The following is a 112,431-nucleotide window of genomic DNA, read 5'->3' on the forward strand; positions in this document are numbered from 1 at the left end:
GACGCCCGGCAGGCCCACGGCGTATGGGGCTGACGAAGACGCCCTCCTGCTCGTAGAAACGGAGCGTGTGCACGCTCAGGCCGGCGCTCGCGCCGGCGGCGCTGCGCCACTCCTACGTGCGGAAAGCTTCAGTAGTCGATGTTGATGGCGGCGATCTGGCGGGTGCCGTTGGAGACGATGGCGGGGCCGGCAAAGCGGGAGCTGGAGTAGGTCAGCGCCACCTTGTGCGGAGGACTGTTGAACCAGGTCTCGATCATCTGCTCGGGTGAGGAGTTGCCCGAGGATGCGAACAGGACCTCGTGGCCGCAGTGCGTCATGGTGCCCGCGTCCAGGTTCTGCTTCACGCAGACTTCCGCGGCGCGTTGCTCCGTCGTGCGCATCTTGACCTCGGGCAGCCCGAGCGCGCGGCGCCGCTCGTTGAGCAGCACCAGCAGACGTTGTTCCGCGGCGGACACGCCGGTCGACGCGCTGGCAGGCTTGGTCGGCGACTTGGTCGGTGATCTGGTCGGCGTCGGCGATCTGGTCGGCGTCGCTGACCTGGTGGGGGTGGAGGTCGCGCGCGAGGTGGTCGGGGACGCGTCTAGTGCCGTCGGGGACGGCGACGCGACCGCGGGTGCGGTGGTCTCGGCGGCGGATTCGGTGATCGCGGTTGAGGGCTGGGCGCCTGTCGCGCTCGCCGGCTGCTGCCTCGGCCCGTCCGTGTAACCGGCGAGGACCATCCCTCCCCCTCCGACCAGGGCGACGGCCGCGAAGGCGCCGACCAGGGTCTTGGGCAGGGACAGGGCCACGACGCGTGCCTGCTGCAACACCCCGGCGGTCTTCGCGCGCGCGCCTGCCGACGCAACGCCCTGCGACGCGCTGGAGACGGTGTACGCCTTCTGCGTGACGTCCGAGGCGAGGCCGGCCGGGAGCGGCGTGAGCGCCAGGCCGACCAGCAGCCGCTCGGCCGGAACCAGATCCCCCGTGGCGTCTGGGCAGTGCGCGCAGGCCCGAATGTGCCGCGCCAACCGCTTGCGCCACACCGGCGCCGGTTGAGCGTCCCAGTCGGAGGCCGTTTCGATCAGGCCGGCGCAGCCGGGCCGGGCGGCGAGGGCTCGCACCACCAGCCGGGCGGTGTCCAACTGCGCCTTCATCCGGGCCACGCGGACGGTCACGTGGTGTGGGTCCAGCTGCAGGGCATCGACCAGGTCGGCGCGGGAGAGGTGACCCGCCTCGACCAACCACCACAGGGACAGCAGGTGGCGGTGGTCGTCGTCCAGCCAACGCGTGGCCAGGACGACCTCCCGGCGCTGATCGGACAGGCGAAGCTGGGTCAGGGTCAGATCCTCGAAGTCGGACCCCGGGACGACCAGGTTGTCGATGTCCTCTGGCGGCGCCGGCGTGGTGTGTCGGTGCTGTTTGTGGGCCCGGACCTCGTTCATGGTGACGGCCACCAGCCACGACCGGAAAAGCTGCGGATCGCGTACGCCCGCCACCCCTCGCACGACGCTCAACATCGTGTCCTGCACCACGTCGTCGACATCCGCCGATCGGTTCAGTGCCCGGCCCACGACGTTGTACACCAGTGGCAGATAGTGCGAGACCAACTCGTCCATCGCCGCCTGGTCGCCGCGGCGTGCCGCGTCCACCACCGTCGACATGTCGGTCCTGTTCGGGTACGCGTGATACGTCACGCTCACAACCTCGCCTTCACGGGACATCCTCGTACAACGTGGAGAGTGGTTGACACCCGTTCAGGTCACACAAACTGACACCGAGAGGTCCTGGCACCGATCGGTGTGTTGCCAACCGGTGGGGTGGGCGCGAAGATCACCATGTGGCAGTAAGCAGGATCGTCCCGGACCTCAAGAGCATGTCACTAGAGGCTGCCAAAGCCTTTTACACGCAGGTCCTGGGGCTGCGGGTGCGGAGATCGTGCACGAGCTGACCGAAGAACCATGGGGTGTGCGGCGATTCTTCGTCAGGGATCCCGACGGACACGTGATCAATGTCCTCGCGCACGAATGAGGATGACCCACGGGCTCACCTGTTGCTGTTGAGGCGGACGATGGCGCCGTTGAGCGCGGTGGCGAAGAGCGTCCACGCGGCGTACGGGGCCAGCGCGACGCCCGCGACACGATCGGCACGCGACGCGCGGCGGAGCAGCACGAAGTTGGAGGCGTTGAGCGCGGCGATTTCGACCAGCGCCGCGGTGGGCCTGCGGGCCTTGAAGAACAGCGCGCTCCAACCGAAGTTGAGGGCCAGGTTGAGCGCGTAGGCGCGGGTGAACGCGGCGCGGTCGGCGTCGCTGGCGCGGTCGAGCACGCGGGCGCCGGCCACCGCGATCAGCGCGTACAGCGGCGTCCACGCCAGCGGGAACGCCACGGGCGGGGGCTGCCAGGTCGGCTTGCGCAGCCGCTGGTACCAGCGATTGGAGGTGTCGTTCACCGCCGTCCCGGCGGCGGCCGTCACGGTGACCGCCGCCGCGGTCTTGACCAGGGTTGGTAGTCGCATGGGTATTCAGCTACCCGGCCTGCGACGGATCAACCGCGCCCGGTCACCGGGCGGCAGACCGAGAGGGACAGGCTGTCGGAGTATTCGGTTAGCCTCTGCGCCATGCCGTTGATCACAGTCGTCGATGAAGCGACCGGAGCGCCGAGCGGGCCCGAGTGGACCATGGAGGTCTTCGAGGAGACAGTACGCCTCGACGAGCTGATCCGGCGGCGGACATTCCTGGAGGTCGCCGAGTCCGGCGCGCAGGTCGATCCGGAGGAGCGGACCCGGGCGGCCGACAAGAAGATCAAGGACCCGGTGATCCTGCGCCAGCTGTGAGGCACTCGGCCTCGCCCTGCGACGAAGCGGTTGCTTCGTCGTTCACCTGTCCGTCCAGGCGGCACCGGTAGCGATGGCCTGCCGCCACGGGCGAATGGCCTTGGGCGGCATGCCGACGGCGAGGGCGCCGACCAGACGGTCGCCGCTGCGGTACGCGGCCACGAAACGTCGCTGTGCGAGGTCGCCGTCGACGACGGCGACCTCGTCGTTACCACGCAGGTGGCCGTAGGCGTGGATCTTCATGTCGTACTGATCGGACCAGAAGTACGGCACCGGCGCGAACGGCTTACGCGCATGGGGAAACAGCAGGTTCCGGGCGGCTGCCATGCCCTGTTCGGCGGCGTTGGTGCGGTGCTCGACGCGCATCGACTTGTCGAACAGCGGGTTGTGCCAGCGGGCGACGTCGCCGGCGCCGTAGACGTCCGGCGCGGCCGCGCTGTACTGGTCGCAGACCAGTCCGTCGGCGATCTCCAGGCCGCTGCCGTCGAGCCACTCGGTGTTGGGCTGCGACCCGATCGCGACCAGGACCTCGTCGGCTTCGACCAGCTCTCCCGTCGTCAGCAGCACACCGGTGTCGGCGACAGCCGAGACCGCGACGCCGGTGCGCAGGTCGACGCCGTGGTCGCGGTGCGCTTGCGAGAGGACCCGCCCGATCTGCTCGCCGACGGCATGGGCGAGCGGCACCGGCGCCGGTTCGAGCAGGACGACGTCGCAGCCGAGGCCGCGGGCCACGGCTGCGCATTCCGCGCCGAGGAACCCGGCGCCGACGACGGCCAGGCGGGTGCCGGGCCGCAAGCTCCTTCGCAGCGTGAGCGCGTCAGCGAGGGTACGCAGGACGTGCGCGCCCCTGCCCGGAAGCCGCCGCGGTCGTACCCCCGTGGCGATGATCAGCCCCTCGTAGGGAATTACGGTGCCGTCGGCCATCCGCACGATGCGGTCCGCTCGGTCCAGGCCGGTCGCCCGGGCACCGAGCCGCAGGTCCAGGCGCAGTGCGCTCAGTTGCTCCAGGGTTCGCAGGGCCAACCGGTCGGCGTCCCAGTCGGAGGTAAGGATCTGCTTGGACAGCGGCGGACGGTCGTACGGTGGATCGATCTCCTCTCCGATCAGGGTGAGGATGCCGTCGTAGCCCTCGCGGCGCAGGGTTTCGGCGGCGGCGAGGCCGGCCGCCGAGGCACCCACCACGACAAGGTGCTTCACCGCTCCACCAGGCGGATCGCGGCTGCCGGGCAGACTGCGGCGGCCTCGCGCGCCTCGTCGTGATGTTCCGGGCCGGGCTCGGCGTCGAGCACGATCGCGACCCCGTCGTCGTCACGCTGGTCGAAGACGCCGGGGGCGACCATCGCGCACTGCCCGGCCGCGACGCACTTCGGTTCGTCGAACTCCACGCGCAACGTCATCTCGGTTCCTCTCACCAGGTGACAGGCAGGGACGTGAGGCCGTAGGCGACGCCTTCCATGGCGAACTCGACCTCCTCGAACGGCACCGCCAGGGCCAGGGTCGGAACCCGCTTGTAGAGGGTGCCGTAGACGACCTGCAACTCCACCCGGGCGAGCGACTGACCCAGGCACTGGTGGGCGCCGTAGCCGAACGCGTGGTGCTGGCGGGCGGGCCGCCGCAGGTCCAGCCGCTCCGGGTCGGGAAACTCCTCGGCGTCCCAGTTCGCGCCGGACAGGTCGAAGATGACGCCGTCACCGGCCTGGATGACGCTGCCGTGCAGCTCGATGTCCTCGCTGGCGATCCGCCGGATCCCGGTGTGCACGATCGTCAGGTAGCGCAGCAGCTCCTCGACCGCGTTGGCCACGAACTTCGGGTCGTCGTTCTCCCGCAGGAGGGCCAACTGGTCCGGGTTCCGCAACAGCGCGAGGGTGCCCAGGGAGATCATGCTCGCGCTGGTCTCGTGGCCGGCGATGAGGATGGCCATGGCCATGGTGATGGCTTCCGGAGGGGTCATCTCGCCGGCCTTGACCCGACCCGCCATCTCGGACAGCACGTCGTCGCCGGGCTCGGACAGCCTCTGCCGGAACAGGTCGCCGATGTATCCGCCCAGCGCCTGGGCGGCTTCCTGAGCCTCCGTCGGCGTCGACTCATGGCTGACCAGCTTGTGGCTGGTGGTCTGGAAGAGCTCATGATCCTTGTACGGTGCGCCGAGGATCTCCGTGATGACCAACGTGGGTACCGGCAGAGCGATCGCCTGAACCAGGTCGGTCGGGTTCGGACCGGCGAGCATCTCGTCGATGAGGGAGTCGAGGACCTCCTGGATCCGCGGTCGCAGTGCCTCCACCCGCTTGACCATGAAGGGAGCGTTGACGGTGCGGCGCAGACGGGTGTGCTCGGGCGGGTCCGTGTTCGTGATCAGCGCGGGGTGGTGCGGGGCGCCCGCCGCACGGCTGCGGGTCATGTGCGGGTAACCCTGGCGCTTCTCGTCGATGCTGAGCCGCGGGTCGTTCAGCAGAGCGCGCTGGTCGGCGTGCCGGGTGATGAACCACGGTGTGCTGCCGTCCCAGATCCGTACCTTCCCGACCGGGTTCTCCCGGGTCATCGTGCGAACGGTGGCGGCGGGGGCGAAGGGGCACGCCGAGTCACGCGCCATCGGGTACTCGGGCAGGGTGGTTTCCGACATGGGTCTCCTCGGATCATGGCGCGAAGACTGATGACCCATGCAAACAAAGGGTGCTGACCGGACCCGGACACGAACCTGACAGATCCCTGACGTGACTCAGGTCACTGCGCTGAGCCGAGCCAGTACCCGAACCCCCGGTGGGTGTGGATCAGACGGGGCCGCGTCTCGTCCACCTTCTGCCGCAGTCGGGACACCAGCCGCTCGATGGCGTTGTCTCCACGGGCCTCGCTCCACACCTGCCAGGCCATCTGCTCCTTCGACAGCACCCGGCCGGCATTGAGCAACAGGTGTCGCAGGAGCCGGTACTCCGCCGGGGTCACGTCGAGCACACGATCACCCCGCCACGCTCGGCAGGCGACCTCGTCGAGCAGCAGATCCCCGTGCCGCAACACGGTCCCCGATCCCGTGTTGGTCCTGTCGCGCAGCAGTACCTGAACGCGGGCCAACAACTCCGGGCTCCGGCACGGCTTGGTGATGTAGTCCTGGATCTCGGTGCCGAGCGCGGGCACCAGAGCCCCCAGAGACTCGCATGCGGCCAGGCACAGGACCGGGGGACGGTCGATGAGGATCGGACGATCACGGGCGAGGGCTTGAAGATCGGGGATCTCCACGTCGACCACGATCAGATCGACGTGATGCTCCCCGAGCAGTCGCAGCGCGGCGGCGCCTGTCGCGGCGGAGGTGACCAGGTAGCCCGCGAAGCTCAGCTGAGCCGTGAGCGAACCACGCAGATCCGGGTCCGGGGCCACCACGAGCAGGCGGAAGTCGTACGGAGACCTCGCTGTCGGGACGACGCGCATGCTGCGGACCCCACCCTTCAGGGACGCCGTCCCTCGCCGGGCCGGCTCGCGGACACATCGGAGCGACCCGACTCCCACAGCATCCCCGTCAGCGCTCACGGCCGTCTATGTGCGCCGGTCGCCCGACGCGTCCGTGGCGTCGCTCGGCGCCTCAAGGAATGCTCAAATTCGGATCACGCCACCCAGTGCGGCCGCAGAACGCACATACGCTCACCGCACTCAGCTCGCTGACGACCCCCGATCCCTTCCGCAACGGCAACCATCGTCGTACCCCCCAGGCAGAGCGCACACGAGTTTAGTACGGCTGTCCTCAATGGAGGCACGACCGTGCGGGGTCCGGTCAGCACCTCAATTGAACGTCGCAAGTAGAAGGAGGGGAATATGCGACGCAGACAACGGCGCATCGCACTTCTCGCGCTGCCCGCCCTGGTGGCGGGCGTCCTCGTGACGACCGGGCCCGCTGGCGCGGATCCCACGGGGTCGACAGCCGCGGCCGGTTCCGGGCGGTCCCAGCTCGAAAATCAGGAGCAGGCACGCCTCGTACCCATCAAGCTGGCCGGCGCAGACATGCTGGACAAGGTGGTCGCCGCCGGCTTCGACATCGAGCACGGCCTGAAGCGCGTGCCGACCGGCATCGAAGGCGAGGCGGTCGTCACCGCTGAGCAGGTCGCCGAACTGAAGGCGATGGGCGTCGAGGTCCTCGGCGACGACGTGGCCTTCGAGTGGAGCGACGAGGCCGACGGCGGCATCCAGGGCGCTGCCGCGCGGACGGTCCAGCCGGCGAGCCACGAGGCGACGGTACGCATCGCCCGCGCCGACTGGTTCACCACCAAGGGCCAGGGCTTCCTCTACGTCGAGGCCCGCACCACCGAGGGGCAGCAGGCAGACCCGATCGTCGAGATGCAGCTCGAGAACGACTCGGGCAAGCGCACGTCGTTCGGCTTCGCGCGGACGATGAGCCGGTTCGTGGACTCCGGGCAGTACATGTTCCACCGGAACCTGTTCAAGCTCGACGCTCGTCCGAACCAGATCCGGGTCACGAGCTCGACCGGTGGTGTCACCACCGGCGTCGTCTCCGACTGGCTTGAGGACGCTCCGCCGCCGTTGACGGAGAATCGGGGCTACAAGTCGGACTTCGTGGACGGCTACCGGCACCCGCAGCAGCTCTACAGCCGCGCCAAGGAGATCGCCCGCCAGTACCCCGACATCGCCGAGATCGTCTACCTGCCCAACCAGACGAACGGCTACCAGCGCAAGGCGCAGGCCACGATCGGCGGTACGGGGCAGGCGGCGGTCGTCGTCAGCTCGGCGGCGTGGGGTCACGAGGGTGGCAACGACGTCACGGTCGAGTTCGTGGACCGGCCGGGTGCGGACCTCCCGCTCGCGGCCGAGGTCGCGGGCAAGGCGGTCCGCGTCCTCCTCGCGAAGGATGCCTCCGGTGCGTTGGCGAGTACGGCCACCGAGGTGGCGGACGCACTGCGGACCCAGTCCCAGGGCCTCATCGACCGGTCACATCCGTACCGCACCAACGCGGGCACCGGCATTGTCGCGCCGACGGCCGGCCCGGTCGCGCTGACCGACTCCCTCGACCAGAAACGCGTCGGCGCACCCGAGGGTGAGGTGCCGCGAGGCCCCGTCACGATCCCCGTCCTGCGGATCGGCAAGCACCGTGACGGCAAGAAGCCCGGTGTGCTGATCCAGGCACAGGACCACGCCCGCGAGTGGGTGCCGGCGACGACCAGCCTGGAGTCGGCCGAGCGGCTGGTGCACAACTACCGGTCCGACCGGGAGACGAAGAACATCGTCGACAACACCGACGTCTTCTTCATCCTCTCCAACAACCCCGACGGGGCGAACTACAGCTTCTACAACTTCGCCTCGCAGCGTAAGAACATGACGAACCACTGCCCGGACGCGACCGCCGATCCGGCGCAGCGGAACTCCTGGGGCGTCGACCTGAACCGGAACTACCGGGTCGGGTCGGGCCACGACGGCTACGCGGGCGGGTCGACCAACTGCGTCAGCGGCACCTATCAGGGGCCAGAGGAGCTGTCCGAGCCCGAGTCGAAGAACATCATCTGGCTGGTCGAGAAGTATTCGAACATCAAGTTCATGATGTCGGTGCACTCCAACGGCGGTCAGCTGTTCTGGCAGCCCGGCGCTTACATCGCGGACGGGCGGATCACCACGCCGCGCCCGCCGCTGGGTGACGAGGCGTTCTACTGGCAGTCGGCTTCCAGGATCCTGGGGCAGGTCAAGGCGCACCGGGAAACCGTCGTCACTCCGGAGAACGTGGGCGGCTCGTCGGACGTCCTCTACTCGTCCGCGGGCAACGTGCGGGAGGACCTGTACTACACCTACGGGATCTACGCCTTTGGCTGGGAGGTCGGCGGCTCCGTCTACAACCCGGCCACCGGCAACTGGCAGGGCGGCTCGTTCCAGCCTGTGTGGGAGGGCGACCCCAACCTCGTCAGCGGCCACGCCGAGACGATGGAGTACGCCAACGGGATCACGGAGATGTTCCGGGTCGCGGCGGACTGGGGCAAGGACAAGAAGGACCCGACGTCCAAGCTCGTCCCCGGTAACGGGAAATACCGTGGGCCCGTCGATGTGCGCTTCGAGACGAACGAACCGGCCACCATCTACTACACGACGGACGGCAGCCGGCCCACGCTCCAGTCGCCCCGCTACGCGGCCACCGAGTTCCGTGAGCCGGGGCAGGTGTTCCACGTGACCGAGACGACGACGTTCAACTGGTTCTCGGTGGACAGCGCCGGCAACATCGAGAAGAACTACGACCCGACGAAGAACGACAAGCGCAACAACTACCGCACCGCGACGATCAAGATCGACAAGAGGTAGCGCTCATCCCACGATCATTGCCTCGTCAGTGGGTCCACCCCACTGGCGAGGCAATGATCATGCGGACTCCCCGCCCTACGGTGAGGTCACAATCCCCGCCGCGACAGGTCAACTGGTTGCCCGCTTCGGGAGCAGCAGTTCCTCGTGATCGAGTTCGCGCTCCAGGACGCGGAGTTCCTCGTCGGGCAGCCGGCCGGAGTCCCGCCAGCGCACGAGTTCCTCGCGCTGCGCGTCGATGGCGGTCCGCCGGACACGAAGCGCCGTCTCGTACTGCGGCGAGGTGGGTATCTCGGACGACCCGCTCTGCTCCAGCAGGTCGAGCCGACCGCGGTAGCGCGCCAATCGGGCCAGCAACTGCGTACGGGTGGTGTTGACGGCCACCGCGCTGTCCGGTTCGTCGGCGGCGACTTCGTCGAGGCGGGCCAGAGCGGCCTCGACCGCCGCCGAGCGGGCCTCGTTGCGTACGCGGGCCTGGTCGGTCTCGTTGGCGCGCAGGCCCAGCATCCGTACGAGCGGCGCGAACGTCAGACCCTGCCCGACGAGCGTCACCAGGACGACCACGAAGGTGCAGAACAGCAGGAGGTCGCGGTCGGGGAAAGGTGCGCCGCTGTTGGTGGTCAACGGCAAGGTGAAGATCGCGGCCAGGCTGATGACACCACGCGTGCCGGACCAGCTCAACGCCACCACTTCGCGAGGGCTGAGTCGACGGGCGTTGCGATCGGAGCGTGCGACCTGCCGGGCGGTACCTGCCTCGTCGGGGTCGTCCTGCTCGGAGATGCCACCCAGCCGGGTGTGCAGCGACCGGGGGAGGGACTGGGTCAACACCAGCCACGCGGGGCGCAGGAGCAGCACCACGCCGACGGATATCGCGACGGCGATGACGATGGTCGACGTGTCGTAATGGCGCAGGCCCTTGACGACCTCGGGAAGCTGCTGGCCGATCAGCAGGAAGACGAAACCTTCGAGGAGGAAGTCGACCAGCCGCCACACCGCGCTGGTCTGCAGGCGGGCCGCCCCGGAGCCGAGCTGGGGCGTCTGGTGGCCGACGATCAGCCCGGCGATCACCACGGCGAGCACCCCGGAGACGTGCAGCTCCTCGCCCAGCAGGTAGGCCACGAACGGTGTCGCGAGCGAGATGGCGTTGGACAGCAGCGGGTCCGTGGTGAGCGGTCGGGCCAGACGAACCACCCAGGCGACGGCCGCTCCCACGGCGATCCCGCCGACCGCCGCCAGCAGGAACTTCCCAACGGCCCCCGGGAAGGAGAACTCACCGCCCACGGCTGCGGCCACCGCGACGCTGAGCATCGTCAGCGCGGTCGCGTCGTTCAGCAGCCCCTCGCCCTGAATGATCGTGACCATCTTTGGCGGGAGGTTGACCCGGCGCCCCACCGCCAGGGCGGCCACCGGGTCGGGCGGTGCGATGGCGGCGCCGACCGCGATCCCGGCGGCCAGTGTCGCCCCGGCGACGAACAGGTGGAACCCGATTCCGACGAGCACCCCGGTGAGGAGCACCAGCAGCACGGACAGGCTGACCACGATGCGCAGGTTCCGGCGGATGTCCAGCAGTGAGGAGTCCAGTGCGGCGCTGTAGAGCAACGGCGGCAGCACGATCATGAGCACGAGGTCGGGATCAAGGCCGATGTTGGGGCCGGGGAGCAGCGCGTACGCGATGCCGATGAGCGGCAGAAGCGCCGCCGCCGGCAGGCCGGTGCGGGCCGCCACCCACCGCACGGCGACGATGACCGCGACGGCGGCGAGCACGAACAACAGCATTGAGTGTGTGCTCACCTGGTGGCTTCCCCCTGGAGCGGCGCGAGGCGCGAGATTCTTCGGTCGACTGCCGGCTCGCGGCCGAGGCACCGGTCGCATCCCATCGGTGGCACCCGTCGACGCCGTTGACGCCTGGCAGCGCAGTCCGCAGCAGTACGAGCGTACCCGTTTGATCAACGTGGCCGCTCGTCGGCGGCCAGCGGCGGCCTGGGCGGTGCCGCCACCGTCCCGGACCGGGAGGGCCCGGCGCGACCGCAGTGACACGCGCCGCCTCTGAACCCCGCGGTCCCGTCCTGCCGGACGACCACTATTGCCCTCCATAGGCGCGCGTCTATAGTTGCGCGCATCACAACATTCATGGTCGTGGTATCACGGCCGGGTCGTCGAAGCGCTTCGACGATCCGTCGTTCAGGCCCGTCAGCCGGGTGTCGAGCCTGGCCGCGCCGGTCTCGGCGCCCGCTGGGCGTCGGGTCGTACGACATGAGGAGAACCGCATGCGGAACTGGCGCCTACGGCGCGGAATCACCGCGCTCGCGCTCGCCCTGCTGGCCCTACCGGCCGTCCCCGGCACGGCGCTCGCCGAACCCACCTACCCGTTCCGAGATCCGCACCTGCCCGTGAATGCCCGGGTCGACGATCTGCTCGGGCGGCTCACGCAGGACGAGAAGATCTCGTGGCTGCACCAGTACCAGCCGGCCATCCCCCGGCTGGACATCGGCCTGTTCAAGACCGGCACCGAGGCGCTGCACGGGGTGGCCTGGTCGACCGACATCGACAACAACGGCGCGGTGGTGAAGGCCAGCGGTACGTCCTTCCCACAGCCGGTGGGCATGGCGAGCACCTGGAACACCGACCTGATCCGGCAGGTCGGTTCAGCCGTCGGCGACGAGGCACGCGGCTACCACGCGCAGAACCCCCGGGTCTGGGGTCTCAACCTCTGGGCACCGGTCGTCAACCTGCTGCGCGACCCTCGGTGGGGCCGCAACGAGGAGGGCTACTCCGAGGACCCGCTGCTGACCGCCGCGATATCCACCGCGTACGGCTCGGGGATGACCGGCGGGGACCCCGATCACCTGAAGAGCGCCCCGACCCTCAAGCACTACCTGGCCTACAACAACGAGGTCCGTCGCGACGTGACCTCGTCGAACGTGCCCCCTCGGGTGCTCAACGAGTACGACCGGGCCGCGTTCAGGCCGGCCATCGCCGCTGACGCGGCGACCGGGGTGATGGCCTCGTACAACCTGGTCAACGGCCGCCCCGCCACGGTCGACCCGGACCTGGCGACGGTGGTGCGCGGCTGGACCGACCAGCCGCTGATGAACGTCACGGACGCCTGGGCCCCGAACAACCTCATCGGCTCCCAGGGGTACTACGCCACCCTTCCGGAGGGGAACGCCGCGATCGTCAAGGCCGGCCTGAACAGCTTCATCACCGACGACACCAACGCGCAGCCGACCGTCACCGCCATCAAGCAGGCGCTGACCGCCGGTCTGCTCACCGAGCGGGACATCGACGCCCGGATCCGAGAGATCCTGAACGTCCGGTTCCGACTGGGTGAGTTCGACCCGGGCGGCGGCCGGCACGGTGGCATCACGCCGGACGTCATCAACAGCCCCGAACACCAGCGGCTGGCCCGGCAGGCCGCCGGCGAGGCGATGGTGCTGCTGAAGAACAACCGCCAGGCACTGCCGCTGGACCCGGCCCGGACCCGCAAGGTGGCCGTGCTCGGCCCGCTGGCCGACACCCTCTACTCCGACTGGTACGGCGGCGACCTGCCGTATCAGGTGACCGCGCTCGACGGCATCCGCGAGCGGCTGGGCGGTTCCGCCAGCGTCAGTGGGCTCGACGGTGCGGACCGGATCGCCCTGAAGGACCCGGTGACCGGCCGGTACGTCACGGCCACCGGCACCACCGACGCCGACCCGGTCGCCACCACCGGCACCACCGCCTCGCTCGCCGCCCAGTTCGACGTCGTGGACTGGGGCCAGGAGGTGGTGACGTTGCGCAACGCCGCCAACGGCCGCTACCTCGGCTACAACTGGGGACCGTTCGTCACCCGCGACGAGCAGCCGAACGGTTGGTACGTGCAGCAGCAGTTCAAGGTGGAGCCGCAGGCTGACGGAACCGTGGTGCTGCGCTACGTCGGCTACGAGACCAAGGAGAGCTGGTTCGGCGCCGACACGTACGTCACGGTCGGCGACGATGGTGCCCTCAAGCTCGGCGCCTCCACCCCGGCTGCCGCGACCCACTTCGAGCGCGAGGTCGTCAGCAGCGGGATCGACCGGGCCGTCGCGGCGGCCAAGGTGGCTGACACCGCCGTGCTGGTCGTCGGCAGCAACCCGTTCATCAACGGACGCGAGGCGCATGACCGGACCTCCACGGTGCTGAGCGCCGGCCAGGAGGCGCTGGTCAAGGCCGTGGTCAAGGCCAACCCGCGCACGGTGCTGGTGCTCCAGAGCAGCTACCCGGTCACCATCGGATGGGAACAGGAGCACGTCCCGGCCATCGTCTGGACCACCCACGCGGGCGCCGAGACCGGGCACGCCGTCGCCGACGTCCTGTTCGGCGACCGCAACCCATCCGGCCGGCTCACCCAGACCTGGTACCGCTCGGACGGGCAACTGCCGCCGGACCTGCTGGAGTACGACATCATCTCGTCCGGGCAGACCTACCTGTACAGCACCGCGAAGCCGCTCTACCCGTTCGGCTACGGGCTGTCGTACACCCGGTTCCGGTATGGCCAGCCCCGCACCGCCGCCCAGTCGGTCGCGGCCGACGGCACCATAACGGTCAGCGTCGACGTGACCAACGTCGGCAGCCGGGCCGGGTCCGAGGTGGCCCAGCTCTACACCCACCAGCGCACCTCCCGGGACAAGACGCCGATCCGCCAGCTCAAGGCGTTCCAGCGGGTGGAACTGGCACCCGGGCAGACCCGGACCATGACGCTGCGACTGCCCGCCGCCGACCTGGCGCACTGGGACGTCACCCGCAGCCGGTGGGTGGTCGAGTCGTCCGTCTACGACCTGATGATCGGCGCGTCCGCCGAGGACGTCCGGGCCCGGGCCGCGGTTCGGGTGCGCGGTGAGAAGATCCCGGCCCGTGACCTGTCCCGGCCCACCCGGGCGGAGAACTTCGACCGGTACGCGGGGGTCCGACTGGTCGACGAGACGAAGGCCCACGGTACGGCCGTCGGTGCCACCGCGACGGGCCAGTGGATCTCCTTCGCCGGCTCCGCGCTGCGCCCTGGCGCCCACAGCTTCACCGCGAAGGTCGCCAAGGCCGGCGCGAGCGCCGGCACGATCCAGATCCGGTTGGGCTCGCCCACCGGCCGGCTGCTGGGCACGGCCACCGTGCCCGGCACCGGCGACGAGTACCGGTACGTCAGCATCAGCTCTGAGTTGGCCCGGACCGCTGGCACCCACGACGTGTACCTGGTGTTCGATTCCGCGCTGCGGCTGGCCGACTTCTCCATCAGTTGACCGGAGCCCGGGCCGGGTCGATCGTCGACCCGGCCCGGTGGGAACGCGGGCCGGACGGAGGGTTTCTGGCGTCGCCGGCCTCCTACCGCGGTGGCGAGACGTACAGCCCGGTCCTGCACCCCATCTCACCCGGCTCCAGCCAGATGGCGTCGTACCCGGGTGACTCGATGGCTCCGCCGGGGGTCCGGACCAGGAGGAGGCAGTCCCGCTCGGCGGGGACGCCCACCGCGGCGACGAGGGCACCCTCGTGGGTGACCGTGTCGACCTTGATGTGCTTCTCGGGAAACGCTGCGCGCACCGCGCCCGCGAGGGTGTCGGGTGTGGCGGTTCGCAGCGCCGTGCTGAGCCGGTCGCGCGCGTCGTCGGGCAGGGCGGGAATCGGCGCGGCGCTGGGCGCCGGAGGACTGGCCACCGATGGGCAGTCGATCTCCTCATAGGACGTGTAGCGATAGAGTTCCAGCAGGTAGCGGTAGCATCGCGTGGCCTGGCCGGCAGAGTTGCCGAGGTCGCCGAAGGACGTCCCGGAGTCCTCTGCCACCGTCACCGCGAACCGGACGTCGATGGTGGCCCGCTCGCTTCCGGCGGTTCGACCCGACCAGGCCAGCGGCTCACGTCGGACGGTTGAGCTGCTGCCCTCCGCCTCGGAGATCTCGGTCGCGGCGATCTGCTCGGCGTCCCGGACCCGGTTGCGATGACCGAGGTCGTCATCAAGGCGCTCCGCCTCGCTCGCCGCGATGTCCCTCGCCATCGAGTCGCCGTCGCGGTACTCGGCGCACCCGCTCAGCATCAGGCAGGCCACGACCACCGTCAGCGCGCTGATCCGGCGAAGAAGGTCCATGACGTCGAGCATGCCGGCCGGCGTGAGCAGGAGGATGAGTGCTCGTACTCATCTGCTGCCGCCTGTGGCAGCATCGACGGTGCTGGGCAGGCCCGGCCGGGTGCTGGGGCAGATCGTTCTACAGGAGTACGCATGGCACTGGGACCCGTGCTGGTGGTTGGTCTCGATCCCATGCGGATCCCAGGCTGGGATCCCGAGCCAGTCGTGGCGGCGATAGCACGGGGTCAGGCCCGCTTCGAGGATCACGGTATTGAGGCCGACCTGTGCCTGGTGGCGCCCGACGACAACGCCGAGGGGACGATCGTCGAGGCGCTGACCCAGAAGAGTTACGCCTGCGTGGTGGTCGGCGGCGGTATCCGCAAGCACGAGCCGTTGCTCCAGCTCTTCGAGCGGGTGGTCAACCTTGTCCGGCAGCATGCTCCGGGCGCGGCGATCGCCTTCAACAGCAGTCCGGAGGACACTGCCGACGCCGCACTGCGGTGGCTGCCGCGCAGCAGGTTAGATCACCCAGGCTTCGGGTAGCCGACGCCCCGACCACAGGGCTGAATACCGGGCCGGGCGCAGGCGGTGGGCGGCCACCGACAACGATGGCCGCCGCGCGACGCGTCATCGCGGTGGGGTCACGCCTCCGACGGCGCCTCGGCCTGCTCGTCCCCGCTCGTGGGCTTCTCCACCTCGTCCGCCGCCTTCGGGGGCGCCGCCACCGTCCAGGAGAACTCGATCTCGACGGACAGCTCGGTCTCGCTCTCGCGCTCGATCTCCAGCTCACACCGGACGGTGTCGGCGACGGTCACCGCGCCCCCGGCGCCGTAGAAGATCCGCCCATCAGACTCCAGCTGGTGCGCGAGTTGGCGCAGCCAGGCTGCCAGGTCGGCGCGCGACACGGTACGGGCGTCCTCGTAGATATCCATGCCGGCCATGCTGTCACTCCATAGAGGATGGTGGGGAAGGCGGGTAGAACGGCGTTGAGCCGAGCACGTGATATGGATCTTGCGAGCCGCGGCCTGTCGCCACAATCCGGCGCTGCCCGCCGGATAGGTTCGTCTCCGGTGGGTAAGCGGCGCGGGTGCCCGCGAAGCAGGAGCCGGCAGCCGAAGAGGACCCGGCACCGTACGGGGAGTCTCGGGCTGGCCGAACGTCGATCGACCTGCACCCTCGGGTGCAGCACGCGATACGCGCCCGCGTCTGGCGGTTACGTCTTTACGGGCTGCTCGCCGTGCAGGCCGGCATCGCGGCGGCGCTCGCCTGGTTCGTGGTCTACCACTTCCTGGGCAATTCGTCCCCAGTTGTCGCACCTACCACCGCGGTCGGCATCGTGGCTGCCGCGATGGGTTCACGACTGCGGCGCACCGTGGAGTTGCTGGCCGGGGTGATCCTCGGGCTTGCCGCGGGTGACACGCTCATGCCGTTCTTCGGCATCGGGGCCTGGCAGACCGGCGTGGTCGTCGTGCTGGCGATCATCGTCGCCGTCCTGCTCAAGGGCGGTGGTTCCCTGCTCACCCAGGCCGGCGGTACCGCGGTGCTCATCGCCACCCTGGAGCCGCCTGTGCGTGACCTGTCCATCCCCCGCTTCGTCGACGCCGCGGTCGGCGGGTTGATCGGTCTGGCGGTCGGTCTGCTGTTGGTGCCCATCCACCCGCAGCGGACAGTGCGGCGGCTGGCCGAACCCGTCCTCGATCCGGCTGTCGCGGCCCTGCACGGCCTGGCCGCGGCTCTGCGCCGTCGAGATCTTGGCGGGGCCGAGCGGAGTCTGGGCCGGTTGCGAGCCCTCGGCTCCCGGGTGGCCGCGCTGAACGAAGGGCTCGACGCTTCCCAGGAGGTGGTGCGACTGGCGCCGCTGCGCTGGCGTGAACGCACGTCCCTGGCCTTCTACACCAGGGCCGTCCGACATATGGAGCGCAGCCTGTACAGCTGGCGTGCCCTCGCGAGGCGACTCACAAGAGCCCTCAAGGACGACGAGCCGATACCGGAGGAGTTTCCCGCGGCCGTCGACCTGCTGGCCGCCAGCATGCGGACGCTGAGATGCGCGATCCGCGCCCATGCTGAGCCGCGCGAGGCGCGCCAGCAGATCCTGACGGCCGTCGAGCTGGTCGGAAGGGCGCAGGGGGAGGCCGTGTCGGATCCCACCCGCCCGCACACCCATCGGTTGGGCTACTCGGGCATGATCGCCGCAGGTGAGCTCCGCACGGCCGCCCACGACCTGCTCATCGCCACCGGGTTGGACGCGGACAGAGCGGCAGCACTGGTGCGGCAGTCGGTGGATCCGGACCGTCAGGACTGAGCGGCGAGGTCTTCCCTGAACAGGCCGGTCGGCGGTGCGTGGTGGCCTTCCTTGACGGCCGAGTAGTCCCGGGCCTCGGCCACGCGGCCAGCCTCGTCGAAGCGCAGCAGGGTGCAGCCGGAGATGGTCAGGGGCTGCTCCTTCACGTGGATCACCGCCCAGTACTCCGCTGCTGCCGCATCGCCGTCGACCTGCGGCTCGGCGAACCACACCTGAGCGGGGCGGGTTTCCTCGGCGAAGGACTCCTCCAGATAGACCCGGAGACCGGAACGCCCCCGGTACGGCCGAAACATCGAGGCCCAGTGGTCGCCGCTCTCGCTCTGTAGGCCGATGATCGCCTCGATGTCCTTGACCGGCCAGGCGTCGGTCCAGGTCCTGGCCCACCGTCGGGCCGCCTCTCCGGTGTCCACGCACGCCTCCTCTGCCAACCGGCACCTCCGGTCATCGCCAGTGGTACCACTGACCCCTGACATCCCAAGGCAGGGCGCTGTCTACTCCTGAACCGCCTCCCCGACGGCGAGGTCGAGCATCACGAGGTGCACCGGGTCAGCCACCACCTCGATGCCGATGATCCGATCGGTGACGATGAAGCTGAGCGCGAGGCGACCGCCGTTGCCCAGTTCCACGACCGCGCCCGGCAACCCGTCGACGTACGCCGGCACGGCGCCCTCCGCGCGGCCGTTGAAGAAGCCGGCGATGGCGGCCGAGCCGCGCGTCTCGGCGGCGGAGCCCAGGCCGGCGGCCACCGGGTCGGCGCGCATGATGACGTGCGGGTCGAGCAGGCTGACCAGATCGTCGAACCTGCCCTCGCGGGAGGCAGCGAGGAACGCCTCGACCACCCGTCGCTGACGCGCTGGGTCAACCTCCCGGGGGGTCCCGTCCTGGTGCACCCTGCGTCGGGCACGGCTGGCGATCTGGCGGACGGCGGCAGGGGTACGGTCCACCACGGCGGCGATCTCCTCGAACGAGACCGCGAACATGTCGTGTAGCACGTACACGAACCGCTCGGTCGGCGCGAGGGTGTCGAGGACGACCAGGAGCGCTCGGTCGAGCGACTCAGCCAGCAGGGCCTCCCGTTCCGGGTCCACCGGGGCGCGGTCCGTCGGGTCGGGTTCCGGGCCGGCGCCGTCCCACGGCTGCTCGGGTCGGGCGGTCCGGGTGCGGAGCCGGTCCAGGCAGACCCGGCAGCCTAACAGGACGGAACGACGAACATGATCATCGAACCGCGCATCCAGAACCCCGCCAACCTGCTGCCGGACGCCGTGAAGGCGATCAACCTGCTCTACAAGGCCGCGAATTCGGCCGGGGTGCCGGGCAGCACGCTGGAGTTGGTGCACCTGCGGGCCAGCCAGATCAACGGATGCAGCGCCTGCGTCGACTCGGGCGCCCGGAGTGCCCGCCAGGCCGGCGAGACGGAGGAGCGGTTGTTCGCGGTGGCCGTCTGGCGGGAGACCCCGTACTTCACCGAGGCGGAGCGGGCCGCGCTCGCGCTCGCGGAGGCCGCCACCAGGCTCGCCGATCGGGCGGACGCCGTGCCCGACGACGTCTGGGCGGAGGCGGCTCGGCACTTCGGCGAGAAGGAACTCGCCGCGATCGTGCTCTGGGTGGCCACCACAAACTTTTTCAATCGGATCAACGCCACCACCCGCCAGCCGGCGCCCCAGACGTGGGGCTGATCCAGTGACCCCCTCTGCCGTCGACTCTGAATTGACGGCAGAGGGTGTCAGCGGGCGTGCTCACGCGACGCGAGGACGTCGAGGTAGTGCGGGTTGGTCATGATGCCCAGCACGTTGCCGAACGGGTCGACCACGGCGGCGGTTACGAACCCCTCGTCCCCGTGTGGGGTGATCGGCTGGTACTCGGTGGCGCCCATCTCCAGCAGCCGTGCCACGGTGGCGTCGAGGTCGTCGACGTGCCAGTGCATGACGGCGCCACCGGGGCCGGTCGCCGCGCCGGGTGGCGCGTACCTGCGGTCGATGATGCCCAGTTCTGCCTGGTAGTCGCCGACGCGGAACTCGGTGTACGCCGGGCGTCCGTCGGGGCCGGACCGCAGGAAGTACGCCTCCTGGCCCAGGAACCGTGCGTACCACTCGGTGGCCGCTGCCACGTCGCTCGCCCAGATGTTGAGCGTGGCGAATCCTCGCAGGCTCATCGGTGTCCTCTCGTCGATGTCGTCAGGGGCCACGCTATCGACGATTGCGGAAGGTTTCGTTCCTCAATGACTCTACCGCTACGACCCGAACGCCTCGCCGGACGGCCTCGCCGGCACCGAGGGCACCTTCAACATGTGCACGTTCTGGTACGTCCAGGCGCTGGCCCAGGCCGGTCGGCTCGACGACGCGCGGCTGACCTTCGAGAAGATGCTCACCTACAGCAGCCCTCTTGGCCTCTACTCCGAGGAGATCGCTCCGACCGGTCAGCAGATCGGCAACTTCCCGCAGGCGTTCAGCCATCTCTCGCTGATCAGCACGGCGGCCCACCTCGACGACCTGGTCGACGAGCAGCACTGACCGCTCGCGTCAGAACAGCGTCAGAGGCTCGACCGGTATCGGCTCCGGCAGCGCGTCCAGCTCGGGTACGCGTGCCCGTACCTCGTCGTGGAAGCGGCGGGCGAGCACGGGCGCCTCGCCGTTGTCCGGCGTGTGGATGAACATCGTCGGCGAGCGCCCCTCGCGCAGCCAGGTGACGGTGATGTCGATCCAGCGCTGCCACCCCTCGACAGTGCGCGCCGAGTCGTCGCGGCCGAGGTAGCGAACGATCGGCCGGTCGGTCAGCGCGAGCGACCGGAGCGGCACACGCGGTTTCTTGGTCCACGCGTCCCGCTCCGCGTCGCTGGTCGGTGGGCTCGCGAAGAACGCGGTCGTGTCGAAGGGGATCCACTCGGCTGACGCGGCGGAGAGGGTCGCCCCGAGCAGCCGGGTCGCGCGGGCGTCGGTGAAGAACGCGGGATGGCGGACCTCCACCGCGTACCGGTGAGCCTGCGGAAGTTGATTCAGGAAGCGGTTCAGAGCCGGGACGTCGGCGGGTGCGAACGAGCCGGGCAGCTGAATCCAGAGGGCGTGGGCGCGCGGGCCGAGCGGTTCGATCGCGTCCAGGAAGGCACGCAGCGGTTCGCCGACGTCGGTGAGTCGGCGTTCGTGCGTGATGACCTTGGGAAGCTTGAGGACGAACCGGAAATCGGGATCGGTCTGCGCGGCCCACGACGCCACGGTGTCCCGGGCCGGGGTGGCGTAGAACGTCGTGTTTCCCTCCACGGCGTCGCACCAGCTGGCGTAGTGCCGCAGGCGCTCCGCAGGCGGCAGCGGATGCGCCAACAGGCGCCCCTGCCACAGCCTGTGGGTCCACATCGCGCATCCCACGTGAAGACGCATGACCGCCCTTCCCGCGCTTGACCGGAGCCCACCGTATACGCGCGACCGGATCGACGGCACGGCCGACGATCGTCAACTTAGGGTTGACGGAAAAGGGTGCGTCAACTTATGGTTGACGCATGACAGAGCCTATCCAGATGAGCAACACCGTGAAGCTCGACGACCTGATCCAGGCGATCAAGAAGGTGCACACCGACGCGCTCGACCAGCTCACCGACGCGGTCATCGCCGCCGATCACCTCGGCGAGGTCGCCGATCACCTGATCGGGCACTTCGTCGACCAGGCCCGGCGCTCGGGCGCCTCCTGGACCGACATCGGTCGCAGCATGGGGGTCACCAAGCAGGCCGCCCAGAAGCGCTTCGTGCCGAAGCCGACCGACGCGGCGCTCGACCCGAACGACGGCTTCGGCCGATTCACCCCCCGGGCCCGCAACGTGGTGATGGCCTCGCAGGAGGAGGCCCGTGCCAGCGGAAACGCCGAGATCGGCCCCGAGCACCTGGTGCTGGGTCTGCTGGCTGAGCCGGAAGGGCTGGCCGCCAAGGTGATGGCTGGTCGGGGCGCCACTCCCGAGGCCGTGCGGGAAACGGTCGGCGCCGCCCTCCCGCCGTCGGCCGACCAGGTCCCGGACCTCATCCCGTACGACGCGCGCGGCAAGAAGGCGTTGGAGCTGACCTTCCGGGAGGCGCTGCGCCTCGGGCACAACTACATCGGCACCGAGCACATCCTGCTTGCCCTGTTGGAGCAGGAGGACGGCGCGGGCGTGCTCACCAATCTCGGCCTGGAGAAGGCGGCGGTCGAGGCCGACCTGTCCGTCGCCCTCGCCGCCGCGGTCGCGCCGAAGTGACCTTTCACGGTCAGGGGGTCGGGAAGCCGTAACGCAGGGCGTGCTCCGGATCGGCCGGGTCGATCTGGCGCACGCCCGCGTCGGCGAGGTGCTTGTTGACATCGTCGAGCTGCTCGCGCACCAGTCGGGCCTCCTCCTCCGTGACCCGACCCCGGTGCGGCTTGCCGGCGTGTTCCAACGTGCCGTAGTCGATCTTCTCGGCGCTCTTGCGGGCCTTGGGCGGGCGAACCCGCTCGGCCGTCTTCAACAGCCGCGCCATCGGCACGTCGGTGGCCATCGCGTCGAACTCGCTGGCGGTCAGCACCACCCGGCGGGGCTCGCCGCCGCCGTGCCGATCGTGGATCTCCACCACCGCCACGTCCAGGGCGGCGTCGTCGATGTTCTCCACCTCGCCCGGGGTCGCGTCCAACTGCACGGGCCCGGCAACCAGGTCCGGGTGCTCCAGCACGACGATGCGGACCACCTCGTCGTCCTGCTGCAGAACCGTGCCGGTGAAGTCGGAGACGTGAATCGTCTTCTTGCCCATGCGCGGAGCTTCTCCTGTCGTAGGCCGGGATGCCGGACCACAAGAAATTACCCGACAGGTGTGCGAAAGCTGCCGCTGGACCTCCTCCGGTGTGTCGCTGCCCGGACGACCTCAGAGACTGCCCTTCGGGGCCACCCACTCGGTGGGTTGGCCGGTGGCGGCGGTGATCCGGTCTTCCGTCAGCAGCGTCTCGAAATTCGACGACAGAGCGGTGCGTCAGTGGGTGTTCATCTGGTGTCGACCGGAGCTGGCGGGAGGCAGCTTGTTCAGCCGGGCCCACGGCAGGACGTCGGCGCCGGCCCCGCGCGGGATCCGGTAGCGGGGCTGGGGAGGGATGCCCTCGGCGGGCTCCCCTGCCCGCCAGAGTCGCTCGGGATCCTGGTGGTAGCGGTCGTTCGGCTGAATCGGCATGGCCCTACCGTCCCAAACAAAGGTGTCCAGGTATGGAAATAGATATGACGGTCGATCAGTGCACCTGGTTCCTGAACCCCTGGCCCGCTCCGGGCCCTGAGGGATCGTCCGCCCGGTCGGGCCGCTCCGGCGTACGGTGATCAACGACGGCCGGGTGACGGGGGAGGTGCACATGCTCGATCGGCGACTCCAACTGCACCTGGCCACGTGGCTCGGCCAGTGGCCGGCGGGGCCGGGGTTGCACGTGGTCGCCTCGCACCGGCGGGCCAAACCGGCCTGGGACGGCAGGCTCCGCCCCGCGCTCGCCGTGGACACCGGGCAGAGTTCCGTGCTCTCCGTGGCGCCGGACCGGGTGGCGGCGATCCGCGCGCTGGCCCGACGCTCGCCGGATCGGCTGCTCGCCGCGCTGCCGGAGGCCGTCGGGCTGCCCGACTGGTGCGTCCACGACGGCCCCTTCCGGTGGAGCGTGGCACCCGCGCCGCTGCCCGAGGTGGGGGAGTGGACCGAACCGACGTCTCCCGGGCTGCCGCCCTGGCTACGGCTCTTCGACCGGCCCGTGTTGGTGGTCCGTGACCCGGACGGCACCTACCTGGCCGGTGTGGGGATCAAACGGCACGACGCGTACGGGCAGGAGTTGGCCGTCGGCACCGCGCCGGCCGCCGAGGGGCGTGGCCTTGCCCGCCGACTGGTGGCGCAGGCGGCGCGGCGAGTGCTCGACGAGGGAGCGGTGCCCACCTATCTGCACGAGCGGGACAACCAAGCCTCGGCCCGGGTCGCCGACGCGGCCGGTTTCCCGGACCGGGGTTGGCGCGCCTACGGGGTCTATCCGCGCTGAGTCGGTCACCGAACCGGTAATGGGCGCGGACCGTGGATCCCGGGCCGGATCCACGGTCCGCAACCTCCCCCCAGGCCCCGGTTTCGGGTGTACCGGCCGCGCTCTGTGCGGGCCGGTACGTGTCGATCACGCTACGTATCGAAGAGGTTCGGGGCAAGGTTTGAGCTGTCGGTTCGGAGTGTCGAAAAGTGGACTTGACCTGCTGCTTCGCCGGTTGAGGGTGCCGGCCGGTCAGTGACGTAGCGTGCGAATCAGATCGAGCACCTGTCGGGTCACGGGGCGGAGGACCCGGAGCCGGGACAGCGCCACGAGCCGGTCGATCAGTGGCACGACCCCGTCGATCAACTGGCGGGTCTTGGTCTGGCCCGGCGATCGGTCGTGCACCCAGTAGAGGACCACGCCCATGTAGGCGAGCCAGAGCAGCTCGGGTAGCTGTGGGCGCAGCTCGGCGTCGACCTTCGCGGTCGAGCCCGTCAGCACCTCGGCGAAGAGCTCGATGGCCGCCTGTCGGGGGCCGGAGGACTCCGCGGAGAAGGGGCTCAGCGGGGAGGTGGGCTCGGCCGCCGTCTTGAAGAAGGTTGCCGCGAATCCGTGCGACGGCGTCAACACGTCGATCCCCGCGTGCAGCAGTCCGGCCAACCGGGGACCGAACGCCTCCTCCCGATCGAGCACGGGCTGCGCGGCGGCTCGGTGCTCGACCTGGGACTGGGCGTAGAACTCCTGGATCAGGTGGTCCTTGGAACCGAAGTAGTAGTAGGCGTTGCCGACCGCCACGCCGGCCTCCTGCGCGATAGCCCGCATGGTGGTCTGGGCGTAACCGCGCTCACGGAACAGCCGCATCGCGGTGTCCCGGATCAGCTGCCGGGTCTGCTCACCTCGGGCGGTGGCAGGGTCACCCGCAGCGGTCGTCGGCGCAGGCTGCTCGGTCATCGGGGCCACCGTATCCCGCCAGTTCGTCTGTCGGCTCGGCGCGCGGGTCGCGGACCCGCTCCCGTATCGCCGCGGCGGCGGCCACCGTCTGCCGGGCGAGCGGCAGCAGGTGCGGTCGGGCCAGCCGCTCGGCCATGGACCGATGGTCGGCCAGCGCCCAGAGGCAGGCGAACCAGGCGCCGTCGCCCGCGTACACCTCGCCGGTGTCGGCGATCACGGTGAGGTCGCGCAGCGTCGCGTCGTGGTCCAGGGCGGGGAAGCGCCGCCGGGCCTCGGCGGACCCGGCCGGCACGAACTCCAGGGGTACGAGCTGGGCGCGGGACGCCAACCATCGGCGGGCGGCGCGGCAGAGCGGGCAGGCCGCGTCGAACAGGACGGTGAACCCCCGGATCCCACCGCCGGAGTGAGCGGTGGGATCCGGCAGCCGGCCGATGCCATCGGACGGTGGCACGGTCATCGGGTCGGTGGGTTGATCGGCGGGCCAGCGCTCGGCTGCGGGCCGGCCGGGTGCGGGCCGGCCGGCTGTGGTCCGACCGGGTACGCGCCGACCAGCTGCGATCCGTGTGGGGTGGACGGCATGGGGAGTCGGCCGATCGGGGCGATGGGCGGGTGGGTGGCGAGCTGGCGGAGTCGGTTTCGGCGGTAGCGGCCCAGTGCGAAGACGTTGAAGAAGTGCAGTGCGCCGAGCACCAGGAGCACGAAACCGATCTTGAGGGACAGCTCCTCCATTGCCTGGCTGGTGGATCGCACCGGGTCGGGGTGCTTCATCGCCACCGTGACGTAGCCGAAATTGAGCAGGTAGAAGCCGACCACCAGGAGGCTGTTGACCGCTCGGGCGAGCCGTTCCTCGGCGAACACCTCCTCGAGAAAGACCTGCCCGTTGCGTGACAGTGCCCGCGCCACCCAGATGGTCAGGCCGATGCTGACCGCGAGGTAGATCACGTACATCCAGACCTTGAGGTCCATGCGGATGCCCTTCTTGAACGTGTTCAACTACCGACGGCATCAGCGTAGAACAGGTTTTGAACATGTTCAAGAGTGCGCCACGGGGTGACCGTGGACGCGGCTCAGCCGACCAGACCGAGCGCCTCGGCAGCCGCCCGACCGTTGGCGTGGCTCGCGCCGTACGTGGTCACGAAGGCGCGTACGCCCGCTGGGCGCCACTGTGCCGGCCAGCCCATCTCCACCACGGTCACCGGATGCTGGGCGGCCAGGCCGGCGATCAGTTCCGGGCCGCCGGGCAGCCGGTGCAGGTGCCGCCCGACCAGCACGATGGGACGGTCACCAGCCAACCCGCGCAGCGCCGCCGGGTCGGTCTCGGCGGCGATCACGCGGATCTCCTGCACCCCGTCCAGGTGTGGACCGAGGCCCCACGGCACCCGCCCCTCGGCGATCGTCGACTCGATGTGCAGCTGCACCACCAGTGGTCGGTCCAGGCCGGTGAGCACCCCGTCCACCCGGACCGCTCGGCGCGCTGCCGCGTACCCCAGCTCGGTGTCGCCGGTGGCCGGCGACCCGGCGGCGGTCCGGGTCCAGGCGGCGAGCTCGGCGGCGCGGCCGGCTGCCTCCTCGACCCGCGCGGTCGTCAACCGGCCGTCGGCGAAGGCGTCGACGATCTCGGCGGCCACCCGCTCGACCAGCTCGGCGTCGACCTTCGCACCGATGCAGAGCAGGTCTGCGCCGGCGGCCAGGGCGCGGACCGCGGCGGGCCCGACCCCTCCGGCAGCCACGGCGGCGCCCTTCATCTCCAGCGCGTCGGTGATGACGGCGCCGGTGAAGCCGTACTCGGTGCGGAGCAGGTCGACCAGGACGGCCCGGCTGAAGGTGGCCGGGTCGGCGCCGGTCAACGCCGGCACCCGGATGTGTGCGGTCATCACGGCGCGTGCCCCGGCGGCGACGACCGCCGCGAACGGCGGTAGGTCCCGCTGGCGCAGCAGGCCCAGCGGAGCGTCCACGGTGGGCAGCTCGTGGTGGGAGTCGGTGACGGTGGCGCCGTGCCCGGGGAAGTGCTTGGCGCAGGCGGCCACACCGGCGGCCTGCAACCCGGAAACGGCGGCGGCCGCGTGGGCGGCCACCCGCACCGGGTCCGCGCCGAAGGACCTCGTGCCGATCACCGGGTTGTCGTCGGCGGTGTTGACGTCCACCGTCGGGGCGAGGTTGACGGTGATGCCGAGCGCGGCCAGCTCGGCGCCGATCGCCTGGTAGACCCGCCGGGTGAGTGCCACGTCGCCGATCGCGCCGAGGGCGGCGTTGCCGGGGTACGGGCTGCCGGTGGCGTGCGCCAGCCGGGTCACGTCGCCACCCTCCTCGTCGATGGCGATCAGCACATCGGACCGGCCGGCGCGCAGCGCGGCGGTGCTCGCCGCCACCTGGGCGGGGTCATGCACGTTGGTGCCGAACAGGGTGTGCCCGGCCAGCCCGTCGGCCAGCAGGTCGACCGCCCAGCCCGGCGGGACCGGTCCCGGGTACGCGGCGAGAAGCGTGCCCAGCGCCAGCCGGCGCAATTCTGGATCCAGCCCCACGTGATCTTCCCCCTTCGGTGCCCCGCGGGTACGAAACGTCGTACCGGTGGTGGTCTGCGCCCTGCCGAGTCGGCCGAGCGCTCCACCTCAGGGTGGCCGTTACGCTACGGCTACCCGTTCGCAGGTCGGTTTACAGTTAGCAAAGTTTACTAAAACTAGAGGACGTGTCATGAGTGCGACCCGGCTGCCCGGCACCCCCCGCCTGTTGCGGGCGCTCAACGACCGTGCCGCGCTGGAACTGCTCCTCGAACGCGGCCCTCTGACCCGGGCCCGGCTCGGCGAGCTGACCGGGCTGTCGAAGGTCACCGCCTCGCAACTGGTCGAGCGGTTGGAGGAGCGCGGGCTGGTTACGCGGGTCGGCGAGCAGGCCGGCGGGCGGGGGCCGAACGCCCAGCTCTACGCCGTCCGCCCGAGCAGCGCACACGTGGTCGGCGTGGACGTCGGGCCGGACCGGGTGGTCGCCGTGTGTGCCGACATCACCGGCGCGATCATCGGCCGCGTGGAGCAGTCGACCCGGGACACCGACGACCCGGTGGGCGTGGTGCACAACGCCGTGGTGCAGGCCGCGAGCAGCGCCCAGGCGCAGCTGAGCAGCGTACGGCGGATCGTGCTCGGCACGCCGGGCCTGGTCGATCCCGGGACCGGCGACATCACGTTCGCCTTCAACCTGCCGCGCTGGCACAGCGGCCTGCTCGCCGCGTTGCGGGACGACCTGCACACCCCGGTGGTCTTCGAGAACGACGTCAACCTGGCCGCGGTGGCCGAGGCGCAGTCCGGCGCCGCACAGGGGCTGGCGGATTTCGTGCTGGTCTGGGTGGGTGCCGGCCTCGGCCTGGCAATCATGCTGGGTGGGCGGCTGCACCGCGGCAGCAGCGGTGCGGCCGGTGAGATCGGCTACCTGCCGGTGCCCGGGGCACCCATCCCGCGCGACGTCTCCCGCCGCGCCAAACCGCCCTTCCAGCAGCTGATCGGCCTGGACTCGGTGCGCGCGGTGGCCCGCGAGCACGGCTACCCGGACGCCGACGCCGCCAAGGCGGTCCGCGCGGCGGTCGCGGCCGGCGCCGACGGCGGCCCGATGCTCGACGAGTTGGCCCGTCGGCTCGCGCTGGGCGTGGCCAGCACCTGCGTGGTGCTCGACCCGCCGTTGGTCGTGCTCGCCGGCGAGGTGGGCCAGGCCGGTGGTGCGGCGCTCGCCGACCGGGTGCAACAGGAGGTCGCGGCGATCACCCTGGTCCGGCCTCGGGTGGTGCCGACCGGGCTGACCGAGGAGCCGATCCTGCACGGCGCGCTGCGCACCGCACTGGACGCCGTGCGCGACGAGGTGTTCGGCTCCACCGTCGGCTGAGCCCGCTGCGGCCGCCATGTGAAGGAATATTTCACCGCATGTCGGCGAGTTGCAAGCTCTTGCCGTACTCCCTCCGGTCCACCGGGCAGCCCGCAGCTGGGCGGGCGGCCCGGTGGAGCGCGACTCAGATCAGGTCGCGGCGGCGGAACACGGCGAACGCCGCCGCCGTCAGCCCGCCCGTGATCACGAGCAGCACCAGCAGTGCCGGCCCCCAGGTCAGGCTGTAGAAGCCCTCGCAGTAGCCGTTGCCGAAGTTGCCGGCACAGGCCTGCGGGTCGAAGAACCGCGCCTCACCGGTGAGCCACGCGCCGATGTGGCTGGAGAGCATCAGTTGGTCCGGCCGGCGGGCATCGACGATCTCCAGGACCAGGCGGCCGCCCAACTCCCACACCACCGCGTACGCGGCTGCCGCCCCCAGCGCCGCCGACGTGTGTCGACCCAGTGTGGCGATCGCGAAACCGAGCGCGGAAGCCAGCAACACCAGCACCAGGCCACGGCCGTGCACCGCGCCGAGTGACCGCCAGAAGTCACCATTCAACCGGCCAGGCAACCCGGCGGTCTGCCCGATCACCCAGAACGTGGCGAGGTAGGCCGCCGACGCCAGCAGGGCCAGGACCAGCACCGTGCCGAGCAGGGTGCCCAACTTGGCCGCGAGCACCGTCAACCGGCGCGGTCGCCAGAGCAGCAGGTTCACCACGCCGCCGGAGTTCAGGTCAGCACCGATGTAGGAGGCGCCGACCAGGAACCCGAACAGCACCAGGAACGCGATGAGGAAGTAGAGCAGCGGGAGCGCCTGCTGGGCGAAGCTGAACACCCCCGGCAGGAAGTCGGCAGCGATCGGCAGCCGGTCCTGCCGGATCGGGTCGATCTCCGAGCAGTCGGCGGGGAAATACTGCTCCGTGTCGCTCGGCGGGAGCGTCCCGTCCTTGCGGGCCAGGCACTGCTGGAAGGCGGTCTCCATGCTCCGCCGCGCCTCGGAGGCCTGCGCCCGCGCCGAGCTCAGCTCGTCCGCGTTCGGCTTGTGAGAACCAGCCAGCGTGGTCGCCGCGGTGACGGCGAACGCCAAGGCCAGCAGGACGACCATGAGTTGCACGAAGCGACGCGCGGACAGCCGCTCCAACTCGGCACGAACCAGGTTCACGCGCCCACTCCCCGATCGAGATTGATCACAGCATCGCCCTGATCGGCATCCGGCAGCGCCGAGTCGTCGACCTGCCGGGGCACCGACAGATGCTCGTACGCACCCGTCAGCTCCAGGAAGACGCTCTCCAGATCCGGCCGAAGCGGCGTCAGCTCGCCCACCCACAGCCCCTGCTCGCCGAGCACCCGGCTGACCACCGTCGGGTCGCTCACCCCACTCACCACCAGCGCCTCGCCGTCGACGACCGCCGTCAGCTCGGCCGCGTGCAGCAGCTCCACGGCGCGCTCCGGCTCGGCCACGCGCACCAGGAACTCGTGCCGGTCGTAGCCCGCCAGCACCTCGTCCACCCGGCCGGCCGCCACCCGCCGCCCCTGCGAGATGATCGTGACGTGGTCGCAGATCAGCTGGATCTCGCCCAGGATGTGACTGGACACCAGCACGGTCACCCCGGTCGCCGCCAGCGACCGCATCAGGTCCCGCATCTCGCGGATGCCCGCCGGGTCCAGCCCGTTCGCCGGCTCGTCCAGAATGAGCAACTGCGGGTCCTTCAGCAGCGCGGACGCCACCGCGAGGCGCTGCTTCATGCCCAGCGAGTAACCCTTCACCCGCTCATCGCCCCGGTCGCGCAGACCCACCAGATCCAGCGCCTCGTCCACCCGCGAGACCGGCACCCCACCGGCACGGGCCAACAACCGCAGGGTGCGGTACCCGGTGAAGTTGCCGAAGAACTGCGGGCTCTCCACGATGGCGCCGACCTTGCCCGCCACCCGGGGCAGCAGCTCCGGCGACGGTTCGCCGAGCACGCTCATCCGACCGCTGTCGGCGCGTACCAGCCCCAGCAGGGCGCGCAGGGTCGTGGTCTTGCCGGAGCCGTTGGGGCCCAGGAAACCGTGGATCTGGCCCGCCTCGACCAGCAGGTCGAACCCGTCCACCGCCACGCGTCGGCCGCTGCGCATGCTGTGGTAGGTCTTGCGCAGACCCTCGATCTCGATGACCGCGCTCATCCGCGCGGCTCCGTACCTCGACGGGGCATGGGCCGTCCTCCGGGTGTGGTGATCAACGACACGGCGCTTCACCCTATGGCCGAGGCGCCGCCCATGGGGGGCGCCCCGTCGCTGCGTGGTTGGATGGTCCGGTGACTGGTGACCTGATCCCCGGCGCTGCCGGCGCCGCCCCCGCCGCCGCCCCCGTGGACCCGGATCTGGTGGTCAGCCTCGACAGCGTTGGCGTGCGCCGGTCCGGTAACGCCCTCGTGCAGGACCTGACCTGGCGGGTCGAGCTGGACGAGCGCTGGGTGGTGCTGGGGCCCAACGGGGCCGGCAAGACCACCCTGCTCAACCTCGCCGCCGGCCGTCTGCACCCCACCACCGGTGTCGCGCACGTGCTCGGTGAGCGGATCGGCCGCACCGACGTCAACGAGCTACGCACGCGCATCGGGCTCTCCACGGCCGCGCTCGCCGAGCGGCTTCCCGCCGAGGAGCGGGTCAGCGACGTGGTGGTGACCGCCGCCTGGTCGGTGGTCGGCCGCTGGCGGGAGAGCTACGAGCGCGGCGACGAGGCGCGGGCGCGGGCGCTGCTGAGCCAACTCGGCATCGGTGGCCTCGCCGAGCGCCGCTACGGCACCCTCTCCGAGGGCGAACGCAAGCGGGTGCAGATCGCCCGTGCCCTGATGACCGACCCGGAGCTGCTGCTGCTCGACGAGCCCGCCGCCGGCCTCGATCTGGGCGGTCGGGAGGACCTGGTCGCCCGACTGGCCGAGCTGGCGTACGACCCGGACGCCCCGGCGATGGTGCTGGTCACCCACCACGTGGAGGAGATCCCGCCGGGGTTCACCCACGCGCTGCTGCTGCGGGAGGGCGGGGAGGTCGCCCAGGGTCTGCTCGCCGAGACTCTGACCGGTGACAACCTCTCCAAGACCTTCGGGCTGCCGCTGGTGGTCGAGCGGGTGGGCGATCGCTACACCGCTCGGGCTGCCTGAGCGCCGGACAGGGCGGAGACGACCGTGCCGCAGACCAGGGTTGCCGTGGTGGGCAGCGCCAACATGGACCTGGTCGCGATGGCACCCGCGCTGCCGCGACCGGGCGAGACCATGCTCGGCACCGATTTCGTCATGGTGCCCGGCGGTAAGGGCGCCAACCAGGCCATCGCCGCGGTCCGGGCCGGCGCCTCCTGTGCCTTCCTCGGCGCGATCGGCTCAGATGCCTTCGGCGTCACCCTCAAGGCCCGCATCACCGGGGCCGGGGTGGACACCAGTCAGCTACGCGTGGTCTACGGCACCTCCGGTGTGGCGCTGGTGATGGTCAACGCCCAGGGTGAGAACGCCATCATGGTGACCCCCGGCGCCAACGACGCACTGGTCAGCCTTACCGAGGAGGAGTTGGCCACCGTGCGCGCGGCGGACGTCCTGGTCACCCAACTGGAGATCCCGGTGCAGACGGTGACAGCCGCCGCGGTGGCCGCCCGCGCCGCCGGCACCCGGGTCATCCTGAACGCCGCCCCGGCCCGGGATCTCCCACCCGAGTTGCTGGCCGCCGTGGACGTGCTGGTCGTCAACGAGGGCGAGGCGCAGGCGCTTGCCGGCCGAGGCCGGGAGGAGCCCCGGGCACTGCTCAACCTGACCCCCCGGGCCGTGCTCACCCTCGGCGGTGAGGGCGCCTGGTACGTCGACCGGGAGGGCGCCGAGGTGCACGTTCCCGCCGTCCGGGTCGACGTGATCGACTCCACCGCCGCAGGCGACGCGTTCACCGCCGCGCTGGCAGTCGGCTGGGGCGAGGGGCGCGACCTGGTCGACGCGGTGCGCTGGGCGTCGGCCGCCGGCGCCGCCTGCGTACGCAGGCTCGGCGCCTCGGTGGCGTTACCCCAACGCGCCGAGATCGACGAGCTGTACGCCCGGGGCTGACCCCGCGCTACGCCGACCGGCCCGTCGCCGCGCCGGTCCGGAAGGCCCGGCGGTACGCCGACGGCGAGGTCAACATGACCCGACCGAAATGGTGGCGGTAGGTGACCGGGGCGTCGAAGCCGACCGCGCCGGCGATCTGCTCGACCCCGGCATCGGTCTCCTCCAGCAGCGCCAGACTGGTCCGGACCCGCTGGTCGATCAGCCACCGGATCGGGCTGGTCCCGGTGGCCCGCGCGAAATGCCGCAGGTAGGTGCGGGGCGACATGTGCGCCTGCCCCGCGAGCTGGGCCACGGTCAGCGGCTCGGCGAGGTGCGCGAGCGCCCAGTCGATGCTGCCGGCGATCCGATCGTCGTCCGGGTCGGTGCTCACCGGCGCCTCGACGAACTGGGCCTGCCCACCGTCTCGGTGCGGGGGGATCACCAGCCGGCGGGCGACGGCGTTGGCGATCGCCGCGCCGTGGTCCCGCCGTACCACGTGCACGCAGAGGTCGAGCCCGGCGGCGCTACCGGCGCTGGTGAGCAGGTCGCCGTCGTCGAGGTAGAGCACGTCCGGGTCGACCTCGACCCGCGGGTACCGCCGCGCCAGCAGCTCCGCGTACTGCCAGTGGGTGGTGGCCCGCCGCCCGTCCAGCAACCCGGCGCCCGCCAGCGCGAACGCGCCAGAGCAGATCGACATGATCCGGGCGCCACGCCGGTGCGCTCGAAGCAGGGCGCTCACCAACTCCGATGACGGGTCGGCGGTCACGTCGGGCACGCCGGGAACGATGACCGTCTGCGCCGCCGCCAGCGCCGCGAGGCCGTACGGGGTGTGCAGGCTGGCTCCTCCGACGATCGGCACCGGCCCAGGCCGCTCAGCGCAGACCACCAGGTCGTACCAGTCGACGTTGAGCTCGGGCCGGGGCAGTCCGAACACCTCGGTGACGATGCCGGTCTCGAACACCGACATCCCCGGGTACGCGAGCACGGCGACGCGGTGCCCGGCGGCGGGCCGACGGGCCGTTGGTATCGGGAGTGGGTCGGCGGCCACGGTGTGGGTCGGCATGGCGAGATGTTAGCGCAGTTCGTCGTTTCCGCCACTCGTCTGGCGCGGGGACGACGGCCAGGATCGGTGCATGACCTTCACCTTCGCCGTCCCCGCAGCCGATCCGGCCACCGCCACCGCCCACCTCCTCGCCCGGCTCAGCTTCGAGACCGACGTCAGCGACGTGCACGCCGACCTGTCCGCCCGTACTCCCGGGTTGGTGGTCGTCGACTCCCGGGGGGAGGCCGCCTGGGCGCAGGGACACCTGGCCGGAGCGGTGCACCTGCCCACCGCCGAGATCGCCACCCGGGCTGCCGAGCTGATCCCGGCCGGCTCCGCGGTGGTCACCTACTGCTGGGGGCCGGGCTGCAACGGTGCGACCCGGGCCGCGTTGGCGTTCGCCCGGCTCGGCTACCCGGTCAAGGAGATGCTCGGCGGGTTCGAGTACTGGGTGCGGGAAGGGCTGCCGGTGGTGACCGGGACCGGGCTGACCCGGCGCCCGGTCGACGACCTGACCGCGCCCCGGTCCACGATCACCTGCGACTGCTGACCTGGCGACGGCCAGGTCGTCGCTGGCCGGCGAGGGCTCAGACGGCGGGATCGTCGATGAGCTTCTCGCCGCGCCGGCGCAGCATGCCCAGCCCCGGGATGCCGGCCACGGCGAGCTTGAGGTCGCGGGTGACGTCGAGCAGATCGTGCAGGTCGGGCCCGACCCGGTCGAGGGTGGCCAGGATCGGCATGATGTCCGCCGTCAGGTGCTCCTTGAGCTTGGGCAGCTCGTCGATCAGGTGGATCGCCGCGGTGATCTCCTCCTGACTGAGCTGCTCGACGAACCGCTCGGTCATCGGTGCGGCACGCCGCAGCGCCGGCTCGTACGCCGCCAGCAGCTCGGCCGCCGTGGCGGCCGCCTCCGCCGCGGTGCCCACGGTGACGGCGGCCCGGCTGGCCACCGCGTCGGCCTCGGCGACCACCGTGCCGGCCACCCGGGCGACCTTGTCGGCCTCCTGAACCAGCGCGGCTGCGGCTGTCGCCACCTCGGTGGCGCTGTCGATGGCGGTGGTCGCGGCGGCGCTGATCACCGCCACCTCGCGGACCGCCGTCTCGGCGTCGGTGAGCACCTGGTCGGTCCGGTCCAGGGTCGTCTCGATCCGGTCCACCACCCCGTTGATCCGGGCCAGCAGCGCCTCAACCCCGTCCAGCACCGCGAACGCACGGGCGGGCACGGCGGCGAACGAGGCGGCCGAGCCGAGCGTCTGGTCGAGAGCGGATCGGGTGAGGCCGACCAGGGCGGCCGGTGTGGGGAGGGGAATCGCCATGGGATCAAGTGTGCGCCCGCCGCGCCGCAACCGCCCGACGCCGGAGGCCGGCGTGGTTGGAGCGAGCCTCGGGTGGCGTTCCAGCGGTAGGGTGCCGGCATGTCGGCCCCCTCGCCGCACCGACCGCCGAGCACCCGCACCGCGGTTCTGGTCGCCATGCTGGCGGTGGCCGCCGCCGCGGTCGGCACGCTGGTGCTGGTCCGGGCGGACACCGGCCTCACCGCCCGGCAGGTCACCGTCGGCGGGGTGCCGATGACCGAGGTACGTGCCGGCCCTCCGACGCCCGGGGTACGGCGGCCCGGCGTGGTGATCGCGCACGGCTTCGCCGGCTCGGCTCAGCTGATGCGCCCGATCGCCGACACCGTCGCCCGGCGAGGAGCGGTCGCACTGCTGTTCGACTTCGCCGGACACGGTGCCAATCCGGCCCGGCTGCCCGGCGTGGGCGCGGGCACGTCCGCCGCCACGCTCGCCGCCGACCTGGACACCGCCGTCGGCTACCTACGCTCCCGGCCGGACGTCGATGAGGACGGAATCGTCCTGGTCGGACACTCGATGGGCGCTGGCGCGGTCACCCGGTACGCCGCCGGGCACCCGGAGATAGCCCGTACCGTGGCGATCTCGCTGCCCGATGCCGGCGAGCTGCCGCCGGGACGGCCCGCGGAGCTGCTGCTGATCGTGGGCGGTGCGGAGTTCCCCGCCTTCCGCCGGGCGGCCGACGACGCCGTCCGGCGCGGCGCGGGAACGGGCCGACAACCAGCGGTGGTGGTGCCCGGTGTTGAGCACATCTCGGTGCTCTTCGCGACGCGTACCCATGAGGAGATCGCCGCCTGGCTGCCCGGCGGCGACGGCACCGCCCCGCCGCGACCGACCGCCCGGCTTGCCGGGGCGGCGCTGCTGGTGTTCGCCTTCGGCATCGGCGTGGTTCCGCTGGCGGCCCTGCTCCTGCCGCGCCGGGCGGCCGGCCGCCGACCGACGGGGCCACCCTCTGGCCTGGAATCCGACGCCCCGGCGCCGCCCGGAGGTCTGGTGCCGCCCGGGAGTCGGGTGCCGCTCGGTGGGCTGCTCCTGTTCGCGTTGGCGGTGCTCGCGGCCGGCGTCGGCGCGGCCGTCGCGGTGGTGTTGCCGACCACCCGGCTCCCGCTCGCGGTAGGCGGCTACGTCACCGGCTTCCTGCTGGTCACCGGAGTGCTCCTGGTCGCCGGTCAGCGCTTGCTGCCGAGCGTGTTCGGCACGCCGCAACCGCCGTCCGGCACGGCCGTGGTGGCGGCAGGCTGGACCGCGCCGGGTCGGACTGCCGTCGCGGCGCTGGCCCTGACCGGGTACGCCGTCCTCGCCGTCGCGCTGCCGATCCACCTCGGACTGACCTCGGCGCTGCCGGTCGGTGCCCGCTGGTGGCTGCTTCCGCTGGTGGCGGGCGCCTGCCTGCTGTTCCTGCTGGGCGTCGAGCTGGTTACCGCCGGGCGGGCGGGGCGACATCTGCTGGTCGTCGCGGTCACCGTGCTCGTGCTGACCGCGTCGGCGCTGGTCGGTCTGGCACCCGGGTTCGTGCTGCTGGTGGTGCCGCTGTTCGCGCTGCTGCTCGGCTGGCAGGCCGTCTGGGCGGCCGTGCTACGCCGGTACGCCGGCCCGCGCTGGCTGCCGGCCCTGCTGGGTGCTGCCCTGGTGGGCTGGCCGATCGCCACCACCCTGCCCTTGAGCTGACCGGCCCCGGGTCTACCGGCCGGTGCGGGCGACGCGCAGCGCCCACCAGATCAGCGGCACCTGCATCGGCACCCGGCCGTAGGCGATGGCTCGCTTCGCCGGACGCCGGTGCCGCCAGTCCACCGCCATCTTCACGTTCGCCGGCAGCACGGCGACGAAGAGGGCGGCTGCGGCCCGACCGCCGGCCTGTCGGGTGGCCGGGTTCGCGACCGCCGCCGCGACCGCCAGCTCGGCGACTCCGCTGGCGTACGTCCAGAAGCGGGCCGGGCCGGGCAGCGCGCGCGGCACGATCGGGTCGTAGAGGCCGGGGCGCAGCAGGTGGGTGACGCCGGCCGTGGCGAGCAGCCCGGCCAACGCGGCGGCCTCGCCACGGTGGGTGGTCATCGATGGTCCCCCTGCTGTTCGACGGCGCGCTGCACGGCCCGGTAGATCTGCCCGAACCGTAGCGCGTCCGGGGTGCGCACCAGCAGATCCTCCCGGCCGTGGTGCTGCACCCACAGCTCGTGCACGTGACTGCCGCGCTCGTAGGAGCGATCCAGCCAACTCAGTGGAATCTCCAGGAACGGCGTCAACGCCAGCGCCCCCACCGCGCAGGCGGCGAGGATGATCAGCGCCAGCTGCCAGTTGCCCCGGTCCTGCGCGGACCAGGCCAGCGACAGCACACAGACCACCGCGACCAGCGGCGGCAGCGACAGCAGCAGGACCAGGACACCGCGACCCAGCACCCGGCCACGTACCGCGAGGGTCTTCTGCCCCCGCGCGTGCCAGACGAACGTCACGTCGGACAGGGCGATCACCTGGCCACCCGCCCGGATCGACTCGGAGGTCACCTGCACCGCGTCGTCCCGGTAATAGAGGGTCATCACTAAGCCTAACCACCGGCAGGCAACCCCCGCCTCGCTCGGCGCTCGTCACGCGGGGCTCGACGAAGGCCGGGTCGGGGGCGGCGCGGCGCTGCGACCGGGCACCCTCGCCCCGGGGGCTAGCGGCGGGTGCCGGGGCGGGCCGGTTGACTGTGCTCGACCGCGCGCTGCACCGCCCGGTAGATCTGCCCGAAGCGCAGCGCGTCGCCGGTGTGCAGTAACCGCACCGGCTGGCCGCGCCAGCGCGCCCACATCTCCAGTTGCCGGCTGCCCCGGGCGTACGAGCGGTCGAGGTGCTCGAAGAGGAAGTCGGCGACCGGCCCGACGGCCAACCCGACCAGCACCGACGCGCCGACGATCGCGATCGTCACGGTCGGCGACCGGTGCAGCCAGACGGCCACGCCGATGCCGAGAACTGCCGCGACCAGCGGACCGGCCAGCGCCGCGCCGATCGCACCCCGCCCGACGAGCACCCGCCAGGAGCGGGTGCCACGGCGGTGCCAGATCATGGTGATGTCGGACAGCGCGTAGCTGCGGCCATCGACTCGGACGGTGGTGGAGGTGACCTGCACCGACCTGTCGTCGTAATAGGTGGTCATGGCTGGACTCCCGCCCGCGGGGCTGACACCACACTACTTACCCAAACGAGTCGGGTCGTAAGGTTGGCACGCGACTTCGACGAGGAAGTGAGGGCAGCGTGGGCGAGTTCGTTCGGCTGGAGACCAAGGACGGCATCGGCACCATTCGGCTGGAGCGGCCGCCGATGAACGCGCTCAACACCCAGGTGCAGGAGGAGTTGCGCGCCGCCGCCACGGCGGCCACCGCCGACTCCGAGGTCCGCGCCGTCATCGTGTACGGCGGTGAGAAGGTCTTCGCCGCCGGTGCGGACATCAAGCAGATGGCCGAGATGTCCTACGTGGACATGGCTGATCGGGCCGCCAACCTGTCCAGTGCGCTCGGCGCGATCGCCCGGATCCCCAAGCCGGTGGTCGCCGCGATCACCGGGTACGCCCTGGGTGGCGGTTGCGAGCTGGCGTTGGCCTGCGACTGGCGGGTGGTCGCCGAGGACGCCAAGCTCGGTCAGCCGGAGATCAAGCTGGGCATCATCCCCGGTGCGGGCGGCACGCAGCGGCTGGCCCGTCTGGTCGGCCCGGCCCGTGCCAAGGATCTGATCATGTCCGGGCGGATGGTGGACGCGCAGGAGGCGCTGCGGATCGGCCTGGCCGACCGGGTCGTCCCGGCCGCCGAGGTGTACGACGCGGCCGTCGCGCTGATCACGCCGTACCTGACCGGGCCTGTGCAGGCGTTGCGCGCGGCGAAGCTGGCGGTCGACGGCGGCCTGGACATGGACCTGAACTCCGGTCTGGCCTGGGAGAGTCAGCTCTTCGCGGCGCTGTTCGCCACCGACGACCGGCGTGAGGGCATGGCGGCCTTCGTCGAGAAGCGCAAGCCCGGCTTCACCGGCCGCTGACCTGCTGGTTTCGCGCCCCGACTGCCTCTGACCTCGGCAGCGTCCAACGGCCGGGACCACGGTCGGGGCGGCAGGTGACTCACCGGTAACCTGTGATCCCGGCCACGGACGATGGGAGCGACATGACGGAGCGGATCGAGGGTCACGGCGGCGAGTTGGCGCTCGCGGCACTACGCGCGCACGGCGTACGGGAGATGTTCACACTCTCCGGCGGGCACGTCTTCCCGCTCTACGACGCCGCGCACAAAACCGACTTCCCGATCTACGACGTCAGGCACGAGCAGTCAGCGGTCTTCGCCGCCGAGGCGGTGGCCAAGCTGCAGCGCCGCCCCGGCCTCGCCGTGCTCACCGCTGGGCCCGGTGTCACCAACGGCATCTCCGCCATGACCAGCGCGTTCTTCAACGCCTCCCCGGTGCTGGTGCTCGGGGGCCGCGCCCCCGCGTTCCGCTGGGGATCCGGCAGCCTGCAGGAGATGGACCACCTGCCACTGGTCGCCCCGGTCACCAAGCACGCCGAGACGGTATTCAGCACCGACGACATCCCGCGTGCGGTGGGTGCGGCGCTCACCGCCGCGCTCACCCCGCACCGCGGCCCGGCCTTCCTCGACTTCCCGCTCGAGACGGTCTTCTCGGTCTCCGAGGTCGACCTGCCCGCCGTGACGGGCGTCGACCCGGTCGTGCCGGACCCGGAGGAGGTCGGCCGCGCCGCGATGCTCATCGCCGGGGCGCAGCGCCCGGTCATCATCGCCGGCTCCGACGTGTACGCGGGTGACGCGGTCCCCGCACTGCGTGAGGCGGCCGAGGCGTTGCAGGTGCCGGTCTTCACCAACGGCATGGGCCGCGGTTCACTTCCACCGGAGCACCCGCTCGCGTTCGCCAAGGCCCGCCGGGCCGCGCTCTCCGGCGCCGACGTGGTCGTGGTGGTCGGCACCCCACTGGACTTCCGGCTCAGCTTCGGTGACTTCGGCGACGCCAAGGTGGTGCACATCGTCGACGCGCCCACCCAGCGGGCGACGCACGTGCAGCCGGCCGCCGCCCCGGCCGGTGACCTGCGCCTGATCCTCTCCGCGCTGGCCGACCACTCCGGCGACCGGGCCGACCACACCGACTGGATCGCCGACCTGCGCGTCGCCGAGGACGCGGCGAAGGCTCGGGACGCCGCTGAGATGGCCGCCGAGACCGACCCGATCCGGCCGGCCCGGATCTACGGCGAGCTGCGCCGGGTGCTGGCCCGCGACGCGATCACCATCGGCGACGGCGGTGACTTCGTATCGTACGCCGGGCGGTACCTGGAGCCGGCCCAGCCCGGCACCTGGCTGGACCCGGGCCCGTACGGCTGCCTGGGCACCGGCATGGGCTACGCGATGGGCGCCCGGGTCAGTCACCCGGACCGGCAGATCTGCGTGCTGATGGGCGACGGGGCCGCTGGCTTCTCGTTGATGGACGTCGAGTCACTGGTCCGCCAGAAGCTGCCGGTGGTGATCGTCGTCGGCAACAACGGCATCTGGGGGTTGGAGAAGCACCCGATGCGGGCCATGTACGGCTACGACGTGGCCGCCGACCTGCAGCCGGAGCTGCGCTACGACACGGTGGTCAGCGCGCTCGGCGGTGCGGGGGAGACGGTCGCCAAGGCGGCCGATCTGGGCCCCGCTCTGCAGCGGGCGTTCGACGCCGGAGTGCCGTACCTGGTCAATGTGATCACCGACCCGACCGACGCGTACCCCCGGTCGTCGAACCTGGCCTGAGTCACACCCGCCGCCGCCGTCGCCCCTCAGCGGGGCGGCGGCGGCGCGCTCACACCTCCGGCCGGTCACCCTCGCGCGGCGGCTCACCGTCGTGGCGGCGCAGGTCGTCCTCGCGGCGGCGCAGGTCTTCCTCCCAGCGGCGGAAGAGATCCTGGTCCTGCTGCTTGGCGCGGTCCTGCACGGAGCGCAGGAACTCCGGGTCGTCGTCGGGGGCGATCGGTCGGGGGCGCTGCCGCTCGGCGGAGCCGATGCCGCCCGACCAGCCCTTGCGGGCGCCGGCGCTGGGCTCCCGGCCGACGATGAACCAGGCGATCGAGCCGACCAGCGGGAAGAACAAGATGATCAGCACCCAGGCGATCCGGGGGAGGGCACGGATCTTGCCCTCCTCGGCGGAGAGACAGCTGATCAGCGCGAAGACCGCGAGAACGATCTGCACCAGGAAGAGGAGTACGCCAAGCCGGGCCATGCACCCATCATGGCTCACCGAATCCCGTTACCACAGTCCGCGAAGCACCAGCAGCACTCCCAGTAGCGCGAGCCCCGCGGTGCCCAACGCGACCAGGGGCAGCGTCCGGCCGCCGGTGCGGGCCGGACCGGTGCCGGTGCCCCGGGGCCAGCAGAGCACCAGCAGGGCACCCCACACCAGCACGACGACGCCGGCGATCAGCACCGTGGTCGGGTCTCCGGTCGATGTCATCCGGACGGCGAGAGCGGTCACGACGGTCAACGTGAGCAGGGTGCGCCGCCAGGCCAACCGGGTCCGCTCCGGTTGCAGCCCTGGGTCGCGTCCGGCGCTCACCGCCCGCCGATCGCCCGGACCAGGACGGCCACCACCAGCAGCACCGCCCCGGCACCGACGGCGAGGGCGAGGATGGCGGGAAACCGGGACGCGGGCAGCTCCTGACCGAGCCGGATGGCCCGTTCGGTACGCGCCCAGTGGTCCACCGCGCGGATCGCGACGGCACCGCCGAGCAGCAGCAGTGCGACCGCGATCACCTCCCGCAGATGGCCCATCGGCAGGGGTGGCAGGAACTGTGCGACGGCCAACCCGCCGCCGACCAGCGCCAACCCGGTGCGCAGCCAGGCGAGGAAGGTCCGTTCGTTGGCCAGGGAGAACCGGTAGTCCGGCCGTTCACCGACCGAGCCCAGCTCCGCCGGGTCGAACCATCGCCTGATCGCCGCCCACACGGTGGGAGATTATCCGCTTCCCCTCCCGCTTAGCCTGAGTCGATGACTGATCTCGACGTAATGACGCTGCGTACCGCCTATGACAACCAACTCCGTCCGGAGATCCCCGACCCGGTTCCGGCCGGGGTGACGGTGGAGCGGGACGGGCCGTTGGTCCGGATCACCGGGCTCGATGCCGGCGGGTTCCTCACCTACCGCGACCTCGCCGGGTTGACGGGCGACGAGCTGGACTCGCTGATCATTCGGCAGGTGGAGCTGTTCCGCCAGCGCGGACAGTCGGTGGAGTGGAAGCTCAACGAGCACGACGAACCCGCCGACCTGGCGGACCGCCTGCGCGCCGCCGGCTTCGTCGCGGAGGACCGGGAGACCGTCGTGGTCGGGCCGGTCGCGCCGCTGGCCGCCGCGCTGCCGGTCGTCCCCGAGGGGGTACGCCTGCGTGAGGTGACCTCCCGGGCCGACCTGGAGCGGATCGCCGCCATGGAGGAGGAGGTCTGGCAGGAGGACCGCTCGCATCTCGTCTGGGGGCTGGCCAAGGAGATCGACGCCGACCCGCACTCGATCACCGTGGTGGTGGCCGAGGCGGGCGAGACGGTGGTGAGCGCCGGCTGGGTGCGTTTCCCGGCGAACACCGGCTTCGCCACTCTCTGGGGCGGCTCCACCCTGCCGCAGTGGCGTCGCAAGGGCATCTACCGGGCGCTGGTCACCCATCGGGCGCGGCTGGCCGACCAGCGGGACCGGACGCTGCTGCAGGTCGACGCATCCGAGGACAGCCGGCCGATCCTCCAGCGACTCGGCCTCGTCCCGGTCACCACCACCACCCCGTACGTCTACACTCCGTGATCATGGAGCAGCGGTTGACGGACGAGGAGCGGCTGACCCTCAAGACCGGTGTCTTCGGTGCCGTCTTCCTGGTCTCCAACGCCGACCCGGGGATGCTGGGGGTGATCCGGGAGAGCTTCGCCGCCTCCGGCGCGCTGGCCGACGCCAGCGGGGTGGTCAAGGATGCGCTGACCAGCGGTCCGCTGCCCCGAATGCCCCGGGACTCCCAGTTGGAGATCGAGTCGGTGGTGCTGCCGGCGCTCGGCCGCGCGGTGCGGATCCTGCGGGAGAAGTCACCGGCGGACGTGGACGCGTACCGCGAGGTCGTGTTGACCGCGGCGGACCGGGTGGCCCGGGCGCACGACGGGGTTGCGCCCGCCGAGGCGGCGGCCATCGACCAGATCCGCAGTGCGTTGGCCGAGCCGACCTGACCGGCCGCCTCCCGGTGAGCTGTGTCACTCTGAGGGCCTCGGGAGCGCAACCTACTGGCAGGTAACATTGCGTCGTGGGCAACTGCACAGCAGCCCGCGGTTGACCTGGCGTCGACCAACGCGCGACGCTGCGCCCATACCGGGCGAGCGAATCGCACCACCACACAGGAGGGTCGTCGAAGCGCGATGAATATCGTCGTACTCGTCAAGCAGGTGCCTGATTCGGGCGCGGACCGCAACCTGCGCAATGACGACAACACCGTCGACCGCGGTTCGGCGAACAACGTGATCAATGAGATGGACGAGTACGCCATCGAGGAGGCGCTGAAGATCAAGGAGGCGCACGGTGGCGAGGTCACCATCCTGACCATGGGTCCGGACCGGGCGACCGAGTCGATCCGCAAGGCGCTCTCCATGGGCCCGGACAAGGCCGTGCACGTGGTGGACGACGCCCTGCACGGCTCCTGCGCCGTCGCCACCTCGAAGGTGATCGCCGCCGCGCTCGGTCAGCTGGGTGCCGACCTGGTGATCTGCGGTGCCGAGTCCACCGACGGCCGGGTCCAGGTCCTGCCGCACATGATCGCCGAGCGGCTGGGCGTCGCGGCGCTCACCGGCGCCCGCAAGCTCACCGTCGACGGTGCCACGCTGACCGTCGAGCGGCAGACCGAGGAGGGCTACGAGGTGGTCACCGCCTCCACCCCGGCCGTGGTCTCCGTCTGGGACACCATCAACGAGCCGCGCTACCCCTCCTTCAAGGGCATCATGGCCGCCAAGAAGAAGCCGGTGCAGACGCTCTCCCTGGCCGACCTCGGTGTCGCGCCCGCCGAGGTGGGCTTCGATGGTGCCACCAGCGCCGTCGTCGAGCACACCAAGCGCCCGCCGCGCTCCGGCGGCGCCAAGATCACCGATGAGGGCGAGGGCGGCGTCAAGCTGGTCGAGTTCCTCGCCACCGAAAAGTTCGTGTGAGAGCGGGTCTGAACATGTCTGAGGTTCTCGTCGTCGTCGAAGCCACCAAGGAATTCGGCGTCAAGAAGGTCACCCTGGAGATGCTCACCCTCGCCCGTGAGCTGGGCACCCCGAGCGCGGTGGTGCTCGGCGGCGCTGGCGCCGCGGAGGCGCTGAGCGCCAAGCTGGGCGAGTACGGGGCGGAGAAGATCTACGCCGCCGAGGGTGACGAGATCGACGGCTACCTGGTGGCTCCCAAGGCCACCGTGCTGGCCGAGCTGGTCAAGCGGGTTGCGCCGGCCGCGGTGCTGCTGGCGTCGGCTCAGGAGGGCAAGGAGATCGCCGCCCGGCTCGCCGTCAAGCTCGACAACGGCATCCTGACCGACGTGGTCGGCCTGGCCTCCGACGGCACCGCCACCCAGATCGCCTTCGCCGGCTCCACCATCGTCAAGTCCAAGGTGACCAAGGGCCTGCCGCTGGTCACCGTCCGGCCCAACTCGGTCACCCCGACCGCAGCGGCGGCCACCCCGGCGATCGAGCAGCTCACGGTGTCGGTCACCGACACCGACAAGCTGGCCAAGGTCGTCGAGCGCGTCGCCGAGCAGAAGGGCTCCCGCCCCGAGCTGACCGAGGCCGGCGTGGTCGTCTCCGGCGGTCGCGGCGTCGGCAACGCCGACAACTTCAAGCTGGTCGAGGAGCTCGCCGACCTGCTCGGCGGCGCCGTCGGCGCGTCCCGGGCGGCTGTCGACTCCGGCTTCTACCCGCACCAGTTCCAGGTGGGCCAGACCGGCAAGACGGTCTCCCCGCAGCTCTACGTCGCGCTCGGCATCTCCGGTGCCATCCAGCACCGGGCCGGCATGCAGACCTCGAAGACCATCGTCGCGGTCAACAAGGACGGCGAGGCGCCGATCTTCGAACTGGCCGACTTCGGCGTGGTGGGTGACCTGTTCAAGATCGTCCCGCAGGCAGCCGAGGAGATCCGCAAGCGCAAGTGACCCTGCCGGTACGCCGGCACCGCATGACAAAGGAGTGGCCGCCCAAACGTGGGCGGCCACTCCTTTGCGTAAGAGCTGATCGGCGGGCCGGGGAGCTGAACCGGCCTGCCGATCAGCCCGTCAGGGTGCCCCTCAGCAGGCTGTCGCCCGAGTGGCGGCTGTTGTTGTCGAACTGCTCGGCGGAGACGTCGACCACCGAGTAGCTCTTGAGGTCGGCCGTCGGGGGTAGGGGCAGCAGAGCATCGGGACCGCCACCCAGGGTGCCGACCGAGAACATGTCCATCGTCGTCGGATTGATGAGCCAGACCTCGTAGTACCCCGGAACGCTCGGGAGATTCGCCACATGCAGATGCAGTTGGCCGTCCTGGAGAACCCGCGCGTCACCCTTGGCCGCTGGTGGCGTCGATCCGTACGCCGCCAGCGGCGCGCTGGCCACCACCACCTGCGTCGGGGCGGGTGCCGGGTCGTCCGGGCGTAGCACGGAGACCGTGCCCACCACCCCGACCGCTGCCGCGGCTGCCGCGGTCACCGCAACCGACGCCCAGCGGGACCAGCCACGGCCCCGGCGGGAATGGCGCCCCGGAGCCAGCCGGTTGACCGTCGGCTCGGCCGTCGTCCCGCTGGCCTGCTCAGGCACCTGCTGCCGACGGGTCTCGGTCAGCGACGGCAGGGCCTCCGCAGCGCTGATCTCCGCCGCGATGCCCTGCCAGATGTGCTCCGGCGGGTCGGGTAGGTCACCAAGGTCCTGCGTCTCCGCGCCGAGCCCAGCCACCCGCTGGAGGGTCGCCATCTCCACCTGGCAGCGCGCGCAGGTGTCGAGGTGGGTGCTCTCCCCGTTGTCCGCCTCGCTCTCACCGAGCGCCAGAAAGACCAGCCGGTCGTGGTCCAGGTGCTGCACCGTCCACCTCCCATCTGCGTTTCAAGCTCGCCATGCCGCGCCGGATGTGGCTCTTCACGGTGCCCAACGGCACCCCTGTCACCGTGGCTATCTGCTGGTGTGTCAGGTCGTCGTAGAAGGCCAACTCCAGCATGCGCCGCTGGTCGTCCGGGAGACGGGCCATCTCGTCGGCGATCACGAGCCGGTCCACCACCCGATCCGGGTCGGGGCCGGTCTGTGCCGGCTCGGGCAGCTGCCGGACCGTCTCCACCACCCGGGTCTCCCGCGCCGAGGCCCGCATCCGGTCGATCACCTTGCGCCGACCGATGCCGAGCAACCAGCCGATCAGCGATCCCTTGGCCGGGTCGAAGGTGTCCCGGCCCAGCCAGGCGGCGACGAATGTCGCCTGGGTCACGTCCTCGGCGTCGCTGCGGTTGGCCAGCATGGAGGTGGCCAGGTGGAGCACGGCACGGCCGTACCGGTCATACGCCTCGCGGAGCGCCACGTCGTCGCCCGCGCGGAAGCGGAGGTCGAGGTCGTCCACCGGGGGGTCCGGTTCCTGTCGTAGGGCCGTCATCGAGCGGCTCGCCTTCGATGGGGCATACCCGACTGTAGCTGGCACAGTCTCCGCCCCACTCTCCCGGTCGATGTCATCTCACCAGCTCTTCGTCTCGCGGACCCGATCTGGATGCGGGCGGGGCCGGAAAAGAAATCGCGTCGAGAACGCATCCACCCGTCGCGCAGCCGGCGTAATCCGTTCTGCAAGCCAGCCTGACGAATCAGCACCACCTAGCAGGAGGCAATACATGCAGCTCTCGTACTTCCGTCGGGTCGCCGCGGGCGGCGCCGTCGCCGCGCTGGCCTTCGCCGGCGTCGGGGCGATCACCGCGACCCCCGCGTACGCCGCCACGTCGAAGGTCTCCGTCGTGCACGGCATCCCGGACACCCCGGTCGACGTCTACGTCAACGGCAAGAAGACGCTGGACAACTTCAAGCCCGGCGATGTCGCTGGCCCGCTGAACCTGGAGGAGGGCGATTACGACATCGCGCTCACCAAGCCCGGCGAGCCGATCGGCAGCGCGATCCTCAAGGTCGACAACGCCGCTGTTCCGGGCGGGGCGAACATCAGCATCGCGGCACACCTCGACGCCGAGGGCAAGCCGAAGATCACCCCGTTCGTGAACGACGTCTCGAAGGTCGACGCCGGTAAGGCCCGGCTGATCGTCCGGCACACCGCCGCCGCCCCGGCGGTGGACGTGCGCGCCGGCGGCACCCCGGTCTTCAAGGGTCTCACCAACCCGAACGAGGCCAAGGGCGACGTCGACGCGGGCAACGTGAAGGCGGACGTGGTTCTCGCCGGCACCGACACCGTGGCCATCGGCCCGGCGGACCTCAACCTCAAGGAGGGCACCGCGACGATCGTCTACGCGATCGGCTCCGCCGAGGGCAAGACCCTCGACGTGGTGGCCCAGACCATCACCGGCCTGCACTCCTCCCCGGACGGCGTGCCGAGCGGTGACGGTGGTCAGGCCGGCACGGGCGTGAACACCTGGTGGTACATGCTCACCGGCGCCGGTGTGCTCCTGCTGCTCGGTGGTGGGGTGCGGATGGCAACCGCGCGGACCGGTCGCAAGTGACGGTGCGCAACCGCGGCGCGCTGGCGGCCCTGGCCGCCGGCGTTGCCGTGCTCACCGTCGCCACCCTGGTGGCGTGCGGCTCCCAGCCAGCCGAGGACGTCGGAGCGGAGGAGGCGAGCACCCTAGCCTCCGCCACCGCAACCCCTCCGGCCAGCGGCGGCGACTCGTCGGTCCCGGTGACCGCCGGTGACCTGCCGGCCGACGGGGAGATCGTCCCGCCGGTCCGGCTGGTGATCCCGGGGATCGACGTCACCGCGACTGTCAACGCGGTGGGCATCAACGAGCGGACCAACGAGTTCGAGGTGCCGCCGAGCGTCGACCAGATCGGCTGGTACCGGTACGGTCCCGGCCTGGAGGCCGATGCCGGCTCGGTGGTCATCGCCGGTCACGTGGACAGCGCCAAGCAGGGCAAGGGCGCGTTCTTCCGGCTACGGGAGCTGGACCAGGGCGACACCCTGACCGCGACCGGCAGCGACGGCAAGGCTCGGCAGTTCCGGGTCATCGCCCGGGAGGAGTACATCAAGACCAAGATCCCGTTGGACCGGTACTTCGCCCGGGACGGCAAGCCGCGACTGACCCTGATCACCTGCGGTGGGCCGTTCGACGCCAAGGCCCGTAAGTACCGCGACAACATCGTCGTCACGGCGGTGCCCGCCTGATCGGGTCCACCGGCGTCGTGCCGGGGTGGGAAGAGCCTCTTCCCACCCCGGCCGCGCTGCTCCGCAGACCGGCGGATCGCTGGAGTCCCCTCCGGCATCGGATCCCCGACTTGTCGGCCGTAGGCTGAACGGCGATGGCTTACCTGGATCACGCGGCGACGACTCCGATGCTCGATGAGGCACTGGAGGCGTACGTTGCTACCGCCCGCGAGGTCGGCAACGCGTCCTCCCTCCACGCGTCGGGTCGCCGCGCCCGCCGCCGGGTCGAAGAGTCCCGCGAGCGGGTGGCCGCGGTGCTGGGCGCCCGGCCGTCCGAGGTGATCTTCACCGGTGGCGGCACTGAGAGTGACAACCTCGCGGTCAAGGGCATCTTCTGGGCCCGCCGGGGAGCCGGCCCCGACCGCCGACGGGTGGTCTCCAGTGCCGTCGAGCACCACGCGGTGCTGGACGCAGTCGACTGGCTGGCGGAGCACGAAGGTGCCGAGGTCGGCTGGCTGCCGGTGGACGCGGCCGGTCGGCTCGACCCGGAGGACCTGCGCGCCGAGCTGGCCGCGCACGCCGAGCGGGTGGCCATGGTCACCACGATGTGGGCGAACAACGAGGTGGGCACCGTCCAGCCGGTCGCCGAGCTGGCCGCCGTCGCCGCCGAACACGGCGTGCCGTTCCACACCGACGCCGTCCAGGCGGTCGGTCAGGTGCCCGTCGACTTCGGCGCCAGCGGGGTCGCCGCGCTGACCGTCACCGGGCACAAGTTGGGCGGCCCGACCGGGGTGGGCGCGCTGCTGCTCGCCCGGGACGTTGCGGCCACGCCGCTGCTGCACGGCGGCGGTCAGGAACGCGACGTACGCTCCGGCACCCTGGACACCGCCGGCATCGTCGCCTTCGCGGTCGCCGTCGAGACGGCGGTGAAGGGCCAGCAGGAGTACGCGGCCCGGGTGGCCGCGCTCCGCGACGACCTGATCGAGCGGGTTCGCCGGGCGGTGCCCGAGGTGATCTACAACGGTGACCCGGTGGACCGGTTGCCCGGCAACGCGCACTTCTCCTTTCCGGGCTGCGAGGGTGACGCCCTGCTGCTCCTGCTCGACGCGCAGGGCATCGCCTGCTCGACGGGCTCGGCCTGCTCGGCGGGGGTGGCGCAGCCGTCGCACGTGCTGCTGGCGATGGGTGCCGACGACGACCGCGCCCGCTCCTCGCTGCGCTTCTCACTGGGCCACACAAGCACCCAGGCCGACGTCGACGCCCTGATAGCGGCCCTCCCCGCAGCGGTAGGCCGAGCCCGCCGAGCAGCAGCCCTCCGCACCCCCCGCTAACCCAGAACCCCCCCGCCCCCGCGCCCCCGCCCCCGCCGCCGCCCCCGCCCCCCCCGCCGCCGCCCCCCGCCGCCGATCGCCGTCGATCATGGAGTCGTGGTGCCTGAAAGGTGGCGAATATTGGTTTTTGTCACCCACCACAACTCCATGATCGACGACAGCTGTGGTGGACGAGGTCACTCTGCGGCGGCGGTGAGGGGCGGGGGTGGGTGGGTGGGTGGGTAGGTAGGCTGGCAGTGGGGGAAGGGGAGTGGGCTGGTGAGGGTTCTGGCGGCTATGTCGGGCGGGGTTGACTCGGCCGTGGCGGCGGCGCGGGCGGTGACCGCCGGGCACGACGTGACCGGCGTGCACCTGGCGCTGGCCCGCAATCCACAGACCTATCGGACCGGCGCGCGCGGCTGCTGCACCCTGGAGGATTCCCGGGATGCCCGACGGGCCGCCGACGTGATCGGCATCCCGTTCTACGTCTGGGACATGGCCGACCGGTTCCACGAGGACGTGGTGGACGACTTCGTCGCCGAGTATGCCGCCGGCCGTACGCCGAACCCCTGCCTGCGCTGCAACGAGAAGATCAAGTTCGCGGCGGTGCTGGACCGGGCGGTGGCCCTGGGCTTCGACGCGGTGGTGACGGGCCACCACGCCCGGCTCGGCCCGGACGGGCTGCTGCGGCGCAGCGTCGACGTGGCCAAGGACCAGTCGTACGTGCTGGCCGTGCTCACCCGCGAGCAGCTGGACCGGTCGATCTTCCCGCTGGGCGACTCGACCAAGGCGCAGGTCCGCGTTGAGGCCGCCGAGCGTGGCCTGGCGGTGGCCGACAAGCCGGACTCACACGACATCTGCTTCATCGCCGACGGTGACACCCGCGGCTTCCTGGCCGGCCGGCTCGGCGAGGCGCCCGGCGACGTGGTGGACGCCAGCACCGGCGCGGTGGTCGGCAGTCACAGCGGGGCGTACGCGTACACGGTGGGGCAGCGTCGTGGGCTGCACCTGGACCGGCCCGCCCCGGACGGCCGGCCGCGCTACGTGCTCTCCATCACGCCGAAGACCAACACGGTGACCGTCGGCCCCGCCGAGGCGCTGGAGGTGTCCGAGGTCCGTGCCGCTCGTCCGGTCTGGACCGGCGGCCCAGTTCCGGACTCGCCGGTCGAGTGCGAGGTGCAGCTACGCGCGCACGGCGCCGTGGTGCCGGCGACCGTCGCTCTCGACGGCGACCTGCTGCACGCCGAGCTGCGTCAGCCGGTGCGCGGTGTGGCCGCCGGTCAGGCTGTGGTGGCGTACCGGCCGGACCCGGCCGGCGACGTGGTCCTCGGCTCCGCGACCATCACCGGCTGACCGCGCGGTCGCCGCACTGCCGGCGCGTACGCCGGGATAGCCTTCGGCCGTGACAGATCAGGCGTGGCCCTGGCCGGCCGGCGCGGCAACCGGAATTGGTTCGCTGCCCGGCACCGACATCGCCGAGGCCCAGCGGGTGGTCCTCGGTGAGCTTCCCGAGCTGCCGCACCTGCCCGAGTTGCCGGCGCGCGGCCCCGGCGCCGACCTGATCGGTCGCAGCGCCGGGCTGCTGGTCGAGCTGCCCGTCGAGCTGTACGTCGGGCGGTGGCGGGTCGCCCCGCGCCCGGGGCGCGACCTGCGCCGGGCCCGCGACCTGATGGAGCGCGACCTGGACCAGCTCGCCGAGCAGGCGGAGGAGTACGCCGGGCCGATCAAGGTGCAGGCCGCTGGCCCGCTCACGCTGGCCGCCTCCCTGGAGTTGCCGATCGGTGGCCGCCTGTTGCGCGATCCCGGCGCGGTCCGCGATCTGACCGGCTCCCTCGCCGAGGGGCTGCGCGCGCACGTCGCGGCGGTTGCCCGGCGGCTGCCCCGGGCGTCGGTGCTGCTCCAGCTGGACGAACCGTCCCTGCCGACCGTGCTGGCCGGGCGGGTGCCGACCGAGAGCGGGCTGGGCGCGTACCGGGCGGTCGATCCGGTGGACGCGGCGGCACTGCTGCGCACGGTCGTCGAGGCGGTCGGCGTGCCGACGGTGGTGCACTGCTGCGCCCCGGACGTGCCGCTGGAGCTGATCCGCTCCACCGGCGCGGTCGCGGTCGCCCTCGACCTGGACCTCGTCACCGAGCTGGACCCGCTGGGCGAGGCGATCGACGCCGGCCTCGGGTTGCTGGCCGGGGCCGCGCCGACCGGGCCTCCGTCGGCCGGTGGCGCGCCGACCTCCGCGCAGATCGCCGACCGGGTACGCCAGCTCTGGGACCGTCTCGGCTTTCCCCGCCGGCAGCTCGCCGAGCAGGTGGTGGTCACCCCGGCCTGCGGTCTTGCCGGCGCCACCCCGCAGTACGCGCGGGCGGTGCTCGCCGCCTGCCGGGACGCCGGCCGGCGGTTCGCCGAGGACTGAGGTTTCCTGTCGTACCCGGTGGGCAGGATGACGGTCATGATTGGACAGCTACGTTCAGTGGTGATCGACTGCCCCGATCCACGTGCGCTGGCGGCGTTCTACTCCGAGCTGCTCGGCCTGCCTCTCGTCGAGGGTGACTCCGACGACGACGAATGGGTGGTGCTGGGCGGCCCGCCCGGGCACCAGCCGCGCCTCGCCTTTCAGCGGGCGCTCAACCTGCGGCCGCCGGCCTGGCCGGATCCGGAGCGCCCGCAGCAGTTCCACCTCGACGTGACGGTGGACGACATCGAGACCGCCGAGAGTGCGGCGCTCGCGCTCGGCGCGCGACGGCTGCCCGGTGAGGGCGAGGGTTTCCGGGTCTACGCGGATCCGGCGGGCCACCCGTTCTGCCTCTGCTGGGACTGAGCCTGGCGTGGATCACGGCGGCCGGGCATCATGGCCGCCGTGATCCACAACCCTGCGCTGCGCGCCTCCGGTTCGCTCTTCGGCCTCGCCTACGGTGATGCGCTGGGCAAACCGACCGAGTTCCTGACCGTCGCCGAGATTGAGCGCCGGTACGGCCCGACCGGCCCGCGTGAGCTGTCCGGCGAGCCGGCACTGGTCACCGACGACACCCAGATGGCGCTGGCGGTGGGCTGGGCTCTGCACGAGGCGCCGTCGCTCACCCCGGAGGTGGTGGAGCCGCTGCTGCGGCGGCGCTTCCTGGCCTGGGCGGTCAGCCCCGACAACAACCGTGCCCCGGGGATGACCTGTCTGCGCGCCTGCGCCGAGCTGAGCCGTGGGCTGCGCTGGCAGGAGGCGACCGTGGTCGGGTCGAAGGGGTGCGGGGCCAACATGCGGGTCACCCCGGTCGGGTTGCTCGACGTGGACCTGGACACGCTGGCCGGGCTGGCCCAGTTGCAGGCCGGGTTGACCCACGGCCACCCGACCGGGCTGGCCGCCAGCGAGCTCACCGCGTACGCGGTCTTCGCGCTGCGTACGGGCGCCACGCTGGCTGAGCTTCCCGCGGTCCTCACCGAGCGGGCGCTGGCCCAGCGCCTGTTATATCGGGAGCAGTGGCTGGGTGACCTCTGGCAGCGTGCCGAGGCCCGCACCCCGGAGGCGTTCATCGCCCAGGGCTGGGACGAGTGCCTGGCGGTGTTGGGCCGACTGACGAACGCTCTGCGGCAACCGGACGACGGCGGTGACCCGTGCCGGGCCACCGGGGAGGGCTGGGTGGCCGAGGAGGCGCTGGCCACGGCGCTGCTCTGCGCCGTACGACATGCCGACGACCCGGTCGCGGCACTGGCCCGGGGCGCGACCACCGCCGGCGACTCCGACTCGATCGCCGCCCTGGCGGGCGCGTTCGTGGGCGCGGCCGTCGGAATGGCTGCCTGGCCATCCGGGTGGGCCGACCGCATCGAGTACGCCGACCAGCTCGCCACGCTCGGCGCCGCCTGGGACTGACCCTCCCGGGCCGACCCGCCGTGCCACCGGGCGTGATCGACTCGGTTACCGGTAGGTCGGGGTGTTCATGGCCAGAGGTTGGAGACGAGCGCGGTCAGTGGGTGGGCAGGTGACGCAGGCTGCGGACCTTCTGCCACAGGGTGGCGTCGCAGCGGCCGGCTCGGTCGGCGAAGGCGGCCGACCTGATGTGGATCGGCTCGGTCAGGCTGAGGTAGCTGTCGTGCTCCGCGTCGGGATCCCAGTCCCGGGTGGGAATCCGTACGTGGTCGTCCCGGTCGCTCTTGTCCTGGCTGGTGATCTTGAGGACGTCCGCGCCCCGGGAGTCCGCGCGCAGCACCAGACACGGCCGGACCTTCGACCCGCTGCCGTCGGCGTACGGCACATCGGCCCACCAGATCTCACCCGGCGCCGGCGTGCCCGCCACCCGGTCGGTGTCGCGTGGTCGGGGCTTGGCGGACGGTCGGTCGGCGCCACGCGGCCGTGGCGGGGCGGGGCGACGACCACCGGTGCGGGTGGTGGCACCCCGATCCGATCGGGTGCCCGAGCGTCGGGTGGCCACCCGGTGCCGCCAACTGTTCCACGCCCAGCCGGCGGTCACCGCCAGCAGGATCGCCCCCGCCCAGAGCAGCGCCTCGGGCATCGGTACCTCCGCCTCTCGGTGGCCCACCGGCCGCATCGTCCAGCGATCCTCGCACGCCACAGCCCAGGCCGCCGTTCATGCCACCACCCACACACCGCGCCGGTGAGGGCTTGAGCACTCCGGATCGCGACTAGTGCCGGCGGGGGACGTCGCTCCCGGCGCGGGTGGGCGCCGGATTGTCCCACCGGCCCGATACCGTGCCGGAGTAGCGTGATCAGGGAGGTCGCAGGCGTGTCCGAAGGTGGCGGGGTGTCCGAGGAGCAGATCGGTCAGCAGGTCAGCCCAGCTCAGGAGGCGGCGGCCGGTGCCGAGCCGACGCCGCAGGCGCGGGAGCGGCACGCCACGCTCAGCCTTGAGCTGACCGAGCATCAATACCGTTACTACGTGCTGGACGCGCCGACCGTCGCCGACGCCGAGTTCGACAGGCAGTTGCGCGAGCTGGAGGCACTGGAGGAGGAGTTTCCGGCACTGCGGACGCCGGATTCGCCGACCCAGCGGGTGGGCGGCACGTTCTCCACCGACTTCACCCCGGTCACCCATGCCGAGCGCATGCTCTCGCTCGACAACGCGTTCGCCGACGAGGAGTTGGCGGCCTGGGCCGAGCGGGTCGAGCGGGACGCCGGTGGCCCGGTGCCCTACCTGTGCGAGCTCAAGGTCGACGGGCTGGCGATCAACCTGACCTACGAGAGCGGCCGGCTGGTCCGGGCGGCCACCCGCGGTGACGGCCGCACCGGTGAGGACGTCACCGCCAACGTGCGCAGCATCCGAGACGTCCCCGGCCAGCTCGCCCCGTCCGCCGAATTCCCGGACATCCCCGAGCTGCTGGAGGTCCGGGGCGAGATCTACTTCCCGATCGCCGGGTTCGCCGACCTCAACGCGGGTCTGGTGGAGCAGGGCAAGGCGCCGTTCGCCAACCCGCGCAACGCCGCCGCGGGCAGCCTGCGGCAGAAGGACCCACGGGTCACCGCCTCCCGGCCGCTGCGCCTGGTGGTGCACGGCATCGGTGCCCGCCGTGGGTTCCAGCCCACGGCCCAGTCCGAGTCGTACGCCGCGCTCAGGTCGTGGGGGTTGCCGACCAGCGACCGGTGGCGGGTCGTCCCGGATCTGGCCGGAGTGGCCGAATACATCGCCTACTACGCCGAGCACCGGCACGACGTCGAGCACGAGATCGACGGGGTGGTGGTCAAGGTCGACCCGGTCTCCATCCAGGGCCGGCTCGGGTCGACCAGTCGCGCCCCGCGCTGGGCGATCGCCTTCAAGTACCCGCCGGAGGAGGTCACCACCAAGCTGCTCGACATCGAGGTCGGTGTCGGGCGCACCGGCCGGGTCACCCCGTTCGCGGTGCTGGAGCCGGTGCACGTGGCGGGCTCGACGGTCGCCCAGGCCACGCTGCACAACGCCCGCGAGGTGGAGCGTAAGGGCGTGCTGATCGGCGACACGGTGGTGCTGCGCAAGGCCGGTGACGTGATCCCCGAGGTGCTCGGCCCGGTGGTCGACCTGCGCCCCGCCGACGCCCGTCCGTTCGTGATGCCCACCACGTGCCCGTCCTGCGGCACCCCGCTCGCCCCTGCCAAGGAGAGCGACGTCGACATCCGCTGCCCCAACACCCACAGCTGCCCGGCGCAGCTCCGCGAGCGGGTGTTCCACCTTGCCGGCCGGGGCGCGTTCGACATCGAGGTGCTCGGTTACAAGGGCGCGGGGGCGCTGCTGGACGCGCAGATCATCACCGACGAGGGCGATCTTTTTCAGCTCGACGCCGAGCAGCTGTCCCGGTCCCCGTTCTTCGTCAACAAGGACGGCACCCTGGGCAGCAACGCGGTCAAGTTGCTGGACAATCTGGCGGTCGCCCGGGAGCGCGAGCTGTGGCGGGTGCTGGTGGCACTCTCCATCCGACACGTGGGCCCCACCGCGGCCCGGGCGCTCGCCCGGCACTTCCGTTCGATGGACGCCATCGACGCGGCCACGGAGGAGGAGCTGTCCTCAGTCGACGGGGTCGGGCCGACCATCGCGGCCAGCCTCCGGGAGTGGTTCGCGGTGGACTGGCACCGTGCGGTCGTCCGCAAGTGGGCCGAGGCCGGCGTACGGATGGCAGAGGACGCGATCGACGAGGGGCCGCGCCCCTTGCAGGGGATGACCCTGGTGGTCACCGGCACGCTCGCCGGCTTCTCGCGGGACCAGGCCGCCGAGGCCGTGGAGACCCGGGGCGGCAAGGTCAGCGGGTCGGTCTCCAAGAAGACGAGCTTCGTGGTCGTGGGGGACAACCCCGGGTCCAAGGCCGACAAGGCGGTCAGCCTCAAGGTGCCGGTGCTCGACGAGGCCGGGTTCCGGCTGCTGCTGGACGCGGGTCCGGACGCCGCACGGGAGGTCGCCCAACTGGGTGGTTGACCCAGCTGGCGGCTCGACGCGGCGACTGGCCGCGTATACCAACTTAATTACGACTACGACCGATTCGTGACTGTCATACCGGGAAACCAGGGGCCGAGGGCGTTTCATTGGTTCACGGCGCGCGCACCGGCACGCCGACGGTCGGTCGGGAGGTGTGGTGGAGGTCGCCGACCCGCGCAACTCGCTCCCCCCGGGACGGGTGGCACCGTTCGCCACGTTCGTCGTCGGCATCCTGGTGGTCGCGGCGCTGACTGCCGCCGTTCCACTCGCGACGCTCACCGGCGAGGTGTCCCGGCTGCCGGTGGCGTTCTGGACGATGGCCGCGCTGGCCGTGGTCTGCGACGCCCGCCCGTTCGTCCCGCCGGGGCGCCGGCAGACCTCCGCGGTGTTCCCGTCCACCTGCTTCACCTTCGCGATCCTGCTCGGCTGGGGCCTCGGCCCGGCGGTGGTGGTGCAGGCGGTGGGGGTGCTCGTCTCGGGTTGGCGGATGCGGCACGCGGTGTGGCGGACGGCGTTCAACGTCGGCCAGTACGCGTGCGCCCTCGCCGCCGCGTACGGGGTCATCCAGCTCGGGCCCGGCACCATCTTCTCCGGCGGCCAGCTGCACTGGACCGACGTGGCTGCCGTCGGAGGGGCCACGCTGGCCTGGTTCGTCGTCAACTACGGGCTGGTCAGCTGGGCGGTGCGGCTGCGCTTCGGGGACCGGTGGTGGCCCACCCTCCGTCAGGGCCTCGGCTTCGAGCTGCTCTCCACCGGTTCACTGCTGCTGCTCGCCCCGGTGCTGGTCGCCGCCGCGCGTGTCAGCGCGGCGCTGATCCCGCTGGTGCTGGTGCCGCTCTTCGCCGTCTACCGGATGGCCCGGCTGACCGTCGAACAGCAGCACCTCGCCGCCGCCGACCCGCTGACCGGGCTGCCCAACCGCAAGGCCCTGCTGGCCGAGGTGGCGGAGCAGGTGCACCTGCATGCCGAGCGGACGGCCCGCGGGGAACCCGACGGGCAGTTGGCGCTGCTGCTGATCGACCTGGACCGTTTCAAGAACGTCAACGACGCCCTCGGGCACGCTGTGGGCGACCGGCTGCTGGTCGAGGTCAGCGCCCGGCTCACCGACGTGCAGCCCCGACCGCAGATGATCGCCCGGCTCGGCGGCGACGAGTTCGCCATCGTGATGACCGGGCTGACCGACGTCGCTCAGGCGCGTGAGCTGGCCGACCGGGTGGTCCAGGCGCTGGCCGAGCCGGTGCCACTGGACGGGTTGCCGCTGGACGTGGGCGGGTCGATCGGGATAGCCCTCTTCCCCGAGCACGGCGAGGACTTCGCCACCCTGATGCGCCACGCCGACGTGGCGATGTACGACGCCAAGCACCGCAACGACACGGTGGCCGTCTACGCCCCCGAGTCCGACCACAACTCCGCCGAGCGACTCGGCCTGCTTGCCGACCTGCGCCGGGTGCTGGAGTCCAGCCCGTCGGCCGACGGGCTGTTCGACGCCGAGCCGGTGGGTCAGGGGCACGTCGAGGGAGCGGCTGAGCAGGCCGACGGCAACGGCCGGGACGGCGTGTCGGGTGAGGTGGCCGGCCCGGAGCGGGTGGTCGACGTACCCCTCGCCGCGACAGCGGAGGTGCGCGGCGGTGACGGGGCGGCGCTGCCCACCGGAGACCCGGCCGAGGCCGCGCCACACGCGGAGCCGGTGCCGGCGATCGCCACGGCGCCGCCAACCGGCGGTCGGTGGTGGGGGCGCCGTCGGCGGACCGACGCCGAGCTGGCGCACGCCGATGAGCTGATCAACCGGATCGCCACCGGAGCCGACCCGATCCGGGGCCGCAACGCCCGAGCCACGGTCACCGGCACCCGCCCGGGCCCGGCCCGGGAGCGACGCGCCGGGGCCGGGAACGGTCGGCCGTCGCCGAACGGACGAGCGGTGCCCGCGCTGGGCAACGGCGGCAACGGGCCGCGGCGTGACGTCGGGCCGGGCATCCGGGCGCAACCGCTCGAAGCGACCGGGTGGGCGCACGCCGACGGTGAGCCCGGCGACGCCGGAGAGATCACCATGTATTACCAGCCGCAGATCGCCATCGCGACCGGCGAGGTGGTCGGCGTCGAGGCCCTGCTGCGGTGGCGGCACCCCCGGCGGGGCATGGTCGACCCGGAGGAACTCATCCGGGTCGCCGAGCAGAGCGCGGTGATGCGGCTGCTCACCCGTCGCGTGGTCGACGACGTGGTGGAGCAACTCGCCAAGTGGTCGGCGGCCGGCATCGGCCTGCGCGCGGCGCTCAACGTGAGCGTGCGCGACCTGCACACCGGCGAGATCGCCGACCAGATCGCCGACCGGCTGGCCCGCTACCAGGTGCCGGCCGAGCGGCTGCAACTGGAGATCACCGAAGGCGCCCTGATGGCCGACCCGCGCCGGGTGCTGGCCACCATCTCCCGGCTGCACCGGATCGGGGTGGCCATCGCGCTGGACGACTTCGGCACCGGCTATTCGTCGCTGCAGCACCTGCGCCGGTTGCCGCTGTCGGAGGTGAAGGTGGACCGGTCGTTCGTGCTCGGCATGGCCGAGGACGCCGACGACGCGGCGATCGTCCGGTCGATGATCGATCTTGCCGGCGCGCTGGGGCTGCGGGTGGTCGCCGAGGGCGTGGAGGACGAGCGGACCTGGCGGATGCTGCACGCCGCCGGCTGCGACGCCGCGCAGGGCTGGTTCTACGCCCGACCGATGCCCGCCGAGGAGCTGGTCACCTGGCTGGCCCGGTACCGGCCGGTCCGCCCGACCGGCGGCCCGGAGCCGGACGGCGGCCGTCGTCCCACCCGCTGACCCGCCCGCCGACGCGGCGCACGGGCCGGCGGAGGGGGAGTCGGGGACGCGGCACCGGAGCGGAACAATAGACTCGCTCCGGTCACCGCGCGTCACACTCCACCCGTCGCGCGGCCGGCACACCGCCCGACCAGCAGGACATCAGAAGGGGGCACGGATGGCCGCCATCTCCCGCGAGGAGGTCGCGCACCTGGCGCGCCTGTCGCGGCTCGCCGTCACCGAGGAGGAGCTGGACACCTTCGCCGGCCAGCTCGACGTGATCCTCCAGGCGGTCGCCCAGGTCGGCGAGGTCGCCGCCGCGGACATCCCGCCGACCTCGCACTCGGTGCCGCTGACCAACATCCTGCGGGAGGACGTCGTCACGCCGTGCCTGACCCCGCAGGAGGTGCTGTCGGGCGCACCGGACGCCGAGGACCAGCGGTTCCGCGTACCGCGGATCCTGAGCGAGGATGTGGCCTCATGAGCGAGCGCCAGCGAGCGAATCAGCAGTGCAGCGCGGTGGTGCCTCATGGCGTCACGGAGCGAAGCGGAGTGACGGCATGAGCGATCTGACCAGAATGACCGCGACGGAGATCGCGGCCCTGGTCGCCGGCGGCGAGACCTCCGCCGTCGAGGTGACCCAGGCCCACCTGGACCGGATCGCCGCGGTCGACGACCGGGTGCACGCCTTCCTGCACGTCGACACCGACGGCGCGCTCGCTGCGGCCCGCGCGGTCGACGAGCGCCGGACGGCCGGCGAGGAGTTGGGCCCGCTGGCCGGTGTTCCGGTCGCGGTCAAGGACGTGCTCGCCACGCGGGGCGTACCGACCACCGTGGGGTCGAAGATCCTGGAGGGCTGGCGCCCGCCGTACGACGCGACGATCGTGCAGCGGCTGCGCGAAGCCGGCACGGTGATGCTCGGCAAGACCAACATGGATGAGTTCGCGATGGGCTCCTCCACCGAATACTCGGCGTACGGCGCGACGCACAACCCGTGGGACCTGAGCCGGATCCCGGGTGGCTCGGGTGGTGGCAGCGCGGCCGCGCTGGCCGCGTACGAGGCGCCGTTGGCGATCGGCTCGGACACCGGCGGCTCAATCCGCCAGCCCGGCGCGGTCACCGGCACCGTGGGCGCGAAGCCCACCTACGGCGGCACCTCCCGCTACGGGCTGGTCGCCTTCTCCTCGTCGCTGGACACTCCCGGCCCGTGCGCCCGTAACGTGCTCGATGCGGCCCTGCTGCACCAGGTGATCGGCGGGCACGACCCGCGTGACTCCACCTCGATCCCGCAGCCGGTGCCGGACGTGGTGGCGGCGGCAAAGCTCGGCGCGACCGGCGACCTGACCGGTGTGCGGCTCGGCATCGTGAGTGAGTTCGTCGGCGAGGGTGCCGAGCCGGGAGTGATGGCCGCGTTCCGCGAGTCGGTGGACGCCCTCGCGAAGATGGGTGCGGAGATCGTCGAGGTGTCCTGCCCGACGTTCGCGTACGCGCTGCCGGCGTACTACCTGATCGCGCCGAGCGAGTGCTCCTCCAACCTGGCCCGGTTCGACGGCGTCCGGTTCGGCCTGCGGGTCGGCGACGACGGCAACCGGTCGCTGGAGGAGGTCATGTCGCTGACCCGGGAGGCCGGCTTCGGCCCGGAGGTCAAGCGCCGCATCATGATCGGCACGTACGCGCTGTCGTCGGGTTACTACGACGCGTACTACGGGCAGGCGCAGAAGGTCCGTACGCTGATCACCCGGGACTTCACCGCCGCGTTCGAGCGGGTCGACGCGCTGATCTCGCCGACCACCCCGACCGTGGCGTTCCCGATGGGCGCGCGCACCTCGGACCCGTACCAGATGTACCTGGCCGACCTGTTCACCATCCCGACCAACCTGTACGGCGGGCCGGGCATCTCGGTGCCCTGTGGCCTCTCCGAGGGGCTGCCCGTCGGCCTGCAGGTGATGGCCCCGACGATGGCCGACGACCGGATGTACCGGGTCGCCGCCGCGCTGGAGTCCGCGGTCGGCACGTTTACGCCACCGGCGCTGTAGACCGGATGTCACCGCATCGGCGCCGAGGGACACGTCCCTCGGCGCCGATTGCGCGTCCGGGCAGGTCGGTCATCGGTCAGGGCTGGCTCGGCGGCCCGGCGAGGTAGCGGCGGGCCTCCCGCAGGCCACACCAGCGATACCAGGCGGCACCTCCCCAGAGCAGGAGCAGCAGTACGGCCAGCACGCGGGTGAACGGGTTGACCGGGCTCACCAGGGGCGGCAGTTGGCTGAGGAAGCCCACCGTGAACAGCACCAGCAGCCAGCGTTGACTGACGCGGGACCGAGCCTCCTTGCGAGCCAGCGCGTCCAGACGAGGGTCGTCGGTGGACCCGTCGCGTAACGCCTGCACGATCCGCCGCCTGGTCGTCGGGTCGGCACCGGCCGTCCGGGGCATCCGCCTGATCAGCCGGCGGCCGAAGACGAGGGCGACGACCGCGCCGACCAACGGCGGGATCAGCATCAGCCCGAACGCCGCGAAGAGGCCGGGGCCCCCGGTCCCACCGTCGACCATCGCGGCGGTGCCCATCGCGGCCGCGCCGACCACGACGGCTGCGGCGACAACGTACGTGCTGCGGCGATGCCGCCCCTGCGGCACCTGCTCGTCTGCGAGGATCACCTGCCGGCTCTCTGCTCCTGGCCGTTCCCCCGCATTCGTCATGGTCGCTCCGTACCCCGCCGTCGGCGACGTCACGCGCGCCCGGCGAAACCCGCCCGAGGATTGATCGGGCAACCCCATTAGGCTGGACAGGTTCTGTCCCGGATCGCGCCTGGAGCGTCTCATGACCACGACACTGCCCGCGTACGACGAGGTCGTTGCGCGCTACGAACCGGTGATCGGCCTGGAGACCCACGTCGAGCTGGGCACGAACACCAAGATGTTCTGTGGTTGCCCGACCGACTTCGGTGGCGAGCCGAACACCCGGGTCTGCCCGGTGTGCCTGGGCCTGCCCGGCTCGCTTCCGGTGGCCAACAAGGCCGCCATCGAGGCGATCATCCGGATCGGCCTGGCACTGAACTGCTCGATCGCCGAGTGGTGCCGGTTCGCCCGGAAGAACTACTTCTACCCGGACATGCCGAAGAACTTCCAGATCAGCCAGTACGACGAGCCGATCTGCGTCGACGGTTACCTGGACGTCGAGGTCAACGGCGAGACGGTGCGGATCGAGATCGAGCGGGTGCACCTCGAGGAGGACACCGGCAAGACGCTGCACGTCGGCGGTGCCACCGGTCGCATCCAGGGCGCGACCGAGTCGCTGGTCGACTACAACCGGGCCGGCATTCCGCTGGTCGAGATCGTCACCAAGCCCATTCCGGGCACCGGTGCGCTGGCGCCCGACGTGGCCAAGGCGTACGTCACCGAGCTGCGGGACGTGATCCGCACCCTCGGCGTCTCGGACGTGCGGATGGAGGAGGGTTCACTGCGCTGCGACGTGAACACCTCGCTCAACCTGCCGGGGCAGGAGTGGGGCACCCGCACCGAGACCAAGAACGTCAACTCGCTGCGCTCGGTGGAGCGGGCGGTCCGCTCGGAGATGCTGCGGCAGGCGTCGGTGCTGGACGCGGGTGGCCGGATCATCCAGGAGACCCGGCACTTCCACGAGGACAGCGGTGACACGACCTCGGGCCGCTCGAAGGAGACCGCCACCGACTACCGGTACTTCCCCGAGCCGGACCTGGTGCCGATCGCCCCGGACCCGGCCTGGGTCGCCGAGCTGAAGGCCGCCCTGCCAGAGCTGCCCCGGGTGCACCGGCGTCGGCTCCAGCAGCAGTGGGGGCTCTCCGACCTGGACATGCAGTCGGTGCTGAACGCCGGCGCGGTCGAGCTGATCGAGGCCACCGTGGCGGCCGGCACCACCCCGGCGGCGGCCCGCAAGTGGTGGCTCGGTGAGTTGTCCCGCCGGGCCAACGAGAGCGGCGTGGAGCTGGCCGATATCGGCGCCACCCCCGCCCAGGTCGCCGAGTTGCAGGGCCTGGTCGACGCAGGCAAGCTCAACGACAAGATGGCCCGCACGGTGCTGGAGGGCGTGGTCGACGGTGAGGGCTCACCCACCGAGATCATGACCAACCGGGGCCTGGAGGTCGTGTCCGACACCGGCGCACTCACCGCCGCCGTCGACGAGGCGATCGCCGCGAACCCCGGCATCGCCGACAAGATCCGCAGCGGCAAGGTCGCCGCGGTCGGGGCGCTGGTCGGCGCGGTCATGAAGACCACCCGCGGCCAGGCTGACGCGTCGACTCTCCGCGCGCTGATCCTGGAGCGCCTCGGCGTCCAGGGCTGAGACCCACCCGGAGCAGGCCGTCGGCGTGAACCGGCGGCGGCCTGCCACCCCGGTCGCGTACGCGGCCACCCCGCGTCCCCCTCGCGAGGGCGTCAACGGTGACGCCCGGATGGAGCCACCGTGAACCACGACGACCTCGACGTGCTCGACGAGATCCAGCGGCGGGTGCTCTGGCTCGCCACCCGGATCGTGGACGCCGCCAACCACGACCGAGCCACTGGCGACGGTGTGAAGGTCGGTGGGCACCAGGCGTCCAGCGCCTCCCTGGTCACGGCGATGACCGCGCTCTGGTTCGCGCACCTGGACGCCGAGGACCGGGTCGCCGTGAAGCCGCACGCCTCCCCGGTGTTCCACGCCATCCAGTACCTGCTCGGCAACCTGGACCGTTCCTACCTGCCCCGGCTGCGGGCCCGTGGCGGCCTCCAGTCCTACCCGTCGCGCACCAAGGACCCCGACGAGGTGGACTTCTCCACCGGCTCGGTGGGCCTCGGCGCGGCGGCGCCGCTCTTCGCCGCCGCCACCCGGCGCTACGTCGACGCCCACTTCGGCGCCCGGCCGCACTCCCGGTTCGTGGCGCTGATCGGCGACGCCGAGCTGGACGAGGGCAACATCTGGGAGGCGGTCGCCGACCCGGCGACCACCGGCCTGGGCAACGTCATGTGGCTGGTCGACTTCAACCGGCAGTCACTGGACCGGGTGGTACCGGGCATCCGGATCAACCAGTGGCGCGGCCAGTTCGAGGCGGCCGGCTGGCACGTCGTGGAGGTCAAGTACGGCCGTCGCCTCGCTGAGGCGTACGCCCGGCCGGGCGGCGAGGCGCTGCGCGACTGGATCGACGCGATGCCCAACGAGCAGTACCAGTCGCTGTTCGGGCTGACCGGCCCGGCGCTGCGCAAGCAGTTCCTGGACGGCGCGCCGGCCGGCATCACCGAGCTGATCGCCGACGTCACCGACGACGAGCTGGGCCCGCTCGTCACCGATCTGGGCGGGCACGACCTGTCGGCGATGCTCGACGCGTACGCCCAGTGCGACGCGGTCACCGACCGGCCCAGCGTCGTCTTCGCGTACACCGTCAAGGGGTGGGGTCTGCCCATCGCCGGCAACCCGCGCAACCATTCCGCGCTGCTCAGCTCGGAGCAGGTCGACACGTTGCGCGCCGCGCAGGGGTTGACCCGCGAAACCGAGTGGGACCGCCTCGATCCGGCGTCACCGGCCGGCATCCGGGCCGGCGCCCGCCGGGAGGCGCTGTCCCGCGCGCCCCGCGAGCGCGCGCTGGGGGTCACCGTTCCGGAAAGCACAGGAGTACGCGCAACCAAGCCGATCTCCACCCAGGAGGTCTTCGGTCGGGTGCTGGTGGACCTGGCTCGGGACCGGGAGGTGGGCCGCTACCTGGTGACCACCGCCCCGGACGTGGCCACCTCCACCAACCTGGCCGGGTTCATCAACAAGACCGGGGTGTTCGCGCCGACCGAGCAGCGTTCCTGGACCGAGGACCGGATGCTGCGCTGGACCGAGAGCCCGGCTGGGCAGCACATCGAGCTGGGCATCTCGGAGATGAACCTGTTCCTGCTGCTCGGCCAGCTCGGCCTTTCGTGGGACCTGTCCGGGCAGCCGCTGCTGCCGGTGGGCACGGTTTACGACCCGTTCGTGCTGCGGGGTCTGGACGCGTTCCTGTACGGCACGTACTCCGGTTCCCGGTTCGTGGTGGCCGGCACCCCGTCGGGCATCACCCTGGCCCCGGAGGGCGGTGCCCACCAGTCCACCATCACCGCCTCGGTCGGCCTGGAGCTGCCCGGCGTGACGTTCGTCGAGCCTGCGTACGCCGGCAGCCTGGACTGGCTGCTCTGCGACGCGCTCGGGCAGATCGCCGGTGGGTCGACCCCGGCCGCGACCGCCGCGCCCGCCGAGGACGGGGCGTACTACTTCCGGTTGAGCACCCGCCCACTGGACCAGGCGCCGTTCGAGGCGGCGCGGGCCCGGCTCGGTGACGCGGTGCTGCGCCGGCAGGTGGTCGCCGGGGCGTACCGGCTGGTCGACGCGCATCAGGCGTACCCGCACCTGGCGGATGCCCCGGTGGTGCAACTGGCCGCCTCCGGCGCGGTGCTGCCCGAGGTGCTGACCGCCGCCGCGGAGCTGGCCGAAGAGGGGATCGCCGCGCACGTGGTGGACGTGACCTCGCTGGACCGGCTCTACCGGGCCTGGCAGCGCACCCTGCGTCAGGGCGTGCGGACCGCCACGGTGCCCAGCGTGCCGGGTGCCCTGCGGTCCGCGTTCGCCGACCGGGTGCCGGTGGTGACCGTGCACGACGCCGCGTCGCACGCGATGGCCTGGCTCGGTTCGGCGCTCGGCGCACCGGCGGTGCCGCTGGGGGTGGACGAGTTCGGCCAGTCCGGCACCGTCGCCGAGCTGTACGAGTTGCACGACCTGCTGCCCGGCAGCATCGTCAACGCCGCCCTGGCCGCCCTCGCCCTGCGCTGACCCCGACGCTGCCGCCCCGGCCCGCGCTCAGCTGGTCGGGGTCGGGGTCGGGGTCGGGGTCGGGGTGGGCGTCCCTACGGGCGGGGTTTCCACCACGTGCCGTTCCAGGTTGACCTGGGCCTGCCCGGTGCCGCCGACGGTGATGTCGTCGTACGCCTGGAGCATCTTCTGCTGGTCGAAGTAGAGCACGGTCATCGACAGCGGGGTCGGCTTCTCACCCTCCAGGCCGCGCAGCCCGGCGCCGCCGGTGGACCCCTCCACCATCAGCGTGGTGGGCTGCTGCCCGGGTGCCTGGGGCAGCTTGGAGACCTGCCGAGCGTGGGTGTGCCCGGCCAGCACCAGCGGGCAGGTGCCGGCGAGCGGCCCGGCGGACGCCGGGTCGTGCACCAGCGCGATGTTCACCGGCTGCGGTGAGCGGCGCACCGTGGTGGCGAGCTGCTCGCCGGCCCCGATCACCTGGTCGGCCACCTGCTGGGTCAGCCCGCTGCCGGCCGGGGAGGTGTTCTTGTCCGGGGTGAAGCGCGGGTCGCCGATGCCGGCGATGGTCAGCCCGGCGACCGTGGTCGTCGAGTTGTTCAGCACGATCGCGTTCGGTTGGCGGGCCACCGCGGCGCCGGTCCGGCCCGAGTCGTGGTTGCCCCGGATGAAGACGTACGGCTTCTTCAGCAGGCCGATCGAGCCGACGAAGGACGCCTCCGGCTCGCTGCCCCAGTCGGTGATGTCGCCGGTGTCGATCACCACGTCGATGCCGAACTGCTCCACCACCGTCCGGATCAGCTGCCAGCCGGTCGGGTTGAGGTGCATGTCGGAGACGTGCAGGACCCGGGTGGTGCCGGGTGCCGGTTCGTACACCGGGAGCGCCGAGACCGTGGTGTAGAGCTGGCTGACGTTGCCGACCAGACGTTGCAACTGCTCGGCGTACTTGGTGTAGTCGTTGGCGATCCGGCGGGCGTCACCGACGATGGCCGGCGCGTTGACCAGCAGCCCCTCGTAGCGTGGCTCCTCGATCGCCTGGGGACGCAGGGTGGCCGCCGCGGTGCCGAGGCTGCCGGCGGTGATCAGCAGCGCCAGCCCTCCCGCCCAGGCGGTCCGCCGGACGTTCCGGAAGATCAGGCCGGCCAGGATCAGGGTGACCAGCACCGACGTGCCGAGGGTCCGTAGGCCGAGTCGCATCACCCCGGAGCGGACGTCCTCCACGGCGCTCTGGCTGGCCCGGCTGATGCTGGCCGGGTCGTCGAGCAGCGCCTCCGTGCGCCCCTGGTCGAGTGCGCCCAGTCGTACGGTGAGGTGGGTCGGCCCGTCGTGGCTGTCGAGCTGAAGCGCGCCGAGCGGCGGTATGTCGACCGTCGTGCCGCCGTCACGGGCGGGGGAGATGCTGAGGTTGGCCCGGAACGGCCCGATGTCGGTGTCGACCTGGCCGCCGGCCAGCACCCCGAGCACCGCCCCGGTCAGGGCCACGGCGAGGACGGCGACGATCAGCCCGATGCGGCGCAGGGGGCCGGGCCCGAGCCGCGATCCCGTCGGGCGTGGCTGATCACCGCCGGTCACCGGGTCGTCCCGGTCGCCGGCGGCGTCGTGTTCCTCGTCGCGCTGCCCGTCCATGCTGAAAGTCTGACCTGCCCGTCGGAAGATCTTGGCAAACCCGAACGGATGGTGACGAAGGTCAGCTGCGGCCGCCGTCGCCGCCCGCGAAGACCACCCGCAGGAGCCGGTCGTCCTCAGCCGCCGGGTTACCCCGCCCGTCGTGGTTGGAGGTGCTCACCCAGAGCGACCCGTCCGGTGCCGCGGCCACGGCACGCAGTCGGCCGTACCGGTTGGTGAGCAGCTCACTGGGCTGACCCAGCAGCGTACCGGTGTCGGTCACCTCCATCACCCAGAGGCGCTTGCCGCGCAGGCAGCCGGTGACCAGCAGCCGGTCCGTGGCGGCCAGACCGGAGCAGGACGCGTCCGACGTCCCCCACTGCGTGATCGGGTCGGTGTACCGCTTGTCGCCGGCCCGCCCCTCGACCTCCGGCCAACCGTAGTTGCCACCCTTGGTGATCTGGTTGACCTCGTCCCACGTGTTCTGGCCAAACTCGACGGCGTACATCCGCTTGGCGGCGTCCCAGGTGAAGCCCTGGACGTTGCGGTGGCCCAGTGACCAGACCGGGGAACCGGGGTACGGATTGCCCGCGGCGGGCTTGCCGTCCGGGGTGATCCGCAGGATCTTGCCGCCGAGGCTCTTCACGTCCTGGGAGAGGGGGCGCTGACCGGCGTCACCCGTGCTGACGTAGAGCTGCCCGTCCGGGCCGAAACCCAGCCCGCCGCCGTTGTGCACACTGGCCTTGGGGATGCCGGTGAGGATCGGGGTGGGCTGCCCGCCGAGTTGCAGCCGGGCGACCCGGTTGTCCTGCTCGGCGGTGTAGTAGACGAAGACCGTGCGGTCCTTGGCGTAGCTGGGGGAGACGGCGATGCCGAGCAGGCCGCCCTCGCCCGCCGCCGCCACGTCGGGGATCGTCTGCACCGCGCGGACCCGCAGCCCGTCCGGCCCGGACTCGGGGCCGACCTGGAGAATCCGGCCGTTGTCCCGTTCGGTGACCAGCGCGCCGCCGTCCGGCAGGAACGCGATGGCCCAGGGCACCCGCAGACCCTTGGCGAGCACGGTCGCCACCGCCTGCTGGCCGGCGCCGCCGGGGCTCGCCGAGGCGGACGGGGTTGGCAGGTTGGGCGGCTCACCGGCCGGGTCGGGCTCCGGTTCGCCGAAGCTGCAACCCGCGGTGAACAGCAGCGCCGCGCAGGACGCCGCGAGGGCCACCCGGAGGCGGTGGATGCGAGGGTACGGGGGACGGGCTCTCACCCGGCCCAGGGTAGCCCGCCGTACGGCCCGGCCGGGCCCGTCGGGATCCGACGGGTGCCGGTTGTCCCGGCCGGTGGACCGCTCACCGTGCCCGTACGGCCAGCAACGCGGTGTCGTCCTCGCGGTGGCGGATCGACGCGAGCAGCAGGTCGCACAGCTCGTCGAGGGGCAGCGTGTGGGCGCCGGTCAGCCGGCCCACCAGCTCGGCCAACCCGTCGTCGATGGATCGGTCCCGCCGTTCGATCAGCCCGTCGGTGTAGAGCAGCAGGGTGTCGCCGGTGGCCAGGTGGGTCGACTGGCTGGTCCGCGTCGACGGTCGGGCCAGGCCGAGCAGCGGCTCCGGCGTCGCCTCAAGGGCCTCGACCGCCCCGCCCGAGCGGACCACCAGCGCGGGCGGGTGCCCGGCGTTGGACCAGGTCACCTCGTGAACACCGGCGTTCTGCGGACAGATCCGGACCAGCGTCGCGGTGGCTGCGATCGGCAGCCGCAGGCCCCGGATCGCGCCATCCAGGTTGCTCATCAGCTCCCCCACCGTGTCCGGCCTGCCGAAGGCGTTGCCCCGCACCAGGTTGCGCAGCTGGCCCATGGTCGCCGCCGCCTCGATGTCGTGCCCGGCCACGTCCCCGATAGCCGCGATCACGTCACCCTCGGGCTGGACGAAGGCGTCATACCAGTCACCGCCCACCTCCACCCGGTCGGCCGCCGGCTGGTAGCGGGCCGCCAGCTCCAGCTCGCCGACGACCGGCAGCCGCGGCAGCATGCTGTGTTGCAGGACCTCGGCGACGTGCCGCTGCTCGCCGTACATCGAGCTGTTGCCGACGGCCTGGCCGGCCCGGCGGCCGATGTCGACCGCGGTGAGCAGGTCACGGTCGTCGAACTGCTGACGCTCGGAGCCGTTGACGAGGGTGATCGCGCCCAGCACGGTGCCGCCGGCGCCCCGCAACGGCACGCTCAGGTAGGAGGCGATGCCCAGGCGACTGGCGATCGACGCCATCTCCGGTCGTGTGGTGCCCCTTGTCACGTCGGCCAGGGACGCCACGCTGCCGAGCCGGGGCTGGCCGGTCCGGAGCACCGCCCGGATCATCGACTCGGGGCTCAGCCCGGTGCTCAGCAGCGCACCGAAGCGGTCGACGTCCGCCGCCCGGGCCGGGTCGCGGTGCACCGAGACCACCTCGCGGGGCAGGCCGGTCGGCCCGATCAGGGTGAGCAGGCACCAGTCGGCGAGCAGCGGCACCATGGTGGCGGCGAGCCGGCGCAACGCGGTGCCCACGTCCAGTGTGCCGGCCAGCGTCTCGCTCACCCCGGCCAGCAGCTCCAGCCGTTCGTGCGCCTGCACGACCCGCCGCCGGGCCTCCTGCGCCCCGTCGAGCGCGATCCGCAGCCGCAGCTCCGACGAGCAGGCGGCGGCCAGGTCGGCCAGTGTGCGCAGCTGCGCGGCGGTCCAGGCGCGGGGCTTGCTGTCGATGGCGCAGAGCGAGCCGAGCACCCGGCCGGACAGGTCGGTCAGCGGCATCCCGGCGTACGCGACCACGCCGAGGTCCTCGATGGCCAGGTTGTCCCGAACGCGGGGGTAGAGCCGGGCGTCCGGAAGCACCATGGGCACCTCGATGTCCACCACGTGCTGGCAGAACGAGTGGCTCAGCGGGGTCTGTCGCCGCTCCGACCAGGGCTCCGGCAACCCGAACGCGCCTGGAAAGAACTGCCGGTCCGCGGAGACCAGGGAGACCAGCGCGACCGGAACATCCAGCAGGTCGCTGACCAGCCGGGCGAACCGGTCGAACGCCTCGTCCGGGGTGGCGTCCAGCCCGGTGTCGGCGAGCGCGCGCAACCGCGCCGGGTCGCCGAGCGCCGGAGGTGGCGCGATCGGCCGCCGGGCGGTGGCGGGGGAGCCGTCGGTCATCGAGCACCTGTCTGCCGGGGCGGAGGCCGACCGGCCCTCCGACCCTTCGTTATACCTCGTCCGGGCCCGGGTCGAACGTCGGTGTGCCGAGTCTCGCCCGCCCCGGCCCCGCGCGCCATCCCCCGGGACGCCAGTTGGTCGCCGTGCCGGCACCGGCCGCCGCGTCGGGGACTATCGTCGGCGGACGTGAAGGTATGGATCCCACACCAGGCCGGCCTGAATCTCATGGGCGAGCTGCCCCCGGACGTGACGGTGGAGGTCTTCGAGCACGCCGACCGGCCGCCCTCGGAGGCGGTCGATGTCCGCGTCTGGGTGCCACCGTTCCTGGGCGGCACGGACGCGACGGCGTTGCTCCGTGGGCTGCCCGACCTGGCCGTGGTGCAGCTGCTCTCCGCCGGGGCGGACGCCTGGGCCGGCCGGACGCCGCCGGGTGTCACGCTCTGCGACGCGCGGGGCGTGCACGACCCGTCCACCGCCGAGTGGGTCGTCACCGCGATCCTTGCCCAGCTGCGGGCGTTCCCGGAGTTCGTCCGGGCGCAGGCCGAGCGGCGCTGGGCGTACGAGGGGAACACCCCGACCGACGAGCTGACCGGCAAGCGGGTGCTCATCATCGGCGCCGGTGCGATCGGCACCGCGGTGCGTGACCGGCTCGCCCCCTTCGAGGTGAGTTTCACCCTGGTCGCGAGGACGGCCCGCCCCGAGCAGGGGGTGCACGGCGTCGAGGAGCTGCCCCGGCTGCTGCCCGAGGCCGACGTGGTGGTGGTGCTGGTGCCGCTCACCGACCAGACCCGTGGCCTGATCGACAAGGAGTTCCTGGCCGCGATGCCGGACGGGGCGCTGCTGGTCAACGCCGCCCGGGGGCCGGTGGCCCACACCGAGGCGCTCGTCGCCGAGTTGGGCACCGGTCGGATCTCGGCCGCGTTGGACGTCACCGACCCTGAGCCGCTGCCCGCCGACTCTCCGCTCTGGGCGATGCCGAACGTGCTGCTCACCCCGCACGTGGCAGGGTCGGTGCGGGGTCTGTTGCCGCGGGCATACCGACTGGTCGGTGATCAGGTTCGCCGGTTCGCCGCCGGGCAGCCGCTGATCAACAGGGTGGTCGACGGCTACTGACCCGGCGCCTCCGCCGAGGTGTGGGGCAGCGTCTGGCCGGTGACCGAGATCAGGTGGGGCAGGTCCGCGCCGCGGACGGCCGGCAGGGCGACCTGCTGGCCGTCGTCGAGCCGGGCGACCGCCCGTCCGCGCTGGTCGGTGGCCAGCTCGAGCACCTGGTCCCAGTCGATCCGGCGTTGCCCGGCCAACGCCCGTACGCGCAGCTCACGCGCGTCGGCGTCGGTGCCGGCCCGCCAGGCCCACACTGCGACGGCGAGCGGAACGAGCAGCACCGGCAGCAGGTAGGCCCGGGCGTTGGCCAGCGGCAGGGCACCGATGAAGGCGATGACCGCGGCGACCAGGATGGCTTGGTTGTACCGGAAGCGGACCGTGTCGGGCTTACTCACCCTCCGATGATCCCACCCCGGGCCGGTCCGGCTCGCGGCGGGCGGTGCCAGCACGGTGCGGTACGCCGTACAGTGACACGGGTCATTGTCTCCCCTGGGTGACCGACACGTAACCAATTCGGCCGCCGATCGTTGCCAATTGTTGGGCAGCAGACTCGCAACGTCCGTTGTCCCGCACCGTCGTACCGCCCCAGTGCCCCCTCACGAAGGCGACCGCCGTGCTCCTCGCGTACCCGTTCCGCGTCCTCGTCCCCCGCCGGGCGGCGCCGGAGGCCGCCACCTCAACGGCGGTGGCGCTGCTCCTCCTCGCCGGTGCCGCCAACCTGGTCCCGGCCTCGGTGGTGATCGCGCTGGCCGCTGGCGCCGGCGCCACGCTCGCCGGCGTGCGGCTCTCCCGGCTGGCCACCCGGCGCTCCACCGAGCCGTCACCGCGTTCGGCGGGCGTGCTCCTCGACACGGCGGTGGTGACGGCCGGTCTCACCGCCGTCGTGCTGCCCCTGGCCGACATCGGGCACCGCACCGCCGTGCTGGTCGGGTCGCTGGTCGTGGCGGCCCTCTCCGTGGCCGGGCTGTGCCGGCTCCCCGGTCGGACGCGGCCGTCGGCCGGCTTCCGACTGCGCAGGCTGGTCGAGTCGACCGGCCCGGCCGTCGGTCTGGCGCTCGCCGGCTGGCTGCTGCTGCCCCGCGACGGTCTGCCGGTGCCGGCCCGGTTGGTCGCCGCGTTGGCGCTCGGCGGGCTGGGCATGGCCGCGCTCAACGCGTTCACCGGGTCGGGGCGACGCTCGGGTGCCGTGGTCTGCCGGGGCGGCGTCCTGCTCACCCTGGGCGGTCTGGTGCTGCTGGCCACGCTGCCGTCCGCGCCAGCCGGGCGGGTGGCCCTGCTGGCCGTACCCCCGTTGGTGTTCGGGATGCTGCTTGTCGCGGTCGGTGCGGCCGGCGCGGCGGACGTGGGCGACGCGGAGCCGGCGGAGCCGATCGCGCCGGCCTGGCCCCGGTCGGTGCTCCCCGCGGCGGTGCTGCTGCTGGCGGTGGGTCTACACCTGGGTGCCGGCCGCGCACCGGACCGGACGAGCGTGTTGTTGGCCCTGGCGGCGGTGCCGCCGTTGGTGCTGCGCGAGCTGCTGCGCGCGGGTGACGCGTCCATCCCCGAACGGCCTGCCGCACACCGCCGAAGCGCCGGCCGGGCGGTCCGGCACCGCCGTGCCGCGCAACCACGCTGGCAGGGCACGTCAGAGCATCCACCCGGGCCGGCCGAGCACGGCCATCCCGACCGCGCCGGAGATCCGGATGGCCCGGCCACCCCGGACGGGGTCGGCTCGACCTGGTCGCCCGATGGCGATGCCGCCTGGTCGGCACTCAACCGTCGGGGAGGTGGTCCGGGCGACCGGGCGGCCCTGCTGGACGCCCTCGCCGCGATCGGCGACGTGCCGGCGCCGGCCGGCGCGCTGCTGCTGGTGGATCTGCACGGCACCGACGGGTTCGGCCCGACTGCCCGGGAGGACGTGCTGGCCGAGGCGGTCCACCGGGTCCGTGCGGTCATCGGCCCCGGCGACCTGGTCACCGGGTGCACGGGTGCCGGCTTCGCCGTGGTCACCGCCGCCGGACCGGTGCTGGCGTACGCGCTGGGCACCCGGCTGTTGACCGCGCTCAGTCCGCCCTACCGGCTGGCCGGCTCGGTGCTGCGCGTGCAGGCGAGCATCGGGCTGGCCGAGGTGAGCGGTGCCGGGCCGGCGGACGTCCTCCGTCAGGCCGAGCTGGCCCGACGGCGGGCCGTGCAGCTGGGCCGGGACCGGGTCGAGTGGTACGACGCGTTCCTGGAGGAGCAGCTGGTTCGCCGGCTCGACCTGGAACGCGAGTTGCCCGGTGCGGTGGCGCGCGGCGAGTTGGATCTCGTCTACCAGCCGGTGCTCGACCTGGCCGACGGGCAGCCGGTGGGTGCGGAGGCGCTGCTGCGCTGGCGCAGCCCGGTGCTCGGCACGGTGCTCCCGGCCGAGCTGCTGCCGGTCGCCGAGGACCTGGACCTGGTTGGCGAGTTGGAGTGGTGGGTACTGGACCGGGCCTGCCGTCAGTTGTCCGACTGGTCGGTGTGCGTCCGGGAGCTGTGGATGGCGGTCAACGTCACGACGCGGGAGCTGACCACCCCCGACTTCGTGCAGCGCACGTCGGCTGTGCTGGCTGCGTACGGGGTGCTGCCGGAACGGCTGGTGGTGGAGGTGAGCGAGCCGAGGATCGCCGGTGACCTGCCGACCGTGGTGGCCCGGCTGGCCGGGCTGCGGTCGCTGGGCGTACGCACCGCGTTGGACGACTTCCGGGCCGAGCGCGCCTCGCTGGCCCAACTCCGTCGGCTGCCGATCGATCTGCTGAAGGTGGGCCCCGAGTTGGTGGGCGCACGGCCGGACGGGCAGCCACCGCTGATCGACGTGGTGGTCACCGTCGGCGAGCGGCTGGGCGTGGAGATCGTCGCCGAGGAGCTGGAGTCGTCGACCCAGGTCGAGGGGGCGCGCCGGGGTGGCTGCCGGTACGGGCAGGGCTTCGCACTGGCCCGTCCGGCGACGGCCGAGCGGGTCGAGGCGTACTTCGAGGAGTTTCCGTCGACGTCCCGCTGAATTGGTGAACCGGTTCACCTCTCGCGGGGTGGTGCGGTGCTGCCACGCGGTGTGAGGTGAGGGGTCTCGTCCTGCACCCGGGTCGCGGGCTGTCCGGCGATGACGGCGAGCAGTTGCCGGGCGGCGTGCGCGCCGTACGCCGGGATGTCCCGGCCCAACGCGGTCAGCGGCGGGTGCACCAGGCGGCAGAGCGGCGAGTCGTCCCAGGCCACGATGGACAGATCGCCCGGCACGGTGAGCCCCATCTCCTGGGCGACGGAGAGCCCGGCGATGGCCATCACGTCGTTGTCGTAGATGACCGCGGTGGGCCGGTGGGCGGAGCTGAGCAACCGGCGGGTGGCCCGGCCGCCCTCCTCGCCCGTGTAGTCGGACCAGACGGTGACCGCGTCGACCAGGCCGAGCTGCTGGCAGACCGCCCCGAAGGCGTCGGTGCGGATCTCGGTGTGTCGGAGGTCGGGCAGGCCGCCCACCCGGGCGATCCGTCGGTGCCCGAGCGCGACCAGGTATTCCACCGTCTCGGTCAGTGCGGCGGCGTCGTCGGACCAGAGGCTGGCCAGGTCACCGGTGCCACCGGGCCCGCCGATCACCACCGCCGGTAGTTGGATCTGCTCTAGTGCGGGGATGCGGCGGTCGTCGGTGCGTAGGTCGCAGACGAGCACGCCGTCCACCCGACGTTCGCCCCACCAGCGCCGGTAGACCGCGATCTCGGCGTCGTGGTCGGCCACCACCTGGAGGGTCAGCGCGTACGAGCGGGCGGAGAGTTCGGCCTCGACGCCACTGATCAGCTCCATGAAGAACGGCTCGATGCCGAGGATCCGGGCCGGTCGGCACAGGGCCAGGCCGACCGCCCCCGCGGCGGCGGCGGAGAGCGCGCGGGCTGCGCTGCTCGGGCTGAACCCGATCTCCGTGGCGATGGCCAGGATGCGTTGCCGGGTGGCCTCGGAGACGCCAGGCTGCCCGTTCAGCGCGTACGACACGGCGCCCTTGGACACCCCGGCGCGTCGGGCGACGTCGGCGATGGTCGGCCGCTTCACCGGCATGTTCCTCCACTTTCCGGCCTCGGGAAGGTCGGGTCTCCTGGCTGACGCGACGACGACCTGACCTGGTCAGCTGGTCGGCGGCGCCCTCAACCTAGCGCAACGGTGCGGCAGGCCGATTGTCCACGATAGACAAACGCTCATTACTTGCGCGGTTCAGCGTACCTGTGCGTCCTTGGCACCGACCTGCGGGCGCTGCGCGAAGCTACGGCGGAAACGGCCCCACCACGCCTGTTCGCGCTCCCAAGGGTCTCTCTGTGCATCGACTGAGGGTGGTGTTAACCGGCCGTTGACACTCCTGAGACCGAACCGTACGGTGGCCTCACTTATCCGGTTCAGTCAACGTCTCTCGATGTCGGGAGCGTTCCCACTTGTTCGGAGGATGACATGAAAAGATCCTGGACCCGGTGGGCCCGCACCGTCGCCGTGGGCGCGGTCGGTCTTGCCCTGGTGGCCGCGTGCAGCGGCAAGAGCGGACAGGATTCCGGCGCCGCGGATGGCCAGGTCACCCTGAAAATCAACTTCTGGGGCGACTTCGGCCTCACTGACCTCAAGACGAAGTACGAGGCGGCCAACCCGAACGTCAAGATCCAACTGAATTCCGGGGAGTACAACGCCCAGCACGAGGACCTGCAGAAGAAGCTGGTCGCCGGCTCCGGAGCGCCGGACATCGCCGCCATCGACGAGGGCTTCATGGTGCAGTTCCGTAGCCAGTCGGACAAGTTCGTCAACCTGCTCGACAAGGGCGCCGGCTCGTACGAGAGCAAGTACCTGCCGTGGAAGTGGAAGCAGTCGCTCTCCGCTGACGGCAAGACCCAGATCGGCCTCGGCACCGACACCGGCGGCCTCGCCATGTGCTACCGCACCGACCTGTTCAAGGCCGCCGGGCTGCCCACCGAGCGGGACGAGGTCTCCGCCCTCTGGCCCACCTGGGACAGGTTCATCGAGGTCGGCCAGCAGTACACCGCCCAGAGCAAGAAGAAGTTCATCGACGCCGGCAGCAACCTGTTCAACCCGATTCTCGGCCAGCAGCCCGTCGGTTTCTACAACGAGCAGGACCAGCTCCAGATGGAGCAGGGCCCGAAGATCGCCTTCGACTACACCATCAAGGCCATCCAGGCCGACCTCTCCGCCAACCTGGCCAGCTTCCAGGCCGACTGGGACAAGGGCTTCACCAGCGGTTCCTTCGCGGTGCTCGCCTGCCCGGCCTGGATGCTCGGCCACATCAAGGACACCGCCCCCAACACCGAGGGCAAGTGGGACATCGCCGCGGTGCCCGGTGGCGGCGGCAACTGGGGTGGCTCGTTCCTCACCATCCCCAAGCAGAGCAAGAACGTCGACGAGGCGTACAAGCTGGTGGAGTGGCTGGTCCAGCCGGAGCAGCAGATTGAGATCTTCAAGAAGGTCGGCAACCTGCCGTCCCAACCGGCCCTCTACAGCGACCCCGCGATCGCGGACTTCAAGAACCCGTTCTTCACCGACGCGCCCGTCGGGCAGATCTTCCCGAAGATGGCGCAGGGTCTGACCCCGCAGTACCTGGGCAAGAAGAACGGCCCGACCCGGGTGGCCGTGGAGAACGTGCTGATCCGAGTGCAGAACAAGACCCTCAAGCCCGAGGCCGCCTGGGCCGAGGCGCTCAAGGAAGCCGAGAAGGCCAGCACCTCCTGAGCCCGTCGGCGCGGGGGTGGGCGACCACCAGGCTGCCCCCGCGCCACCCACGCGTACCCCGTCTCTTCGGCCCTGGAGTGTCCCGATGTCCACCACCCGCGCCGCCCCCGCGTCGCCGGGCCGCCGCGCCGCCGACGGGCGGCACGGCCACGGCACCGACCCGGACCACCGCCGGCTCAGCTGGCGCGATCGGCTGTACCGGTTCGACACGCGCTACATGCCGTACGTGTTGATCGCGCCGTTCTTCCTGATCTTCCTGGTCTTCGGGCTGTTTCCGCTGATCTTCAACGGCGTCATCGCCCTGCGGAACTACCGGCTGGACGACCCGACACTGACCGGTTGGGCCGGCCTGGCCAACTTCCGCCAGCTCTTCGGTGACGAGGACTTCTGGAACGCGCTCTACAACACCTTCGGCATCTTCCTGCTCTCCTCGGTGCCGCAGCTGCTGCTCGCGCTGATCGTGGCGTCGTTGCTCAACCGCCGGCTGCGGGCGCAGACCTGGTGGCGCGTGGGCGTGCTGCTGCCGTACGTCACCCCGATCGTCGCCTCGACGATGGTGTTCAGCGTCTTCTTCTCCCGCGACTTCGGGATGGCCAACTGGGTTCTCGGCCTTTTCGGCATCGGCGACGATGCTCCGATCAACTGGCGGGCCGACAAGATGCACGCCTGGATCGCCATCGCCACGATGGTCAACTGGAAGTGGATCGGCTACAACGCGCTGCTCTACCTGGCCGCCATGCAGTCGATCCCGCGCGACGTCTACGAGGCCGCCGCGGTCGACGGCGCCGGCCCGTGGCGTCAGCTCTGGCGGATCACCGTGCCGATGATCCAGCCGGTGATCGTCTTCACCGTCATCCTGTCCACCATCGGCGGGTTCCAGCTCTTCATCGAGCCGATGCTGTTCGACCTCAACGCGCAGGCCGCCACCGGCGGACCCAACGGCGAGTGGCAGACCATCGCCCAGCTGATCTACAAGGTCGGCTGGAAGGACCTCAACCTCGGCTACGCGGCCGCCATGAGCTGGGCGCTCTTCCTGATCATCCTGGTCGTGGCCGGGATCAACACCCTGCTGACCAACCGACTCTCCGGAGGGCGATCCAGGTGAGCGCCGTCGACACCGCACCGCCGGTCACCAGGAGCCGCCGCCGGCGGGCCGCCCTGATGGGCCGCGCCCCGCAGGACACCCCGGCCGGCGTCGGAACGTACCTGCTGCTGGCCACCACCATGCTCTTCGCGGCGTTCCCGCTGTACTGGATGTTCGTCATCGCCACCAGCGACGACGAGGCTCTGGCCCAGATCCCACCGGCCGTGATCCCCGGCGAGAAGTTCCTGGTCAACCTGGACGAGGTCTTCTCGCTGCAGGACGTCTACTTCGCCGCCTCGCTGATCAACAGCGTCATCGTCTCGACCGTGGTGACCGTCTCGATGCTGTTCTTCTGCTCGCTGGCCGGGTTCGCCTTCGCCAAGCTGCGTTTCGCCGGCAGCCGCTGGCTCATGCTGTTCGTGGTGCTCACCCTCACCGTGCCGAACCAGCTCGGCGTGGTCGCGTTGTACATCGTCATGGGCAAGCTGGGCTGGAACGGCACCCTGCTGGCGGTCATCGTGCCCGGCCTGGTCACCGCGTTCGGCGTCTTCTACATGCGGCAGTTCATCCTCAACACCGTGCCCGACGAGCTGATCGAGTCGGCCCGGATGGACGGCGCGACCACCATGCGGGTCTACCGGTCCATCGTCCTGCCGGCGATCCGGCCGGCCCTCGCGGTGCTCGGCCTGCTCACCTTCGTGGCGACCTGGAACGACTTCCAGTGGCCGCTGATCACCCTGGGTGGCACCGATTACCCGACCTCGATGGTTGCCATCTCCGATCTGGCCAGCGGCAACTACGTCATCTACCGTCGGGTCCTCGCCGGGGCGTTCGTGGCGACCATCCCCCTGCTGATCATGCTGTTCATCGGTGGACGCCAGATCGTCCGCGGAATCATGGAAGGTGCGGTGAAGTCTTGAGCCGACAGGCACTCCACGACGGTTGGACCCTGCGGGCGGCACCCGGAGCGCAGGTGCCGGCCGAGATCGCCGGGCGGGTCGTGCCGGCGACCGTGCCCGGTTCGGTGCATACCGACCTGCTCGACGCCGGGCTGATTCCCGATCCCTACCTCGACGACAACGAGCTGGCACTGGCCTGGATCGGGCGCACCGACTGGAGCTACAGGACGACCTTCCGGCGCCCGGCGGGCGATCACGCCCGGGTCGACCTGGTCTGCGCCGGCCTGGACACCGTCGCCACGGTCACCGTCAACGGTGTCGAGGTCGGCCGCACCGAGAACATGCACCGCGGCTACCGCTTCGACGTCCGTTCGCTGCTGCACGACGGCGACAACGACCTGGTCATCGCGTTCGACTCCGCGTACCGCTACGCCGAAGCGCAGCAGGAGCGGCTCGGCGACCGGCCCAACGCCTATCCGGAGCCGTTCCACTTCATCCGCAAGATGGCCTGCAACTTCGGCTGGGACTGGGGGCCGACCCTGGTCACCGCCGGCATCTGGCAGGAGATCGGCCTGCACGCCTGGTCCACCGCCCGGCTGGCCAGCGTCCGTCCACTGATCACAATGGATGGCCGCGACGGCCGGGTCGAGCTGCACGTCGAGGTCGAGCGGGTCGCGGACGTCCCGCTCACCGTCCGGGCCACCGTCGCGGGCGTCCGCGCCGACGTGGTCGTCCCGGCCGGGCAGCGCACGGCCGTGCTGACCCTCACCGTCGGTGAGCCCGCGCTCTGGTGGCCCCGGGGGTACGGCGAGCAGGTGCGCCACCCGATCGAGGTGACCCTGCACGCACCGCACGGCGACCTTCTCGACAGCTGGTCCCATCGGGTCGGCTTCCGTACGGTCCGACTGGACACCACCGAAGACGAGCACGGCACCCCGTTCGTGCTGTCGGTCAACGACGTCCCGGTCTTCGTACGCGGGGTCAACTGGATCCCGGACGACGTCTTCCCCACCCGGATCACCCGCCAGCGGCTGGCCGAGCGGTTCGACCAGGCCGCCGCGGCCAACATCAACCTGCTGCGGGTCTGGGGCGGCGGCCGGTACGAGTCGGCGGACTTCTACGACCTCGCCGACGAACGCGGGCTGCTCGTTCAGCAGGACTTCCTCTTCGCCTGCGCGGCCTACCCGGAGGAGGAGCCGTTCGGCACCGAGGTGGCCGCCGAGGCCGCCGAGCAGGTGACCCGGCTGGCTCCGTACCCGTCGTTGGTGCTCTGGACCGGCAACAACGAGAACATCTGGGGCTGGCACGACTGGGACTGGCAGGAGGCCCTCGCGGGGCGCACCTGGGGTCGCGGCTACTACCTGGACGTGCTGCCCCGGATCGTCGGCGAGCTGGACCCGACCCGCCCCTACTGGCCGGGCAGCCCCTGGTCGGGCACCGAGGCGATCCACCCCAACGATCCGGCGCACGGCACCACGCACATCTGGGACGTGTGGAACACCGACGACTACACCAGATACCGGGAGTACGTCCCACGCTTCGTCGCCGAGTTCGGCTACCAGGCCCCACCGGCATACGCCACCCTGCGTCGGGCGCTGGGCGACGAACCCCTCGCGCACGACTCGCCAGGCATGGCGCACCACCAGAAGGCGGCCGACGGTGACGCCAAGCTCCAGCGAGGGCTGGACGCGCATCTACCCGCCCCGGCGGACTTCGACGACTGGCACTACCTGACACAGCTCAACCAGGCACGCGCGATCCAGCTCGGGGTGGAGCACTTCCGCTCACACCGGGGCGTCTGCGCGGGCACCATCGTCTGGCAGCTCAACGACTGCTGGCCGGTCACCTCCTGGTCGGCCGTCGACGGCGACGGCCGGCGCAAACCCCTGTGGTACGCGCTGCGCCACGCGTACGCCGATCGGCTGCTCACCGTGCAACCCCGCGCCGGCGGCCTGGCCCTGGTCGCGGTCAACGACGGCGGTACGCCCTGGCGGGCGTCGGCCTCGGTGACCCGGCTGACCCTCGCCGGTGAGCCCCGGGCGAAGACGACGATGGAGTTGGCCGTCCCCGCGTACTCGGCGGTCATGCTGGCGCTGCCGGCGGAGCTGACCCGTCCGGAGGAGGCCCGGCGTGAGCTGCTGGTCGCCGAGGCGGGCCAGAGCGCCGAGCGGGCACTCTGGTTCTTTGCCGAGGACCGGGACGTGGACTGGCCGTCGGCGGCATGGGAGGCGTCGGTCGAGCGGGTCGACGGCGGGCAGCGGGTCCGGGTCACGGCCGGTACGGTGCTGCGCGACCTGACGCTCTTCGCGGATCGACTGGACCCGGCGGCGTCCGTGGACAGGGCCCTGGTCACCCTGCTGCCCGGCGAGTCGACGACCTTCACCGTGCAGGCCGACACCCCGCTGGACGCCACAGCCCTCGCCGCCCGCCCGGTGCTCCGCTGCGTGAACGACATCGGACGCGGCTAGCTCGCGCCTCATGATCGTGCTCGATCCAGGAAGTAGTGGTCTCCGTCGGCGAGGGAGGCCACTACTTCCAAGTTCGAGCACGATCAGCACGGTTCTCGCGCCTGACTGCGGCGTGGGCGACGGGACGGGTAGGGCAGTATCTACCGCGTCACGGGCCGCTGCTCCATGAAGCGGCTGACGGACAGACGACGACAGTCGTCGAGCCAGGCCGTATTCGGGGGAGCGCAGATGATTACCGAGCATGTCCGAGACGCGGCCGCGACGGCGTTCGTCTTCGGGTTCTTCGCCTCCAGTTGGTTCGGCTGGGCTCAGGAAGCGCCCCCGAAGCCGTGGCGGCCGGTACTCATCGCTGGTTCGGTTCTGTCGCTGCTCACCGCCGTCGCCGGAGCGCTCCTCGCCTGGAGTCACTGGTCGGACGGTACGGCGTTCGACGCCGACACCAGCCGGACCTTCGGCATCGTCGTCGGTGTCGAATTCGCGGTCGCCGCTGTCGGTGCCGGGTTGTTGGCCCGGCTGCGGCGCGGTGAGCTGATCGCCCCCTGGATCGCCCTGGTCGTGGGCGTCCACCTCTTCCCCGTGGCGGCGCTACTCGGCTACCCGCTGATCCATCTGGTCGCCGCGCTGGTCACCGTCGTGGCGGTCGCGGCGGTTTCGGTCGCGAGGGCCCGTGCCGTGGCGGTGAGTGCGGTGGTCGGGCTGGGCACCGGCGTCGTGCTTCTGGCCGGTGCGGTGTCGTCGCTGCTCATCGCCCTGGTCGCCTACTGAGGAGGGGCCGCTTCAGGACACGGGAAACTGGCCGGCGCGAGCGGCGGACCCTCCTCCGGGGTCCACCGCTCGGCAGAGCGCGTGGAGGGTCAGGCGCGGGCCGCGGCGAGCACCTGGCCGACCAGGGCGCCCGAGGTGCCCGAGCGCTCGTACTCGGGGCGGTTCAGGGTGCCGCCCATCAGCGGCGCGGGGTTGCGGTGCACGGCCGGGCTGTCCGAGCTGACCAGGGCCGCGAAGTGATACTCGTCGGCGCCGGTCGCCTCGACGATCCGGGCGATGTTGCGCGGGGTGATGCCGCCACCCGGCATGATGACGATCCGCCCGGCGGCCCGACGGACCAGGTCGGCGATGAGCGGAGCACCCTCCAGCACGCTGACCTCCTGGCCCGAGGTGAGCACCCGATGCACGCCCAACTCGATCAGCTGCTCCAGCGCCGCGTACGGGTCGCGGGTCATGTCGAACGCGCGGTGGAAGGTGATCCTGGTGTCGCCGGCGGCGGCGATCAGGCGACGGCTGGTCGGCACGTCGACGTCACCCTCGGCGGTCAGCGCGCCGATCACGATGCCGTGCGCGCCGGCCGCAACCGCGGCCCGCACGTCCCGCTCCATCGCCTCGATCTCGAACGGCGAGTAGATGAAGTCGCCGGCCCGGGGCCGGACGATCACATGCACCCGGATCCGGGTGACGGCGCGCAGAGTCGTCTCGATGGTGCCCAGGCTGGGGGTCAGTCCGCCGTCGAAGAGCGCGGAGCACAGCTCCACCCGGTCGGCGCCGGCCTCCTCGGCGGCGACCGCACCCTCGACGCTGTCGATGCAGATTTCGAATGTGCTCATGACTCTTCCTTTTCGGTACGGGACGATGCCGCGGTCCAATCGATGACGGCGGTGACGGCGCCGACCGGTTCGCCGCCGCCGAGCACCGGCACCTGGCGCAGCGCGTCGGCTCCGCCCACCGGTACGCCCACGGCGTCCAGGGCGGCGAGGACGATGGCAGTGGTGGCTCGGGGTGAGCCGTCGATCACCTTCACCGCCACGGCGTGACCGTCCGGGGCGGCCACCGCGAGCACGCCCTCGGCCCCGCCCTTGGCGAGTACGCCGGGCAGTGCCCGCATCAGGTCGGTGTTCGGGTGCCCGCGCCAGCCGCCCACGTACTCCGGGTGTTGGCGCATGGCCTGCGCGACCAGTGCCTCGTCGCTCCCGGCGGGCGCGGTGACCAACGCCTGGAACGTGCGGGCCAGGCCGGTCAGCGGCAGGCCGAACAGCGGCGCGCCGCAGCCGTCGACCGCGTGGTGCGCGATCGGCGTGCCGGCCAGCCGGGCGACGATGGCGGCGGTTTCCCGCTGCAGGGGGTGATCGGGGTCGAGATAGTCGTGTGTGCTCCAGGACCGGGCGACGCAGGCGACCAGCATGGCGGCGTGCTTGCCGGAGCAGTTCATCCGGATCCGGTCGCGTTGCCCGCCAGCGCGGATCAGCCGATCCCGGGTCGGCTCGTCCTCCGGCCAGTCCTCCGGGCAGCCGAGCGCGTCCTCGGTCAGGCCGGCACCGGCCAGCATCACCCGGACCACCTCGACATGCCGGTCGTCGCCGGTGTGGCTGCCTGCGGCGAGGGCCAGCGCCGGGCCGGTCAGCGGGTCGACGCCATCGAGACCGGGGGCCGCCGCGACCCGGCAGGCCAACGCCTGTACCGGCTTGAGGGTGGAGCGGGGGAGTACCGGCTCGTCGGGTACGCCGCCGGCGAGGACGACCTCGCCGTCCGGAGCGAGCACCACGACGCTGCCGTAGTGACTGCTCTCGACGAAGTCGTTACGGACGACCCGGGCCAGTTCGGCGTAGCGGGCAATGGTCACCGGGTGCTGTTCCCTTCGATGAGCGGTGGGGGCAGGTCCGCGGTCCGTCGTCCACGCCGGCTGCTGAACCGGCCGTTGCGGGCTTGGAGAACGCGGGCGAACTTCGACAGCGAGGCGTTGACCACCAGGTAGATCAGCGCCACCACCAGGAACGTCTGGATCAGCAGGTGGGTGTACGAGGAGAGCACCTGCCCGCTGTAGAGCAGCTCGGTGTAGCTGACCACGAAGCCGAGCGAGGTGTCCTTGAGCAGCCCGACCAGCTGGCTGACCAGGGACGGGGTGAGCTGGAGCAGCGCCTGTGGCAGCACCACCAGCGCCATGACCTGCCCGCGGCGCAGCCCGACGGCGAGGCCAGCCTCGGTCTGTCCACGGTCCAGGGCCAGGATGCCGGCCCGGAAGATCTCCGCGAACGCCGCCGAGTTGGAGACCACCAGCGGCACCACGAGCTTCCAGAACAGCGGGAAGTTCATCCCGTACTGCGGGAGTGCGAACAGCGTCACGTAGATCAGCAGCAGCGTGGGGACGGTCCGGAAGATCTCCACGTACGCGCCGGCCAGCCACCGCAGCGGTCGATGCACCGACAGCCGGCCGAGCGCCAGCAGCAACCCGAGCGTGGCGCTGAGCACGGCGGTCGCGGCGGCGGCACGCACCGTCGCCCACAGTCCGTTGAGCAGGTACCGCCAGATCGGCCAGGTGGTGAACGGTTCCCACCGGGCGGCGGCCAGCTCGCCGTGGCTGGCGAACTGGTACACGGCCGCGACGGCGGCACCGGCCAGGAGGACGGCGCCCAGCACGGTGGCGATCCGGATCCGCCGCCGGGCACGGGGGCCGGGCTCGTCGAAGAGAATCTGTTGGGCCTGGTTCATCGGACGATCGCCAGCCTTCGTTCGAGCAAGCCGGTGACCTGACCGATGATCAACGCCAGCAGCATGTAGGCGAGGCCCGCGCCGGTGAAGACGGCGATCGGCTGAGCCTCGACGAGGTTCACGGTGTTGGCCGCCTGGGTCAGCTCGACGATCCCGACGACGGCGGCCAGTGAGGTGTTCATCAGCAGTGCGATGCAGATGTTGCCGATCGGCTGGATCACCGCCCGCAGTCCCTGCGGCAGGATCACGTGCCGCAGGGACTGGCCGAAGGTGAGCCCGATGGCACGGGCCGCCTCAGCCTGGCCGACGCCGACCGTGTTGATCCCGGCGCGGATCGCCTCCGCCAGGTACGCCCCCTCGTAGACGGCGATGACGATCGCGGCGGAGGTGAACAGCGGGAACGTGATGCCGATGGTCGGCAGCGCGAAGACGAAGAGCACCAGCAGGGCCAGCAGCGGCAGGTTCTGGAACACCTCGACGTACGCCGTGCCGATTACGCGCAGCAGTGGGACGGGGGCGATCCGCAGGGTGGCTACGACGAGGCCCAGCAGCATCGCGCCGATGGTGGTCACGACGGTCAGTTCGACCGTCGTGACCAGGCCGTGGCCGAGCTCGCTCAGGTGGGCGGTGAGGGCGTCCATCGGTACGGGAGGATGCTCAGGAGCCGTCGGCGGAACCGAGGGCGGGCGGGGTGGGCGCCCCACCCTCGACCACCGAGCCGAGGGTGCCCTCCCAGACCTTCGCCCACGTGCCGTCGGCCTGGATCTTCTTCAGCCAGTTGTTGACGAACTCCTTGAACTGCGGGTCCTCCCGGTTGAGGCCGATGCCGTACGCCTCCGTGGTGAACGGTTCGCCGACCACCTTCATCCCCGGGTTCGCCTTGGCGCCCGAGGCGAGCAGCGTGAAGTCCTGCACGTACGCGTCGCCGCGCTTCTGGAGCAGCGCCTGCAGCGCCTGCGGGTCGGTGCCGAAGGCGATCTGCTTCGAGCCGGGAGCGGCGGAGGGCAGTGCGGTGACCGCGGGGGTGTTCGCCCCGACGATGACGGTCTTGCCGGCGAGGTCCTTGACGCTCTTGATCGAGGTGTCGTCCTTGCGGACGCCGACCGCCAGACCGGAGGTGAGGTACGGCCCGGCGAAGGCGACCTGGGTGGCCCGCTGCGGGGTGATGGTGTACGTCTGGAAGACCGCGTCCACCGACTTGGCCTGGAGCATGGCCTCCCGGGTCTGGGTGCCGATGGTCGTCGTCTTCACCTCGGGCTTGCCGATGATGTACTTCGCCAGCAACTTCGCCATGTCGGCGTCGAAGCCCTCGATGGTGCCGCTGACCGGGTTCTGCTGGGCGAGCAGCGGCGCGTCCAGGGATCCGCCGATGTTCAGGTAGCCGCGCTTGCGGATCGCGTCCATGGTGGAACCGGCCGGGATGTCCGCGTCGGTGGCGACCGGGGCGGCGTCGTACACCGACTGGGCGATCACGCCGTCGCCGCCGAGGCCGGGGTTGCCGGGCAGCGACGGAGCGCTGCTGCCGCTGTCACCGCCGCAGCCGGTGGCGGCGAGGGCCACCGCCACCGCGGTGGCGGTGAGGGCGAGTGAGCGCCGTCCGGTGAAGCTCATCTTGAGGATTGACATGACACCCTCCTGTTGGGGGCTAGTGCTGGAGGATCTTGGAAAGGAAATCGCGTGCCCGCTCGGTCTGCGGGGCGGCGAAGAAGTCGTCGGGGGCTCCGGACTCGACGATGCGGCCGTCGTCCATGAAGACCACCCGATCGGCGGCGCGGCGGGCGAAGCCCATCTCGTGGGTGACCACGATCATGGTCATCCCCTCGGCGGCGAGGGAGACCATCACGTCGAGCACCTCGTTGACCATCTCCGGGTCGAGGGCCGACGTCGGCTCGTCGAAGAGCAGCACCTTCGGCTGCATCGCCAGTGCTCGGGCGATCGCGGCCCGCTGCTGCTGCCCACCGGAGAGTTGGGCCGGGTGGTGGTTCGCCTTGTCGGCGATGCCGACGCGTTCCAGCAGGGCCATCGCCTGCTGCCGCGCCTCGGGCCGGGCGATCCTGCGGACCCGGGTGGGCCCGAGGGTGATGTTGTCCAGCACCGTCTTGTGCCCGAAGAGGTTGAAGGACTGGAAGACCATGCCGACGTCGGCGCGCAGCCGGGCCAGCGCGCGGCCCTCGGCCGGCAGCGGCTCACCGTCGATCTCGATGCTGCCCTGCCCGGCCGTCTCCAACCGGTTGAGGCAGCGGCACAGGGTCGACTTGCCGGAGCCGGACGGCCCCACCACGACGACCACCTCGCCGGCGGTCACCGTGAGGTCGATGTCCTTGAGTACGTGCAGCGGACCGAACCACTTGTGCAGGCCACGTACCGACACCATCGGTCGGTCCGCACCCGTCGTCTCCGGTGCCACCAGACGCACCCACTTCCTTCGACTACAAAACTAAGTCGGCTTCATATCGAACCAACAGCGTCATCTAAAGGTAGCCAGCAAACTAAGTCAACCGGTTGCTTGAACAAACTTCGGGTGCTAAGAACCTGACGTGACGATTGACGACGCGCCACGCGAAGCCCTTCGGGGCGGTCCCCGGGAGCTGCTGCGCTGGGTGGCCACCGGAGCGGCCGTCAGTCGTGCTGACCTGTCCCGGCTCTCCGGGCTGTCCCCCTCGACGGTCTCCCAGCGTGTGGAGGCGTTGATCAACCAGGGTTTGCTGGAGGAGACCGGCGACGGGCGATCCCGGGGTGGGCGACGGCCACGCCAGCTCGCCGTACCCACCGGCGGCGCCGTGGTCGGCGCCATCGACCTCGGCGCGCACCACGCCCGCGTCGGCACACTGGATCTCTCCGGGCGGGTGGTCCAGGGCCGCACCCTGCCCGTACGCATCGAGGACGGTCCGGAAGCGGTGCTCGGTGCCCTGCTGACCGAGGTCGCCGCGCTGGCGGCCGGTGGCGGGTCAGCGGCCTCCGGCGGCGCGTCGGCGGCGGATGTGCTGCGCGGCGTCGGTATCGGCATTCCCGGCCCGGTGCAGCACGCCACCGGACGCATCGTCAGCCCGTCCCGGATGCCTGGCTGGAACGGCTTCGACGTCGCCGCCTTCTGTGCCGACCGGTTCGAGGTGCCGATCATCGTGGACAACGACGCCAACCTGATGGCGCTCGGCGCACACCGCACGGCACATCCCGAGCTGGACCACGCCGTCTACATCAAGGCCGGCACCGGGATCGGCTCCGGCGTGATCTCCAGCGGACGGCTGCACCGGGGCGCACAGGGATCGGCCGGGGACATCAGCCACTGCCGGGTGGTGGCCGATCCCGCGCCACCCTGCACCTGCGGCAACGCCGGTTGCCTGGAGGCGGTGGCCAGTGGCGCGGCCCTGGTCACCGCGCTACGTGACCAGGGCGTGCCGGTCGACGACCTGACCGGCGTGATCCGCCTGATCGACGACGGTGACCGGCGCGCCACCGCGCTCGCCCGGCAGGCCGGCCGGGCCATCGGCGAGATCCTGGCCGTGGTGGTCAACTTCTTCAACCCGCAGGTGGTGGCCATCGGCGGCCGACTCGCCGACTGCGAGCCGCTGCTCGCCAGCATGCGAGCCACCCTCTACGAGCGGTGCCTACCGTTGGCCACCCAGACCCTGCTCATCGAGCGGGTCGACAGCGGCCAGGACGTCGGCATCACGGGCGCCGCCCACCTGGTCATCGACCACGTCGTAGCCGCCAGCTGACCCGCTGATCACCACGAGATCGCCGATATCCCGGTGTCCAAGTCGACTTGATGCCGCGATGTCGCCGATCTCGTGGTGATCGTGGGAGCGTGGCCGCGCCCGAGAGACTTACTCCGGGACGCGGCGGTAGGCGCCGTCGCTGGCCGAGGTGGCCATCGAGGCGTACGCGCGCAGTGCCGCCGACACCGGGCGCTGCCGGTCGGTCGGGGTGTACGGCTTGTCGCGCTTCTCCTCGGCCACCCGTCGCGCCTCCAACTCGTCGGACGGCACGTTCAGCTCGATGGACCGGCCGGGGATGTCGATGACGATCTCGTCGCCCTCCCGGACGAGGGCGATCAGCCCACCGGAGGCCGCCTCGGGGGAGACGTGCCCGATGGAGAGCCCGGAGGTGCCGCCGGAGAAGCGGCCGTCGGTGAGCAGCGCACAGGAGCGGCCCAGCCCGCGTCCCTTGAGGAACGAGGTGGGGTAGAGCATCTCCTGCATGCCGGGGCCGCCCTTCGGCCCCTCGTACCGGATCACCACGACGTCCCCGGCGACCACCTGCTTGGCGAGGATCGCGGTCACCGCGTCGTCCTGCGACTCGTAGACCTTCGCGGGGCCGCGGAAGGTCAGGCAGTCGTCCGGCACGCCGGCGGTCTTCACCACGCTGCCCTCCGGTGCCAGGTTGCCGTGCAGGATGGCCAGCCCGCCGTCGGCGGAGTACGCGTGCTCGCGATCCCGGATGCAGCCGCCGGCCGCGTCGGTGTCCAGCGACGACCACCGGTTGGTGGTGGAGAACGGCTCGACGGTGCGCACCCCGCCCGGGGCGGCGTGGAACAGCTCGACCGCGGTCGGTGTCGGGGAGCCGCCGCGCACGTCCCAGTCGGTCAGCCACTGCGCCAGCGAGGGGGAGTGCACGGCGTGCACGTCCCGGTTGAGCTGCCCGGCCCGGTCCAACTCGCCGAGGAGCGCCGGAATGCCGCCGGCCCGGTGCACGTCCTCCATGTGGTAGTTCGGCGAGTTCGGGGCGACCTTGGCCAGGCACGGCACCCGCCGGGAGATGGCGTCGATGTCGGTGACGCCGAAGTCCATCTCCGCCTCACGGGCGGCGGCCAGCAGGTGCAGCACGGTGTTGGTGGAGCCGCCCATCGCGACGTCCAGGGCGACCGCGTTCTCGAAGGCGGCCTTGGAGGCGACCGTGCGGGGCAGCACCGATTCGTCGTCGCCGTCGTACCACCGCTTGGAGATCTCGACGATGGTGCGGCCTGCCTCGACGAAGAGCGACCGGCGTGCGGCGTGGGTGGCCAGCGTCGAACCGTTGCCCGGCAGCGCCAGCCCGATCGCCTCGGTGAGGCAGTTCATCGAGTTGGCGGTGAACATGCCGGAGCAGGAGCCACAGGTCGGGCAGGCGGAGCGCTCGATCTCACCGAGCTGTTCGTCGGTGACCGCCTCGTTCGAGGAGGCGATCATCGCGTCGATCAGGTCGATCTTGCTGTGCACGACGCCCTCGATCGCCATCGTCTTGCCGGCCTCCATGGGGCCACCGGAGACGAAGACGGTCGGGATGTTGAGCCGCAGCGCGGCCAGCAGCATCCCCGGGGTGATCTTGTCGCAGTTGGAGATGCAGACCAGGGCGTCCGCGCAGTGCGCGTTGACCATGTACTCCACCGCGTCGGCGATCAACTCCCGGCTGGGCAGGGAGTAGAGCATGCCGCCATGGCCCATCGCGATGCCGTCGTCGACCGCGATGGTGTTGAACTCCCGGCCCACCCCGCCGGCCTCGGCGATCGCGTCGGCGACCAGGCCACCCATGTCCTTGAGGTGTACGTGACCCGGCACGAACTGGGTGAAACTGTTGGCGATGGCGACGATCGGCTTACCGAAGTCGTCGTCGGTCATCCCGGTGGCCCGCCAGAGGGCCCGGGCGCCGGCCATCGTCCGACCGTGTGTGGAAGTCCTCGACCGCAGCTCAGGCATGCATACCAGCATGACACCGTCGCCGCGCCGGCCATCCGGTGTATGTGCCGTGTCCCAACAGATGCACACCCGGTCCCCACGATGTGCGCTCATCCGGCACTCTTGAGGACGTGCATCTCCCCCCGGGCATGGTCGCGGTCGCGGCGCTGAGCGGGCTTGTCGCCGCCGCGGCTGCCGTGCTGCTGACCGTGGTCGCCCGGCGGCGCACCGGGCCGCACCGGCCGGCGCACCTGCTCCTCGCGGCGGCCGCCGGGATCTCCCTGCTCAGTCTGTTGGCGGGTGTGGTGGCCGTGCTCTCCGCGAGCGACCACTGGGCCCACGAGCAGGGGCAGCGCACCGGGTGGGCCACCGCGGTGGCGATCGGCACGGCGGTGAGTGGGTTGACCTTCGCGGCCGGTCTGCTCCGGCTGCCGGGGGTGGCCGCCACCGCGGCGGGGACCGCGCGGCTCGCCCTGGACGGCGTGACCATGGCGGCCGCGCTGTGGTTCGTCGGCTGGGTGCTCTTCTCCGAGCCCACCCGGTTGCTCGGCGCCGCCACCCCGATGGCCTGCCCGGCGATCCTGGTGGCCACCGTGAGCGCCGCGCTCGGTGCCGGGCTCGCCGTGATCGTCGTCTTCCGGGCCGCCGCCCCACGCCGACGGCTCGCCGCGCTGGGCGCCGGCATCAGTGCGGTGACCTGCGGCGGTCTGGGTCTCAGCGCTGGGCTCTGCCAGGCCGGGCCGACCATGTCGCTGACCGGCGCGGCGGTGCTCGCCGCCGGCCTGCTGACCGTCGCGCTCGCGGTGCACCGGGCCGACCGCCCCGGGCAGATCGAACTGGACCTGATCGGTCGCGACGGCGAGTACGCGATCGCCCCGATGCTGGCGTTGGCCGCCTCGGCGACGTACCACCTCGTCCAGGGCGGTCGATTCACCGCGCCGGCCATCGTGGCTGGCAGCGTGGAGGGCTTCGCGCTGGTGGCCCGGCAGTACCTCACCCTCCGCGACGTGCGGGGGTACGCGGGCCGCCTGGTCGAGCGGGAGGCGCACTTCCGCGAGTTGGCGCACACCGATCCGCTGACGTCGTTGGCCAATCGGCGAGGGCTGCTGCGCGCGCTGCACGACAGCGCGACGGCGGGCACCCCGTGCGTGCTGCTCGGGCTTGACCTGGACGGCTTCAAGAACGTCAACGACATGCGCGGCCATGACGTGGGCGACGCGGTGCTGGCCGAGGTGGGCCGGCGGCTGCGCGGCAACCTGCGCCCCGGCGACGTGGCCGCCCGGCTGGGCGGCGACGAGTTCGCCGTACTCATGCAGGGCCGGCCGGCCGAGGCGGACCGCGTCGCCGAACGGTTGCTCGGGGTGCTCAACCGGCCGTACGACCAGCCGGAAGGGCCGGTCTTCCTGTCGGTGAGCATCGGGGTGGCCGGGTGGGCCGGCGAGCCGGACGTGGAGCTGCTGCTGCGGCACGCCGACCTGGCACTGCGCTACGCCAAGCAGCGCGGCAAGAACCGGATCGAGCGGTACGACGCCGCGTACGACCAGCTGCTGCGCCGACGTACGACGGTGGAGCACGAGCTGCGTGGCGCCATCGAGCGCGACGAGCTGCGGTTGGCCTTCCAGCCGGTGGCGTCGCTGCCGTCGGTGCGGCCGGTCGGCGCCGAGGCGCTGCTCCGCTGGCACCACCCCGAGCTGGGCAATGTTCGTCCGGACGAGTTCATTCCGCTCGCCGAGGAGTGCGGCATGATCGCCCCGCTCGGTGCCTGGGTGCTGCATCAGGCCTGCTACCAGCTCTCCCGTTGGCTGGCGGACGGGCACGACGTGTGGGTGTCGGTCAACGTCTCCCCGCGCGAGTTGCACGCCCCGGAGTACGTGGTCCAGGTCGCCGAGGCGCTGCGCGCCCACCACGTGCCGCCGCAGCGGCTGGTGCTGGAGGTCACCGAGCACGCGGCCGCCACCGACCTGGATGAGCTGATCCGGCGGCTGACCGCGCTGCGGTTGACCGGTGTCCGGATCGCGCTGGACGACTTCGGGGCGGGCTACTCGTCGCTGGGGCAGTTGCGCCGGTTGCCGATCGACATTTTGAAGATCGACCACAGCCTGGTCGCCGAGCACGAGCCGGTCCGGCCGGTCGGCCAGGACGGTCCGGCGTTCGCGCCGATGGTCGACATCGTCATGCGACTGGGCCACCAACTGGGGCTGGAGGTGATCGCCGAGGGGGTGACCACCCCGACCGAGTTGGCCGCGGTGGTGGCCGCCGGCTGCCGGTTCGGCCAGGGCGCGCTCTTCGGCTGGGGGGTGCCGGCCGAGCACCTGGAGGCGATGCTGGAGGCGGCCACCTCACCGGGCGCGCGACCCGCTCCGCTGCCCGCGCCACGTCGGGTTTCGGGCGGGTCCGGGCAGCTCACCCCATCTGCCGATGGCGCGCCACGGGTCGACGCGCCGGCCTCCGTTAACCAACATGTGGGATCAGTTGACTCATCGCGTGAGATGCGTCAGGCTTAGCCGCATGTCGTCGTACCGGTCGCTGCGAGTACTTACCTGAGCGCACTCTCCCTCGTTGAGAGTGCGCTGGCCCCGTGCATCTGCACGAGGGCCGTTTTTATTGCCGTCGGAACCTGGCGAGGCGGGCCCCGCCCGTGTCGCAACGCTTGACCAGCCACAGCCACTCCAGCCGAAGGCCAGAACCGCCATGACGAAACCCACGCCCGAGACCCTCGCCCACACCGCCCGCCGGGCCCGCGCGGCCGCCGACCCGACCGCCGCCGCCGCCGACCCGACCGCCGCCCGTAGCGCGGCCACCCCGGCCAGCCCGGCCGTCCCGGCGGTACGGCCCTCCGCTCCGGCCCAGGTCTCCGGGGCCGGCTCGCTTGTGCGGTCCCTTGAGGCGCTCGACGTCGACGTCGTCTTCGGCATCCCGGGCGGCGCGATCCTGCCGGCGTACGACCCGCTCTACGACTCCACCGTCCGGCACATCCTGGTGCGGCACGAGCAGGGCGCGGGGCACGCGGCGACCGGGTACGCGCAGGCCACCGGCAAGGTCGGCGTCTGCATGGCCACCTCCGGCCCGGGCGCGACGAACCTGGTCACCCCGATCGCCGACGCGTACATGGACTCGGTGGCGATGGTGGCGATCACCGGGCAGGTGGCCCGACCGTCGATCGGCACCGACGCCTTCCAGGAGGCGGACATCCAGGGCATCACCCTGCCGATCACCAAGCACAACTTCCTCGTCCAGAACGCCGAGGAGATCCCTCGGGTGCTGGCCGAGGCGTTCCACCTGGCCAGCAGCGGCCGACCCGGCCCGGTGCTGGTCGACATCCCCAAGGACGTGCTCCAGGCACCGACCACCTTCTCCTGGCCGCCCACCCTGGACCTGCCCGGTTACCGGCCCACCCTGCACCCGCACGGCAAGCAGATCCGGGAGGCGGCGCGGCTGATGACCGCGGCCCGCCGGCCGGTGCTCTACGTTGGCGGCGGGGTGCTCAAGGCCGGTGCCACCGACGGGCTGCGCCGGCTGGCCGAGCTGACCGGCATCCCGGTCGTCACCACGCTGATGGCGCTCGGCGCGTTCCCCGACTCGCATCAGCAGCACCTGGGGATGCCCGGCATGCACGGCACCGTCGCCGCGGTCTACGGCCTGCAGAAGTCGGATCTGATCGTCGCGCTGGGTGCGCGGTTCGACGACCGGGTCACCGGCAAGCTGGACTCGTTCGCCCCGGACGCGACCGTGGTGCACGCGGACATCGACCCCGCGGAGATCGGCAAGAACCGGCATGTGGACGTGCCGATCGTGGGAGACGCCAAGCACGTCATCGACGAGCTGATCGCCGCGGTGACCGTCGAGCGGTCGGCGGGGCACACCACCGGCCTGGGCGACTGGTGGACTCAGCTGGACGACCTGCGCAACCGCTACCCGCTGGGCTACGACGAGCCGGCGGACGGCACGCTCTCCCCGCAGTACGTGATCAAGCGCCTGGGCGAGATCGTCGGCCCCGACGCGATCTTCGTGGCCGGGGTGGGCCAGCACCAGATGTGGGCGTCCCAGTTCATCTCCTACGAGAAGCCGTACACCTGGTTGAACTCTGGCGGCCTCGGCACGATGGGCTACGCGGTGCCGGCGGCGATGGGCGCCAAGGTCGGCAAGCCGGACACGGTGGTCTGGGCGGTGGACGGTGACGGCTGCTTCCAGATGACCAACCAGGAGCTGGCCACCTGCGCGTTGGAGGGCATCCCGGTCAAGATCGCTGTCATCAACAACGGCAATCTCGGCATGGTCCGGCAGTGGCAGACGCTGTTCTACAACGAGCGCTACTCCAACACCGAGCTCGGCACCCACAAGCACCGCATTCCCGATTTCGTCAAGCTCGCCGAGGCGCTGGGCTGCGTCGGGCTGCGCTGCGAGAACGCCGCCGACGTGGACAAGACCATCGCCGCCGCCATGGAGATCAACGACGCCCCGGTGGTGATCGACTTCGTGGTCGGCAAGGACGCGATGGTCTGGCCGATGGTCGCCGCCGGCACCAGCAACGACGAGATCATGTTCGCCCGCGACGTCCGCCCGGCCTTCGACGAGGATGACATCTGACATGAGTGAGCACAGCGAACGGATCAGCAAGCTCAGCCTTGCGCATGGTCAGGGAACGACCGAGCGAAGCGAGGTCGTTGCATGACCATGCACACTCTCTCCGTGCTCGTGGAGAACAAGCCCGGCGTGCTCGCCCGCGTCTCCGGCCTGTTCTCCCGGCGCGGGTTCAACATCGACAGCCTCGCCGTGGGCGAGACCGAGAACCCGGACGTCTCCCGGATCACCATCGTGGTCAACGCGGAGTCGTCCCCGTTGGAGCAGGTCACCAAGCAGCTCAACAAGCTGGTCAACGTGCTCAAGATCGTTGAGCTGGATCCGCAGGTCTCGGTTGCCCGGGAGTTGCTGCTGGTGAAGGTTCGCGCCGACCGGGTCACGCGGTCCCAGGTGCTGGAGACCGTCAACCTGTTCCGCGCCCGGGTTGTGGACGTCGCACCGGACACGCTGACCATCGAGGCCACCGGCACCCCGGACAAGCTCGACGCCCTCCTCCGTGATCTCGAACCCTTCGGCATCAAGGAAATGGTCCAGTCCGGGCTGGTGGCGATCGGGCGCGGCTCGCGTTCGATCACCGCCGGTCCCGCGCTTCGGGCCGCCGCCTGATCCGCCTCCGCTCCGCCCCGGCGGGCCGGCCCGAACCCATCCACACAGACCACGACGGGCCGCCCCGGCCGTCGTACGAAAGGGAATTTCTCATGAGCGTTGAGGTGTACTACGACGACGATGCCGACCTCGGCCTGATCCAGGCCAAGAAGGTCGCGGTGATCGGCTACGGCAGCCAGGGCCATGCCCACGCGCTGTCGCTGCGTGACTCCGGCGTCGACGTGGTGATCGGTCTGCCGGAGGGCTCGAAGAGCCGCCCCAAGGCCGAGGAGCAGGGCCTGCGGGTGGTCACGCCGGCGCAGGCCGCCGCCGAGGCCGATGTGATCATGGTGCTCGCGCCGGACACCGCCCAGCGCGCCCTCTACACCGAGTCGATCGCCCCGCACCTCGCCCCCGGCAAGGCGATCTTCTTCGGCCACGGCTTCAACATCCGGTACGGCCTGATCAAGCCGCCGGCCGAGGTGGACGTGGCGATGGTCGCGCCGAAGGGCCCCGGCCACCTGGTCCGCCGCCAGTACGCCGACGGCAAGGGCGTGCCCTGTCTCGTCGCCGTCGAGCAGGACGCCAGCGGCAACGCGCTCGCGCTCGCCCTCGCGTACGCCAAGGGGATCGGCGGCACCCGCGCCGGCGCGATCAAGACCACCTTCACCGAGGAGACCGAGACCGACCTCTTCGGCGAGCAGGCGGTGCTCTGCGGTGGTGCCGCGGCTCTGGTGCAGACCGGTTTCGAGGTGCTCACCGAGGCGGGCTACGCCCCCGAGATCGCCTACTTCGAGTGCCTGCACGAGCTGAAGCTGATCGTCGACCTCATGTACGAGGGCGGCATCGCGAAGATGCGCTACAGCATCTCCGACACCGCCGAGTACGGCGACCTCTCCCGTGGCCCGCGCATCATCGACTCCCGGGTCAAGGATGAGATGCGCAAGATCCTGGGCGAGATCCAGTCCGGCGAGTTCGCCCGCGAGTGGGTCGCCGAGGACGAGGCCGGCCGGCCCAACTTCAAAAAGTGGCAGGCCGAGGGTGCGGCGCACCCGATCGAGGAGACCGGCAAGAAGCTGCGCGGCATGATGAGCTGGGTCGACCGCCCGATCACCGAGACCGCCTGACGTTGCGGCACGACCGCCCGGCCGTCCAGACACGGCCGGGCGGTCGCGTTCTCATCACTCGCGCTCGATCACGCTGGATTCGTCGGCGGCCAGCGCCAGCGCCTGGGCCCACCTGGTGGGATCGGGTGACCAACGCCTCGGCCAGGATCGGACCGAACCGCGCGAGATCGATGCGGGTCAGCTTTCGGAGCAGCGTGATGCGTACGGCGAGCGACACGGATGGCTCCTCCCGTAGGGCTGTGCCTCCTGTTCTGAGGGGCCAGGGCAACCATGTCGGTCAGGTGAACGGTCGGTGTCCGTTGTCCGAGCCGGCGTGTGAGGGCCCTCACCCCGCAGACCGGAACATGCCGACCAGCGAGGCCCCTACGATCGCGGGTAGGTGCGCAGCCGGCACCTGACGGCCACGGCACGGATCAGCGCAGGGCGCAGTGCGGCGCCCTGCCGCCCCGGCCGATCGCAAACACGACCTCTACGAGGACCGATGAATCCAGTCGTACTGATCGCCGAAGAACTCGCCCCCGCCGCCATCGAGGTGCTCGCCCACGACTTCGACGTCCGGCACGTCGACGGCACCGACCGTCCGGCTCTGCTCTCGGCGCTCTCCGAGGCTGACGCCGTCATCGTGCGCAGCGCGACCCAGATCGACGCTGAGGCCGTCGCCGCCGCGCCGCGACTCAAGGTGGTCGCCCGGGCGGGCATCGGGCTGGACAACGTCGAGGTTCCGGCCGCCACCGCGCGGGGCGTCATGGTCGTCAACGCGCCCACCTCCAACATCGTCTCCGCCGCCGAGCAGGCCGTCGCACTGCTGCTCGCCGTTGCCCGTAACACCGCGAGCGCCAGTTCCGCGCTCAAGGCCGGCGAGTGGAAGCGGTCGAAGTACACCGGCGTCGAGGTGCAGGGCAAGACCGTCGGCGTGGTGGGTCTCGGTCGGATCGGGGTGCTCTTCGCGTCTCGCATCGCCGCATTCGGCACCCGGCTGATCGCGTACGACCCGTACATCCAGCCGGCCCGTGCGGCACAGCTCGGCGTCCGCCTGGTCGGCCTGGAGGAGTTGCTGCGGGAGAGCGACTTCATCTCCATCCACCTGCCGAAGACGCCCGAGACCATGGGCCTGATCGGTGAGAAGGAGCTGGCGATCGTCAAGCCCGGCGTTCGCATCATCAACGCCGCTCGTGGTGGGCTGGTCGACGAGCAGGCGCTGGCGAACGCGATCGCCGAGGGTCGGGTCGCCGGCGCCGGTGTCGACGTGTACAGCAAGGAGCCGTGCACCTCGTCGCCGCTGTTCGCCTTCGACAACGTGGTGGCCACCCCGCACCTGGGTGCCTCCACCCACGAGGCGCAGGACAAGGCCGGCCTCGCCGTGGCCAGGAGCGTCAAGCTGGCATTGCAGGGCGAGTTCGTCCCGGACGCGGTCAACGTGCAGGCCGGCGGCGTGGTCGCCGAGGACGTCCGGCCGCTGCTGCCGCTGGCGGAGAAGCTCGGCCGGGCGTTCACCGCGGTCGCCGGTGGGGTTGCCGCCAGCGTCACGGTCGAGGTCCGGGGCGAGATCGTCAGCCACGACGTGTCCGTGCTCAAGCTCGCCGCCACCAAGGGCCTCTTCAGCTCCGTGGTCGAGGAGCAGGTCACCTACGTCAACGCCCCGCACCTGGCCGCCGAGCGTGGTGTCGAGGTTACCCTCGCCAGCCTGGCCGAGACTTCGGAGCAGCCCACCCTGGTTACGGTGCGCGGCGCGCTACCGGACGGCCGCACGGTCAGTGTCTCCGGCACGGTCACCCACTCCGGCAGTCGGGACGTCCTGAAGCTGACCGAGGTGGACGGCTTCGACGTGGAGATCGGCGCGGAGGGCATCCTGCTCTTCCTGCGCTACGCCGACCGGCCCGGCGTCGTCGGCATCGTCGGCACCCTGCTCGGCGAGTCGGGCATCAACATCGCCGCGATGCAGGTGGCCCGGCGCGAGGCGGGTGGCGAGACGCTGATGACGCTCACCGTCGACCAGGCGCTCGGCGCCGACCTGCTCACCTCGGCAGCCGACTCGATCGGCGCCACGGCGGCCAGCGCCGCCGACCTGCGCGACGAGTAGTCAACGGCAAGCACCATGGGGGCCCGGCGATCCGCTGGGCCCCTTGTCGTACCCCCGGTTGGGGTGAGGTCGGTCAGCCGGGCAGGCGGGCCGGGGGCGGGTAGACCGACCCGTCCTGCGGGTCGAAGAGCATCAGCCCGTGCGCGCCGGCCAGCCGCTCGATGTCCAGCAGCACCTGGTCCGCGCAGGTCGGGTGCAGGTTCAGCTCGACATGGTCGTGGGCGGCGTGCAGTGGGGCCACCGCCCACGGGCTGCCCGGGCCGGGATGACGGTCCGGATAGGAGGCGGTGATCGCCCGGTAGAAGCTGACCACCCGCGGATCCGGGTAACGGTCCACGTGACGCCCTTGTCGGCAACCGTTGACCGCTGTCCGTACGTCCTCGGGCGTCGCCCCGTCGTCCAGGGCCCACACGCTCAGATCGAAACTCACGGCGGATAGCGTGCCATCCGCGGTTCACCATGTCGAAACGGCCTCGCCGCCGGTCAACCGCTGCGCCCCCCAGACTCCGATGACGACAGTCCGCTGTGGAGACTCTTGCGTCGAGTTGCGTCGATTCGCTAGCGTACGCACTGCGGTCACTGGCCGAGTTCGAGGCGCCGGCCCGTCTTCGGGTGGCGCGGTCGACGTCCGGCCCGACCGGTCCGCACCCCTCGATTGTGCGAGCCACGCGCACTCGTCGCTGACCGGCCCCCATGGTCGTTGCCGAGACTGTGGGGGCCGATCGCAGGCCCGACCGGCCGTCCGAGGGCGGCCGAGGTGCGAATCGGGCCGGAGCGCCGCGGGAAGCGGGCTCGGTGCGACGACGTCCCGCTCAGCGCCGGTGAGCGAAGAGCGCGCGATAGTCGGAGTTGCCACGGAACCACGCCAGGCCCGTGGGGCCGGCGGCGTAGAGCGCGGTGGCGTAGGCGTCAGCGATCGTGAGGTCGGGGCCCACGACGGTGGCGGCGACGAGATGGTCGGCCGGCTCGCCGGTGTGCGGGTCAACCACGTGTCCCTGCCGCCCGGTGACCCCGGAGGTGCCGACCGCGCCAGCGGTCATCTCCAACACCAGCGGTGCGCGCTCGGGTGCGGTCGGGTGGTGCACCGCGACCCGCCATGGCCCGCCGTGCGGTGCGTGACCGCGGACGACCAGGTCAGCTCCAGCGAGTACGGCGTAGTCGTGGATGCCGGCGGCACGGAGCCGTTCGGCGGCGCGTTCCACCGCCCAGCCGCCGAGCAGACCGCCCGGGTCGAAGCCGCCGGGCACCGCCCAGGCGTCGAACCACCCGTCGGTGGCGGCGCGCATGGCCGTGCAGCGGTCCACCAGGTCGGCAAGAGGGGGGTACGAGTCAGGGCTGATCTCGCCCCGACGCAGCCGGGAGACCAGGCTCTCCGGGCGGTTGGGGCCGTAGGTGAGGTCGATCGCGCGCAGCTCAGCGACGCTGTCCCGCAGTGCCTCGCCCACGCCCCGGCGGCCGAGCCACTCAGGGGCGTTGAGGAGGAGGGTGTACTCGCCGGTCGCGGTGCGTACGGTGTGCTGCACCGCGATCCGGCCCTCGGCGGCACCGGACGGGTCGATTCGGTGCCGGCGGCTGCCGAGTCGAAGGTCCGGCCGGCGGTTGCGGAACGCGGATGTGTCCGGCCAGCGGGTCCGCGGCTGCTCGTCGATGCGCATGGCATCTGCCCCCTCGCAGTTGGCGTCGCGTCGTCGCGACCCCGGTCAGCAGGCCCCGTGACCCGCTGACCACCACGGTATGCAGCGGAGATGACCACCTCATGAGTCTTCGCTGTGAGGGTGCTGTGCATCCGCACGTCCCAAATTCTGGACGCCGCGTACCGGGAGGCGGGACGGCAACGTACCGTTGCCCGGACGGAACCGTTGAGCAGAGGAGTGCGGTCGTGGCGCGGATCGCGGTGGTGGCCGGGGACGGCATCGGGCCTGAGGTGGTCGCACAGGCCCGCAAGGTCCTCGACGCGGTACTGCCCGGCGTGCAGGCCACCGAGTACGACCTCGGCGCCGCCCGCTGGCACCGTACCGGAGAGGTGCTGCCCGACTCGGTGCTGGCCGAGCTGGCCGGGCACGACGCGATCCTGCTCGGCGCGGTCGGTGACCCGACCGTTCCGCCGGGGGTGCTCGAGCGGGGGCTGCTGCTCAAGCTCCGGTTCGCCTTCGACCAGTACGTCAACCTGCGCCCGTCCCGGCTCTGGCCCGGGGTCGCCGGCCCACTGGGCAACGTGAAGCCGGGCGAGGTCGACCTCGTGGTGGTACGCGAGGGCACCGAAGGGCTGTACGCCGGCGCCGGTGGCTCGCTGCACCGTGACACCCCCGCCGAGGTCGCCACCGAGGAGAGCCTCAACACCCGGCACGGCGTCGAGCGGGTGATCCGCGACGCGTTCGCCCGCGCCGACCGCCGGGAGCGGCGCAAGGTGACCCTGGTGCACAAGACCAACGTCCTCACCCACGCCGGGTCGCTCTGGGCGCGCACCTTCGACGCGGTCGCCGCCGAGCACCCGGACGTCGCCACCGAGTATCAGCACGTCGACGCGGCCGCCATGTTCCTGGTCACCCAGCCGCAGCGCTACGACGTGGTGGTCACCGACAACCTCTTCGGCGACATCCTCACCGACATCGCCGCCGCCGTCACCGGCGGGATCGGGTTGGCCGCCAGTGGCTGCATCAACCCCGAGGGGGCCTACCCCTCGATGTTCGAGCCCGTGCACGGCTCGGCCCCGGACATCGCCGGGCAGGGCATCGCCGACCCGGTCGCGGCGGTGCTCTCCGCCGCGCTGCTGCTGGAGCAGCTCGGGCACCCCGAGGCCGCGGCCCGGGTCAACGCGGCGGTCGCCGCCGAGCTGGCCAGCCGGACTCCAGGCGTAACGCTGCGTACCGAAGAGGTCGGCGACCGGCTCGCCGCCCACGCCGTAGCCTGACCGCCCCGGCCCGAGTGGCGACCGTCCCGGCTTCGGCCTCGGGCGGGCAATCCGCCCCGCCCGAGCGGCGCTAACCGCTGAACGACCGTTCGGGGTAAGTTTCTGGCACAACCATGTCGGTGTGCGGTTCCGCATGCCGTTGTCCCGCAGGGAGGTCAGCGCGATGAGCGGTGGTGACAAGCTCGACTTCGAGATCCGTCCGAATCCCGCGCCGGTATCCGCCGCCGACCGGGCCGCCCTGCTGGCCAACCCCGGGTTCGGCCGCGTCTTCACCGACCACATGATCACCGTCCGCTACGCCGACGGTAAGGGTTGGTACGACGCCCGGGTGGAGGCGCGCGGGCCGATCCCGATGGACCCGGCCAGCGCGGTGTTCCACTACGCGCAGGAGATCTTCGAAGGGCTGAAGGCGTACCGGACGGCCGACGGTGGCGTGACGATGTTCCGGCCGGAAGCCAACGCCGCCCGCTTCGCCACCTCGGCGCAGCGGATGGCGATGCCGGTGCTGCCCCCCGAGGTGTTCGTCGACTCACTGCACAAGCTCATCGAGATCGACCAGGACTGGATCCCCACCGGTGAGGACGGCAGCCTCTACCTGCGTCCGTTCATGTTCGCCAGCGAGGTCTTCCTCGGCGTCCGCCCCGCCAACGAATACCTCTACATGGTGATCGCCTCGCCGGTCGGGGCGTACTTCACCGGCGGGGTCAAGCCGGTCACCGTCTGGGTCTCTCCGGACTACACCCGCGCCGCGCCGGGCGGCACCGGCGCGGCCAAGTGCGGCGGCAACTACGCCGCGTCGCTGGCGGCCCAGGCGGAGGCCATCGAGGCCGGCTGCGACCAGGTCGTCTTCCTGGACGCGGTGGAGCGCCGGTTCGTCGACGAGTTGGGCGGCATGAACGTCTTCTTCGTCTACGACGACGACACGGTGGTCACCCCGCCGTTGACCGGCACGATCCTGCCGGGCATCACCCGCGACGCCGTCCTCGCGCTCGCCGGTGCCGCCGGGCATCCGGTCGAGGAGCGGCCGGTCACCTTCGCCGACTGGCAGGCCGACGCTGCCAGCGGTCGCCTCCGGGAGGTGTTCGCCTGCGGCACCGCCGCGGTGATCACCCCGATCGGCGCGGTCAAGTTCCCGGACGGCGAGTTCCTGATCGGCGGCGGCGAGCCCGGCCGGGTCACCATGGCACTGCGCCAACAGTTGGTCGACATCCAAAGAGGCAAGGCCCCCGACCCGCACAGCTGGGTCCAGCAAGTCCTCTAACCCCACCCCCCACCCCCCACCCCACCCCCCACCCCACCCCACCCCCTCGCCCCCCTCGCCGTCGATCTAGGGCATATCGTCGTGGATGGAGATCCACTGGCAGCGATATGCCCTAGATCGACGAGGTCGGGGCGCGACGAGGTCAGGGTGCGACGAGGTCGGGGTGCGACGAGGTCGGGGTGCGACGAGGTCGGGGTGCGACGAGGTCGGGGTGCGACGAGGTCGGGGTGCGACGAGGTCGGGGCGCGACGAGGTCGGGGCGCGACGAGGTCGGGGCGCGACGAGGTCGGGGCGCGACGGGGTCAGGCGCGACGAGGTCGGGTGCGACGGGGTTAGGTGAGCAGGTGGTCGCGGAGGGCGGTGAGCTGCTCGTCCGTTACTCCGGCGTGGCTCAGGTACGCCTCGACCGAGCCGTGGCCCTCGCGTAGCTCGGCGAGGAAGATCTGCATCGCCTCGGCGGGTGAGGCCAGGAACGGTGCCGGCACGTTCACCACGCCCACGGTGGTGGCCAGCCAGGCGCTGTATCGGGCCGACGCCTCGCTGCTGAGCGCGTAGTCCGCGACGATGTCCGCGTCATCGACACCGAGCACGGCGAGGGTCAGCGCGCAGACGATGCCGGTGCGGTCCTTGCCGGCGACGCAGTGCACCACCACCGGGGCGTTGGCGGAGTCGGCGATCAGCCCGACGGCCTCGGCCAGCCCGGCGGTGCCGGTCTGTGCCAGGTCGGCGTAGCGGTCCGCGAGGTATCGGGCCAGGCTGGCGCCCTCCTCGTGCGGCGTGCCCGCCCAGTCGTCGTGCTCCGGGTGGATGTGCCGGTAGGTCAGCCCCTGGTAGGCCGGCACCCGGCCGTCCCGCTCCACCTCGGTGGGGCGGCGCAGGTCGATGACGGTGCGGATGCCGATCGCGGCGAACGCGTCCCGGTCCTGCTCGGTGAGGCGGTGCAGCGAGTCGGAGCGGTAGAGCCGACCATGGCGTACGGATCGGTCGTCGTGGCCTAGGTAGCCACCGACGTCGCGGAAGTTGAAGGTGGCGGGCAACGAGATCTGGCGGCTGTCGTCGATGGCGTCCACGCTCACACGGTAACGGCCGGTGGGGCCGCGCTCCACCGGCCGTCGGGCCGAACAGTTACCGTGCCGTGCCGGGCGGGAGCGCCCCGTACGTCTCGTCGTAGTAGCCGCCCAGCCGATCCCGGTAACTCGGGTCGCTGTGGCTGGTCTCGTCGTACTCCGGGGCGGCCTTGATCTGGTCCCGGGTCCGGTCGACGGAAACGGCGCGCTGGTCGTGGTCGACCTGGTTGACGGTGCCGGCCGGCAGCATCACCTTCTTGCCGAAGATCCAGCGGCCGGTGTCCACGACCAGGAAGCTGCCGTCCACCTCGTGACTGGCGCTGTCGATCTTGCCGATTCCACCGTCGGTCGCCTCAACCTTGTAGCCGACCAGGTCAGCGTCGGCCACCCCGGCGTTGTCCCGGTAGCGCCACGGGTCGAACGTGCCGGCCGGCGCGCCGCCGGGCACCGCGCCCTGGTCGCCGCCGCGCAGCGGGTCCGGCCCGGCGTGAGTGGCGTGCGGATCGATCCTGTCCATGCCGTTCACTCCTGACTGTCGCCGATCGTCTCGGCGTAGGTGGGTGCGTCCCCGCAGGAGCTACCCGGCCCGTGGGGGCCGGAAACGGCGACGGGCCGACGCCGCGGGGTGCGGCAACGGTCCGTCGGGGCGTACCGGTGCCGGGCTTGCCGTCCCGCCATGTGGATTGTTCCTCCCACATACGGGGGAGGGGTGGCACAGTAGCGTTCGTGACCAGCACCTTCCTGATTATTGCGACCTAGCGCGCCGGCCCTCCCCTCCGCCGAGCGCGCAGACCTCCCGCATCCGTGGGGGGTCTTTTTGTTGCTCCGAGAAAGGATCCTGATGACGTTCCAGGTCTACGACACGACGTTGCGCGACGGCGCCCAGCGTGAAGGGCTCACCTACTCGGTGGTCGACAAGCTGGCGGTGGCCCGGCTGCTCGACGAGTTCGGCGTCGGCTTCATCGAGGGCGGCTGGCCGGGCGCGGTGCCCAAGGACACCGAGTTCTTCCGCCGGGCACGCACCGAGCTGGACCTGCGGAACGCCGTCCTGGTCGCGTTCGGCGCCACCCGCAAGGCCGGTGTCGCGGTCGCCGACGACCCCCAGGTGCGCGCCCTGCTGGACGCCCAGACCCCGGCGGTGGCGCTGGTCGCGAAGGCCGACACCCGGCACGTCGAGCGCGCGCTGCGCACCACCGGCGCGGAGAACCTGGCCATGATCCACGACACCGTCAGCCACCTCGTCCGCGAGGGCCGACGGGTCTTCGTCGACGGCGAACACTTCTTCGACGGCTACCGGCACGACCCCGCGTACGGCGCGGCCGTGGTCCAGACCGCGCTGGCTGCCGGAGCCGAGCGGATGGTGCTCTGCGACACCAACGGCGGCATGCTGCCGTCCCAGGTGACCGCCGTGATCGTCGACCTGACCGACAAGCTGGGTCTCGACCCCGGGCTGCTCGGCATGCACGCCCAGAACGACACCGCCTGCGCCGTGGCCAACACGATCGCCGCCGTGGAGGCGGGCGTCCGCCACGTTCAGGGCACCGCCAACGGGTACGGCGAGCGCCCGGGCAACGCCGACATCTTCGCGGTCGTCGCCAACCTTCAACTCAAGCTGGGCATGCCCGTCCTACCGGAGGGCTGCCTGGCGCAGATGGTGCGGGTCTCGCACGCCATCGCCGAGATCGCCAACATCGCCCCCGACACCCACCAGGCGTACGCCGGGGCCGCGGCCTTCGCTCACAAGGCGGGGCTGCACGCGAGCGCGATCAAGGTGGACCCGTTGCTCTACAACCACGTGGATCCGTCGGTGGTGGGCAACGACATGCGAATCCTGGTGACCGAGATGGCCGGCCGGGCCAGCGTCGAGCTCAAGAGTCGCGAGCTCGGCCTGGACCTGGCCGGCAGTCCGGAGGCGCTGACCCGGGTCACCAAGCGGGTCAAGGAGTTGGAGGCGGGTGGCTGGTCCTTCGAGGCCGCGGACGCCTCCTTCGAGCTGCTGGTCCGCTCCGAGTTGCCGGAGGGGGGTCCGGCCCGACCGTTCACGCTGGAGTCGTACCGGGTGTTGGTCGAGCACCGCGAGGACGGCGCGGTGGTCTCCGAGGCGACCGTCAAGATCCGGGTACGCGGTGAGCGGGTGATCGCCACCGCCGAGGGCAACGGTCCGGTCAACGCGCTCGACGAGGCGCTGCGGGTGGGGCTGGCCCGGCACTACCCGCAGCTGCGCCACTTCGAGCTGGCCGACTACAAGGTGCGCATCCTGGAAGGCAGCCACGGCACCGGCGCGGTGACCCGAGTGCTCTTGGAGACCGCTGACGGTGCCGGCCGCGACTGGACCACCGTGGGCGTGCACCCCAACGTCGTCGAAGCCAGCTGGCACGCCCTCATCGACGCCCTCACCTACGGTCTGGCCCCGGCCCCCGTCTGACCCGGCCCCGCGATCTTGCACTTACTGTCGCCCGTTCGCGGCTTCTGCACCCGATGTCGGGGCAGTAAGTGCAAGATCGCCGAGGGGGTTCAGGGGGTGGGGAGGCGGAGGGTGGCCAGGACGGGGCGGTGGTCGCTGCCGGGTAGGGCGAGCACCCGTACCGAGCGGACCGCGATGCGGCGGTCGACCAGGACGTGGTCGATGGTGACCGGCGGGATGAGGTCACCGTCGTACGGGCCCCAGGTGCCGATCAACCCCTCCCCGGCGGCGTCGGCGGCGTCGACGTAGCCGGTGCGCAGCAGGGCTCGTAGCGGGCTGTGATCGAGGGTGGCGTTGAAGTCCCCGGCGAGGATCTGCAGGCCACCATCCGGGGTGGCCGGGGGCTGTGCGGTCAGGTCTTCGCGCCAGGCGTCGACCTGGTCCAGCGCGTACGGCGCCGAGGGGTGCGCCGACTCGACGCGCACCGGTGGCGCGCCGGGGACGGCCACCGTCCCGTACGCCTGACTGAAGCCCCACCCGCCGAGGTTGTGCCGGACGCCGGCGTCGGTGATCGGCCATCGCGAGTAGACCCCGGAGCCGGGCGTCCCGATCTGCGGGTTGAGCTGCCGGTGGGGCAGCAGCCGGTCGAGCCCGAGTCGATCCAGGGCGGCCTGCGCGTCCGGGGTGAACTCCTGCACGGTGAGCACATCCACCTCGTGTCGCCGGACCAGCTCGACCAGCGTCCGCGCGTCGCCGACGCCAGCGAGCAGGTTGGCGGTGAGCAGGCGCACGGTCGGGCCGGCCACCACCGGCTGCGGGGCGGCCAGCGCTCGGGGTGCGACGGCGCCGAGCAACGCCACCGCCGCCAAGGCCGCGACCGCCGCCGGCCACCAGCGCCGCAGGGCGAGGGCGAGGGTCAGAGCCAGCACACTGAAGCCCGCGGCGTACGGAGTGAAGGCGAGCGCCTGCACCAACGGCCCCCGGTCCAGGCCGGCCAGCCGGACGGCGGCCCAGGCGGTCGCTGGGACGACCATCAACCAGGAGAGCACCGTGCCGAGCCGAGCACTGCGGCGTCGGGTCGGCGCGGGTGGCGCAGGCGGAGCGGGTGGCGCGTCGACGATCACAGCGGTCAGCCTAGCGGAACCGTTCGCGCCATTTCATGAATGGTGATGCGCTCACATTTCACAATTATCTGACGGCTGACCGACAGGTCGACAAAGCGAGATCAACTATTGACGCTCGGCTTTTTCCGGTGCTACGTTCCACCTGGCCTAAACGACGCAACTCTGAGTAGTAAGCCCAGCTCAGGCCGGATCTAGATCGTTGAGAAATCAACCTCACCAGGTGCGCGTGGGAATGCTTCTTCCGGTCTCATTGTCGTCGTCCACCTATTTATAGGCAGTCATCCGTCCCGCCCCGCGGGTCGGCCGAATCCGCACGGTCACACAAGGGGGACCTGTCATGAAAACATCCTTCCGACGCAAGGTGGCAGCGATTTCGTTCGCCGTTCTGGCGCTCAGCCTGGCCGGTGGGGGCATCGCCGTCGCACAGCCGTCGGCGAAGGCGCCGCAGGAGGCCGTCCAGCCTGCGGCACGCGGCACGAACGCCCAGCCGCCGGTCACAGCCGAGTCGGCACGCAAGGCGAAGGCCGCGCTGAAGGCCAACTCGACGCTCGTCGCCAGCACCAACATCGTCGTCGTCAACGCCAACGGCACCAAGGCGCGCGGCGTCGGCACCGTGATCAAGTACGGTGCCGGCCAGTACGAGGTCCAGTTCGGTCAGAACGTCACCGTCGGTGTCTACGTGGCCACCATCGGCCGCGGTGACGCCTGCTGTGTCCCGCCGGCCGGCGAGATCTCGGTCGCGCCCCGGCTGAGCACGCCGAACGCGGTCTTCATCCAGACCCGCAACTCGGCCGGCACCCCGACCGACCTGGGCTTCCACCTGGTCGTCCACCTCCCCTGACCGACTCGACGTCCGGCCCCCGCGCCTCGTGCGCGGGGGCCGCGCACTGTCCGGGTGCCGCTGTCCCGATGATCGTTGGCAGCTGCGCGACCCGACACGCCGAACGCCGCCCCGCTGGGCTGCCAACCATCGGCCGGCCTCGCCGACGCACCGTGGCGGCGACTCGTGTCGGCTCGCGTTTGCCGTGTCGACTCGTGCCGATCGTCACCCGTACGCGCGGCTCATCCCTGTTCGGGTCACCTCGGGCCGGTCCGGGCCGCACAATCCGACGTTTGCCGGGCACCTGCCCGGGAAGCAAGCACCGTGACGGACATCTCGGACACCCTGGCCAGCCAGCCCAGCTCGGTCGATCCCGAGCCGACCGGCGTCGAGCTGGAACAGACCCTCTTCGAGGTCAAACGCGTGATCGTCGGGCAGGATCGCCTCGTCGAACGCCTGCTCACCGCCTTGGTCGCCAACGGGCACTGCCTCCTGGAGGGGGTACCCGGCGTGGCGAAGACGCTGGCCGCGCAGACCCTCGCCACCGTGGTCGGCGGCACCTTCTCGCGGATCCAGTTCACCCCGGACCTGGTCCCCTCCGACATCGTCGGCACCCGGATCTACCGGGCCTCGAAGGAGACCTTCGACATCGAGCTGGGCCCGATCATGGCCAACCTGGTGCTGGCCGACGAGATCAACCGCGCCCCGGCCAAGGTCCAGTCGGCGCTGCTGGAGGCGATGGCCGAACGGCAGGTCTCGATCGGCGGGCGGAGTTGGCCCGTCCCGGAGCCGTTCCTGGTGCTGGCCACCCAGAACCCGATCGAGTCCGAGGGGGTCTACCAGCTCCCGGAGGCGCAGCGCGACCGGTTCCTGATGAAGGTGGTGGTCGACTACCCCAGCGACGCCGACGAACTGGCGATCCTCTACCGGATGAGCACCGACCGGCCGAGCCCGCGCCGGGTGCTCGACGCGGAACGGCTGCGGGACCTCCAGGCCCACGCCGAGAGGGTCTTCGTCCACCACGCGTTGGCCGAGTACGTGGTGCGGCTGATCCTCGCCACCCGTGACCCGGGCCGGTTCGGGCTGCCCGAGATCGCTCCTCTGCTGGCGTACGGGGCCAGCCCACGGGCCACCCTGGGACTGGTCGCGGCCGCTCGGGCACAGGCGCTGCTGCGCGGGCGGGAGTACGTGCTGCCCGAGGACGTTCGCGACCTGGCCGTGGACGTCCTCGCCCATCGGCTGGTGCTCTCCTTCGACGCGGTGGCCGACGGGGTGTCGGCCGAGAGCGTGGTCCGTCGGCTGGTGGAGGCGGTGCCACCGCCCCGGCTGGCCACCGGGCACCCGCAGCAGGTCCAGGACCTGGCGGCGGCATGAGGCGTACGAGCACAGCGCCGGTCGCCGCGCCAGCCGACCCCGGCCTGGCCGAGCTGACCCCGGACCAGCGGCTGCGCCGCCTGGAGTTGACCGTCACGCGTCGACTGAATGGCCTGCTGCACGGCCAGTACCGTGGCCTGCTGCCCGGGCCGGGCAGCGAACCCGCCGGCAGCCGGGAGTACCGGCCGGGCGAGGACGAGGTCCGTCGGATGGACTGGGCGGTGACCGCCCGTACCGCCGTGCCGCACGTCCGGCAGGTCGACGCCGACCGGGAACTGACCACGTGGCTGCTGGTCGACGGCAGCGCCAGCATGGAGTTCGGCACCGCCGAGTTGGACAAGCGGGAGTTGGCGGTGGCCGCCGTCGCGGCGGTCGGTTTCCTGACGGCGGGCGTCGGCAACCGCCTCGGTGCCCAGGTGCTGCGTGCCGACGGGGTACGCCGCTTCCCTGCGCGCAGCGGGCGTACCCATCTGCTTTCTCTGCTCCGCACGCTGCTCGCGGCCCCGCGCGCCACCGCGCCCGACGATCGGCCGGGGCGCGAGTCGATGGCCAGGCCGCCGGATCTGGCGGACGGGCTCGACGCGCTGGAGCGGATCGCGAACCGCCGTGGGCTGGTCGTGGTGGTCTCCGACTACCTCGACGGGCTGCCCGACCACCCTGACCAGCCGGCGCCCTGGGAGCGGACCCTGCGCCGGCTGGCCGCCCGGCACCAGGTGCTGGCGATCGAGGTGACCGACCCGCGTGAGCTGGAGCTGCCGGACGTCGGCCTGATCACGCTCGTCGACCCGGAGACCGGCCGCCGCCGCGAGGTGTGCACCTCGGACCGTCGGCTGCGCGAGCGGTACGCCGAGGCCGCCGCCGTCCAGCGCGATCAGGTCCATCAGGCGTTGCGTCGCAGCGGGGCCACCCACCTGGCGCTGCGCACCGACGGGGACTGGAGCGCGGACATCGTCCGGCACGTGCACGCCCAGCGTCGGCTGGCCGCCGCGCCGGCCGGTCAACGACGGGGAGGTGCCGCGTGATCTGGCAGTCGCCGCTGCGACTCTGGCTGCTGCTCGGCGTGCTCGCCCTGGTCGTCGCGTACCTCGTGATGCAGCGCGGACGCAGCCGGTACGCGGTCCGCTTCACCAACCTGCGGCTGCTGGACCGGGTGGCGCCCGAGCGGCCCGCCTGGCGTCGGCACGTCCCGGCCGGGCTCTTCCTGGCCATGCTGGCGCTGCTCGTGGTCGGCTTCGCCCGCCCCAGCGCCGAGGTTCAGGTGCCCCGGGAACGCGCCACGGTGATGGTGGCGGTGGACGTGTCCACGTCGATGCTCGCCACCGACGTGGAACCGGACCGGCTGGCCGCCGCCAAGCAGGCGGCCCGGCGTTTCGTCGAGGGACTGCCCGACGAGTTCAACGTGGGTCTGGTCGCCTTCGCGGGCAGCGCGGCCGTGCTCGTGCCGCCGGGTACCGACCGGGACGCCCTCGACGAGGGCATCGGCCGGCTCGCCGAGGGGATCACCGGCGTGCAGGGCACCGCGATCGGCGAGGCCATCAACACGTCGCTCGGCGCGGTCCGGAGCCTGGACAGCGAGGCCGCGAAGGAACCGCCACCGGCCCGGATCATCCTGCTCTCCGACGGTGCCAACACGTCCGGGATGGACCCGATGGAGGCGGCGGCGGAGGCGGTGACGGCGGAGGTGCCGGTGCACGCCATCTCCTTCGGCACGCCGTCCGGGTTCGTGGACCGAGGTGGGCGGCCCATCCAGGTGCCGGTCGACGGGCAGACCCTCAAGGCGGTCGCCGAGGAGACCGGCGGGATGTTCCACGAGGCCAGCACCACCGATGAGCTGCGCGCCGTCTACGACGACATCGGCAGCTCGGTCGGCTACCGCACCGAGCGGCAGGACGTCTCGGCCCGGTTCATCGGCCTCGGACTGGTGTTCGCCATGGGTGCCGCGGCCGGCTCGATGCGCTGGTTCTCCCGGCTGCCCTGAACGCCGCGCACAACTGACGTCGACCGTGAGGAGTACGCATGGCAGTGCAGACCGGACTGGGCGAACCGCGCGGTCCCTGGTTCATCTCACCGGAACTCGACCCGGACGGGCGCGGGTGGTGGGACGCGCCCGAGCGTGATCCGGGCGGGCGACGGCCTCGGCGGTTGCTCGCCGCGCTGGCCCTGGTGGCGGTCTCCGCCGTCTCGGGCGCCGTCGCCGGTGGCGTGGTCGCCGGACGGGACGGGGCTCCGGGCCCGGCTGCGGCGTCCGCCGCCCCGGTGCCGGC

The 112,431-nt window shown here is 71.5% G+C and carries 104 protein-coding genes and 2 pseudogenes (1 of these 106 only partly in view); 55 read left to right on the forward strand and 51 right to left on the reverse strand.

Going from position 1 to position 112,431, the window contains the following annotated elements; translation table 11 throughout:
• Both ABZT18_RS14630 and ABZT18_RS14635 read right to left on the reverse strand, forming a co-directional pair.
• Positions 1 to 82: pseudogene (locus tag ABZT18_RS14630) on the reverse strand (MerR family DNA-binding transcriptional regulator); the annotation flags it as partial.
• A 46-nt stretch (positions 83 to 128) separates the two neighbouring features.
• Complete coding sequence (locus tag ABZT18_RS14635) at positions 129 to 1,673, reverse strand: sigma-70 family RNA polymerase sigma factor (protein ID WP_354997006.1); 1,545 nt, start codon at positions 1,671 to 1,673, stop codon at positions 129 to 131.
• Between the two features lie 118 nt (positions 1,674 to 1,791).
• Here ABZT18_RS14635 and ABZT18_RS14640 point away from each other — a divergent pair, with 118 nt between their 5' ends.
• Entirely contained in the window at positions 1,792 to 2,007 is a 216-nt protein-coding gene (locus ABZT18_RS14640; protein WP_354997097.1) for a VOC family protein, read from the forward strand.
• Between the two features lie 15 nt (positions 2,008 to 2,022).
• On the opposite strand, the gene ABZT18_RS14645 is transcribed toward ABZT18_RS14640, so the two are convergent.
• The gene (locus ABZT18_RS14645; RefSeq protein WP_354997007.1) at positions 2,023 to 2,493 is read right to left on the reverse strand and encodes a TspO/MBR family protein; all 471 of its coding nucleotides are present in this window, start codon (positions 2,491 to 2,493) and stop codon (positions 2,023 to 2,025) included.
• 102 nt (positions 2,494 to 2,595) lie between these two features.
• On the opposite strand from ABZT18_RS14645, the gene ABZT18_RS14650 reads away from it, so the two are divergent.
• On the forward strand, positions 2,596 to 2,811 hold the full coding sequence (locus ABZT18_RS14650) for a hypothetical protein (protein WP_354997008.1): 216 nt from the start codon (positions 2,596 to 2,598) through the stop codon (positions 2,809 to 2,811).
• Positions 2,812 to 2,853: 42 nt separating this feature from the next.
• Here the strand turns inward: ABZT18_RS14650 and ABZT18_RS14655 are convergent, their stop codons facing one another.
• From ABZT18_RS14655 to ABZT18_RS14670, 4 genes are all read right to left on the reverse strand, one after another.
• On the reverse strand, positions 2,854 to 4,008 hold the full coding sequence (locus ABZT18_RS14655; RefSeq protein ID WP_354997009.1) for an FAD-dependent oxidoreductase: 1,155 nt from the start codon (positions 4,006 to 4,008) through the stop codon (positions 2,854 to 2,856).
• Positions 4,005 to 4,208, reverse strand: coding sequence for a ferredoxin (locus ABZT18_RS14660; protein WP_354997010.1), 204 nt, complete (start codon positions 4,206 to 4,208; stop codon positions 4,005 to 4,007). The genes ABZT18_RS14655 and ABZT18_RS14660 overlap by 4 nt, the downstream gene beginning before the upstream one ends.
• Before the next feature lie 11 nt (positions 4,209 to 4,219).
• Complete coding sequence (locus ABZT18_RS14665) at positions 4,220 to 5,431, reverse strand: cytochrome P450 (RefSeq protein ID WP_354997011.1); 1,212 nt, start codon at positions 5,429 to 5,431, stop codon at positions 4,220 to 4,222.
• A 101-nt stretch (positions 5,432 to 5,532) separates the two neighbouring features.
• Positions 5,533 to 6,231, reverse strand: coding sequence for a response regulator transcription factor (locus ABZT18_RS14670; RefSeq protein ID WP_354997012.1), 699 nt, complete (start codon positions 6,229 to 6,231; stop codon positions 5,533 to 5,535).
• A 381-nt stretch (positions 6,232 to 6,612) separates the two neighbouring features.
• On the opposite strand from ABZT18_RS14670, the gene ABZT18_RS14675 reads away from it, so the two are divergent.
• Positions 6,613 to 9,093, forward strand: a complete 2,481-nt coding sequence (locus ABZT18_RS14675) for a M14 family metallopeptidase (protein WP_355251527.1) — start codon at positions 6,613 to 6,615, stop codon at positions 9,091 to 9,093.
• A 108-nt stretch (positions 9,094 to 9,201) separates the two neighbouring features.
• Here the strand turns inward: ABZT18_RS14675 and ABZT18_RS14680 are convergent, their stop codons facing one another.
• Positions 9,202 to 10,866, reverse strand: a complete 1,665-nt coding sequence (locus ABZT18_RS14680; protein ID WP_354997098.1) for a Na+/H+ antiporter — start codon at positions 10,864 to 10,866, stop codon at positions 9,202 to 9,204.
• 491 nt (positions 10,867 to 11,357) lie between these two features.
• Between ABZT18_RS14680 and ABZT18_RS14685 the strand changes: the two genes are divergently transcribed.
• Complete coding sequence (locus ABZT18_RS14685) at positions 11,358 to 14,342, forward strand: glycoside hydrolase family 3 C-terminal domain-containing protein (protein WP_354997014.1); 2,985 nt, start codon at positions 11,358 to 11,360, stop codon at positions 14,340 to 14,342.
• A gap of 82 nt (positions 14,343 to 14,424) precedes the next feature.
• Here ABZT18_RS14685 and ABZT18_RS14690 read toward each other — a convergent pair whose 3' ends face one another.
• Positions 14,425 to 15,180 carry a hypothetical protein gene (locus tag ABZT18_RS14690; protein WP_354997015.1) on the reverse strand — a complete coding sequence of 252 codons (756 nt, stop codon included), beginning with the start codon at positions 15,178 to 15,180 and terminating at the stop codon, positions 14,425 to 14,427.
• Between the two features lie 132 nt (positions 15,181 to 15,312).
• Between ABZT18_RS14690 and ABZT18_RS14695 the strand changes: the two genes are divergently transcribed.
• The gene (locus ABZT18_RS14695) at positions 15,313 to 15,702 is read left to right on the forward strand and encodes a hypothetical protein (RefSeq protein WP_354997016.1); all 390 of its coding nucleotides are present in this window, start codon (positions 15,313 to 15,315) and stop codon (positions 15,700 to 15,702) included.
• Positions 15,703 to 15,800: 98 nt separating this feature from the next.
• Here ABZT18_RS14695 and ABZT18_RS14700 read toward each other — a convergent pair whose 3' ends face one another.
• Positions 15,801 to 16,100: an amphi-Trp domain-containing protein gene (locus ABZT18_RS14700; RefSeq protein WP_354997017.1), complete on the reverse strand. Its 300-nt coding sequence runs from the start codon at positions 16,098 to 16,100 to the stop codon at positions 15,801 to 15,803.
• 146 nt (positions 16,101 to 16,246) lie between these two features.
• On the opposite strand from ABZT18_RS14700, the gene ABZT18_RS14705 reads away from it, so the two are divergent.
• On the forward strand, positions 16,247 to 17,461 hold the full coding sequence (locus tag ABZT18_RS14705; RefSeq protein ID WP_354997018.1) for an FUSC family protein: 1,215 nt from the start codon (positions 16,247 to 16,249) through the stop codon (positions 17,459 to 17,461).
• Here ABZT18_RS14705 and ABZT18_RS14710 read toward each other — a convergent pair.
• Complete coding sequence (locus tag ABZT18_RS14710) at positions 17,452 to 17,871, reverse strand: hypothetical protein (protein ID WP_354997019.1); 420 nt, start codon at positions 17,869 to 17,871, stop codon at positions 17,452 to 17,454. The two genes, ABZT18_RS14705 and ABZT18_RS14710, sit on opposite strands and share 10 nt — an antisense overlap.
• Before the next feature lie 81 nt (positions 17,872 to 17,952).
• Positions 17,953 to 18,549, reverse strand: a complete 597-nt coding sequence (locus ABZT18_RS14715; RefSeq protein ID WP_354997020.1) for a sigma factor-like helix-turn-helix DNA-binding protein — start codon at positions 18,547 to 18,549, stop codon at positions 17,953 to 17,955.
• A gap of 123 nt (positions 18,550 to 18,672) precedes the next feature.
• Between ABZT18_RS14715 and ABZT18_RS14720 the strand changes: the two genes are divergently transcribed.
• The gene (locus ABZT18_RS14720) at positions 18,673 to 19,137 is read left to right on the forward strand and encodes a carboxymuconolactone decarboxylase family protein (RefSeq protein WP_354997021.1); all 465 of its coding nucleotides are present in this window, start codon (positions 18,673 to 18,675) and stop codon (positions 19,135 to 19,137) included.
• A 47-nt stretch (positions 19,138 to 19,184) separates the two neighbouring features.
• Here the strand turns inward: ABZT18_RS14720 and ABZT18_RS14725 are convergent, their stop codons facing one another.
• A complete protein-coding gene (locus ABZT18_RS14725; protein WP_354997022.1) occupies positions 19,185 to 19,613 on the reverse strand; it encodes a VOC family protein in 429 nt (142 codons plus the stop codon).
• 70 nt (positions 19,614 to 19,683) lie between these two features.
• On the opposite strand from ABZT18_RS14725, the pseudogene ABZT18_RS14730 reads away from it, so the two are divergent.
• Positions 19,684 to 19,971: pseudogene (locus ABZT18_RS14730) on the forward strand (glycoside hydrolase family 15 protein); the annotation flags it as partial.
• A 9-nt stretch (positions 19,972 to 19,980) separates the two neighbouring features.
• On the opposite strand, the gene ABZT18_RS14735 reads toward ABZT18_RS14730, so the two are convergent.
• Positions 19,981 to 20,808, reverse strand: coding sequence for a DUF72 domain-containing protein (locus ABZT18_RS14735; RefSeq protein ID WP_354997023.1), 828 nt, complete (start codon positions 20,806 to 20,808; stop codon positions 19,981 to 19,983).
• Positions 20,809 to 20,951: 143 nt separating this feature from the next.
• Between ABZT18_RS14735 and ABZT18_RS14740 the strand changes: the two genes are divergently transcribed.
• The gene (locus ABZT18_RS14740; RefSeq protein ID WP_354997024.1) at positions 20,952 to 21,677 is read left to right on the forward strand and encodes a Clp protease N-terminal domain-containing protein; all 726 of its coding nucleotides are present in this window, start codon (positions 20,952 to 20,954) and stop codon (positions 21,675 to 21,677) included.
• Positions 21,678 to 21,687: 10 nt separating this feature from the next.
• Here ABZT18_RS14740 and ABZT18_RS14745 read toward each other — a convergent pair whose 3' ends face one another.
• Positions 21,688 to 22,203 (reverse strand): hypothetical protein, encoded by a 516-nt coding sequence (locus ABZT18_RS14745; protein WP_354997025.1) that lies wholly within the window; start codon positions 22,201 to 22,203, stop codon positions 21,688 to 21,690.
• Positions 22,204 to 22,419: 216 nt separating this feature from the next.
• Positions 22,420 to 22,614, reverse strand: coding sequence for a DNA repair protein (locus tag ABZT18_RS14750; RefSeq protein ID WP_354997026.1), 195 nt, complete (start codon positions 22,612 to 22,614; stop codon positions 22,420 to 22,422).
• A gap of 172 nt (positions 22,615 to 22,786) precedes the next feature.
• On the opposite strand from ABZT18_RS14750, the gene ABZT18_RS14755 reads away from it, so the two are divergent.
• Positions 22,787 to 23,449 (forward strand): GNAT family N-acetyltransferase, encoded by a 663-nt coding sequence (locus tag ABZT18_RS14755; protein WP_354997027.1) that lies wholly within the window; start codon positions 22,787 to 22,789, stop codon positions 23,447 to 23,449.
• 231 nt (positions 23,450 to 23,680) lie between these two features.
• Here the strand turns inward: ABZT18_RS14755 and ABZT18_RS14760 are convergent, their stop codons facing one another.
• The 4 genes from ABZT18_RS14760 to ABZT18_RS14775 all read right to left on the reverse strand — a co-directional run bounded on the left by ABZT18_RS14760 (position 23,681) and on the right by ABZT18_RS14775 (position 26,901).
• Positions 23,681 to 24,379 (reverse strand): TetR family transcriptional regulator, encoded by a 699-nt coding sequence (locus ABZT18_RS14760; protein ID WP_354997028.1) that lies wholly within the window; start codon positions 24,377 to 24,379, stop codon positions 23,681 to 23,683.
• A complete protein-coding gene (locus ABZT18_RS14765) occupies positions 24,342 to 24,836 on the reverse strand; it encodes a DCC1-like thiol-disulfide oxidoreductase family protein (protein WP_354997029.1) in 495 nt (164 codons plus the stop codon). The genes ABZT18_RS14760 and ABZT18_RS14765 overlap by 38 nt, the downstream gene beginning before the upstream one ends.
• Positions 24,833 to 25,372, reverse strand: coding sequence for a hypothetical protein (locus ABZT18_RS14770; RefSeq protein ID WP_354997030.1), 540 nt, complete (start codon positions 25,370 to 25,372; stop codon positions 24,833 to 24,835). Before ABZT18_RS14770 ends, ABZT18_RS14765 begins: the two co-directional genes overlap by 4 nt.
• A gap of 74 nt (positions 25,373 to 25,446) precedes the next feature.
• Positions 25,447 to 26,901, reverse strand: a complete 1,455-nt coding sequence (locus tag ABZT18_RS14775) for a glycoside hydrolase family 3 N-terminal domain-containing protein (protein ID WP_354997031.1) — start codon at positions 26,899 to 26,901, stop codon at positions 25,447 to 25,449.
• Between the two features lie 169 nt (positions 26,902 to 27,070).
• Here ABZT18_RS14775 and ABZT18_RS14780 point away from each other — a divergent pair, with 169 nt between their 5' ends.
• The gene (locus ABZT18_RS14780; RefSeq protein WP_354997032.1) at positions 27,071 to 28,246 is read left to right on the forward strand and encodes an ROK family transcriptional regulator; all 1,176 of its coding nucleotides are present in this window, start codon (positions 27,071 to 27,073) and stop codon (positions 28,244 to 28,246) included.
• A gap of 124 nt (positions 28,247 to 28,370) precedes the next feature.
• Here the strand turns inward: ABZT18_RS14780 and ABZT18_RS14785 are convergent, their stop codons facing one another.
• Together ABZT18_RS14785 and ABZT18_RS14790 are read right to left on the reverse strand one after the other, a co-directional pair.
• Complete coding sequence (locus ABZT18_RS14785) at positions 28,371 to 29,387, reverse strand: ABC transporter permease subunit (protein ID WP_354997033.1); 1,017 nt, start codon at positions 29,385 to 29,387, stop codon at positions 28,371 to 28,373.
• A complete protein-coding gene (locus ABZT18_RS14790; protein WP_354997034.1) occupies positions 29,384 to 30,391 on the reverse strand; it encodes an ATP-binding cassette domain-containing protein in 1,008 nt (335 codons plus the stop codon). Before ABZT18_RS14790 ends, ABZT18_RS14785 begins: the two co-directional genes overlap by 4 nt.
• A gap of 131 nt (positions 30,392 to 30,522) precedes the next feature.
• Between ABZT18_RS14790 and ABZT18_RS14795 the strand changes: the two genes are divergently transcribed.
• A complete protein-coding gene (locus ABZT18_RS14795) occupies positions 30,523 to 31,365 on the forward strand; it encodes an ABC transporter ATP-binding protein (RefSeq protein WP_354997035.1) in 843 nt (280 codons plus the stop codon).
• Between the two features lie 24 nt (positions 31,366 to 31,389).
• A complete protein-coding gene (locus ABZT18_RS14800; RefSeq protein WP_354997036.1) occupies positions 31,390 to 32,286 on the forward strand; it encodes a ribokinase in 897 nt (298 codons plus the stop codon).
• A gap of 7 nt (positions 32,287 to 32,293) precedes the next feature.
• Here ABZT18_RS14800 and ftrA read toward each other — a convergent pair whose 3' ends face one another.
• Positions 32,294 to 33,328: a transcriptional regulator FtrA gene (gene ftrA / locus ABZT18_RS14805; protein ID WP_354997037.1), complete on the reverse strand. Its 1,035-nt coding sequence runs from the start codon at positions 33,326 to 33,328 to the stop codon at positions 32,294 to 32,296.
• A 70-nt stretch (positions 33,329 to 33,398) separates the two neighbouring features.
• Here ftrA and ABZT18_RS14810 point away from each other — a divergent pair, with 70 nt between their 5' ends.
• Positions 33,399 to 33,857 carry a rhodanese-like domain-containing protein gene (locus tag ABZT18_RS14810; RefSeq protein WP_354997038.1) on the forward strand — a complete coding sequence of 153 codons (459 nt, stop codon included), beginning with the start codon at positions 33,399 to 33,401 and terminating at the stop codon, positions 33,855 to 33,857.
• A 37-nt stretch (positions 33,858 to 33,894) separates the two neighbouring features.
• Here the strand turns inward: ABZT18_RS14810 and ABZT18_RS14815 are convergent, their stop codons facing one another.
• Positions 33,895 to 34,623, reverse strand: a complete 729-nt coding sequence (locus ABZT18_RS14815) for a hypothetical protein (protein ID WP_354997039.1) — start codon at positions 34,621 to 34,623, stop codon at positions 33,895 to 33,897.
• A gap of 99 nt (positions 34,624 to 34,722) precedes the next feature.
• On the opposite strand from ABZT18_RS14815, the gene ABZT18_RS14820 reads away from it, so the two are divergent.
• Complete coding sequence (locus ABZT18_RS14820) at positions 34,723 to 36,324, forward strand: alpha/beta fold hydrolase (protein WP_354997040.1); 1,602 nt, start codon at positions 34,723 to 34,725, stop codon at positions 36,322 to 36,324.
• Positions 36,325 to 36,336: 12 nt separating this feature from the next.
• Here ABZT18_RS14820 and ABZT18_RS14825 read toward each other — a convergent pair whose 3' ends face one another.
• The 3 genes from ABZT18_RS14825 to ABZT18_RS14835 form a co-directional block, all read right to left on the reverse strand.
• Positions 36,337 to 36,708 carry a hypothetical protein gene (locus tag ABZT18_RS14825; RefSeq protein ID WP_354997041.1) on the reverse strand — a complete coding sequence of 124 codons (372 nt, stop codon included), beginning with the start codon at positions 36,706 to 36,708 and terminating at the stop codon, positions 36,337 to 36,339.
• On the reverse strand, positions 36,705 to 37,187 hold the full coding sequence (locus tag ABZT18_RS14830; RefSeq protein WP_354997042.1) for a DUF6232 family protein: 483 nt from the start codon (positions 37,185 to 37,187) through the stop codon (positions 36,705 to 36,707). The genes ABZT18_RS14825 and ABZT18_RS14830 overlap by 4 nt, the downstream gene beginning before the upstream one ends.
• A gap of 119 nt (positions 37,188 to 37,306) precedes the next feature.
• Positions 37,307 to 37,786 carry a DUF6232 family protein gene (locus tag ABZT18_RS14835; protein WP_354997043.1) on the reverse strand — a complete coding sequence of 160 codons (480 nt, stop codon included), beginning with the start codon at positions 37,784 to 37,786 and terminating at the stop codon, positions 37,307 to 37,309.
• A 98-nt stretch (positions 37,787 to 37,884) separates the two neighbouring features.
• Here ABZT18_RS14835 and ABZT18_RS14840 point away from each other — a divergent pair, with 98 nt between their 5' ends.
• Together ABZT18_RS14840 and ABZT18_RS14845 are read left to right on the forward strand one after the other, a co-directional pair.
• The gene (locus ABZT18_RS14840) at positions 37,885 to 38,658 is read left to right on the forward strand and encodes an enoyl-CoA hydratase-related protein (protein WP_354997044.1); all 774 of its coding nucleotides are present in this window, start codon (positions 37,885 to 37,887) and stop codon (positions 38,656 to 38,658) included.
• A gap of 122 nt (positions 38,659 to 38,780) precedes the next feature.
• A complete protein-coding gene (locus ABZT18_RS14845) occupies positions 38,781 to 40,403 on the forward strand; it encodes an acetolactate synthase (RefSeq protein WP_354997045.1) in 1,623 nt (540 codons plus the stop codon).
• A 49-nt stretch (positions 40,404 to 40,452) separates the two neighbouring features.
• On the opposite strand, the gene ABZT18_RS14850 is transcribed toward ABZT18_RS14845, so the two are convergent.
• The 3 genes from ABZT18_RS14850 to ABZT18_RS14860 are packed head-to-tail and all read right to left on the reverse strand — an operon-like array spanning position 40,453 to position 41,591.
• Positions 40,453 to 40,869, reverse strand: coding sequence for a PLD nuclease N-terminal domain-containing protein (locus ABZT18_RS14850; RefSeq protein ID WP_354997046.1), 417 nt, complete (start codon positions 40,867 to 40,869; stop codon positions 40,453 to 40,455).
• A 27-nt stretch (positions 40,870 to 40,896) separates the two neighbouring features.
• The gene (locus ABZT18_RS14855) at positions 40,897 to 41,202 is read right to left on the reverse strand and encodes a DUF202 domain-containing protein (protein WP_354997047.1); all 306 of its coding nucleotides are present in this window, start codon (positions 41,200 to 41,202) and stop codon (positions 40,897 to 40,899) included.
• Positions 41,199 to 41,591: a DUF202 domain-containing protein gene (locus ABZT18_RS14860; protein WP_354997048.1), complete on the reverse strand. Its 393-nt coding sequence runs from the start codon at positions 41,589 to 41,591 to the stop codon at positions 41,199 to 41,201. The genes ABZT18_RS14855 and ABZT18_RS14860 overlap by 4 nt, the downstream gene beginning before the upstream one ends.
• A gap of 42 nt (positions 41,592 to 41,633) precedes the next feature.
• On the opposite strand from ABZT18_RS14860, the gene ABZT18_RS14865 reads away from it, so the two are divergent.
• From ABZT18_RS14865 to ABZT18_RS14880, 4 genes are all read left to right on the forward strand, one after another.
• Positions 41,634 to 42,431 (forward strand): GNAT family N-acetyltransferase, encoded by a 798-nt coding sequence (locus tag ABZT18_RS14865; RefSeq protein ID WP_354997049.1) that lies wholly within the window; start codon positions 41,634 to 41,636, stop codon positions 42,429 to 42,431.
• Positions 42,428 to 42,841 carry a hypothetical protein gene (locus ABZT18_RS14870; RefSeq protein WP_354997050.1) on the forward strand — a complete coding sequence of 138 codons (414 nt, stop codon included), beginning with the start codon at positions 42,428 to 42,430 and terminating at the stop codon, positions 42,839 to 42,841. The genes ABZT18_RS14865 and ABZT18_RS14870 overlap by 4 nt, the downstream gene beginning before the upstream one ends.
• Before the next feature lie 186 nt (positions 42,842 to 43,027).
• A complete protein-coding gene (locus tag ABZT18_RS14875) occupies positions 43,028 to 43,807 on the forward strand; it encodes an electron transfer flavoprotein subunit beta/FixA family protein (protein WP_354997051.1) in 780 nt (259 codons plus the stop codon).
• 14 nt (positions 43,808 to 43,821) lie between these two features.
• Complete coding sequence (locus ABZT18_RS14880; protein ID WP_354997052.1) at positions 43,822 to 44,781, forward strand: electron transfer flavoprotein subunit alpha/FixB family protein; 960 nt, start codon at positions 43,822 to 43,824, stop codon at positions 44,779 to 44,781.
• Between the two features lie 112 nt (positions 44,782 to 44,893).
• On the opposite strand, the gene ABZT18_RS14885 is transcribed toward ABZT18_RS14880, so the two are convergent.
• Entirely contained in the window at positions 44,894 to 45,679 is a 786-nt protein-coding gene (locus ABZT18_RS14885; RefSeq protein ID WP_354997053.1) for an anti-sigma factor, read from the reverse strand.
• Positions 45,633 to 46,235 (reverse strand): sigma-70 family RNA polymerase sigma factor, encoded by a 603-nt coding sequence (locus ABZT18_RS14890; protein ID WP_354997054.1) that lies wholly within the window; start codon positions 46,233 to 46,235, stop codon positions 45,633 to 45,635. The genes ABZT18_RS14885 and ABZT18_RS14890 overlap by 47 nt, the downstream gene beginning before the upstream one ends.
• Positions 46,236 to 46,464: 229 nt before the next feature.
• On the opposite strand from ABZT18_RS14890, the gene ABZT18_RS14895 reads away from it, so the two are divergent.
• From ABZT18_RS14895 to ABZT18_RS14925, 7 genes are all read left to right on the forward strand, one after another.
• Positions 46,465 to 47,295, forward strand: coding sequence for a DUF4397 domain-containing protein (locus ABZT18_RS14895; RefSeq protein WP_354997055.1), 831 nt, complete (start codon positions 46,465 to 46,467; stop codon positions 47,293 to 47,295).
• Positions 47,292 to 47,954, forward strand: coding sequence for a class F sortase (locus ABZT18_RS14900; RefSeq protein ID WP_354997056.1), 663 nt, complete (start codon positions 47,292 to 47,294; stop codon positions 47,952 to 47,954). Before ABZT18_RS14895 ends, ABZT18_RS14900 begins: the two co-directional genes overlap by 4 nt.
• Positions 47,955 to 48,088: 134 nt before the next feature.
• On the forward strand, positions 48,089 to 49,264 hold the full coding sequence (locus ABZT18_RS14905) for a cysteine desulfurase family protein (protein WP_354997057.1): 1,176 nt from the start codon (positions 48,089 to 48,091) through the stop codon (positions 49,262 to 49,264).
• A 258-nt stretch (positions 49,265 to 49,522) separates the two neighbouring features.
• The gene (gene mnmA / locus ABZT18_RS14910; protein ID WP_354997058.1) at positions 49,523 to 50,596 is read left to right on the forward strand and encodes a tRNA 2-thiouridine(34) synthase MnmA; all 1,074 of its coding nucleotides are present in this window, start codon (positions 49,523 to 49,525) and stop codon (positions 50,594 to 50,596) included.
• A gap of 49 nt (positions 50,597 to 50,645) precedes the next feature.
• Positions 50,646 to 51,650: a methionine synthase gene (locus ABZT18_RS14915; RefSeq protein WP_354997059.1), complete on the forward strand. Its 1,005-nt coding sequence runs from the start codon at positions 50,646 to 50,648 to the stop codon at positions 51,648 to 51,650.
• A 36-nt stretch (positions 51,651 to 51,686) separates the two neighbouring features.
• Entirely contained in the window at positions 51,687 to 52,055 is a 369-nt protein-coding gene (locus tag ABZT18_RS14920; RefSeq protein WP_354997060.1) for a VOC family protein, read from the forward strand.
• A 30-nt stretch (positions 52,056 to 52,085) separates the two neighbouring features.
• Positions 52,086 to 53,096, forward strand: a complete 1,011-nt coding sequence (locus tag ABZT18_RS14925) for an ADP-ribosylglycohydrolase family protein (RefSeq protein WP_354997061.1) — start codon at positions 52,086 to 52,088, stop codon at positions 53,094 to 53,096.
• A 94-nt stretch (positions 53,097 to 53,190) separates the two neighbouring features.
• Here the strand turns inward: ABZT18_RS14925 and ABZT18_RS14930 are convergent, their stop codons facing one another.
• Entirely contained in the window at positions 53,191 to 53,736 is a 546-nt protein-coding gene (locus tag ABZT18_RS14930; protein WP_354997062.1) for a type II toxin-antitoxin system PemK/MazF family toxin, read from the reverse strand.
• A gap of 249 nt (positions 53,737 to 53,985) precedes the next feature.
• Between ABZT18_RS14930 and ligA the strand changes: the two genes are divergently transcribed.
• From ligA to gatA, 4 genes are all read left to right on the forward strand, one after another.
• Positions 53,986 to 56,121, forward strand: coding sequence for an NAD-dependent DNA ligase LigA (gene ligA, locus ABZT18_RS14935; protein ID WP_354997063.1), 2,136 nt, complete (start codon positions 53,986 to 53,988; stop codon positions 56,119 to 56,121).
• Positions 56,122 to 56,278: 157 nt separating this feature from the next.
• Positions 56,279 to 58,933: an EAL domain-containing protein gene (locus ABZT18_RS14940; RefSeq protein WP_354997064.1), complete on the forward strand. Its 2,655-nt coding sequence runs from the start codon at positions 56,279 to 56,281 to the stop codon at positions 58,931 to 58,933.
• A 157-nt stretch (positions 58,934 to 59,090) separates the two neighbouring features.
• Positions 59,091 to 59,396 (forward strand): Asp-tRNA(Asn)/Glu-tRNA(Gln) amidotransferase subunit GatC, encoded by a 306-nt coding sequence (gene gatC, locus ABZT18_RS14945; RefSeq protein ID WP_354997065.1) that lies wholly within the window; start codon positions 59,091 to 59,093, stop codon positions 59,394 to 59,396.
• A gap of 76 nt (positions 59,397 to 59,472) precedes the next feature.
• Positions 59,473 to 60,948 (forward strand): Asp-tRNA(Asn)/Glu-tRNA(Gln) amidotransferase subunit GatA, encoded by a 1,476-nt coding sequence (gene gatA, locus ABZT18_RS14950; protein ID WP_354997066.1) that lies wholly within the window; start codon positions 59,473 to 59,475, stop codon positions 60,946 to 60,948.
• A 76-nt stretch (positions 60,949 to 61,024) separates the two neighbouring features.
• On the opposite strand, the gene ABZT18_RS14955 is transcribed toward gatA, so the two are convergent.
• Positions 61,025 to 61,606, reverse strand: coding sequence for a hypothetical protein (locus tag ABZT18_RS14955; protein ID WP_354997067.1), 582 nt, complete (start codon positions 61,604 to 61,606; stop codon positions 61,025 to 61,027).
• A 121-nt stretch (positions 61,607 to 61,727) separates the two neighbouring features.
• Between ABZT18_RS14955 and gatB the strand changes: the two genes are divergently transcribed.
• On the forward strand, positions 61,728 to 63,227 hold the full coding sequence (gatB, locus tag ABZT18_RS14960) for an Asp-tRNA(Asn)/Glu-tRNA(Gln) amidotransferase subunit GatB (RefSeq protein ID WP_354997068.1): 1,500 nt from the start codon (positions 61,728 to 61,730) through the stop codon (positions 63,225 to 63,227).
• 120 nt (positions 63,228 to 63,347) lie between these two features.
• Positions 63,348 to 65,705 (forward strand): pyruvate dehydrogenase, encoded by a 2,358-nt coding sequence (locus ABZT18_RS14965; RefSeq protein ID WP_354997069.1) that lies wholly within the window; start codon positions 63,348 to 63,350, stop codon positions 65,703 to 65,705.
• A 27-nt stretch (positions 65,706 to 65,732) separates the two neighbouring features.
• Here ABZT18_RS14965 and ABZT18_RS14970 read toward each other — a convergent pair whose 3' ends face one another.
• The 3 genes from ABZT18_RS14970 to ABZT18_RS14980 form a co-directional block, all read right to left on the reverse strand.
• Entirely contained in the window at positions 65,733 to 67,307 is a 1,575-nt protein-coding gene (locus tag ABZT18_RS14970) for a metallophosphoesterase (RefSeq protein ID WP_354997070.1), read from the reverse strand.
• A 61-nt stretch (positions 67,308 to 67,368) separates the two neighbouring features.
• Positions 67,369 to 68,541, reverse strand: a complete 1,173-nt coding sequence (locus ABZT18_RS14975) for a PQQ-dependent sugar dehydrogenase (protein WP_354997071.1) — start codon at positions 68,539 to 68,541, stop codon at positions 67,369 to 67,371.
• A gap of 82 nt (positions 68,542 to 68,623) precedes the next feature.
• On the reverse strand, positions 68,624 to 70,441 hold the full coding sequence (locus ABZT18_RS14980; RefSeq protein ID WP_354997072.1) for a SpoIIE family protein phosphatase: 1,818 nt from the start codon (positions 70,439 to 70,441) through the stop codon (positions 68,624 to 68,626).
• Positions 70,442 to 70,627: 186 nt separating this feature from the next.
• Here ABZT18_RS14980 and ABZT18_RS14985 point away from each other — a divergent pair, with 186 nt between their 5' ends.
• Positions 70,628 to 71,554 (forward strand): 2-hydroxyacid dehydrogenase, encoded by a 927-nt coding sequence (locus tag ABZT18_RS14985; RefSeq protein ID WP_354997073.1) that lies wholly within the window; start codon positions 70,628 to 70,630, stop codon positions 71,552 to 71,554.
• Here ABZT18_RS14985 and ABZT18_RS14990 read toward each other — a convergent pair.
• A complete protein-coding gene (locus ABZT18_RS14990) occupies positions 71,548 to 71,940 on the reverse strand; it encodes a PH domain-containing protein (protein WP_354997074.1) in 393 nt (130 codons plus the stop codon). The genes ABZT18_RS14985 and ABZT18_RS14990 overlap by 7 nt on opposite strands.
• Positions 71,941 to 72,158: 218 nt before the next feature.
• Here ABZT18_RS14990 and ABZT18_RS14995 point away from each other — a divergent pair, with 218 nt between their 5' ends.
• Positions 72,159 to 74,546: a GGDEF domain-containing phosphodiesterase gene (locus tag ABZT18_RS14995; RefSeq protein ID WP_354997075.1), complete on the forward strand. Its 2,388-nt coding sequence runs from the start codon at positions 72,159 to 72,161 to the stop codon at positions 74,544 to 74,546.
• 14 nt (positions 74,547 to 74,560) lie between these two features.
• On the opposite strand, the gene ABZT18_RS15000 is transcribed toward ABZT18_RS14995, so the two are convergent.
• Entirely contained in the window at positions 74,561 to 75,586 is a 1,026-nt protein-coding gene (locus ABZT18_RS15000; protein WP_354997076.1) for a LacI family DNA-binding transcriptional regulator, read from the reverse strand.
• Between the two features lie 384 nt (positions 75,587 to 75,970).
• Here ABZT18_RS15000 and ABZT18_RS15005 point away from each other — a divergent pair, with 384 nt between their 5' ends.
• The 5 genes from ABZT18_RS15005 to ABZT18_RS15025 all read left to right on the forward strand — a co-directional run bounded on the left by ABZT18_RS15005 (position 75,971) and on the right by ABZT18_RS15025 (position 82,467).
• The gene (locus ABZT18_RS15005) at positions 75,971 to 77,251 is read left to right on the forward strand and encodes an extracellular solute-binding protein (RefSeq protein WP_354997077.1); all 1,281 of its coding nucleotides are present in this window, start codon (positions 75,971 to 75,973) and stop codon (positions 77,249 to 77,251) included.
• Between the two features lie 85 nt (positions 77,252 to 77,336).
• A complete protein-coding gene (locus ABZT18_RS15010; protein ID WP_354997078.1) occupies positions 77,337 to 78,356 on the forward strand; it encodes a sugar ABC transporter permease in 1,020 nt (339 codons plus the stop codon).
• 56 nt (positions 78,357 to 78,412) lie between these two features.
• Positions 78,413 to 79,255 (forward strand): carbohydrate ABC transporter permease, encoded by an 843-nt coding sequence (locus tag ABZT18_RS15015; protein WP_354997099.1) that lies wholly within the window; start codon positions 78,413 to 78,415, stop codon positions 79,253 to 79,255.
• Positions 79,252 to 81,702 (forward strand): glycoside hydrolase family 2 protein, encoded by a 2,451-nt coding sequence (locus ABZT18_RS15020; RefSeq protein ID WP_354997079.1) that lies wholly within the window; start codon positions 79,252 to 79,254, stop codon positions 81,700 to 81,702. The genes ABZT18_RS15015 and ABZT18_RS15020 overlap by 4 nt, the downstream gene beginning before the upstream one ends.
• A 228-nt stretch (positions 81,703 to 81,930) precedes the next feature.
• The gene (locus ABZT18_RS15025; protein WP_354997080.1) at positions 81,931 to 82,467 is read left to right on the forward strand and encodes a hypothetical protein; all 537 of its coding nucleotides are present in this window, start codon (positions 81,931 to 81,933) and stop codon (positions 82,465 to 82,467) included.
• An 89-nt stretch (positions 82,468 to 82,556) separates the two neighbouring features.
• Here ABZT18_RS15025 and ABZT18_RS15030 read toward each other — a convergent pair whose 3' ends face one another.
• Genes ABZT18_RS15030 through ABZT18_RS15055 form a run of 6 tightly spaced genes read right to left on the reverse strand, consistent with a single transcriptional unit; the run spans position 82,557 to position 87,553 of the window.
• Positions 82,557 to 83,300, reverse strand: a complete 744-nt coding sequence (locus tag ABZT18_RS15030) for a copper homeostasis protein CutC (protein WP_354997081.1) — start codon at positions 83,298 to 83,300, stop codon at positions 82,557 to 82,559.
• The gene (locus ABZT18_RS15035) at positions 83,297 to 84,313 is read right to left on the reverse strand and encodes an asparaginase (protein WP_354997082.1); all 1,017 of its coding nucleotides are present in this window, start codon (positions 84,311 to 84,313) and stop codon (positions 83,297 to 83,299) included. Before ABZT18_RS15035 ends, ABZT18_RS15030 begins: the two co-directional genes overlap by 4 nt.
• Positions 84,310 to 85,179, reverse strand: a complete 870-nt coding sequence (locus ABZT18_RS15040; RefSeq protein ID WP_354997083.1) for an amino acid ABC transporter permease — start codon at positions 85,177 to 85,179, stop codon at positions 84,310 to 84,312. The genes ABZT18_RS15035 and ABZT18_RS15040 overlap by 4 nt, the downstream gene beginning before the upstream one ends.
• Positions 85,176 to 85,820, reverse strand: coding sequence for an amino acid ABC transporter permease (locus ABZT18_RS15045; protein ID WP_354997084.1), 645 nt, complete (start codon positions 85,818 to 85,820; stop codon positions 85,176 to 85,178). Before ABZT18_RS15045 ends, ABZT18_RS15040 begins: the two co-directional genes overlap by 4 nt.
• A gap of 16 nt (positions 85,821 to 85,836) precedes the next feature.
• Positions 85,837 to 86,805: a glutamate ABC transporter substrate-binding protein gene (locus ABZT18_RS15050; protein WP_354997085.1), complete on the reverse strand. Its 969-nt coding sequence runs from the start codon at positions 86,803 to 86,805 to the stop codon at positions 85,837 to 85,839.
• A 19-nt stretch (positions 86,806 to 86,824) separates the two neighbouring features.
• A complete protein-coding gene (locus tag ABZT18_RS15055; RefSeq protein WP_354997100.1) occupies positions 86,825 to 87,553 on the reverse strand; it encodes an amino acid ABC transporter ATP-binding protein in 729 nt (242 codons plus the stop codon).
• A 163-nt stretch (positions 87,554 to 87,716) separates the two neighbouring features.
• Here ABZT18_RS15055 and ABZT18_RS15060 point away from each other — a divergent pair, with 163 nt between their 5' ends.
• Entirely contained in the window at positions 87,717 to 88,898 is a 1,182-nt protein-coding gene (locus ABZT18_RS15060; RefSeq protein ID WP_354997086.1) for an ROK family transcriptional regulator, read from the forward strand.
• A 108-nt stretch (positions 88,899 to 89,006) separates the two neighbouring features.
• On the opposite strand, the gene ilvD is transcribed toward ABZT18_RS15060, so the two are convergent.
• Positions 89,007 to 90,854, reverse strand: a complete 1,848-nt coding sequence (ilvD, locus tag ABZT18_RS15065) for a dihydroxy-acid dehydratase (RefSeq protein WP_354997087.1) — start codon at positions 90,852 to 90,854, stop codon at positions 89,007 to 89,009.
• 110 nt (positions 90,855 to 90,964) lie between these two features.
• Between ilvD and ABZT18_RS15070 the strand changes: the two genes are divergently transcribed.
• From ABZT18_RS15070 to serA, 5 genes are all read left to right on the forward strand, one after another.
• A complete protein-coding gene (locus ABZT18_RS15070; RefSeq protein ID WP_354997088.1) occupies positions 90,965 to 93,337 on the forward strand; it encodes a bifunctional diguanylate cyclase/phosphodiesterase in 2,373 nt (790 codons plus the stop codon).
• A 187-nt stretch (positions 93,338 to 93,524) separates the two neighbouring features.
• Positions 93,525 to 95,420: an acetolactate synthase large subunit gene (locus ABZT18_RS15075; protein ID WP_354997089.1), complete on the forward strand. Its 1,896-nt coding sequence runs from the start codon at positions 93,525 to 93,527 to the stop codon at positions 95,418 to 95,420.
• A gap of 81 nt (positions 95,421 to 95,501) precedes the next feature.
• Positions 95,502 to 96,020: an acetolactate synthase small subunit gene (ilvN, locus tag ABZT18_RS15080; protein ID WP_354997090.1), complete on the forward strand. Its 519-nt coding sequence runs from the start codon at positions 95,502 to 95,504 to the stop codon at positions 96,018 to 96,020.
• Positions 96,021 to 96,112: 92 nt separating this feature from the next.
• A complete protein-coding gene (ilvC, locus tag ABZT18_RS15085; RefSeq protein WP_354997091.1) occupies positions 96,113 to 97,126 on the forward strand; it encodes a ketol-acid reductoisomerase in 1,014 nt (337 codons plus the stop codon).
• Between the two features lie 481 nt (positions 97,127 to 97,607).
• The gene (serA, locus tag ABZT18_RS15090) at positions 97,608 to 99,206 is read left to right on the forward strand and encodes a phosphoglycerate dehydrogenase (RefSeq protein WP_354997092.1); all 1,599 of its coding nucleotides are present in this window, start codon (positions 97,608 to 97,610) and stop codon (positions 99,204 to 99,206) included.
• A gap of 73 nt (positions 99,207 to 99,279) precedes the next feature.
• Here the strand turns inward: serA and ABZT18_RS15095 are convergent, their stop codons facing one another.
• The gene (locus ABZT18_RS15095) at positions 99,280 to 99,636 is read right to left on the reverse strand and encodes a hypothetical protein (RefSeq protein WP_354997093.1); all 357 of its coding nucleotides are present in this window, start codon (positions 99,634 to 99,636) and stop codon (positions 99,280 to 99,282) included.
• Between the two features lie 382 nt (positions 99,637 to 100,018).
• On the reverse strand, positions 100,019 to 100,861 hold the full coding sequence (locus tag ABZT18_RS15100; RefSeq protein WP_354997094.1) for an FAD:protein FMN transferase: 843 nt from the start codon (positions 100,859 to 100,861) through the stop codon (positions 100,019 to 100,021).
• Between the two features lie 224 nt (positions 100,862 to 101,085).
• Here ABZT18_RS15100 and ABZT18_RS15105 point away from each other — a divergent pair, with 224 nt between their 5' ends.
• Positions 101,086 to 102,117, forward strand: a complete 1,032-nt coding sequence (locus ABZT18_RS15105) for a 3-isopropylmalate dehydrogenase (protein ID WP_354997095.1) — start codon at positions 101,086 to 101,088, stop codon at positions 102,115 to 102,117.
• A 163-nt stretch (positions 102,118 to 102,280) separates the two neighbouring features.
• Positions 102,281 to 103,378, forward strand: a complete 1,098-nt coding sequence (locus ABZT18_RS15110) for a branched-chain amino acid aminotransferase (RefSeq protein WP_354997096.1) — start codon at positions 102,281 to 102,283, stop codon at positions 103,376 to 103,378.
• A 332-nt stretch (positions 103,379 to 103,710) separates the two neighbouring features.
• On the opposite strand, the gene ABZT18_RS15115 is transcribed toward ABZT18_RS15110, so the two are convergent.
• Both ABZT18_RS15115 and ABZT18_RS15120 read right to left on the reverse strand, forming a co-directional pair.
• On the reverse strand, positions 103,711 to 104,448 hold the full coding sequence (locus ABZT18_RS15115; protein ID WP_354997443.1) for a tyrosine-protein phosphatase: 738 nt from the start codon (positions 104,446 to 104,448) through the stop codon (positions 103,711 to 103,713).
• A 55-nt stretch (positions 104,449 to 104,503) separates the two neighbouring features.
• Complete coding sequence (locus tag ABZT18_RS15120; protein ID WP_354997444.1) at positions 104,504 to 104,962, reverse strand: PRC-barrel domain containing protein; 459 nt, start codon at positions 104,960 to 104,962, stop codon at positions 104,504 to 104,506.
• 324 nt (positions 104,963 to 105,286) lie between these two features.
• Between ABZT18_RS15120 and cimA the strand changes: the two genes are divergently transcribed.
• Complete coding sequence (gene cimA, locus ABZT18_RS15125) at positions 105,287 to 106,870, forward strand: citramalate synthase (protein WP_354997445.1); 1,584 nt, start codon at positions 105,287 to 105,289, stop codon at positions 106,868 to 106,870.
• Between the two features lie 89 nt (positions 106,871 to 106,959).
• Here cimA and ABZT18_RS15130 read toward each other — a convergent pair whose 3' ends face one another.
• Entirely contained in the window at positions 106,960 to 107,883 is a 924-nt protein-coding gene (locus ABZT18_RS15130; protein ID WP_354997503.1) for an endonuclease/exonuclease/phosphatase family protein, read from the reverse strand.
• A gap of 427 nt (positions 107,884 to 108,310) precedes the next feature.
• Between ABZT18_RS15130 and ABZT18_RS15135 the strand changes: the two genes are divergently transcribed.
• From ABZT18_RS15135 to ABZT18_RS15155, 5 genes are all read left to right on the forward strand, one after another.
• A complete protein-coding gene (locus ABZT18_RS15135; protein WP_354997446.1) occupies positions 108,311 to 108,814 on the forward strand; it encodes a hypothetical protein in 504 nt (167 codons plus the stop codon).
• A 303-nt stretch (positions 108,815 to 109,117) separates the two neighbouring features.
• The gene (locus ABZT18_RS15140) at positions 109,118 to 110,167 is read left to right on the forward strand and encodes a MoxR family ATPase (protein WP_354997447.1); all 1,050 of its coding nucleotides are present in this window, start codon (positions 109,118 to 109,120) and stop codon (positions 110,165 to 110,167) included.
• A complete protein-coding gene (locus ABZT18_RS15145; RefSeq protein ID WP_354997448.1) occupies positions 110,164 to 111,189 on the forward strand; it encodes a DUF58 domain-containing protein in 1,026 nt (341 codons plus the stop codon). Before ABZT18_RS15140 ends, ABZT18_RS15145 begins: the two co-directional genes overlap by 4 nt.
• Positions 111,186 to 112,145, forward strand: a complete 960-nt coding sequence (locus ABZT18_RS15150) for a VWA domain-containing protein (RefSeq protein ID WP_354997449.1) — start codon at positions 111,186 to 111,188, stop codon at positions 112,143 to 112,145. Before ABZT18_RS15145 ends, ABZT18_RS15150 begins: the two co-directional genes overlap by 4 nt.
• A 38-nt stretch (positions 112,146 to 112,183) precedes the next feature.
• Positions 112,184 to 112,431, forward strand: the start of a protein-coding gene (locus tag ABZT18_RS15155; protein WP_354997450.1) for a trypsin-like peptidase domain-containing protein. It continues 607 nt past the right edge of the window; 248 of the gene's 855 nt are visible here — the first part of the coding sequence; it begins with the start codon at positions 112,184 to 112,186; its stop codon lies off the right edge, out of view.

The sequence above is a fragment of the Micromonospora sp. NPDC005291 genome (assembly GCF_040607415.1).
Taxonomy (GTDB): Bacteria; Actinomycetota; Actinomycetes; order Mycobacteriales; family Micromonosporaceae; genus Micromonospora.

What these genes read in the sequence shown, in the direction of transcription:
- ABZT18_RS14645 (WP_354997007.1), bottom strand. Translation starts at nt 2,493, where the DNA reads ATGCGACTACCAACCCTGGTCAAGACCGCGGCGGCGGTCACCGTGACG.
- ABZT18_RS14650 (WP_354997008.1), top strand. Translation starts at nt 2,596, where the DNA reads ATGCCGTTGATCACAGTCGTCGATGAAGCGACCGGAGCGCCGAGCGGG.
- ABZT18_RS14660 (WP_354997010.1), bottom strand. Translation starts at nt 4,208, where the DNA reads ATGACGTTGCGCGTGGAGTTCGACGAACCGAAGTGCGTCGCGGCCGGG.
- ABZT18_RS14665 (WP_354997011.1), bottom strand. Translation starts at nt 5,431, where the DNA reads ATGTCGGAAACCACCCTGCCCGAGTACCCGATGGCGCGTGACTCGGCG.
- ABZT18_RS14670 (WP_354997012.1), bottom strand. Translation starts at nt 6,231, where the DNA reads ATGCGCGTCGTCCCGACAGCGAGGTCTCCGTACGACTTCCGCCTGCTC.
- ABZT18_RS14675 (WP_355251527.1), top strand. Translation starts at nt 6,613, where the DNA reads ATGCGACGCAGACAACGGCGCATCGCACTTCTCGCGCTGCCCGCCCTG.
- ABZT18_RS14680 (WP_354997098.1), bottom strand. Translation starts at nt 10,866, where the DNA reads ATGCTGTTGTTCGTGCTCGCCGCCGTCGCGGTCATCGTCGCCGTGCGG.
- ABZT18_RS14685 (WP_354997014.1), top strand. Translation starts at nt 11,358, where the DNA reads ATGCGGAACTGGCGCCTACGGCGCGGAATCACCGCGCTCGCGCTCGCC.
- ABZT18_RS14690 (WP_354997015.1), bottom strand. Translation starts at nt 15,180, where the DNA reads ATGGACCTTCTTCGCCGGATCAGCGCGCTGACGGTGGTCGTGGCCTGC.
- ABZT18_RS14695 (WP_354997016.1), top strand. Translation starts at nt 15,313, where the DNA reads ATGGCACTGGGACCCGTGCTGGTGGTTGGTCTCGATCCCATGCGGATC.
- ABZT18_RS14700 (WP_354997017.1), bottom strand. Translation starts at nt 16,100, where the DNA reads ATGGCCGGCATGGATATCTACGAGGACGCCCGTACCGTGTCGCGCGCC.
- ABZT18_RS14720 (WP_354997021.1), top strand. Translation starts at nt 18,673, where the DNA reads ATGATCATCGAACCGCGCATCCAGAACCCCGCCAACCTGCTGCCGGAC.
- ABZT18_RS14725 (WP_354997022.1), bottom strand. Translation starts at nt 19,613, where the DNA reads ATGAGCCTGCGAGGATTCGCCACGCTCAACATCTGGGCGAGCGACGTG.
- ABZT18_RS14735 (WP_354997023.1), bottom strand. Translation starts at nt 20,808, where the DNA reads ATGTGGACCCACAGGCTGTGGCAGGGGCGCCTGTTGGCGCATCCGCTG.
- ABZT18_RS14740 (WP_354997024.1), top strand. Translation starts at nt 20,952, where the DNA reads ATGACAGAGCCTATCCAGATGAGCAACACCGTGAAGCTCGACGACCTG.
- ABZT18_RS14745 (WP_354997025.1), bottom strand. Translation starts at nt 22,203, where the DNA reads ATGGGCAAGAAGACGATTCACGTCTCCGACTTCACCGGCACGGTTCTG.
- ABZT18_RS14750 (WP_354997026.1), bottom strand. Translation starts at nt 22,614, where the DNA reads ATGCCGATTCAGCCGAACGACCGCTACCACCAGGATCCCGAGCGACTC.
- ABZT18_RS14755 (WP_354997027.1), top strand. Translation starts at nt 22,787, where the DNA reads ATGCTCGATCGGCGACTCCAACTGCACCTGGCCACGTGGCTCGGCCAG.
- ABZT18_RS14760 (WP_354997028.1), bottom strand. Translation starts at nt 24,379, where the DNA reads ATGACCGAGCAGCCTGCGCCGACGACCGCTGCGGGTGACCCTGCCACC.
- ABZT18_RS14765 (WP_354997029.1), bottom strand. Translation starts at nt 24,836, where the DNA reads ATGACCGTGCCACCGTCCGATGGCATCGGCCGGCTGCCGGATCCCACC.
- ABZT18_RS14780 (WP_354997032.1), top strand. Translation starts at nt 27,071, where the DNA reads ATGAGTGCGACCCGGCTGCCCGGCACCCCCCGCCTGTTGCGGGCGCTC.
- ABZT18_RS14790 (WP_354997034.1), bottom strand. Translation starts at nt 30,391, where the DNA reads ATGAGCGCGGTCATCGAGATCGAGGGTCTGCGCAAGACCTACCACAGC.
- ftrA (WP_354997037.1), bottom strand. Translation starts at nt 33,328, where the DNA reads ATGCCGACCCACACCGTGGCCGCCGACCCACTCCCGATACCAACGGCC.
- ABZT18_RS14810 (WP_354997038.1), top strand. Translation starts at nt 33,399, where the DNA reads ATGACCTTCACCTTCGCCGTCCCCGCAGCCGATCCGGCCACCGCCACC.
- ABZT18_RS14815 (WP_354997039.1), bottom strand. Translation starts at nt 34,623, where the DNA reads ATGGCGATTCCCCTCCCCACACCGGCCGCCCTGGTCGGCCTCACCCGA.
- ABZT18_RS14820 (WP_354997040.1), top strand. Translation starts at nt 34,723, where the DNA reads ATGTCGGCCCCCTCGCCGCACCGACCGCCGAGCACCCGCACCGCGGTT.
- ABZT18_RS14825 (WP_354997041.1), bottom strand. Translation starts at nt 36,708, where the DNA reads ATGACCACCCACCGTGGCGAGGCCGCCGCGTTGGCCGGGCTGCTCGCC.
- ABZT18_RS14830 (WP_354997042.1), bottom strand. Translation starts at nt 37,187, where the DNA reads ATGACCCTCTATTACCGGGACGACGCGGTGCAGGTGACCTCCGAGTCG.
- ABZT18_RS14835 (WP_354997043.1), bottom strand. Translation starts at nt 37,786, where the DNA reads ATGACCACCTATTACGACGACAGGTCGGTGCAGGTCACCTCCACCACC.
- ABZT18_RS14845 (WP_354997045.1), top strand. Translation starts at nt 38,781, where the DNA reads ATGACGGAGCGGATCGAGGGTCACGGCGGCGAGTTGGCGCTCGCGGCA.
- ABZT18_RS14850 (WP_354997046.1), bottom strand. Translation starts at nt 40,869, where the DNA reads ATGGCCCGGCTTGGCGTACTCCTCTTCCTGGTGCAGATCGTTCTCGCG.
- ABZT18_RS14865 (WP_354997049.1), top strand. Translation starts at nt 41,634, where the DNA reads ATGACTGATCTCGACGTAATGACGCTGCGTACCGCCTATGACAACCAA.
- ABZT18_RS14875 (WP_354997051.1), top strand. Translation starts at nt 43,028, where the DNA reads ATGAATATCGTCGTACTCGTCAAGCAGGTGCCTGATTCGGGCGCGGAC.
- ABZT18_RS14880 (WP_354997052.1), top strand. Translation starts at nt 43,822, where the DNA reads ATGTCTGAGGTTCTCGTCGTCGTCGAAGCCACCAAGGAATTCGGCGTC.
- ABZT18_RS14890 (WP_354997054.1), bottom strand. Translation starts at nt 46,235, where the DNA reads ATGACGGCCCTACGACAGGAACCGGACCCCCCGGTGGACGACCTCGAC.
- ABZT18_RS14895 (WP_354997055.1), top strand. Translation starts at nt 46,465, where the DNA reads ATGCAGCTCTCGTACTTCCGTCGGGTCGCCGCGGGCGGCGCCGTCGCC.
- ABZT18_RS14905 (WP_354997057.1), top strand. Translation starts at nt 48,089, where the DNA reads ATGGCTTACCTGGATCACGCGGCGACGACTCCGATGCTCGATGAGGCA.
- ABZT18_RS14920 (WP_354997060.1), top strand. Translation starts at nt 51,687, where the DNA reads ATGATTGGACAGCTACGTTCAGTGGTGATCGACTGCCCCGATCCACGT.
- ABZT18_RS14925 (WP_354997061.1), top strand. Translation starts at nt 52,086, where the DNA reads ATGGCCGCCGTGATCCACAACCCTGCGCTGCGCGCCTCCGGTTCGCTC.
- ABZT18_RS14930 (WP_354997062.1), bottom strand. Translation starts at nt 53,736, where the DNA reads ATGCCCGAGGCGCTGCTCTGGGCGGGGGCGATCCTGCTGGCGGTGACC.
- gatC (WP_354997065.1), top strand. Translation starts at nt 59,091, where the DNA reads ATGGCCGCCATCTCCCGCGAGGAGGTCGCGCACCTGGCGCGCCTGTCG.
- gatA (WP_354997066.1), top strand. Translation starts at nt 59,473, where the DNA reads ATGAGCGATCTGACCAGAATGACCGCGACGGAGATCGCGGCCCTGGTC.
- ABZT18_RS14955 (WP_354997067.1), bottom strand. Translation starts at nt 61,606, where the DNA reads ATGACGAATGCGGGGGAACGGCCAGGAGCAGAGAGCCGGCAGGTGATC.
- gatB (WP_354997068.1), top strand. Translation starts at nt 61,728, where the DNA reads ATGACCACGACACTGCCCGCGTACGACGAGGTCGTTGCGCGCTACGAA.
- ABZT18_RS14970 (WP_354997070.1), bottom strand. Translation starts at nt 67,307, where the DNA reads ATGGACGGGCAGCGCGACGAGGAACACGACGCCGCCGGCGACCGGGAC.
- ABZT18_RS14980 (WP_354997072.1), bottom strand. Translation starts at nt 70,441, where the DNA reads ATGACCGACGGCTCCCCCGCCACCGCCCGGCGGCCGATCGCGCCACCT.
- ABZT18_RS15000 (WP_354997076.1), bottom strand. Translation starts at nt 75,586, where the DNA reads ATGCCGGTGAAGCGGCCGACCATCGCCGACGTCGCCCGACGCGCCGGG.
- ABZT18_RS15005 (WP_354997077.1), top strand. Translation starts at nt 75,971, where the DNA reads ATGAAAAGATCCTGGACCCGGTGGGCCCGCACCGTCGCCGTGGGCGCG.
- ABZT18_RS15010 (WP_354997078.1), top strand. Translation starts at nt 77,337, where the DNA reads ATGTCCACCACCCGCGCCGCCCCCGCGTCGCCGGGCCGCCGCGCCGCC.
- ABZT18_RS15015 (WP_354997099.1), top strand. Translation starts at nt 78,413, where the DNA reads ATGGGCCGCGCCCCGCAGGACACCCCGGCCGGCGTCGGAACGTACCTG.
- ABZT18_RS15025 (WP_354997080.1), top strand. Translation starts at nt 81,931, where the DNA reads ATGATTACCGAGCATGTCCGAGACGCGGCCGCGACGGCGTTCGTCTTC.
- ABZT18_RS15030 (WP_354997081.1), bottom strand. Translation starts at nt 83,300, where the DNA reads ATGAGCACATTCGAAATCTGCATCGACAGCGTCGAGGGTGCGGTCGCC.
- ABZT18_RS15040 (WP_354997083.1), bottom strand. Translation starts at nt 85,179, where the DNA reads ATGAACCAGGCCCAACAGATTCTCTTCGACGAGCCCGGCCCCCGTGCC.
- ABZT18_RS15045 (WP_354997084.1), bottom strand. Translation starts at nt 85,820, where the DNA reads ATGGACGCCCTCACCGCCCACCTGAGCGAGCTCGGCCACGGCCTGGTC.
- ABZT18_RS15050 (WP_354997085.1), bottom strand. Translation starts at nt 86,805, where the DNA reads ATGTCAATCCTCAAGATGAGCTTCACCGGACGGCGCTCACTCGCCCTC.
- ABZT18_RS15055 (WP_354997100.1), bottom strand. Translation starts at nt 87,553, where the DNA reads ATGGTGTCGGTACGTGGCCTGCACAAGTGGTTCGGTCCGCTGCACGTA.
- ilvD (WP_354997087.1), bottom strand. Translation starts at nt 90,854, where the DNA reads ATGCCTGAGCTGCGGTCGAGGACTTCCACACACGGTCGGACGATGGCC.
- ABZT18_RS15075 (WP_354997089.1), top strand. Translation starts at nt 93,525, where the DNA reads ATGACGAAACCCACGCCCGAGACCCTCGCCCACACCGCCCGCCGGGCC.
- ilvN (WP_354997090.1), top strand. Translation starts at nt 95,502, where the DNA reads ATGACCATGCACACTCTCTCCGTGCTCGTGGAGAACAAGCCCGGCGTG.
- ilvC (WP_354997091.1), top strand. Translation starts at nt 96,113, where the DNA reads ATGAGCGTTGAGGTGTACTACGACGACGATGCCGACCTCGGCCTGATC.
- serA (WP_354997092.1), top strand. Translation starts at nt 97,608, where the DNA reads ATGAATCCAGTCGTACTGATCGCCGAAGAACTCGCCCCCGCCGCCATC.
- ABZT18_RS15100 (WP_354997094.1), bottom strand. Translation starts at nt 100,861, where the DNA reads ATGCGCATCGACGAGCAGCCGCGGACCCGCTGGCCGGACACATCCGCG.
- ABZT18_RS15110 (WP_354997096.1), top strand. Translation starts at nt 102,281, where the DNA reads ATGAGCGGTGGTGACAAGCTCGACTTCGAGATCCGTCCGAATCCCGCG.
- ABZT18_RS15120 (WP_354997444.1), bottom strand. Translation starts at nt 104,962, where the DNA reads ATGGACAGGATCGATCCGCACGCCACTCACGCCGGGCCGGACCCGCTG.
- cimA (WP_354997445.1), top strand. Translation starts at nt 105,287, where the DNA reads ATGACGTTCCAGGTCTACGACACGACGTTGCGCGACGGCGCCCAGCGT.
- ABZT18_RS15130 (WP_354997503.1), bottom strand. Translation starts at nt 107,883, where the DNA reads ATGGTCGTCCCAGCGACCGCCTGGGCCGCCGTCCGGCTGGCCGGCCTG.
- ABZT18_RS15135 (WP_354997446.1), top strand. Translation starts at nt 108,311, where the DNA reads ATGAAAACATCCTTCCGACGCAAGGTGGCAGCGATTTCGTTCGCCGTT.
- ABZT18_RS15145 (WP_354997448.1), top strand. Translation starts at nt 110,164, where the DNA reads ATGAGGCGTACGAGCACAGCGCCGGTCGCCGCGCCAGCCGACCCCGGC.